This window comes from Nocardia cyriacigeorgica (assembly GCF_029868385.1).
Lineage (GTDB): Bacteria > Actinomycetota > Actinomycetes > Mycobacteriales > Mycobacteriaceae > Nocardia > Nocardia cyriacigeorgica_F.
The window spans coordinates 1-115,343 of record NZ_JARWNX010000031.1; the positions used below are offsets into that span (position 1 = coordinate 1).

Sequence of the window (115,343 nt, forward strand, 5' to 3'; positions counted from 1 at the left end):
CCCCCCCCGCCCCCAATTTTGGGCGCCCGCTCCGGCGCCCCCGGGGCGGCGCCCAACCCCGTCCCCCCGCGGGGGCGGGGGACCCCCGACACACCACGGGGCCGCGAACACGCGGTGCCGCAGGCGCCGCATAAATAACAAGAGCCCGGCACCTCTAGGGTGCCGGGCTTAATGCGATTCCGGTCCGGGCTGGGACCGGAATCGCTCGTCTGACGCCTTGGTCAGACGACCGTGCGTGTGCGGGTGCGCGCATTGCGGCGCTTGAGCGCCCGACGCTCGTCCTCGCTCATACCTCCCCACACACCGGCATCCTGTCCGGACTTCAGGGCCCACGACAGGCAGTCGGCGGTGACGGGGCAGCGAGCGCAGACCAGCTTGGCATCGGCAATCTGCGCGAGCGCAGGACCACTGTTACCCACCGGGAAGAACAGTTCGGGATCCTCGTCGCGACAGATGGCCTTGTGGCGCCAGTCCATTCCTCTGCTCCTTTGCTGGGCGCCACAAATGGCGCCGATGGTTTGTGGATCGTTAACTTGTGCGACCTGAAGATTTCCGCACGGTTGCTTGTGAATGCTTTCACGAACACCGTAGATGTCAATAGGCATCTGGTGCACCGTGGGGAAGCTCACGCTCTGAAGGTCCCGTAAGGGGAGCCTGCCCGGTCCTTTGTACTCGCTCCGCCGGGTTTTCGCAGCACAACAGCGATGTTTTTCACGTCGGCGAGTCTCAGGCCGGACGCGGGGCGACGACTTCCAGGACGTCGGGGACCGCGGTGAAATCCACCACGTTGCGTTTGCCGATGAAGTCGCCATCGATTTGCAGGCCGATCTCCTGATCGGTCTCGATTCGTACGGTCGCGACGTCGTCCTCGCGAAACAATTTGCGTGACTTGGGGTTTCCGCTCGGTGCCAGAAGTTGCCCGGCCAACCGCAATGTCGGCAGCACCGCCATCGAGCGCATGGCGAACACGCCGAGCCCGGTTTCGAACGCGGTGCCCGGATTGGTGCGCACGGGGGTGGAGTTCAGGTAGGTCCACGGGCTGGTGTTGGTGACGAAGGCGTAGCGCACACCCTCGACGGGTTTGTGTCCGGGCACGGTTACCGTGGCCTCCGGCTGATGCCGCTTCGCGCGGAAGAACTGGCGCACCGTGGTCGCCAGATAGCGCACCGGGGTGGCGGCGCGACCCTTGGCGCGGCTGGCGTCGATGGCCTCACAGACGTCGGCGTCCATGCCGACACCCGCGCTGAAACAGAACCAGCGATCATCGGCGATGCCGAGCCCGATGCGGCGATCGTCGTTCACCGACAGCAGGTCGATGAGCTGGTTGGTGGCCGCCACCGGATCCGGCTTCAGGCCGAGGGCGCGGGCGAAGACGTTGGCGGATCCGCCGGGGATCACCCCGAGCCTCGGCCGCCACATCTGCCCGTCGTCGACCTGGGGCAAGGGCAGGAATCCGTTGATCGTCTCGTTGACGGTGCCGTCGCCGCCGTGCACCACGATCAGGTCCATCTCATTGGTCGCGGCCCACTGGGCCAGTTCCGCGGCGTGGCCTCGATGCTGGGTATGGGCGACCGTCAACTGCGTCCGGCTCTCCAGCGCATGCGCCAGCAGATCCCTGGTCGCCGCGGTGGTAGAGGTGGCATTCGGATTCACGATCAACAACGTCCGCACCTACGCACCTTAAGTCAGCGGGGTTACCGGCTCGGCCGATGCCACGGCCGCAGGGCTCGCGACCTACCCTGGTCGGGTGGCTGAGCGAGATGACCTCGGAACGGTGCCCGGCACGGTGCGTGGCGCCGGTGGACTGGTGGCATTGGAAGGCGCCGTCGCCGTGACGGTGGCGATCGTGCTGGTTGTGCGTGGTCTGCTCGGTCACGATCAGAGCCAGGCCAGCGGATACGGCACCGCGGCGTGGTTCGTGATCCTCGGCGGCGCGGTGCTCGCCGCGGGTATCGGTCTGCTGCTCGGGCAGCGGTGGGGGCGGGCCATCGCGGTGATCGCGCAGTTGCTGCTGTTGCCGGTGGTGTGGTCGCTGCTGACCGATTCGCATCAGCCGTTCTACGGGGCGCTGCTCGGCGTAGTGGTGGTCGGCGCGCTGATTCTGCTGTTCACCCCGGCCACCAGTCGCTGGATGGCGCGCGAGTACGGGATCGACACCGACTGAGAGCGGGTCCGCCCCGGATCAGCTCGCGACCGCGTCCCGCAGCGCCTGACGGCACAGCTGATCGGCGCGACGGGTCGTCTCCGGCAGCCGGTACTTCGGCGTCAGGGCGAGCACCTGATCGCAGGCGGTGTCCAGGTCGATGAGGTGACCGACCGAGACGAATACCGGCTTCACCCCGGCCCTGGTGCGCAGCACCCGGCCGACCACCTCGCCGTCGATGGTGATATCGGTGTGCGCGCCACGGTCGGCACCCGGCTGCGGGCATTCGCCCCAGGCGGATTTCGCGACACCGATCGTCGGTATCCCGGTGACGACACCCACATGGCAGGCGAACCCGAACCGGCGCGGATGGGCCAGCCCCTGCGCATCGCAGACCAGCAGATCGGGGGTGGTGTCGAGCTGTTGGAGTGCGGTGATCGTGGTGGGCATCTCCCGGAACGAGAGCAGTCCGGGAACGTAGGGGAACGTGGTGGTTCCGTAGGCGACGGTGCTCTCCACGGTGTGGAGGGTGTGCGCGTCCACCACGACGATGGCCGCGGCGACGGCGCCGTCGTCGTGATAGGCGGAGTCGAGCCCGGCGATGGTGGTGAACTCCGGTGGCCGCGGGTTCTCGGTGCGGACCAGCGGGCGCAGTGCGTCCTGCATCGCCACCGCCTCGGCCTCCGACACCGGCCAGCGATCGGGCAGCGTCAGATCCTTCATCGGTGTTCGGCCAGCGCGGTCAGTGCCGTGCCGGAGAGCCGGTAGCCCACCCAGTCGTCCTGCGCGTCGGCGCCGATGGCCTCGTAGAAGTCGATGGACGGGGTGTTCCAGGTGAGCACCGACCAGGACACCCGGCTGTAGCCGTTGCGCACGGCCTCCTCGGCCAGCGCCGCGATCAACGCCTTACCGAGCCCCGTGCCGCGGGTCTGTGGAGTGACATAGAGATCCTCCAGGTAGATCCCGTGCACGCCGTCCCACGTCGAGTAGTTCAGGAACCAGATCGCGCACCCCACCACCTCGCCGTCGAGGGTGGCGACATGAGCGAACAGGGCGGGCGCTTGCCCGAACAGCGCCGCATGCAACTGCTCGGCCGTGAGCGTGCACTCATGCCTGGCCTTCTCGTATTCGGCGAGGTCGTAGACGAGTGCGACCAGCGCGGGCACGTCTGCGGGGACGGCGCGGCGGACGGTGGATCCGGTCATCGGTCGGCCCCCTCGGTGGGGACCAGGTTGTGGGCGCGGACGGTGCGGGCGTCGTGGTCGTAGCCGAGCACACTGACCGCACCCGTCGACATGGCGAACCGCCTGCCCTCGCGGATATCGAACTGGCACCAGCGGGCGATCAGGGCGCGGGAGAAATGCCCGTGCCCCACCAACACCACATCCCGCTCGGCCAGCCGCGGCTCGACGCGCCCCAGCACGCGATCGGCGCGCGCGGTGACCTGTTCGGCGGACTCGCCGCCGGGGACGGCGCCGGTCCAGATGGTCCAGCCCGGTGCGGACTCCCGGATCTGCGCGGTGGTGCGGCCCTCGTAATCGCCGTAATCCCATTCGCGGAGGTCGTCGTCGATGACGCCGTCGCCGAGCCCGGCCAGTTCGGCGGTGTGCCGGGCACGCTTGCGTGGACTGGTGAATACCAGCGGATCGCGCAAGTCCACTCCCGTGAGCAACGCTCGCGCGGCGAGCGCCTGCCGTTCGCCGAGTTCGGTGAGGGGTAGGTCGGTGTTGCCGGTGTGCCGTCGCTGTGACGACCACGTCGTCTCACCGTGGCGCAGCAGTACCAGCCGGGCGTGCTCGAGATCGGACATGGGGTCCATCATGCCCCTCAGCCCAGCGCGAAGAGTTGCCCACCACGGTGCTCGAGGACCACATCCCCGATCACACCGAGCGCGATGGGGGAGCCGTCGTATCCCTTGCGTTCGACCGGGATCCGAGTCATCTCCGCGCCGGTCGCCGGATCGAGTTCGACGATGGCGCCTTCGACGGGCATCAGGAGATGGCCGCCCATCAGGGCCGGACTGCCGAGCGCACCCGGCGCGGTCCACATCGGGTCGAAAGTCTTGCCGTTCAGGGCGATCAGACTGTTACCGGTGAAAACCAGGTACGCCGAACTGATTTCGGTCGTGGTCGTGGTGTCGGTGAGGGGCGCCGAAAGCTCGTGTACCACCAGGGGATTGCCGGAAGAATCGAATACCGACAGCCGTGGCGCGACGGCCTCGGGTGCGGTCGTGCCCGGCTGGTAGATCACGATGCGGTTGTCCGACACCGCGATCACCCGCGCGCCGGGAGCGTCGGCACCGGGACCGGTGAGCACATGGGAGCCGAATTCCTTGGGGACGCGGAAATCCTTGGGCGCCGGATCGAGCGTCGTCAGGCGAGTCGCCGCATCACCGGGACAGCGTTCCAGCACGGCGAGCCGCGACGGGCTCGACCCGGCCGAGATCAGCGAGCACCCCTGGCGCGGCTGGGATCTGGGGATCTCTTTGGCGTTGACGTAGCCGTACTCGAGGGTGCGCACCAGATCCGAGCGCCACATCTCCAGCCGCTGCGGCCCCTGTGCCAGCACGTAGGTGCCATCGACCGACAGCTCGATCGAGGGGTCCATATAGCTGCTGCGGGCAATCATGCGTGACCCGTCGGCGCCGAGCAGCATGGTGGTCTGACTGCATCCACGATCGTCGCGATACACCGCGATCACCGTGCCGAACTGGGATTGCACACCACACAGCGGGATATCGCGCCGGTAATGCCAGAGTTCGTCGCCGGTGCGCGGATCACGTCCGGTGACCGTGCCGCCGTCGCCGGTGACCACGGCACCACCCGAGGTGAGCGCCTCGGTACTCGCCGCATCGGGCGCATGCCAGAGTTCGCGCAGCTCAGTGGGCAGCACCGAGGACACGGCAGGGGTCTGCACCGGATGTGCGGCGGTGACCGAATCGGTGGCGCGGGCATCCGACCGAAGCCACACCACGAATGCCGCGATCGCCAGTACGAGGGCGATCGCGACCGCGATGATGATGTCGGCGCGGGTCCGCCGCTCGGGTGCGAGCACGTGTGCGAGGTTAGCCGATCGGCCAGGGCGTAGACGACATCACCTCACCGTGCACACCGGGCAAATATCCGGGCCGGTACGACAAAAATGCTGGTGGGCGCGATTCGCGCCCACCAGCATTCACGGGGTGTCCGATCAGACGGAGACGCCGGCGGTGCTGTCCGCCTCGACCGATGCGGTCGGCTCCGCCGCGGTGGCCTCCGCCGTTTCCGCGGCAGGCTTGCGACGGCGACGCCTGCGCCGCGCGGGCTGTTCACCAGCGGACTCGGAGTCGGCGCTCTCGGAGTCGGCGCTCTCGGATTCGGCCGCGTCGGCGGTGTCGGCCGCCGCGGTGTCGTTCGCCTCGGCGGTGCCGGACTCGCCAGCCTCCGTCGCGGGCTTGCGGCGACGGCGCCTGCGACGGGCGGGACGTTCGGCGTCCTCGGCGTCGCCCTCGGCCGGGGCCGAGCCGCTGTCGACGTCGGCGGGCGCCTCGACGGTGCTGTCGGCAGTGGTCGTGGCGTCACCGTCGATCGGCTGACCGCCACGGGTGCGCCTGCGATTGCGCTTGCGCGGTGTGCGCTCGGGGCGTTCGACGACCTCGGCGTCCTCCTCGCGTTCCCGCTTGGGCTTGCGGATGGTGCCGGTGACACCCTCGGGGATGCCGAGTTCGGAGAACAGATGCGGCGAGCGCGAATACGTTTCGACCGGTTCGGGGATGCCGAGGCCGAGCGCCTTGTCGATGCCCGCCCAGCGGTTGAGTTCGTCCCAGTCGATCAGCGTCACCGCGACACCGGTGCGGCCCGCGCGACCGGTGCGGCCGATGCGGTGCACATAGGTCTTCTCGTCCTCGGGGCACTGGTAATTGATGACGTGGGTGACATCGTCGATATCGATACCGCGGGCGGCCACATCGGTGGCGACCAGTACGTCGATGGTGCCCTTGCGGAATTTGGCCAATGCCTTCTCGCGGGCGATCTGGCCGAGGTCACCGTGCACCGCGCCCACCGCGAAACCGCGTTCGGCGAGATCGTCGGCGACCTTCTGCGCAGTGCGCTTGGTGCGGGTGAAGATCATGGTGGCGCCGCGGGTCTCGGCCTGGAGCACCCGCGCGACCAGTTCGCTCTTGTCCAGGGCGTGGGCCCGATAGACGAACTGTGCGGTGCGATCGTGCACCGCGGAATCGTGCGGCTCCTCGGCGCGGATATGCGTCGGGCGAGTCAGGAATGTCCGGGCCAGGGTGATGATCGGGCCCGGCATGGTGGCCGAGAACAGCATGGTCTGCCGTTTATCCGGCACCATGCCCAGAATGCGTTCGATATCGGGCAGGAAGCCCAGATCGAGCATTTCATCGGCTTCGTCCAGGACGAGCACACCGACCTTGCCGAGGATCAGATGCTGCTGATTCGCCAGATCCAGCAGCCGGCCCGGCGTGCCGACCACCACGTCGACGCCCGCGCGCAGCGCCTCGATCTGCGCCTCGTAGGGGCGGCCACCGTAGATGGAGGCCACCTTCAGCGGACCCTGATGGTTGGTCAGGTATTTGCTCGCGTTTTCCAGGTCCTTGGTGACCTGGAGGCAGAGTTCGCGGGTCGGCACGATCACCAGGGCCCGCGGCGTTCCGTCCAGCGGGGTGGTGCCCGATTCGGCGGTGGCGATGCGGTGCAGCAGTGGCACCCCGAATCCGAAGGTCTTACCCATGCCGGTGCGGGCCTGGCCGATGAGGTCTTCTCCGGCGAGCGCCAGCGGCAGGGTGAGTTCCTGGATGGCGAAGGTGCGTTCGATGCCGATCTCGCCGAGCGCGCGCACGATTTCCTCGCGTACGCCCAACTCGGTGAATGTCGGTGCGGTATGTGTTTCGTCCAGTTCGGCGGTCAGCAGGGTGTCCGCCAGTCCCGGTTCCTGTTCGACGGTGATCTTGCTCAGGGTTCGTGCCTTCCTCGTTATCGCGTCACGCGCGCACGAGGCGTGGGGCGGACCGGCCGGTCCGCGACGACCACGTATCCGCCTGTGATGCTCACCGGCCGCTGCCGGATGTCAGCGGTGCCCGCCTGATCGGGGGCTGCCTGGGAGACATCGGCGCGGCGCTTCGGTGACGCGGATCTGGTGCGCGCACATTTTCCGTGGACATCGGCTGACGCGCCGGGCCGACAACTGTGTCGGACGTGATCGTCTGACGCGATCGGGCGCGAAATTTTCGTTGTCCGTGGTGATTGTAGCGTGATATTGTGCTCCGCCCGAAAAGGCGGCCGGGAAAATGCGCGGTCAATAGTTTGTTTTCCGTGCACACGCCGACGAACGTGGTGCGCGACACGGCAATTCATCGGGCGTGGCGAATCGGTGATATCGATGACAGTCCGGGCACCGCCTGCGGCATGACCGCACCTTGGGTGTTACTGCCGGTACCGGATGTGAGACATTCGTGTGGTGAGCATCGCAGACACCGTCACCCTCGCCGCACGTAACGCCTGGGCGCTGACCTTCGGCCCCGGTGTGGCCGATCCCGAACCGGCGCCGTCGACCGTGCTGTGGGATCAGCCGCATCGCAAGCTGCTGCGCTTCGACGGCGCGGTTCGCCGGCCCGAACCCGAATCCGCGGTGCTGCTCGTGCCCCCGCTCGCCGCCCCGGCCACCTGTTTCGACCTGCGCCCCGACCAGAGTGTGGCCCGATTTCTACTGGAGACCGGCCGCGCACCGTATCTGGTCGACTATGGCGAGATCACCTTCGCCGACCGCCGGATGGGATTCGAGGACTGGATCGATGACATCCTGCCCGAGGCGGTGCTGCGCGCATCGGCCGATCGGGGCGGGGCGCCGGTCGACCTGATCGGCTGGTCGCTCGGCGGCACCTTGTCGCTGCTGACCGCCGCTGCGAACGCGCAGCTGCCGATCCGGTCGATCACCGCGGTGGGCGCGCCCCTGGACTACGACAAGATGACCGGCATTCCGCAGCTGCGCGCGGTCGCCAAGCTGACCGGCGGTCAGGCCGTATCCACGGTGGTGCGCGCGGCCGGTGGGGTGCCCGCCGGGCTGACCAGGCTCGCCTATCGGGCCACCGCATGGGAACGCGAACTCAAACGGCCGTGGTTCGTGGCCAGCAATATCGCCCGTACCGAGACCCTGGCCCGGATGGAGACCATCGACCGGTTCATGGCCGAGATGCCCGGCTATCCCGGTCGTTTCTACGGCCAGCTGTGGGGCAGGCTCATGCTCGCCAACGACATCGGGCGCGGCGTGGTCCGGCTGGGGCAGCGGCATATCGAACTGGCGAATGTGACCGCGCCGGTCCTGCTCGTCGGCGGACCGTCCGACGTCATCACACCGGCTGCCGCCGTCGAGGCCGGGCTGAACACGCTCACCGGTGCGGCCTCGGTGCGTTACGAGACCGCACCCGGCAGCCATCTGGGGATCTTGACCGGCCCGGCCGCGCGTGAGACCACCTGGACCTATCTGGACAAGTTCCTCACCACCGGGGTCTGACGCCGCCGTCACGCGCCGCCCGGCTCGCGCGGCGGGGACGAACCGCGACGGGCCGCGAGGCGGGTATTACGCTGGTGTGCCATGGGAGCACAGTCACCTGCCGCGCTGGGTGTTTCGCCGACCGGCCCGGTTTCGCCGTCCATTCCCGCCGATCATCCCGGGGTGACCGATCTGTTCGCGGTGCTCGCCTACGGTGAGATCTCCGCGTTCTACCGGCTCGCCGAGGAGGCCAAGCTCTCGCCCACCGTCCGGGGCAAGGTGGCGGTGGCGAAGATGGCCGCCGCCGAAATGGAGCATTTCAACCTGCTGGAGGCGGCGCTGTCGGAACGCGGCGCCGATATCTTCGATGTGATGGCGCCGTTCGTGCGCGCGCTGGACGCCTATCACGCCTCCACCGACCCGTCGACGTGGCTCGAGTCGATGGTGAAGTTCCACGTCGGCGACGGTATCGCGGCCGATTTCTACCGTGAGATCGCCGGTGTGCTCAGCCCCGATGTCGCCACGGTGGTGCGCGATGTGCTGGCCGAGACCGGCCATTCGGAGTTCGTGGTCGACGAGGTGCGCCGCGCGGTGGCGGCCAGCCGGTCCGAGCGTGACCGGCTCACCCTGTGGGGCCGCCGACTACTCGGCGAGGCCATCACCCAGGCGCAGTACGTGATGGCACAGCGCGATGAACTCACCGAATTGGTGCTCGCCGCCACCGGCGACCTCAACGGCATCGCCACCCTGTTCGAGCGAATGCAGAACAGCCACGCCGAGCGGATGTCGGTGCTCGGGCTCTAGCCGCTACCCGCTGGTCGTGCGCGATCGGCGAGGACGAACGGTATCGCGACCGCCGCGAGTACCGCGCCGATCCAGCACACCGAGGTGAGCGCGGCGTCCCTGGACAGGGTGAGGGCCGCCAGGATCGGCGTGGTGCTGATACCGAGCTGGAAGGCCGAGACGGTCGTCGCGCCCGCTAGCGTAGGAGCTTCGGCCGCGATGGCGAAGACTCGTCCGTACACCGCCGGATTGACCACGAACGCGGCGATGCCGAGCACGAATACTGTCGGCACCACGGCCCAGACGCGGTCGATGGCGAACACCATCACCACCGACAGCGCGATGATGGCGCAGGCGCCCGACAGCAGCGCCAGATGCGGTCTGCGATCCGCGATCCGGCCGCCGATGGACAGCCCGACGAAAGCGCCGACCCCGAACAGCGCGAGGATCGCCGGGATCCAGACCTCGGGGACCGCCGTGATATCGGCGAGCATCGCGGCGAGATAGTTGAACGTGATCATGTACGCGGCCGTCGTCAGGATGGTGATCGCGTAGATGCCCCACAGCCGTGGTGCGCGCATGGTGCGCAGTTCCCTCGCCACGCTCGGCCGGTCGGCCGGGCCGGTGTCGGAATCGGCGGCGGGTAGTCCGATCCGGCATCCGATCATGGCGGCGACCGTCAGCACCGCCACGGCCCAGAAGCCGCCGCGCCAATCGGTGAAATGGCTCAGCAGTGTGCCCGCCGGTCCGCCCGCGACCATCGCGATACTGAGTCCACTGACCACGACGCCGGAGGCTCGGGCATTGCGGTCCGGGGTGACCAACCCGATCGCGGTCACCGACGCGACCGCGAAGAAGCCCGCGTACGCGACTCCCGACACCACTCGGCTGATCAGCAGGACCTGGTAATCACCCAGCAGCCCGACGACGATGCCCGCCACGAAGATCCCCTGCGTGACCAGCAGCGCGGCCCGTCGCGGCCATCGCAGTCCGATCACCGCCAACGGCGGCCCGCCGAACACGACGCCGAGCGCGAACGCGGTGATCAGCATCCCGGCCGAGGACAGCGTGGTGTCCAGATCGGTCGCCACCGCGGGCAGTACGCCCGCAAGCAGGAACTCGGCCGTCCCCATCGCGAAGAGACTGAACCCGAGTAGGTACACCCCGGCGGGTAGCCGGTCGGAGCGGTGCGCGGACGGGGTCAGGGTTTCGGTGCCGACCATCAGCGCTCACCTCCCGTGCCGATCGACGGGGCTGTCGCCGCGGTGCCTGGTCGATCGTCGTTCGGGGATGCGCTACCTCGCCCGTCGATCGCATCCCTTCTGGTGGCGGGTATCGACCCGCTGCTTGCCGTTGTTGTCGTTCTCATCGGGATCACCTCCGACGACAGCATCGCGGCGAATTTGCCATATCGGCAAAGAATCTTGCCGATTCCGGGACGGATTTGCTGCACTGTGCGCATGGATGGGCAGCCGAGCGTCGACGCGGTCATCGAGCAGATCCCGCCGCGGCTACGCCGGGCGCGCGAGAAGAAGGGTGTGAGTCTCGCCGATCTCGCGCGCAGCACCGGAATCTCGACCAGTACGTTGTCGCGGCTGGAGTCGGCGCAGCGCAAACCCAGCCTCGAACTGCTGCTGCCGATCACCGCGGCGCTGGGCGTCGCGCTCGACGAGATCGTGTCCTCGCCCCGGATCCTGGACCCGGCGGTGCCACGGGCCTCGGGTTCCGGCGGCGGCCGGGTGCTGGTCCCGCTGTCCGGGCATCGCGGTGGGCCACGCGCCTGCGCGATGACCATTCCGGCCGATGACGATGAGCCGCACCTGCGCACACACCCCGGCCACGAATGGCTGTATGTGCTGCGTGGGCGGCTGCGAGTGCGGCTCGGCGATCGTGATTTCGTGATGTATGCCGGTGAGGCGGCCGAGTTCGACTGCCGGATACCGCACTGGTTCGGTGCGAGCGGCGGAACGAATGTCGAGGTACTGAGCCTGTACGGAGCGCGGGGTGAGCGAATGCACGTCCGTACTCGACACGCCTGATGTGGTGGGGCGCCGCGCCGTGGTGTGCTGCCACGCCGGGCCGGGATCGGCCGGGCTACTCGTTGGCGGCGCGGTCGCGGACCAGATGCAGCCCGTGCGCATGGACGCGATCGGTGAGCCAGACGACGATGCTCTGATCGCCGCTGGTCTCCAGCGTTTCGAACGGCACATCCAGGTCGCCGAGCACCGGATGGTCGAACCGCAGCAGGGCGACGGTCGGCTCGTTGAGTCGCTGCGGGGTCCAGCGTTCGGCGAAGGTAGGGTGGCGCCGCAGCGTATCGATGGTGTCGCGCAGCGCCTCGTCGGCGGGCCAGCGCACCATGGCGCGGTTGAGCGCCGCGGCGAATGCGTCGGCGGCCTGCGACCAATTGCGCAGCACCCGATGCGCGGCCGGATGGGTGAAGGTGAACCGGGCGAGATTGGGGGAGGCGTCGTCGAGCAGTCCGAGCGGCGCCGCGACATCCGCCCAGGCGCCGTTCCAGTCCAGCACGTTCAACTGCCTGCCGACGACGAAAGCCGGAGTCGGTGCGAGCGCACGCAGGACCTGCTGAACGGTCTCCGGGACCTGCTCGGGCTCGGCATCGCCGCCGGGGCACCGCGAACCGTCGGCGGCGGTCAGCGCCAGGATATTGAACTGATAGCGCGCCTCACCGCGCAGCAGCAGCGCATCGGCGAGCGCCTCGACCACCGCGGGTGAGGGATTGTTGTCACGGCCCTGCTCCATGCGGGCCAGATAGTCGGCGCTCACGCCCGCCAGCACCGCGACCTCCTCGCGCCGCAGCCCTGGAGTGCGGCGGCGGCGCCCCTCGGGAAGCCCGACATCGCCCGGCCGCAATTCCGCGCGCCGGGCGATCAGGAATTCGGCGAACCTGCTTCGTGCCATGCCATCCATCGTGCCTCGTCGGGGGCCGGTTATCCGCGCCCTGCCAGGTCCAGGATAACGACGGTCTGGTTAGCGGACCACGGTCCGGTCATGGTGGAGGCATGACCACTACTCCGGAAACCACCGCCACCACCCAGCAGTTGCGACCCGGCTCCTGGGCCCTGGACCCCGCCCATTCGGCCGTCGGCTTCACCATTCGCCACCTCGGCATCTCCAAGGTGCGCGGCGGCTTCACCAGGTTCGACACCGAATTCATCGTCGACGACACCGGTGCGGCCACCCTCGGCGCCACCATCGACCTCGATTCCTTCGATACCGGCAACGCCGACCGCGACGCCCATATCCGCACCGCCGACTTCCTCGACGTGGCCAATCGCCCGACCCTGACCTTCCGCGCCACCGAACCGGTGCGCGTCGCGGAATCGTTCACCGTGGAAGGTGAGGCGACGCTCGGGCAGATCACCAAGCCGGTCACCCTCGAGGTGGAGTGGGGCGGTGTCCAGGAGTTCGGCGCGACCGGCGACAACCACGCCGGATTCTCCGCGACCGGCACGATCAAGCGCACCGATTTCGGTGTCGGCGGCCCGCTGCCCGGCATGCTCAGCGATGCGGTGAAGATCGAACTGGAGATCCAGCTCGTCGAGCCGAAATAACCGACCGCGCGCGGTGGCGGTGCTGTTCGCTGACAGCGCAGGCGGTCAGCTGTCTGCCTGCCTTCCGGCTGCATTAGCCTTGGTGCGACAGCACACGACTCTATGTTCGGAGGTTGGCCGTGGAGGTCAAGATCGGTATTTCGGATAGCCCGCGCGAGCTCGTCATCACCAGCTCGCAGACCCCCGACGAGGTCGAGGCGCTGGTGTCCGGTGCCCTCAGCGGTGATACCGGTGTCGTCGCGCTGACCGATGAGAAGGGACGCAAGTTCCTGATCCAGGCATCGAAGGTCGCCTACGTGGAGATCGGCACCGCGACCGGCGGCCGGGTCGGCTTCGCCGCTGTCTAGAGCGGGATTTGTCGCATAGATGAATTCGGCCCCCACCAGGGTTTCTGGTGGGGGCCGAATTCGTCGGCGATATGGCGAACTACTGCTCGTTGTCGCGAGCGCGCAGCACCTGCTCGATCGGGTGCAGTGGCACGTGGGACAGCCCGCCCCATGCCAATGCGACCGTGGTGTCGACGGCCTCGTCCTTCGGGATCGGACGATCGGCCTCGAGCCAGTAGCGTGCGGTGAACTGGCTCGCGCCGACCAGTCCGACCGCGAGAATGCGGGCCCGGTACGGGTCGAGGCCCGAATCATGGGCCACCAGATCGAACACGGCGTCCACACAGGCCTCGGTGGCCTGCTCGACGCGACGCTGCACCTGCGGCTCGCTGGTCAGGTCCGATTCGAAGACGAGGCGGAAGCCCTGCATCTCGTTGTCGACGAAATCGAAGTAGGCCTGCACCGCCGCCCGCACGCGCTGGCGGTTGTCGGTGGTGGAGCGCAGCGCCTGCCGCACACTCGACACCAACATGTCCACGTAGTTCTGCAATACCGCGACATATAGCTCGAGCTTGCTGGTGAAGTGCTGATACAGCACCGGCTTGCTGACGCCAGCGCATTGCGAGATCTCGTCCATTCCGGCGGCGTGATAGCCACGCAGGACGAACACTTCGCTGGCGGCGGCCAGTAGTTGAGTGCGCCGTTCGTCGCGCGGCAGCCGGGTGCCACGCTTGGCCGGGGTCATGGCCTCGGACGACGTTCTGCGGGACGTCATCCGGTCCACGAGGTCAGTCATTTCGGATCTCCCAGTCGATTCCCCGGCAAAAGGGGTGTGCACCGGGTTATCCACAGCACGATACCCGGTCCCGGCGCACTTTCCGATGGGGGTGGTAATTGCGCACGGCGATCACAGTGCACTCGTGAGATATCTCCCAGTGCTCTGCGCGGCCCGCCAATGCCCGGTGCCGCGGTCTTCCACTCTGTGAGAGTCTGTTTGCCGTGACCGACCGACCGGAAATGCCGACCGGTGGCGGGCGCGATGCGCACCGCCCCTCAGGTTCCGACGACTCCGGTTCCGCACTGTCGCCGACCGTGGCATGGCCGGATCCCGCCGCATCCGACCGTTCGCGGCAGCCGTTGCGTGCCCGCTGGGACCCCACCGCACCGGATGAGAAGGCTCGATCACGCGCTCCGCGGCCGCCGCGTGATGTGAAGAAGCAGAGCGCCATCGGCCGATTCGTCTCCACCTACGGCTGGCGGGCGTACGCGTTGCCGGTGCTGCTGGTGGTGACGCTCATCGTGGTGATCGACGCGATCCGCACCGGTCCCGAGAAGGCGCCGGCCGCCGGTGAACCCGGATTCGGGCGGTTGAGCCCGCCCGCCGCGAGCGCCGGTGTCATCGGCGCACCGCCCGGTGACGGTGAATTCCCCGACGATCTGCCGACCGGCATGCTGCCAGAGGGTGGGCAGTTCGTGGAGACCGGCGCCGGGACCTGGCGGGTGGTGCCGGGAACCAACGCTCAGGTGGGGGCCGGTGAGCAGTACGTCTTCAGCTACACCGTCGAGATCGAGGACGGGCTCGACACCTCCGGTTACGGTGGCGACGCCTCGGTGGCGAAGATGGTCGACTCCACGCTGGCCAATCCGAAGAGCTGGACCCATGACCGCAAGTTCGCTTTCCGGCGGGTCGACCAGGGCGAGCCCGATTTCCGGGTCTCGCTCACCTCGCGTGAAACCGCCCGTACCTCATGCGGTTTCGAGATCGAGATCGATTCGTCGTGCTACAACTCCGACCTCGGCCGGGTGGTGCTCTCGGAGGCTCGCTGGGTGCGCGGCGCGCTCGCCTTCGAAGGCGATATCGGCTCCTACCGGCAGTATCTGGTCAACCATGAGGTCGGCCATGCCATCGGCTATCACCAGCATCAGCCCTGTGAGACCGACGGCGGGCTGGCACCGGTGATGATGCAGCAGACCTTCGGCACCGAGAACAACGTCATCGCCACCCTCGACCCCGACGGTGTGGTCCCGATGGACGGTAAACGCTGTCGCTTCAATCCCTGGCCGTATCCCCGCGGCTGACGGCCGGGCCGGTTGCCGTCCGGCGCCGCGGATGCGCGACCATGGACGGGGAAGAACGGCCGGGTCGTCGGTGTTGCACCGAGAGCGCACCCAGGCGTGCGTCATCGCATCGTGATCGGCCCATTCGATTCGAGGAGTTCTGGACGTGTCATCACCGAAGTCCCTGCCGCCATTGGTCGCCCCGGCCGCGGAACTGACCAGGGACGAGGTCGCTCGCTACAGCCGCCACCTGATCATTCCCGATCTGGGCGTGGACGGGCAGAAGCGGCTGAAGAACGCCAAAGTGCTGGTGATCGGTGCGGGTGGGCTCGGCTCCCCGGCGCTGCTGTACCTGGCCGCCGCCGGTGTCGGCACGCTCGGCATCGTCGAGTTCGACGAGGTCGACGCCTCCAATCTGCAACGCCAGGTCATCCACGGCGAATCCGATATCGGCCGCCCCAAGGGCGAGAGCGCCCGCGATTCGATCCTGGAGATCAACTCCGGCATCGACGTGCGGCTGCACACGCTGCGGTTGGAACCGGAGAACGCGGTCGAGCTGTTCGCCCAGTACGACCTGATCGTCGACGGCACCGACAACTTCGCCACCCGCTATCTGGTCAACGACGCCGCCGTGCTGGCGGGTAAGCCCTACGTCTGGGGCTCGATCTACCGGTTCGAGGGCCAGGTGTCGGTGTTCTGGGAGGACGCCCCCGACGGCCGTGGCATCAACTACCGGGATCTGTACCCGGAGGCGCCGCCGCCGGGCATGGTCCCCTCGTGCGCCGAGGGCGGTGTGCTCGGTGTGCTGTGCGCGTCCATCGGTTCGATCATGGTGACCGAGACCATCAAGTTGATCACCGGGATCGGCGAGCCACTGCTGGGCCGGTTGATGGTCTACGACGCATTGGACATGACCTACCGGACCATCAAGCTGCGCCGCGATCCCGAGCGTCAGCCGATCACCGAACTGATCGACTACGAGGCGTTCTGCGGTGTGGTGAGCGAGGAAGGTCAGGCCGCGGTCGCCGGTTCCACGGTCACCGCGCGCGAACTCAAGGAGATGATCGACGCCGGTAAGCCGGTGCATCTGGTCGACGTCCGTGAGCCCGTGGAATGGGACATCGTGCACATCGAGGGCGCGACGCTGATTCCGAAGGATCGCATCCTGTCCGGTGAGGCGCTGTCGGAGCTGCCGCAGAACCGGCCGATCGTGCTGCACTGCAAGACCGGTATCCGTTCGGCGGAGGCGTTGGCCGCGCTCAAACGGGCCGGGTTCGCCGATGCCACTCATCTGCAAGGCGGTGTGATCGCCTGGGCCAACCAGGTCGATCCCTCCCTACCGGTGTACTGACCGGCCCGTTACCTCGGCGCGGCGCCCGTTTCGGGCGCGTCGCCGGGAGTACGGTACGGCCGTGACATCTGTGGAGCCTCCCGAGCATGTGCGAGCCACGTTCGGCCTGCGCGAGGTGACGCCGATTGCGCTCGGCGACTGGGAAGGCGGCTGGCGCCTCGGCGATGTGGTGCTCAGCCCCGTCGCCGATCACGCCAGGGCGGCCTGGTCGGCCAAGGTACGCGAGAATCTGAAGGTCGACGGCTTGCGGCTGGCCCGGCCGGTGCGGGCCACCGACGGACGCTATGTGGTGTCCGGCTGGCGGGCCGACACCTTCCTGGAAGGTACGCCCGAACCGCGGCACGACGAGGTGGTATCGGTCTCGCTGCGCTTGCATGCGGCCACCGCGCAGCTCGAGCGGCCGCGGTTCCTGGTGCAGCCGCCGGTCGCGCCGTGGATGGATGTCGACGTATTCGTCGCCGCCGACCGTGCCGCCTGGGAGGCCGTGCCGCTGCGCAGTCTGCGCGCGGGCGGCGCGATACCGACGACCTCGCCCGACGGCAGGCACAGCATGGAGTTGATCGGGCAGCTGGCCACCCTGCGCAAACCGGTGCGGACCCCGGCGCAGCTGGTGCACGGCGATCTGTTCGGCACCGTATTGTTCTCCGGCGCCGACACTCCCGGCCTCAGCGATATCACCCCGTACTGGCGCCCGGCGGCGTGGGCGGCGGGTGTGGTGGTGGTGGATGCCCTGTCCTGGGGCGGCGCCGACGACGGACTGCTGGAGCGTTGGGCGGATCTGCCGGAGTGGCCGCAGATGCTGTTGCGGGCGGCCATGTTCCGGCTCGCGGTGCACGCCCTGCATCCGCGGTCCACACCGGAGGCGTTGCCCGGTCTGGCGCGCACCGCGGATATGGTGCGGTTCCTGCTCTGAACCGGCACGGCCGATTCGACGATCGTGCATAACGCGGCGTGGTGCGGCGCCGCCGACAACGACGACACCGCACCCGGTGCGGACCCGGTCTCAGACGTTCGCGTACGCCAGCGAGGGAACCCGCGCCACCGCGAATTCCGAGCGCAGGTAGAACCACCACGTCACGCCCGCCATCACCACGAACGCGGCGGCGTAACCCCAGAATGCGGGCGCCATACTGCCGAAGTTGGTGTTGGACAGCCGAAGTGCCTGTTGGAGTAGATAGCCGCCGGAGGCGCCGATCGCCCCGATGACACCGATGGCCGCACCCGCCTGCCGCTTCGCCGACGCCGCCGCCTGAGCGGGATCGAGATCGTGCTCGGCGGCGTACTTCGCGGCCTCGGCGCTGAAGATCGACGGGATCATCCGGTAGGTGGAGCCATTGCCGATACCGGTGAGCACGAACAGCAACAGGAACGAGATCAGATACAGCGGAAAGCTCTTCAGCTCCAGCGCCGCCATGATCAACGCCACCGCGACCGCCATACCGCCGAACACCGTGAGGGTGATCTTGGCGCCGCCGATCTTATCGGCGACCCAGCCGCCGAACGGCCTGCTGAACGAGCCGACCAGCGCGCCGAGGAAGGCGAGATTGCCGAGGGTGGTGATCCAGCCGATATTCGCCAGATCGGGGAAGTTGGCCTTGATCAGGGTGGGGAAGGCGAAGGAGAACCCGATGAACGAACCGAAGGTGCCGATGTAGAGCACCGACATCACCCAGGTGTGCTGATTGGTCAGCGCGAGTCGGTAGGACTTACCGTCGGATTTCGCGGTGCGCAGACTGTCCATGCAGCGCAGTGCGCCGATGGTGGCGATCAGGATGAACGGCACCCAGACCAGCACCGCGAGGGTGATCCCGAAGCGATAGCCCGCCGGGTCCTTCGCGGTCAGATGGGTACCGAAGGTGATCAGCAGCGGCAGCAGCAGCTGGGTCTGCGCGACGCCGAGATTGCCGCCCGCCGCATTGATGCCCAGCGCCGCGCCCTTTTTCCCTTCCGGGAAGAAGAACGAGATATTGGCCATCGAGGACGAGAAGTTGCCGCCGCCGACACCGGCGAGCGCGGCCAGGATCAGGAACACCCACATCGGTGTATCCGGCTGGTTGACGAAATAGGCCAGCCCGAGTGTGGGGATCAGCAGCATGGCGGCGCTGAACGCGGTGAAGGCCCGGCCGCCGAAGCGGGGGATGGCGAAGGTGTAGGGAATGCGCAGTGCCGCACCGACCAGCGTCGGGGTGGAGGTGAGCAGCAGGGCATTGCTCACCGCGGTCGGATCGCCCTTGCCGAGCCCGGCCAGGAACCCGAAACCGGCCGCGCCCATGCTCGTCACGACCGAACCCCAGATGACCCAGACGCTGAAGCCGAGATTCTCGGCGAACACCGAGAAGGCGAGGTTCTTCCGCGCGGTGCGCGCCCCGCCGGATTCCCAGAACCGCGGGTCGTCGGGCTCCCAGGTATCGATCCAGCGTCCGCGCCGCTGATGGCTGAACGTCGGTGTCTGCTTGCCGGTGTCGGATATCGCGGTCATCGGCTCCCTCTCGATCGCACTGCGACCGCTCCCTCATCGTGGCGGCACTGCCTCATCGCAGCGCTGTGGTGTCCCGGCGTCCCCTCGATGACGTGCCGCCGGGTGCCTGAGCGGTCGAATCACAAGGTAGGAGGGTGGTGTTGCGGTCACATGGCCCGCAGTGACGATCACGGCAACTCCGACTCACCGCGGCTGCGGCGTGCCGGTGACCGGTTGGTTACGCGGTCTCGCTTCCCGGTGCGGGGTACTCGGCGAGCAGTGAGCCGAGGAAGCAGCGCGCGGCCTGGGCGGCGCGGTCGGCGTCGCCGTCGATGACGGCCTGCACCAGTTCGCGATGCTCCGCATCGTAGGAATCGCCGTACTTCGAGGTCCGGGAGCGGATGCCCGCCTCGATGACCGGCAGCAGCGAATCGTAGAACTCCAGGTACACCGCGTTGTGGCTGGCGACCACGATGGCGCGGTGCAGTTGGACGTCGGCCTCGATGGCGGCGGGGTTGTCCTCGTCCCAGGACTTGCCGCGTTCCTCCAGCAGCCGCCGCAGGGTGGCGATATCGGTTTCGTCGCGGCGTTGGGCGGCGAGGGCGGCGGCGGTGGTGTCGAGGGCCTGGCGCAGTTCGAGGATGTCGCGTTCCTGGGCGTCGGCGAAGTATTTGGCCAGCGCGCCACTCACCTCGGAGCTGGCGATCACATAGGTGCCCGAGCCCTGTCGGCGCTCGAGCATGCCCGCGTGGACGAGTGCCTGCACCGCCTCACGCAGCGTATTCCGGCCGGTACCGGTGAGTTCGGCGAGTTCCGGCTCGGTGGGTATGCGCGAGCCGATCGGCCAACGGCCCGAGCGGATTTCGGCCCGGAGCTGTTCGGTGACCTGCGCGATGAGACTGGTGCGGCGGACGGGTTGCACCGCAACAGGGTACCGCTCGTCACATCGGCTTGCTCCCGTCATCCGGTCATCCTATGATTTTTCGGTGACCGCAACCCTGCCCGAGACGACCACCAGCCCCGGCGCGCAGACGGCCGTGCGCCGACGCGCGCTGACCGAAGGTCGGCTGCTGGTACTCGCGGCGATCATCATGTCGGCGCTCGTGCTGCGCGTCGCGGTCACCGCCTTCAGCCCGCTGGCCGAGGAGATCGGCCACGAGATCGGCTACGGCACCGCCGTCGTCGGCGTGTTCGGCATGATCCCCACCCTGATGTTCTCCCTGTCCGGTCTGCTGACCCCGCTGCTGGTGCGCAGGCTCGGCCTCGAGCGCACCGCACTGGTCGCCATGCTGATGGCCGGGCTCGGCATGCTCATCCGGGTGCTCGTCTCCGGCACCGCGGAACTGTTCGTCTTCTCCGCCCTCGCCCTCGGCGGCATGGGCATCGGCAATGTGGTGATCCCGCCGCTGGTCAAGCGGTACTTCCCGGACCGGCTCGCCATCGTCAGCGCGCTCTACATCACCATGGTGCAGATCGGCACCGTACTGCCCGCGCTGGTCGCGGTGCCCGTCGCCGAATCGCACGGCTGGCGGATCTCGCTCGGCATGTGGGCGCTGCTCGGCTTCATCGCCGCCGTGCCGTGGTTCGGCGTACTGCGCGACCGCCGCGGCCGCGACCGGGCCGACACCACCGCACTGCCCGCCGACGGGCCCGACACCGCTGGCAAGGCCTGGCGCTCGCCGGTGGCCTGGGGCATGGCCGGCATGTTCGGTATGACCTCGCTGACGACCTACTCCATGTTCACCTGGCTGCCGACGATCTTCGCCGACGCGGGCGCGAGCGCGGCCTTCGGCGGCTCGATGGTCGCGCTGTTCGCGGTGGTCGGCCTGGTCGCCGCGTTGACCGCGCCGACCGTCGCCGCACGTATGCGGAATCCGTTCCCGGTGGTGATCGGCTGTGCGGTGTGTTTCTTCGTGGCCTTCACCGCCCTGTTGATCGCGCCGATGAGCGCACCGATCCTGTGGGTGATCGTGCTCGGTCTCGGCCCGAGCACCTTCCCGATGGCGCTCACCCTGATCAACCTGCGCACCCGCACCCCGGCGGGCTCGGCGGCGCTGTCGGGCTTCACCCAGGGCGTCGGTTACGCGGTCGCCTGCGCCGGGCCGGTGCTGTTCGGCATGCTGCACACCGCCACCGGCGGGTACGCCGCGCCGTTCGCCTTCCTCGGCGTTGCGGTGCTGGTGTTGTTGGCCGGGGCCTGGCAGGCCTGCAAACCGCGCATGCTCGAGGACACCTGGTCGGCACGCTGAGCCGAACATCCGGCGTCGCGGCGCGGCGCCGGATGTCCTTGCGGCAGCCCCACGTAGGAGTTGCGGCTGGGGGTGACCCACGTCATGCTGGCAGGCGACCTCACCGCGCCGTGTCGCGCGAGCGGGCAATCGGACATGTCCGGAAACGGGTGTGCCATCTGCCGGAAACATCTCACCCCGATACCCCGGGAAACGTGAGCAACCGTTGATTTGACGGTCATTTCGCGCAGCATTTCGGCAATACCCGTTTCCTACCGTTGGGCCAACCGATTTTGGGAGGCCCGTTGAGTACGCCGACGCGTAACCGCAACCTCGAGCACTGGGATGCCGAGGATGTCGCAGCCTGGGAAGCAGGCGGTAAGGACATCGCCAAGCGCAACCTGATCTGGTCGGTCGTCGCCGAGCACATCGGTTTCTCGATCTGGTCGATCTGGTCGGTCATGGTGCTGTTCATGCCCACCGAGACCTTCGGCATCGATGCGGCGGGCAAGTTCTTCCTGGTGGCGGTCCCGACCCTGGTCGGCGCGGTGCTGCGGATTCCCTACACCGTGGCGACGGCGAAGTTCGGAGGACGTAACTGGACGGTGTTCAGCGCGCTCGCACTGCTGGTGCCCGCCCTGCTGACGCTGTACTTCATCAACCAGCCCGGCACCTCCTACACCACCTTCCTGGTCGTCGCGGCGTTCGCCGGTCTCGGTGGCGGCAACTTCGCGTCGTCGATGACCAATATCAATGCCTTCTACCCGCAGCGGCTCAAGGGCTGGGCGCTCGGTATGAACGCCGGTGGCGGCAATATCGGCGTTCCGGTGATCCAGCTGCTCGGACTGCTGGTGATCGCGACCCTCGGCAATGAATACGCCTCGATCATCTGCGCGATCTATCTGGTGCTGATCGCGGTGGCCGCGGTCGGCGCCGCCCTGTTCATGGACAACCTGCGCAACCAGAAGGCCGACCTGTCCGACATGGTCACCGCGCTGAAGGTGCCGCAGTCGTGGGCCATCGCCTTCCTCTACATCGGCACCTTCGGCTCGTTCATCGGTTACAGCTTCGCCTTCGGCCAGATCTTGCAGATCAGCTTCCTCGCCGGTGGCGACACCCCGATGCAGGCCACCCTGCACGCCGCGCAGATCGCGTTCATCGGCCCGCTGCTCGGTTCGCTGGCCCGCCCCTACGGCGGCAAGCTGGCCGACCGGATCGGCGGCAGCAGGGTCAGCATCGTCATCTTCGCGGCGATGATGGTGGCCACCGCGGTGGTCGCGGTCGCCTCCACCATCGGCGACGGCACCGCCGGCGGCCCGTCCGGTGCGGTCATGGCCGTGCTGACGCTCGGGTTCGTTGCCCTGTTCATCCTGTCCGGGCTCGGCAACGGATCGGTCACCAAGATCATCCCGTCGGTCTTCGACGCCAAATCCAAGAGCCTGGCCGCGAGCCCTGCCGAGCAGGCGGCCTGGTCGCAGAACACCTCGGGTGCGCTGATCGGGTTCGTCGGCGCCATCGGCGCGCTCGGCGGTGTCGGCATCAACCTGGTGCTGCGTTCGTCGTACGCGTCCACACAGTCCGCGACCACCGCCTTCTGGGTGTTCATGGGGTTCTACGTGGCCTGCGCCGTCGTCACCTGGGCGGTGTTCCTGCGCAGGCCCGGCCTGCGCACGGCCGACACCGACGTCGTGGTCGAGGCCGAAGCCCTGGTCCTGGAAGCCGAGGCCGCCAACTCCACCACCCGGTCCACCAACTCGTCGGCTCGCGCCTGACATCGAACAACCACGGAGGGACAGTCATGAACTCGACAGTCGAACCCACACAGCGCAAGACCGTGGTGGTCGCGGGCCATGGCATGGTCGGTCACCGGTTCGTGGAGGCGCTGCGTTCCCGAGACGAGGCAGGCCGGTGGCAGGTCGTGATCCTCAGCGAGGAACAGTTGCCCGCTTACGACCGCGTCGGGCTGTCGTCCTACGTCGGCGCCTGGGATCCGAGCGCACTGGCCCTGCCCGGTAACGAGTACGCCGGTGACGATCTGGTCGAGTTGCGGCTCGGCCAGCGCGCCGAATCCATCGACCGCGCCGCCCGCAAGCTCACCACCTCCACCGGCGAGACCCTCGGCTACGACGCGCTGGTGCTGGCCACCGGTTCCTACGCTTTCGTGCCGCCGGTGCCCGGTCACGACAATGCCGAATGCTTCGTGTACCGCACCCTCGACGATCTCGACGGTATCCGGGCCACCGCCGCGGCGGCCGGGGAGGGCGCGCACGGCGTCGTCATCGGCGGCGGGCTGCTCGGGCTGGAGGCGGCCAATGCGCTGCGCCTGCTCGGCATGACACCGCACGTCATCGAATACAACGACCGGCTGATGCCCGCCCAGGTCGACGCCGGTGGTGGCGCCATCCTGGAGAAGCTGGTCACCGAACTCGGCCTGCACGTGCACACCGGTGTCGGCACCTCATCGATCGACACCGTCGACGGCGCGGGGCCCGCGACCAAACTGAAGGTCACCCTGTCCGACGACAGCACCATCGACGCCGCGCTGGTGGTGTTCTCCGCCGGTATCCGCCCGCGCGACGAGATCGCCCGCGAGGCCGGTCTCGAGGTGGGGCCGCGCGGCGGCATCATCACCGACCTCGGCCTCCAGACCTCCGATCCGAACATCTACGCGGTCGGTGAATGCGCCGCGGTCGAGGGCGTCTGCTACGGCCTGGTCGCCCCCGGTTACACCACCGCCGAGATCGTCGCCGACCGGCTGCTCGGCGGCGCGGGGGAATTCCCCGGCGCGGATATGTCCACCAAGCTGAAGCTGCTCGGTGTCGATGTGGCCAGCTTCGGCGATGCGCACGGCACCACCGAGGGCGCGCTGTCGGTGGTGTTGCACGATGCCGCCAAGGGCACCTACGCCAAGCTGGTGATCTCCGATGACGCGCAGACCCTGCTCGGCGGCATCCTGGTCGGTGACGCCACCCAGTACGCGGCGCTGCGCCCGCTGGTCGGCCGTCCGCTGCCCGCCGAACCCGCCGCGCTCATCTCCCCGGCGGGCGCCGAACTCGGCGCCGACGCACTGCCCGACGACGCCCAGATCTGCTCCTGCAACAACGTCAGCAAGGGCGCCATCTGCGGCGCCATCGGCGAGGGCGCCTGCGATATCGCGGGCATCAAGAGCTGCACCAATGCGGGCACCTCCTGCGGTGGCTGTGTGCCGATGATCAAGAAGCTGCTCGAACAGTCCGGTGTGGAGATGTCCAAGGCGCTGTGCGAGCACTTCGCCCAGTCGCGGGCCGAACTGTTCGACATCGTGCAGGTCACCGGCATCCGCACGTTCTCCGAGCTGATCGCCAAATACGGCAAGGGCGCGGGCTGCGATATCTGCAAGCCCACCGTCGCCTCCATCCTGGCCTCCACCTCGAGCGATCACATCCTCGACGGCGAACAGGCCGCGTTGCAGGACACCAACGACCACTTCCTGGCCAACTTGCAGAAGAACGGCACCTATTCGGTGGTGCCGCGGATGCCGGGTGGTGAGGTCACCGCCGAGCAGCTGATCACCATCGGTGAGGTCGCCAAGGAGTTCGACCTCTACGTCAAGGTCACCGGCGGTCAGCGCATCGACCTGTTCGGCGCCAGCGTCGATCAGCTGCCGCTGATCTGGAAGCGCCTGGTGGACGCGGGCATGGAATCCGGCCACGCGTACGGCAAATCGCTGCGCACGGTCAAGAGCTGCGTCGGCTCCACCTGGTGCCGGTACGGTCAGCAGGATTCGGTCGGCATGGCCGTGCTGCTGGAGAAGCGCTACCGCGGTCTACGTTCGCCGCACAAGCTCAAGCTCGCGGTCTCCGGGTGCGCGCGCGAATGCGCGGAGGCGCGCGGTAAGGACGTCGGCGTCATCGCCACCGAGAACGGCTGGAACCTCTACGTCGGCGGTAACGGTGGTCTCACCCCCAAGCACGCCGTGCTGTTGGCCGGTGAACTCGACGACGACACGCTGATCTCCTATATCGACCGGTATCTGATGTTCTACATCCGCACCGCCGACCGGTTGCAGCGCACCGCGCCGTGGCAGGAATCGCTCGAGGGTGGCATCGAGTATGTCAAGCAGGTGGTCTGCGAGGACAGTCTCGGTATCGCCAGCGAGCTGGAAGCGGCGATGGCCAAGCACGTCGACGGCTACCGCGACGAATGGGCCGCGGTGCTCGAGGACGAGGACAAGCTCTCGCGTTTCGTGTCCTTCGTCAACGCGCCGGAGCAGACCGATCCGACCATCTCGTTCGATGACAGCGGCGAGCGCAAGGTGCCGGTGCTGCTCGGCCTGCCCGATATGCCCGTCGCCAGCGCCGGAGCATGACCGGATCGGTGCGGCGTCGCAACTGCTACGCCCGGGAAATGACGGCTTAACCGCGAGGAAACAGGGCGCCGGTACCAATGAGTAAGGCGTTTGGAGGAGAACCCCGATGACCGTGATCGATACCACCGGCACTGCCCCGGCCACCACCGGATGGACCCAGGCCTGCCGTCTCGACTACCTGATCCCAGGCCGCGGCGTTGCGGTATTGCTGAAGGGCGGCCGTCAGGCCGCGCTGTTCCTGCATTCCGACGGCTCGGTGTACGCCGTCGGCAATATCGACCCGTTCGGACGCGCCGCGGTGATGTCGCGCGGGATCATCGGCGACCGCTCCGGTGTGCCCGTGGTGGCCTCGCCGCTGCTCAAGCAGGCGTTCTCGCTGATCGACGGGCGTTGCCTCGATGATGATTCGGTGGCGCTTCCGGTGTACCGGGTGCGCGTCGACAACGGCATCGTCTCGGTATCCAACGAACCCGTCGTCGGCGGGATGGACATGGACGGACCGGCATGACGACTCCGGACGCGAGCGCGCTCGCGGGTTTCACGGTCGGACTCACGGCCGCCCGGCGTTCGGAAGAGTTCGCCACCCTGCTCATCCGGCGCGGCGCGACCATCATCTCCGCGCCCGCCATCCGCATCATCCCGCTGGCCGATGACAACGAACTCGAACGAGTGACCCGCAGGCTGGTCGACGATCCACCGCAGATCACCGTCGCCACCACGGGAATCGGTTTCCGCGGCTGGATGGAGGCCGCCGAGGGCTGGGGCCTTGCCGAACAACTGCGCGACACCCTCGGCGGTACCAGGGTGGTGGCGCGCGGCCCGAAGGCCAAGGGCGCCATCCGTGCCGCCGAACTGCGCGAGGAATGGTCGCCCGCCTCCGAATCCTCGGCCGAGGTGCTCGATCGCCTACTCGCCGAAGGTGTGGAAGGTGTGCGGATCGCGGTGCAGTTGCACGGCGCGACCACCGAATGGGAGCCGGTCCCCGACTTCTGTGAGGTGCTGCGCTGCGCGGGCGCCGATGTGGTGCCGGTGCCGGTGTACCGCTGGACCCCACCCGACGATCAGGGGCCGATGGATCAGCTGATCGACGCCGTCGTCACCTCCAGCCTGGACTGCGTCACCTTCACCAGCGCACCCGCGGTGGCGTCGATGCTGATGCGCGCCAAGGAAACCGGGATGCTGGACGGCCTGCTGCACGCCCTGCGTGGCCGGGTGCTCGCCGCCTGCGTCGGACCGATCACCGCGGCGCCGCTCGAGGAACTCGGGGTGCCCACCTCCATGCCGGCACGGGCGCGGCTCGGTGCGCTGGCGCGGCACGTCGCCGAGGAACTGCCGCGGCGGGCCAACCGGATTCATGCGGCCGGGCACACCATCAGCGTGCGCGGTGGTTGTGTGGTCGTGGACGGCACCGTCCGCCAGCTCGCGCCCGCGCCGATGTCGTTGATGCGTTCGCTGGCGCGTCAGCCCGGCCGGGTGGTGTCGCGGGAGGATCTGCTGTCGGCGCTGCCCGGCGGCGGTGACGACACCCATGCCGTGGAGACGGCGATCGCCCGGCTGCGCGCGGGTCTCGGCACCCCCAAAGCCATTCAGACCGTGGTCAAACGTGGTTACCGCTTGGCGCTCGACCCGGCCGAATGTACCGACAACAACCCACCGCCCGTGGTGCCCGGAGTCGGAACGCCGACCCGGGCACCACGTTTTGCGCAGGCGGTGACCTGGTGAGCGCGCCCGCGCTGGTGCTGGTGGCGCACGGCACCCGCAGCACCAAAGGCGTGCAGATGATCGCGAGCCTGGCCGAGGCGGTGGCACAGGAACTCGACCGCCCGACACTCGACGGCGGCGTGCACGAATTCGGCGGCGTGCCGCGGGTGCGCACCGCGTTCGTCGACGTGCTCGGCCCCTCGCCCTCGGAGGTGCTGCGCGATCTCGCCGATCGGGCGGATTCGGTTCCGGCCGTGGTGGTTCCGGCGTTCCTCGCCTCCGGCTATCACGTCTACCAGGATGTGCCACGCGAGATCGCCGAGAGCGACCATCCGTCGGTCGCGGTGACACCGGCGATGGGGCCCGATCCGGCGCTGGCCCGGATCATGCGCCTGCGTCTGCGTGCCGCGGGCTGGCGTCCGGGTGACGCGGTGGTCTTCGCCGCCGCGGGCTCCTCCGACGCCCGCGCCCGCCAGGACGTCCGCCGCGCGGCCGGCATGCTCGCCGAACACCTCGGCGCTCCCGTCCGCATCGCCTACGTCGCCACCGGCGCACCACGCGTGCCCGAGGTCGTCGCCGAACTGCGCGATTCGGGCGCCCGCCGTATCTTCATCGCCTCCTACCTGCTCGCTCACGGCCTGTTCCATCAGCGTCTGCACGAGGCGGGCGCCGACGGCGTGGCCGCACCCATCGGCGTCCACCCGGCCGTCGTGCGACTCATCGCCGACCGCTACCGGACCGGCGCCCGCGAACTCGTCCAGACCCGCGTCCGCTGAACGAGCCATCGCCAACGCGTCGCGACACCCCCGAACGTCGTTGCCGAGTGGCACCTGACGATGGGCACTACTCGACCTTTGCCGCAGTGAGGTGCCACTCGCCGGTCGGTGGGCGTTCGGGGCGGCGAGTGGGTGTTGGTTTCGCAGCCTCGGTCGGGTGGACACTCGGTGAACACGCCGGTCAATGCGGGGGGCGCGCCGGGGTCGCGTGGTAGAACACCTGTCATGTACCGGCTCCCGCGATGCCTGGTGTTCCTTCTCGCGCTCGGCGCTCTGCTGTTACCCACCGCAGTGGTCTCGGTGGTCGTCCCGGTTCCGGCGGCGGCCGCGCCCGGCGATTCGGCGATCCTGTCCGTCCGACCGCTGGGCGGGCGGGAACTCGAGGTGGTGGTCCATTCGGCCGCGATGAACCGTCCGATCACGCTGTGGATATCGCATCCGGGTGCCGGTGCGCCCACGCTGTACCTGTTGAACGCGGTGGACGGCGGGGAGGACGGTGGGCCGTGGACGCGGCGCACCGATGTGGCGCAGTTCTTCGCCGATAAGCACGTCAATGTGGTGGTGCCGATGGGCGGGCGGGCCAGCTACTACACCGATTGGCTCGCCGACGATCCGGTGCTCGGGCGCAATCAGTGGGAGACCTTCCTGAGCCGGGAACTGCCGCCACTGCTCGCGGACAGGTTCCAGACCACCGGCCGCAATGCCGTTGCGGGACTGTCGATGTCGGCCACCTCCGCACTGAACCTGGCGATCCGCGCACCCGGCCTCTACCAGGCGGTCGGCGCGTTCAGCGGCTGCACCCGCACCAGTGATCCGATGGCCGTCGCCACGGTGTACTCCCAGCTCGGGGTCTTCGGCGCCAACGCGGCCAATATGTGGGGCCCGCCGGGACATCCGGCCTGGGCCGACCACGATCCCATGCTGCACCTGGACCGTTTGCGCGGGCTCGCGGTCTATGTCTCCTCCGGCAACGGCGGACCGGGCGTGCACGAAACCCTCGCCGCACCCGATATCAACGGCAATCCGATCAAACTGGCCGACCGCATGCTCGTCGGCGGTGTGATGGAAGCCTTCGTCAGCGGGTGCACGGGTCCGCTCGTCGGCAGCCTTGCCGCCCAGCGCATCCCCGCGACGGTCAACCTGCGCCAGGGCACGCACGCCTGGGCCTACTGGCAGGACGATCTACACCAGTCGTGGTCGGTGTTCGCCCCGGCGCTCGGGGTGTAGGGCACCGACCGTCCGGGTCTCATTCCCAGGCGAAGCGGGGTTGTTCCATGTGATCGACCCGCGTCGCCCTGCCGTGCAACGCGACCTCGCGGAACTGGTGCAGGATCGCCGCGGTCGGCGCGTGCAGCAGACCACCGAGCAGCGGAAGTTGGATCAGCGGCCGATCGGATCCGGGAATCCGGCCGAACTTCGGCGCGACATCGAGGTCGGTGAACGCGATCCGGTGCACGACGGCGACTTCATCGGGATTCGGTGTCACACCGGGATCGTCGCCGACCCACACGACCACCGGCGTCATGATGTAGCCGGATCTCGTGGGGTAATCGTCCAGCAGTCCGAGCACCTCCGATCGTCGGAGTTCGACACCGAGTTCCTCGTGCAGTTCACGCAACGCCGCCTGCACGGCATCCTCGCCCGCGTCCAACCTCCCGCCCGGTAGCGCCAACTGCCCGGCATGGGCCCGCAGCGACGGTGCACGTTCGGTCAACCAGATCCCCGGCCCGGCCGAAGACGTCACGATCGCGATCGCGACCGCGGCGAGCTTGTAGCCGTCCGGTTCGGCGCTACGCCGCGGGAAACGGCTCAGCGCCTCGCCGAGCGCAGACCGCACCGCCTCGGACGACCGCGCCCATGATTTCTGGTCCCCATCGGACATCGCGCACACCTCTCCGTCGAATGTTCTGTCACTGCGCCGGACGCCCGGTGCGCCGCCGCAGGTCAGATCCTGAGCAGTTCGTCACCGTCGAGGTGGACTCGGGTGCCGAATCCGGCGCTGATGTCCTCCAGTCTGCTGCGCAACCACAGCGTTTGCTCGTGGTCGGTGCGTTGGAGCCGAATCCGCCGGATGCACAGGGGGAGCATGCGCACGGTGACGTCGGTGCCGTCGAGGGTGACCAGGTACAGCAGTCGCAGGTCCGGGCGGTAGGACTCGTGGCCGCCGATGCCTTCGTAATCGTCGATGACGTCGCCACAGCCGTACAGGATGAGCCTGTCGCGGTAGATCTCGATCGGCCGCGGATGGTGCGCGGAATGTCCGTGCACGATGTCGACGCCCGCGGCGATCAGGCGGTGGGCGAATTCCTGTTCGCTCCGGCCGATTCCGTAGCCCCAGTTCGGCCCCCAGTGCATCGAGACGATCACCACGTCACCGGAGCGGCGCTGGGCCGAGAGCTGTGCGGTGATCTCGTCGGCGGCCTCGGCGCAGGGGTGGTCGATCCACCACAGCCCCGATCGGTCGGTATCGGCCGCCCACGACGCGGGTGTTCCGCTGGTGCGTGCGGCCACGGAGACGATCAGGACCCGTTGTCCGTCCGCCAGCGCCACGATCGCGGGGCACCGGGCCGCGGTGCGATCGCGGCCAGCGCCCACCGGCCGGATATGCGCGTCCGCGAGGACCGCCAGGGTGTCGGCCAGACCGCGACGGCCGAAGTCGAGGGCGTGGTTGTTGCCGAGGGTGCAGGCGTCGGGGCCGATCGCGGTGAGGGCCGCGATATTGGCGGGGTGCATCCGGTAGTGGATGCCCTTGTCCGGTTCGAAGCTGCCGCCGGCGGTGATCGCGGTCTCCAGATTGAACAGCCGGACGTCGGGCGCGAGGTCGTCGAGGATGCGCGGCACCTCACCCCACGGCCACACGGCATCGACCGGATGCGGGATCGGACCGTTGACGCGTTCGGCGGCCCGGACGTAATGCCTGGCGTCGTGCACCCACGGCTCACGCAATTCGGGGCGGCCAGGATGCGGCAGGATCTGGTCGACGCCACGCCCGAGCATGACGTCCCCGCCGAGCAGGACCGTGACCGCCATCCGACGCCGCCGACCGTTCGGTTCAGGTCGTTCGCGGTCGGAGCCAGCGGCGGCGCTGCGGGGTCCCCTGGGAATGCGCGCCGGTGATCATGTCTGAACGCTATCAGCGGAAGTTCGGGTCGGTGTGCCCGAACTACGACATGCGCCGACCTCGATCGAAAAAATCTCGAGAACCCGGTCGAGATGTGTCGATACCGTCGCAACGGCTCCGACTACCCGATGACAGCAAGTCATACCCGAGTGGAGGAGAACATCATGTCCAGTGTCACCACGTTCCTGTGGTTCGAGAGCGCGGCCGAGCAGGCCGGTGAGTTCTATGCGTCGGTGGTGCCGAATTCGCGGGTGGTGGAGATCAGCCGCAACGACGACGGGTCGGCGTTCGTGGTCTCGCTCGATCTCGACGGGCAGTCGGTCACCTTGATGAACGGTGGGCCGGGCCATCCGCTCACCGATGCCGCCTCGTTGCAGATCGTCGTCGACACGCAGGAGGAGGTCGACCGCCTGTGGGATGCCCTCACCGAGGGTGGTGCGCCCGGCCCGTGCGGGTGGCTCACCGACCGCTACGGGCTGTCCTGGCAGGTGGTGCCGTCGGTGCTGATCGAGCTGATGGGCGGTCCCGACCCCGCCAGGACCATCGCTGTCGGCACGGCCCTGCGCACCATGTCCAAGCTCGACGCAGGAGCCTTGCAGGACGCCTACGACCACGCCTGAACCGCGTGGACGCCCCGCGAGACGCTTCGACGTACCCGACCCGGCGCTCAGCCGGGCCGGGTATGTCGGTGCCAGGGTCCACACTGTGACCCATGGCATACGACGAGGAATTGGCCGAACGCGTCCGTGACCTCATCGAACCGGGACCGACGGTCACCGAACGCAAGATGTTCGGCGGATTGTCCTTCCTGGTGGGTGGCAATATGGCCGTCGCGGTGAGCGGTAAGGGCGGATTGCTGGTGCGGGTCGGCCCAGAATCGAGTGAGCGGCTCGCCTACGACGGCGCGGTCGCCCCCGCGGTCATGGGCGGTCGCGAGATGACCGGCTGGGTGCGGATCACCGCGGCACATGTCGATGACGAGGCCGACCTGCGCGACTGGGTGACCCGAGGAGTGGAATTCGCCCGCTCGCTTCCACCGAAGATGTGACGCTCGGCGCCGTCATGCTCCCGGCCCGTCGAAACGCGCCGAGTAGTGGCCCGATGACGAATGTCCGGCGGTCCGGCGAACCGGTCAGGAACCGGTCTCGACCTTGGCGCGCAGTCCTTCGGCGAACGCGCGCGCCGCGGCGAGGTCGGCATCATCGGGATGTCCCTTGCGGATACCGCCGACGATCCGCAACGGCAGCCAGGTGTCGAATCCGCGACAGGCGAACGTGTCGACCACGTCGAAGCCCTTCTGCGCGAGTTTCCCGGCGAGGCCGTGGATGTAGCGCCGGAACGGTGGCTCCGGGAATCCGCTGGTGGCGAAGACGAAGGCCTTGCTCCGCTCCGGTGTCGCGAGCGAGGCGATGAGCGTGCGCAGCTCCGGATAGAAGTCCATGTTGTGGATCCCCGAACCGAACCCCACCAGATCGTAGGTGGCGAGCTCGGCCGCATCGACCTGCTGCGGGTGGACCACGCGAGCCTGCAATACCTCGCCCATGACCTCGGCGATCCGCTGGGTGTTGCCGTGCGATACCGAGGCGCACACGATGATGGCTTTCATTCGAAGTTCCCTTCGCTTCGGTGTTCAGCGGGGGACGTCGGAACGAGCGGCGGCCCCGCCCCCTCGGGGTCCGAGATCAGCCTACCCGTGGGTCGACGTGCTCGGAACCTCGTGGTTTCCCGAGGGTTCGGGGTCGCGAGCCCGGCTCAGGCGGCCAGGGCGGGCTGCCGTACGGTCCGGTTCGGCCAGCGCGGATGTTCGGCGTCGATGACGAACTCGTGGGTGTGCTGGTAGAGCCGTTCGCTCACCTGGACGGCGTCGATCAGACGGGCCGGGTCGATCGTGCCCGCCTCGTGCAGGTGGGTGATGACCGCCGGATCGTGGCGCGGCCAGGCGCGCAATGCCACGGTGAGACCCGCCGCGGCCAGTACCGCCAGCGTCGCCCAGGTGGCGGTGAAACCGGCTGCGGTGGTGAGCCATCCGGCGATCGGGTAGGCGATCAACCAGGCCACATGGGAGAGCGAGAACTGGGCGGCGAACAGTGCCGGACGGTCGGCGGCACGCGATGAACGACGCAGCACCTGCCCGGTCGGGGTGAGCACCGCGGCGGTGCCCGCGCCGATCACGGCCCATACCGCGAGCACCGCGCCCCACCGCCATGCACCGGAATCGGCGGTGGACAGGGCGACGGCCGCGCCCAACCCGGCGAGCAGTGTCGCGGCGCCCGTGAGCATCACCGGTCGAGCGCCGACACGGTCGAGCATCCGGGGCAGGGTCAGCGCGACGAGCATGGTGCCGAAACCGTTGGCCGCCAGCAGCATCGCCACACCCGACTGGGTGCCGCCGAGTGTATCGCGCACGTAGTTGACGGAATTGACCATGATCACCGATCCCGCGGCCGCGACCACCAGATTCAGGCCGAGCAACCCGCGCAGTCGTGGCGTGGCGGCGAAGATGCGCATGCCCACCGAGATGCGATCCAGGAAGGAGCCATCGCCGATCGCGCCCGCGTCCGGTATCCGAGCCGCGATCACCAGCAGGGTCGACACCACGAAACCGATCGCCGTACCGACGAACAGCCAGTGGAAGCTGACCAATGCCAGCGCTGCCGCGGCCAGCATCGGGCTGAGCAGGGTCTCCATCGTCGCGGCCAGCTGTGCGGCCGACAGCGCCCTGGTGTATTCGCGCTCATCGGGCAGGATGTCGGGAATGATCGCCTGATAGGTCGGGGTGTAGGCCGCGGAGGCGGTTTGCAGTACCGCGATCAGTACGTAGATCTGCCAGATCTGGTCGATGAACGGCAGCGCCAGCACCACCAGGGCGCGGATCACGTTGAGCCCCACCAGGAACAGCCGCCGCGGGAACCGGTCGGCGTAGGCCGCCACGATCGGCGCGACCGTCACGTACACGAGCATCTTGATGGTCAGTGCGGTCCCGAGCACGGCGGCCGCGTCGGCACCGGCCAGTTCGTAGGCGAGCAGGCCGAGCGCGACGGTGGTGAGCCCGGTGCCGAACAACGCCGACACCTGGGCGACGAACAGCCGCAGATAGTCGCGGTTGGCGAACAATGAGGTGATCATCGGGTGCTCCTGCTTCCTACGAAGTCTATTATCTACGTATGGATGCAGATAGCAAGGAACTTCCGCCGAGTATTCCCGACGACGAACTGGATCTGGTGGTCGAGATCTTCCGTATGCTCGCCGACGGCACCCGGATCCGGGTCCTGTGGGCCTTGACCAGCGGCGAGCTATCGGTCAACGAACTCGCCGAATACGTCGACAAGGCCCCCGCATCGGTCTCCCAGCACCTGGCCAAACTGCGTATGGCCCGCCTCGTCCGCACCCGCCGCGCGGGCACGACGGTCTACTACAGCATCGACAACCCGCACGTGCGGCAGCTGGTGATCGATGCCATCCACAACGCGGAGCACGCTGGCCCCGGCGTCCCACCCCATCACCGCCGGGACCCCGATGTCCCGTCGATCACCCACCGCGAGGGGTAGCGGTTAGGGGAAGCGATACCGACCCGAAGAGTGTGGGCCGCTACCTCCACCGGTCCGGCGTGACCGGTGAATCCCATGCCCGCGAGTATCGCCGCTTGTCCGGTACGGCGACCTCCTTGCTGCGGTACACCACATACGGCCGGACCAGATACCCGACGGGAGCGCTGAACATGTGGACCAGGCGGGTGTACGGCCACAGAGCCACCAGCACCAGGACGACGAGCCCGTGGAGCTGGAACGGCCATGGAGTGTCGACCATCAGCTCCGGTTGCGGGTTCAGGGTGAACAGGCTGCGGAACCAGGGGGAGACGGTTTCGCGGTAGTTGTAGGTGCCGAACAGCAGGTTGGCGCCCCAGGTGTTGGTCAGGCCGGTCACGAGCGCCGCGGTGAGTAGCACATACATGAGCTTGTCGTTGGCGGTGGTGGCCTTGCGGACGGCGGTCACCGTGCAGCGGCGGTAGAGCAGGATGCCGACTCCGGCCAGCACCGACAGCCCGGCCACCGAACCGGCGCCGACGGCGATCAGGTGATAGGTGTGCTCATCGATGCCCACCGCCTCGGTCCACGACTCCGGGATCAGCACGCCGAGCACATGCCCGCCGAACACGCCGACCATGCCGAAATGGAACAGCGGGCTGCCCAGCCGCAGCAACCGGCTCTCGTAGACCTGTGAGGACCGGGTGGTCCAGCCGAACTGGTCGTTGCGGTAGCGCCAGATATGGCCGAGCACGAACGAGGTGAACGCGATATAGGGCAGGATCAGCCACAGTTCGGTCGGCAGGTTCAGCGGTGCGTTCATCGTCGGCCCTCGGCTTGTTCGAACATCGTGGGATCCATGGCGAAGGGGTCGAGGCCGACCTCCTCTTCGGGCGGGCCCTGGGCGGCCAGTTCGGCGATCCTGCGCCGGTCGGCGGTGGTGAGCGGCGGCAGGGTGCCGACGACGGCCGCGAGCACGCTCGCATACGGTGAACCGTTGTCCGACAATGACAATCGCAGCAGCTCCAGCACCGGAACATGCTCACCGAGCAGCCGCTCACCGCCGATCGGGTCCACGGTGGCCGCGAATTCCAGCAGCACCGGCAGATGGTCGGGCAGTTCCTGGTCGCCGAGTTCGACCCCGGCGTGCCGGTAGGCGTGTTTGAACCGCAGCAGCGCCATCCCACGTTTGCGGGTGTCACCGTAGGCGTAGAAGGTCAGGTGCAGACTGGCGCGCCTGCGCATATCGAAGGTCTCGACGTAGCGCGCGGCCAGGTCCAGCGCTGGCGTCGCCCGCAGATACTCGACGACGCCGTCGAGGTCCGACCGCACCGGCTGCGGTAGCTGCGCCACCGCGTCGGCCAGCTGATCGAGCACCGTCAACGTCTCCGCGCTCGGATAGTCCAGTAGCAGTGCGGCGGTCCGCCACACCAGTCGCCGATCGCGATCACTCAGGGCGACAACCGGTTCCGGCCGCCGCCGAATCTTCAGCAACGCCATGCCCGACCGGCGGGCCGTCATGTCCGCCCGCCTGTCGCGCTACCCGCGGTGTCGGCGAGCGCCTCGCCCGCGGTGCTGCTGCCGTTCACCCCGTTACCGTTCACCCCGTGACCGGCCGCTCCGTTCGCAGAGTGACCGTTGGCGATCGCCCCGGAACCAGTGCCGTCGACGCCGTCCCCACTCGGCACCAGCCCCGACGTGCTCTTCCCATCCCAGTTCAGCAAGTTGATCCGGCCCGACTTCTCCTCGGGCGCGGCCTCATTGGTGTCGGCGAGCTGGAACTTCTCCACCATCTGGTCGAACGCGGTCATCCCCGGCCCGCCGTCGGTGTCGAGCGAGCAGCCGGTGGCCAGCGAATCCAGTTCGTGCGCCTTGGAGGTGGCGCCCTGCGGGATGACGTAGCGGTGCTCGTATTTGGCGATGGCCAGCAGCCGGTACATGGCCTCGATCTCTTCCGGCGGCAACCGCACCGATGGTGCGATCGACGGATCCGGTTCCACACCGAGATTCACCGACCGCATGAACGAACGCATCGCCGCGAGCCGTTGCAGGGAGGCGCGCACCGGGCCGATCTCACCGGCGGTGAACAGTTCGGCCAGGTACTCCACGGGGATCCGCAGTGCGTCGATGGCGCCGAACAGGTTGCCCGCGTCCTCCGCGTCGTGCCCGGTTTCCGACAGCACATCCACCACCGGCGACAGCGGCGGCACGTACCAGACCATCGGCATGGTCCGGTATTCCGGATGCAACGGCAGCGCGATCTGATAGTCGACGATGAGCTTGTACACCGGCGAATCCTGCGCGGCCTGAATCCAATCCGGTGATATACCGGCCCGCTCGGCCTCGGCGACCACCCGCGGATCGTGCGGGTTGAGGAACACACCGAGCTGCGACGGATACAGATCCTCGGTGTCGGTGACCGAGGCGGCTTCGAGCACGGCGTCGGCGTCGTAGAGCATCACGCCGATGTAGCGCAGCCGTCCGACACAGGTCTCCGAGCACACGGTCGGGATGCCGACCTCCACGCGCGGATAGCAGAACGTGCATTTCTCCGCTTTGCCGGTCTTGTGGTTGAAGTAGATCTTCTTGTACGGGCAGCCGGTGATGCATTGGCGCCAGCCCCGGCATTTGTCCTGATCGACGAGCACGATGCCGTCTTCGGCGCGTTTGTAGATCGCACCTGATGGGCACGATGCGGCGCACGAGGGATTGAGGCAGTGCTCGCAGATGCGCGGCAGGTAGAACATGAAGGTCTGTTCGAACTCCAGTTTCACCTTGTCCTCGAGCTTGCCGAGCAGCGGATCCTTACCGACCTGCTCCGGGCCACTGCCCAGATCGTCGTCCCAGTTGGCGCCCCAGGTGACCTTGGTGTCGTCGCCGGTGATCAGCGATTTGGGCCGTGCCACCGGTGTGGTGTCGATGGCGGGAGAGGACAGCAGATTGTCGTAGTCGTAGCTCCACGGCTCGTAATAGTCAGCGACCGTCGGCAGGTCGGGGTTGGCGAAGATATTGAGCAGCCGCTTCATCCGCGAACCGGATTTCAGGGTCAGCTTTCCGCGCTTGTTCAGCGCCCAGCCACCCTTCCATTTCTCCTGGTCCTGATACTGGCGTGGATACCCCTGACCGGGCCGGGTCTCCACATTGTTGAACCAGACGTATTCGGTGCCACCACGATTGGTCCAGGCCTGCTTACAGGTGACCGAGCAGGTGTGGCAGCCGATGCATTTGTCCAGGTTCATCACCATGGCCAGCTGTGCCATAACGCGCATCAGTTCCGCCTCTCGGACTCGTCCATATCAGTACTCGACTTCCTGGCTGCGCCGACGAATGGTGGTGACCTCGTCGCGCTGATTTCCGGTCGGCCCGTGGTAGTTCAGTGCGAACGACTGCTGGGCGTAGCCGCCGATGAGGTGGGAGGGTTTGATCATGATCCGGGTGAGCGCATTGTGGATACCGCCGCGTTTTCCCTTGCCGTTGAACGGTTTACCGGAGGCGGCGCCATCGTCGGGGCCTTCGATCCGCGGCACGTCCACCGCCCGGTCCTGGGCGTGGTACATGAATACGGTGCCCTCGGGCATCCGGTGGCTGACGATGGCGCGGGCCACGACCACACCGTTGCGGTTGATCGCCTCGATCCAATCGTTGTCGGCCACCCCGATCTTCGCCGCGTCCCGGTCCGACATCCAGATCGTCTGACCACCCCGCGACAGCGTCAACATGTGCAGGTTGTCCTGGTAGGCGGAGTGGATCGACCATTTCGAATGCGGGGTCAGATAGCGCACCGTCACGCCGCGTTCACCGACCTCGCCGACAGTGGGCTCCCGGAACAGCGCCGTCATATCGAGCGGCGGCCGGAAGATCGGCAACTGTTCGCCGAGTTCGATCATCCAATCGTGGTCGAGGTAGAAGTGCTGACGCCCGGTGAGGGTGTGCCAGGGCTTGAGCCGTTCGGTATTGATGGTGAACGGGGAATAGCGGCGGCCACCGGTCTCGCTGCCCGACCATTCCGGTGAGGTGATGACCGGCACCGGCCGGGCCTGGGTGTCGGCGAAGGTGATCCGCTTGCCTTCGTGCTCGGCGGCCAGATCGGCCATTTCGGTGCCGGTGCGTCGTTCCAGCTGTTCGAAACCCTCCACCGCGAGCCTGCCGTTGGTGGTGCCCGACAGGGCGAGGATGGCCTCGGCGGCGTGGGTGTCCTTCGCCAGTGACGGGCGCCCCTGCGCCACACCGGAAACCACCGTGCCGTTCATCCCGGCCAGATACTCGACCTCCTGGTCCGGCAGGGTGGTGACGCCCTTGGTGGTCAGGCCGAGCGTTTCGACCAGCGGGCCGAGCGCGGCCATCTTCTCCGCGATCTTGCCGTAATCACGTTCGACCACCACCAGCTTCGGCATGGTCTTGCCCGGAATCGGTTCGCATTCACCGGCTTTCCAGTCCAGTACGCGACCACCGGCCTGAGCCATGGCATCGGGCGAATCGTGCTGGAGCGGTACCGCCACGATGTCTTTGCGGACCCCGAGATGCTTTTCCGCCATCCAGGAAAAACCACGCGCGATCCGATGGAACGCGTCGAAATCCGTTTTGGCCTCCCACGGCGGTGAGATGGCGGGGGAGAAGGCGTGCACGAACGGATGCATATCGGTGGACGACAGGTCGTGCTTTTCGTACCAGGTGGCGGCGGGCAGCACGATATCGGAGAACAGCGTGGTGCTGGTCATCCGGAAATCCAGCGACAGCAGCAGATCGAGTTTGCCGGTGGGTGCTTCCTCACGCCAGTTCAGCTCCTGCGGCCGCACACCGGTGGCGTCGGAGGTCTGGAGGTTGGAGCCGCAGCCGAGCAGATGCTTCTGGAAGTACTCGTTGCCCTTACCGGAGGAGCCGAGCAGGTTGGCCCGCCAGACGGTGAGCACGCGCGGGAAGTTCTCCGGTGCGTCCGGGTCCTCGCAGGCGAAGTTCAGGTCGCCGGACTTCAGGCCGTCGACCACATGCTCGGCGGCTGATCTGCCCGCCTGTTCGGCTTCGTCGGCCAGATCGAGCGGGTTGCGGTCGAAGGTCGGATAGGTCGGCATCCAGCCCAGACGGCTGGCCAGCGCGATATTGTCGGCCGCCGTGCGGCCCGCGAACCGGCCCGCGCCCAGCGGGGAGGCGAACGAATCGGAGGTGAACGGGTCGTAGCGCCACTGATCGTTGGTCAGATACCAGAACACGGTGCCCTGCATCTGCCGCGGTGGCCGCTGCCAGTCCGTGGCGAAGGCGAGAGTGGACCAGCCGGTCACCGGGCGGCACTTCTCCTGGCCGACGTAATGAGCCCAGCCGCCGCCGTTGACGCCCTGACAGCCGGTCAGCAGGGTCAGCGTGAAGAACGCGCGGTAGATCTGATCGGAGTGGAACCAGTGATTGGTGCCGGCGCCCATCAGGATCATCGAACGTCCACCCGACTTGTCGGCGTTATCGGCGAACTCGCGCGCGATACGGGCGGCCTGTACGGCGGGCACGCCGGTGATCGACTCCTGCCAGGCCGGGGTGTAGGGCTCGGAAGCGTCGTCGAAACCGGTGGGCCAGCTGCCGGGCAGTCCGCTGCGGGCCACACCGTACTGGGCCAGCAGCAGATCGAAGACCGTGGTGACGCGTTTGCCCGCGAGGAACCTGGTCGGCACACCGCGGGTCAGCACATCGGGGGTGGCGGTGTCGAAGCGAGGGAACTGCACGGCCGCAGCGTCGTCGGTGCGGCCGTGCAGAGTCAGCAGGGGATCGACCTCCCCCAGGTCCAGATTCCAGCGGCCGGTGCCCTCCTCGCCGAACCGGTCGCCGAGGGAGCCGTTGGGCACCACCGGGTTGCCGTCGGAATCCAGTAGCACCGTGCGGAATTCGGCACCTTCCTGATCACTGCCGAGGTCGGCCGAGGTCAGGAACTTGCCGGGGACGAAGACGCCGTCGCGTTCGTCCAGGGTGATCAGATAGGGCAGATCGGTGTAGCGCTTGATGTAGTCGAGGAACCGTGGCGTCGGTTTGTCGATGAAGAATTCCTTCAACACCACATGCCCCATCGCCATGGCCAGCGCGGCATCGGTGCCGGGACGGGCGGGTACCCATTCGTCGGCGAATTTGGTGTTGTCGGCGTAGTCGGGGGAGACCACGACGACCTTCTGACCGCGATAGCGGGCCTCGGTCATGTAGTGCGCGTCCGGGGTCCGGGTCACCGGGACATTGGATCCCCACATGATGAGGTATCCGGCGTCGAACCAGTCCGCCGATTCCGGCACATCGGTCTGATCGCCGAAGACCTGCGGCGAGGCCACCGGCAGATCGGCGTACCAGTCGTAGAACGACAGCATCGAACCGCCGAGCAGTGAGATGAACCGGGCGCCCACCGCATGGCTGACCATCGACATGGCCGGGATCGGCGAGAATCCGGCGACGCGGTCCGGCCCGTACTGCTTGATCGTGTACACGTGTGCGGCGGCGGCGATCTCGGCCGCTTCCCACCACTCCGCCCGCACGAATCCGCCCTTACCGCGAGCGGCCTTGTACGCCTGCGCCTTCGCGGGATCTTCGACGATCTCGGCCCAGGCGAGCACCGGGTCCTTGTGTCGCGCCTTGGCCTCGCGGTACAGCTCGAGCAGCGTGCCACGCACATACGGGTAGCGCACCCGCGCGGGTGAGTAGGTGTACCAGGAGAACGACGCGCCACGCGGGCAGCCGCGCGGTTCGTATTCGGGCTTGTCCGAACCCACCGAGGGATAGTCGGTCTGCTGCGACTCCCAGGTGATCACACCGTCTTTGACATAGATCTTCCAGGAGCACGAGCCGGTGCAGTTGACGCCGTGGGTGGAGCGCACGACCTTGTCATGCGACCAGCGGTCGCGGTAGAACTCGTCGGCGCCGCGGCCGCCGGTCTTGTGCAGGGTCCGATGGTCGGCAGATACCTCGCCTTTGGTGAAGTATTTGCCCAACCGCAACAGTGCGTCGGCGGCGTCCGGCCGGTGAGCCGAATCGGAGGGCGCGGAACCCTGAGTGCGTGAATTGATCACGACGCCCCCTTCGAGCGGTGAAATCGGGCTGATGTCCCGACTGTAAGGAGGTCGCCAGTGGTGTCCAAACGAATGTCGCACACCGCGCAGAGCGCCATTGTGAGCTGTGAGACCGGCGCAATCCGATCGTCATTCCGCGGGGTGGCACTACCTCCGCAACATCGGCCCCGAACTGGGGAAACGCGCTGATTCCTGGTGATGAGCGGCACGGTGCGGGCCGGTATAGAGGCCATCGGTGAAGCTTTGGAAACCGCCCCTTCTCGGCCACTTTACATTTGTTAACACAGCGAGAGTGGTGGGTGCCACTCCCATTCGCCGAATTTCCCCGCCCTATTCATGGGGATGCTGTTCTGAATGTGTTCCGCTCAGTTCGGCAGGGGCAGGAACTCCACCAGGGCGCCGTCGGGGGCGTCGGCGGGGACGATGACGAGGCCGTCGCGGCCGAGTAGCCCACCGAGGTGGGCGGTGCGGATGGCGGGATCGCCGCGCCAGCCGCCGTTGGGGTCCGCGACGGCGGGGACGATGCGGGGGACCGGGGCCGCGATCTCGCTCGCATTGTGCAGGGGGCCGAGTAGGGGGCGGGTGGGGTGTGCGCCGGTGCGGCCCTCGACCAGCGGGTGGGCGAGGGCGGTGAGTACGGCGACGGCGGCGAACGGGTTGCCGGGGAGCCCGAGAACGGTTGCGCCCGTCGTCAGTTCGGCGACCACGGTGGAACCGCCCGGTCGCAGTCGCAGGCGGTGCACGAGGATACGGGCATCGGCGCGGGTCAGGGCGGCGCGGAGTTGGTCGGCGGCGCCGGAACCGGTCGCGCCGACGACGACGAGCAGATCGAAACCCTCGGTGCCGGTGAGCACTTCGTCGAAACCGTGCGGGGTATCGCGCAGATGCACCCGGTCGACGGTGCGGATACCGTGCCCGGCCAGGAGGTCCGGCAGGATCGGGCCGATCGAATCGCGGGTCTGACCGCCGTGCAGCGGGCCGGAGGCGCGGATCTCGTCGCCGGTCATGATGATCCTGGCCCGCACCGGACCGCGCACCGTGGCCTCCGGGACCTCGACGGCGGCGGCGGCCGAGATCAAGGCGGCCGTCACCGGCGCACCCTCGTCGGCGACGAGGTCACCGCGGTTCAGGTCCTCACCACGACGACGGATATCGCTACGGATCGGGGTGTCCGGTAGCCGCTGTAGGTGCTGGTCGTCGGTGACACCGGCGAATTCGTCGCGCAGCACAGCGGTGGTGTCGTCGGGGACATGCGCACCGGTCGCGATGCGCACCGCCTCACCGGGCAGCAGACCGACCGGACGCTGCCCACCGGCGAAACCGATATCGGTGCGCAGCCGCCAGGGGCCGTCACCGGCGACGGCGTAACCGTCCATGGCCGAAACGTCGAACCGCGGTAGCGGCCCGGCCGCCCGGATCGGCGCCGCCAAGGCGGCGCCCGCGACCTCGAACAGTTCGGTGTGGTAGGGGGTGAGGCGAGAGAGGTTGTCCCGCAAGGCTGTTCGAGCTTCGTCGAGGGACAGCGGTGGCCGCTGATGGCCGGGATCGTGCCCGCCGTCGATGACGGCCCGCGCCGCCCGCACCTCGTCGTCGGTATCGCAGTCGGTGACGCCGTCGAGCGCCACCATCACCGTATCGTCGGGCACCAGCGCCTTCATCGGCTGATTGACCAGCGAATCCAGCCGGGTCAGCCGGGCCGTCAGCGCGCTGCGGCGCCAGACGCCGATCAGGTATTGCGGGCGCCCGGACTCGTCGGCCGCGAACACCGCGTCGGCACCGGATTGATCGCTGCGCCGCAGCAGATCGGCCACCGCCCATTCGGTGAGGAACGGCAGATCCGCGGCCAGCACGACCACCCGTGGTGCGGCCTCGGCGCCGAGGGCACGAAGACCCGCTCCGATCGCGGCCACCGGCCCCGCGCCCGGCGGCACCTCACGCACCTGCCGGACGCTCGGATCGAGTTCGGGTCGATGTGGTCCGACAACGACGGTCTGCGCACATCCCGCGACCGCGCCCAATGCCACATTCAGCATGGATCGCCCGCCGATCACGATCGCCGGTTTGTCGACACCACCCATCCGGCTCGCCCGGCCCCCGGCGAGCACGATCGCATCGGCAACCGTCACCGGCCGCGGCCTCCGCGGCCTCCGCGGCCTCCGCTGCCTCCGCTGTGGTTCGACATGTGTCCATGCTAGTTCGAGGATCAACCGCGGCCGGACGTCCCGCGCGGTCGGCGGCGCGGTGTCGGCCAGGTGGGTCTGCGCTTCAGAGCGCCGAGCTGTCGAAGTCGGGTGAGAGCAGGCGGAACTCGTTGGCTTCGGGGTCGGCGAGCGGTAGTCCCGGCTCGACGCCGGAAGGTTCGATCGTGCTCGCTCCGGCCGCGCGGAGCCGGTTGACCTCGGTGGTCGGATCGTCGGCGGGGAAGGAGGCGACGTCGAGGTGCAGCCGGTTGCGGCCCTGCTTGGCGTCTTCGGTCTGGACGAATTCCAGCCAGGAACCGAGACCGGTCGGTGAGCGCAGGCCCGTCACCGGTGGGCCGCTGCGCGCGATCGGCCAGCCGGAGGCGGTCGACCAGAACTGGGCGAGCCGCTGCGGGTCAAGGGTGTCGACCACGATGGCGGCCACCGCACCGGTGTCCACATACTCCTCACGCGGTTCGAGCACACAGAATTCGTTGCCCTCCGGGTCGGCGAGCACCATCCATGGCACCTCGCCCTGTCCGATGTCGACCGGCCGGGCGCCGAGCGCGAGGGCCCGGTCCACCTGCATGCGCTGGTGATCGGTCGATCTGCTGGCCACATCGAGATGGATCCGGTTCTTGCCGTTCTTGGCCCTGGACGCGGGCAGGAAGGTCAACGCGAGGTCGGGCCCGGCGGCGCCGGGCGCCGCCACATCGACTTCGCCCGGACGATCCAGCGTCACTGTCCAGCCGAGCAGTCGAGCCCAGAAATCCGCCACCATACGTGGCTGGTCCGCATCGAATACCACACACGCCAGACGGGTGGTCATGAGTCCACGGTAACCGTAGTTCGGCGCAGCAGGGGCGAATTGCCTGTGACCCGGCGTCTCGTCGCAGGTCGGGCGTCGCGGGTTGCTCGTGTGGCCGACTCGGCGAACGAACGGCGGCCGCATCCGGTTATCCGGTCCGCGACGCCCGACCTCGTCAACCACGGGTTGACGATGAAGTGTCGTCAACCTATGGTTGACGTCGGTCGAGGGATGTACCGAACCGCCCCTCGCTGACGACGGACCGATCCGAGGAGTAGCCATGGCAGAGATCGAGAACGCGGCGCGACACGGCGCCGGAACACGGCGCAGACGCGCACTGGTGGTCGGTGCGGGCATCGCCGGTCTGGCGACCGCCGCACGGCTGCACCGGCAAGGTTGGGACGTCCTCGTGATCGAGCGTGCGCCCGCCCGCCGCAGCAGCGGCTACCTGGTGAACCTGCACGGCCCCGGCTACGATGCCGCCGAGCGCCTCGGACTCGTACCGGCGCTGACCCCGCGGGATATCGGTTTCTTCACCTCGGTCCTGGTGCACGCGGACGGCAGGGAGAAGTTCGCGATCCCGGCCGCGGTCGCCGAGGCCGCCGTCGGGGCTCGAGCGCTGAGCCTGTTCCGTGGCGATCTGGAGTCGGCCCTGTACGACGCGGTGGCCGACCTCGTCGACATCCGTTTCGGCACCACCGTGCGAGCGATCACCCAGCGCGCCGACGGGGTCGCGGCCGTGCTCGATGACGGCACCCATCACCAGGCGGAACTGCTCATCGGTGCCGATGGCGTGCACTCCCGGATCCGCGAACTCGTCTTCGGCACCGAGCACGAATACTTCGAGGACCTCGGCCATATGGTCGGAGCCTTCCCGCTCGACGCGGTTCCCGAGCATGTGCCGGAAGGTGTTGGTACCACCTTCATCGGACCGGGGCGGACTGCGGCGGTGATGAACCTCGGTCCGCAACGGTCCTCGGCGTTCTTCACCTACCGCTGCGCCGATACCGAGGCCGAACTGGCTCTCGGTGCTGCGCCCGCGCTCGTTCGAGCGTTCGGCGATCTCGGTGGCGGCGTCGCCGATGCCCTCGGCCGACTCGAGGCCGACCCTGCCGCCGCCTATTTCGACTCCGTCGGTCAGATCGTCATGGACCGCTGGAGCCGCGGGCGTGTCGTGCTGCTCGGCGATGCCGCCTGGTGCGTCACCGTATTCGCTGGCTACGGTGCGGCGCTTGCCCTCGATGGCGCCGACCGGCTCGGCGACGCCGTCGCGGAACACGGCGATGACATTCCGGCCGCACTCGAGGCGTGGGAGACCGCGTTGCGTCCGGAAGTACGCAAACGACAGGCGTTGGCCCGCAGAGGTATGGCTCGGTTCGCCCCGTCGTCACGCGCTCAGGTGCTGGCCGGTGAACTGATGCTCCGCGCGATCACCCTGCCCGGCATCCGCGGCCTGGTCCAACGCTCCATCCAACGCGCCAACAACTAGCGGGCCGGGCCGTCCGGGAAGACGAAGCGCGCGGCGCGCAGATCCACGCGGCCGTCGTGCACCGGGACGCCCTCGGCGGCGAGCAGTCGCAATTGCTTGCCCGCCAGATGCGGCGCCGGACGGCCCGCCGCGCCGAGGACGCGATGCCAGGGCAGATCGGCGGAGTCGGTGCGCATGATCCAGCCGACAGTGCGCGGCGTGGACAGACCGGCCGCCGCGGCGATATCGCCGTAGGTGGCCACCCGGCCGGGTGGAATCGCCGCCACCAGATCGCGGACGCGTTCGATCTCGGCATCGGAGGTGGGCATCAGAGCACCGTGCGGATGAGCGCCGCGGTCTCGGCGGGCATGGCCTGGGCGACCATATGGTCACAGTCCCATTCCCGCACCGTCAGACGGCTGCCCATATGTGCGGTGAGCGCCTCGCGGAACTCCGGTGTGACGAACGGCGGGTCGACCTTCATCGCCTGCACCAGCACGGTCGGCAGGTCCTGCGGCGGCAGCACGTAGTGGCGGGCGAGCTGGCCCCAGTACGAGTTGATCGCGGGCAGGCTCATACGCCAGCCGACCCGCCCGTTCGCGGTGGGCATCAGATGCTCGTCCAGTTCGGCCTGCAACAACTCGGGCGCGACATCGCCCCAGCCGGTGTGCAGTTTGTCCATCCGCGCCTGCTCGACATCGTCGTAGTCCTGTGAGGCCAGCGTCGACACGGCGATCTCGTGCAGCCGGGTCGGGTCGAGGGCGATGGCAGGATCGAGCAGGATCAGCTCGCGCACCAGTTGCGGGTGGTGGCGCACCAGGTGCAGGGCGCAGGCCCCGCCGAACGAATGCGCGACCAGCACCACCGGCTCATCGGTCTCCGCGGCCAGCACCTCCACCACATCCTGGACGATCGTCTCGAAATTCCAGGGCGGCAGCGAGGTGGAACGACCGTGTCCGCGCAGGTCGGGGGCGATGATGCGGATATCGGGCAGGAATCGTTCGGCCAGATCGGCCCAGCGTCCGCCGTGCCCGGTCACACCGTGCAGGGCGAGCATCACCGGGCCGGTGCGCGGGCCGAAACGGTGCACATGGAGAGGGGACACGGTGACATTTTGACGGTTGTCCGAATCGGCCGCAGCACCAGGCGGCGCGGCGCCGCCACCGGGTGTGTCGGCCTCGTCTGTTGCAATAGCCCACGTGGTGCGATCGGATAACGCGGTGCGGCTGGTTCGCCGGAAGGTGGCGGCGCCCGGACCAAGGGTCTGGGGCGCCGACGTCCGCGCGTTGTTCACCACCGCCGCCGATCCCGTCGCGGCCCGCCCCGGCACCGGAGTGTGGCAGGTACTCGGTGGGCCTGGCACCGGTAAGACCTCGCTGCTGGTCGACCTGGCCGCTGATCGCATCGCCGCAGGCGACGACCCGGAATCGGTGCTACTACTGGCGCACTCCAAGAACGCGGCCGCCGCGGTGCGCGACGCGATCACCGCCCGGCTGTCGACGCCGGTCGCGGAAGTTCCCGACGCGGCCATCACCGATCCGGACCACGACCTGTTCGAACCACCTCCCGATCCGGACGCGATGTGGGACGAGGCAGGGCTGTTCGACCTCGGGGAACTGGATGCGGCCCTTGATAGGGGAGACACGGAACCGGATAACGGTCGAGTCGACGCACCTCCCGCGACGGTTGGGCGCGCGGTCTCGGCAGCCGATCGGCACGGCGTGCGGTCGGCAGCCGGACCGGATCGCGCGGCCACGGCTGCTGGACCGGATGTCGATGCCACCCACCCCCACTTGGTCGGTGTTCCCGGCGCGACCAGGGAGCCTCTGGTGCGCACCATCCACTCCTACGCCTTCTCCGTCCTGCGTCGACACGCCGTCGCGCACGGCAATCCGCCCCCGCGACTGCTGACCGGTTCGGAACAGGACGCCGTGCTGCGGGAGATGCTGCGGGGGGATCTGATCGATATCGCCGAGGGCGCGGTCGATCTCTGGCCGCAGAAGCTGCATCCCGCGCTCGGGCTGGCCGGTTTCGCCGATCAGTTGCGCGATCTGATGTTGCGGGCCACCGAGCGTGGTCTCGGGCCGGAAGATCTGATCGCGCTCGGCCGCCGGCGGGACAAGCCGGAATGGATCGCGGCTGGACGGTTCGCGGCGCGGTATGAGCAGTCGATGCTGCTGCGCTGGTCGGTGGGTGTGGCGGCGCCGGAAGCATCCGCACCCGCGCTGAACGCGGCCGAACTGGTCGGCGCGGCCCTCGACGCGCTGGCCACCGACGCCGAGCTGCTGGCCGCCGAACGTGATCGGCTGCGCTATCTGCTGGTCGACGATGCCCAGCATCTGGATCCACAGGCCGCGACATTGGTTCGGGTGTTGAGCGCGGGCGCGGCGGTCACCGTGGTCGCCGGTGATCCCGACCAGGGTGTGTTCGCATTCCGCGGTGCGGATTCGCGCTTCCTGCTCGAGCTGGACGTGCCCGACCGACGGCGAATCGTGTTGCGCGACAATCATCGTTCGGTGCCCGCGGTATCGCTGACGGTCGCCCGGATCGCCGCGAGGCTGCCCGGTAGCGCACCGCAGCGGCCACGACCCGGCCACGCCGACCCCACGCCGGACCACGGTGCCGAGGTACGGGTCAGGGTGCTCGCCACTCCGGCCAAGGAGGCCGCGTTGATCGCCGACCATCTGCGCCGTGCCCATCTCACCGATGGTGTGCCGTGGTCGCGGATGGCGGTCGTGGTGCGCTCGGTGCCGCTGTCGCTGCCGCCGTTGCGTCGCGCACTGCTCGCCGCCGGTGTTCCGGTGCGCAGGCCCGCACTCGACACGCCGCTGGCCCGCAGGCGTGGCGCGGCGTGGATGCTGTCCGCACTGCGGGCCATCCTCGCCGCGGAGGCGGCCACCGGCGCCGATTCGCTGACGGGTCCGCACCGGCACGAGGCGATGTTCACCCCCGACGACGCCCTCGATCTGCTGTCCGGCCCGCTCGGCGGCGCCGACCAGATCGCCCTGCGCCGTCTGCGCCGCGGTATCCGACGCACCGCCCTCGACCTGGAACGCAGCACGGCCACCCGCGCCGCCGACGCTCCTCTTGCGGCTGCCGGAACCGACCACGACAACCTTTCCGCACCAACAGACCCCGTCGACGACCTGGCCCCGGAACCCGACGACACCCTCCCGCCACCGGACCCGGCCGACGCCGATATCACCCCCGAATGGACGATCGAACAGGCCGCACGAATGTCGGCCGACGCCGATTGGTACGGCATCGATGTCGACCCACTCGATCGCGAAGAAGATCGTTACGGACTCACGACCCGCGATGACGACGTCGCCGAACCCGACGCTGCGCAACTCTCGGATCAATCCGAACTCGCCGCACCCGAGAACCCGCTGGGCGACCGAGACCTGCCAAGGGACAACGGTTCCGGCGATGTCCACGAGCCTTTCGACCCCAACAGCTCGACGGAATTCGATGCCACGCAGTCTGTTGCCGACGCCGATGACCCGTCCGCCGCCATCTCTGCCATCTCCATGACAGCCCCCGCTGGCGCCCCGTCGGAACAATCCTCCGCCGAGGTCCTGCGCGAGCTGCTGCTCGGCACGGGCGACCCGCGAATGGTCGCCGGTCTCACCGAAGTCGAAGCGGCCCCGCTGCGGCGGGTGCTGACCGCGTTGGAGCGAGCGCGCAAGGCGCGGCGCCGCGGTGGCGGGCTCGAGGACGTGCTGTGGGCGCTGTGGACCGGGTCGCGGTTGGAGCGGCGCTGGGTGGCGCAGTCCGAACGCGGCGGTGCGGCGGGCGCGCAGGCCGACCGCGATCTGGATGCGGCGGTCGCGTTGTTCGACGCCGCCGCGGCCTACGTCGACCGGCTGCCGCGCGCCGGTATCGAGGGCTTCGTGGAATACCTGCTGCACCAGGAGATCCCGCACGACACCGCGGTGCGTACCAATCCCGTCGAGGCGGTGGAACTGCTCAGCGCGCATGCCGCTGCTGGCCGGGAATGGGATGTGGTCGCGGTCGCCGGTGTGCAGGAGGGGATCTGGCCGGACCCACGTCCGCGCGGCACGCTGCTGCACACCGAGGATCTGGTCGATGTCGCCGCGGGCGTGCTCACCGAGGGTGAACGAGTCAGCCGGGCGGCTCCGATCCTGGCCGAGGAACGCCGACTGCTGTTGGTGGCGTGCAGTCGGGCGCGTCGATCGCTGCTGGTCACCGCGGTGGAATCGGTGACCGGTGATCGTGATCTGGTGCCGTCGCGGTTCCTCGCCGAAATGCTCGGCCACGACGAGGACGGCGAACCCGGCGCGTTACCGGTCGCCGATCCGGGTCGTGCGCTGGTCATGGGTTCGCTGGTGGCCGAATTGCGCGGTGTGGTCTGCGATCCCGAAGCCGATCCCGACCGCAGACGCCGCGCCGCCGGTCATCTGGCCCGCCTGGCGGATGCGGGTGTGCGCGGCACCGACCCCGCCGACTGGTACGGCACCGCCGAACTCAGTACCGAACAGCCGCTGTGGGACGACGACGAATCCGCGGTGGCGCTGTCACCGTCGACGGTGGAACTGTTGCGCACCTGCCCGCTGCGCTGGGCGCTGGAACGGCACGGTGGCACCGATGGCGACAACCCGCACGCGGTCAAGGGCAACCTGGTGCACACCCTGGTCCAGGCCTTGGCCGGGAAGGTGCCGACCGCCCAGGTGCGGGCCGCGCTCCAGGCGGTATGGCAGTCGGTCGACAGCGACGGCGGTTGGCATTCCCGGCAGGAGCGTCGCCGCACCGAGGCCATGCTGGAGACCTTCCTGGCCTGGGTCGACAACACCCGCGGTGAACTCACCCAGGTCGGTATCGAGGTGCCGGTGGATTGTGTGCTGCCGCCACGCACCGACGACGAGCCCCCGGTCCGCATCCGCGGCCGGGTCGATCGGCTCGAACGCGATGGGCAGGGCCGCTTCGTCATCGTCGATGTGAAGACCGGTAAGACCCCGGTCTCGGCCAAGGCCGTCGAAGACCACGCACAGTTGGCCACCTACCAGGTCGCCGCCGCCTTCGGCGCGCTCGACGCCGTGTCGAGCGAGTCGGACCGTGCGCGAGGCGAATCGGGCGACGCAGCGGCCGAGGAGAACCGCGCCGACCTGCCGGACGATCCCGCCGTGCGCGACGGCTCCACATTCGCCGACGGTGCCCCCGGCGCGGAGCCCGGCTCGCGCGAATTCGCCGCAGGCCGCGACCTCATCGACGCGCCCCACTCGACCCTCGAACTCGGCGAACCAGGCGGCGCCCGCCTCGTCTACGTCGCCAAACCCAGCGCCCGCGACGGCGCCACCCAGCGCACCCAGCAGCCGCTCGACGGCGAGGCCCTGCACATCTGGCGCGGCACCATCCACGAGGCCGCCGCCGCGACCAGAGGGCCGAGCTATCTCGCCATGCGCAATGACGGCTGCCGCCACTGCGCCGTCGCGAGCAGCTGCCCGGTCCAGGACACCGGACGTCAGGTGACCGACGAATGAGCGCGCGGGTCACGCCGTGGCAGCTCGCCGAGGCGCTCGGCCTGCCCCCGCCCACCGATGAGCAGGCCGCGGTGATCGCGGCGCCGCCCGGTCCGACGCTGGTCGTCGCGGGTGCGGGTGCGGGCAAGACCGAGACCATGGCCGCACGGGTGGTCTGGATGGTGGCCAATCGACTCGTCCTGCCCGATGAGGTCCTCGGCCTGACCTTCACCCGGAAAGCGGCGCAGCAGCTGACCACCCGTATCCGCACCCGCCTGGCCCGGTTGGCGGGTGCGCCGCTGCTGCGTGAACTCGATCCGTCCGGCGGGTTGCGTGCATCGCTGGCCGGTGCGGAGCCCGAGATCAGCACCTACCACTCCTATGCGGGCCGACTGCTGACCGAACACGGTCTGCTGCTGCCGGTGGAGCCGTCGGCGACGCTGCTCACCGAAACCCAACTGTGGCAGCTGGCCCATCAGGTGGTGCGCAGCTGGGACGGTGATCTCGACACCGAACGCACGCCCGTATCGGTCACCGAGGCGGTGCTGGCGCTGTCGGGGCAGCTGGCCGAGCATCTGGTGGAACCGGAGGAGCTGGCCGAGGCGCATACCGAACTGGAGAAGCTGGTCCATACGCTGCCCGCGGGACCGCGCCAACGCGGTGGGCCGAGCCAGGAACTGCTGAAGATACTGAGAGTGCAGCGCGAACGGGTGGCGCTGCTGCCGCTGGTGCGGCATCTGGCGGAGGCGTTGCGACGGCGTGGCGCACTGGATTTCGGTGCGCAGATGTCGCTGGCCGCACGGTTGTCGGCCGAGCACGCCGAGGTCGGCGCCGCCGAACGCGCCCGTTTCCGGCTGGTCCTGCTCGATGAATATCAGGACACCGGCCATGCCCAGCGCATCCTGCTCGCCGCGTTGTACGGCGGGCACGGGCCCGGTGCGCGGCCCGCCGTCACCGCGGTCGGTGACCCCATGCAATCCATTTACGGCTGGCGTGGTGCCTCGGCCGCGAATCTGCCGCGTTTCGCCACCGACTTCCCCGCCGCACCGGGTGTTCCCGCGCCGACGCTGTCGCTGCTGACCAGTTGGCGGAATCCGCCCGAAGCGCTCGCTCTGGCCAACCTGGTCGCGGAACCCCTGCGCCGCAAGGCCATCGACGGCGGCGGGGTGACCGTCGACGCGCTGCGCGCCAAACCCGCCGCCGAACCGGGGGAGGTGGCGTTCGCGCTCACCGGCACCGTCGTCGAGGAACGGGAATGGTTCGCCACCCGGATCGCGGCCGACTGGGCCGCACGCCACGACGCGGGGGAGCAACCACCGACCTCCGCGGTCCTGGTGCGCCGCAACGCCGATGCCGCACCCATCGCCGAAGCGCTGCGTGAGCAGGGGTTGCCGGTGGAGATCGTCGGTCTCGGCGGGCTGCTTGCCACGCCGGAGGTCGCCGATATCGTCGCCACCCTCCGGTTGATCGCCGAACCCGGCGCGGGCAGTGCGGCGGTGCGCATCCTGACCGGTGCGCGCTGGCGGATCGGCGTCTCGGATCTGTCCGCGCTCGCCCAGCGGGCCAGGAATCTGTCGATCGGTCGCGGTACGGCGGGCACCGGTGATATCACCGATGGCGCCGCGCTGGCCGTCGCGCTGCGTGAGGTCGCCCCCGAACCGGCCGAACAGGCCGGACTGGCCGATGCCATCGCCGACCCCGGTCCGCCGGAACAGTATTCGGCCGACGGGTACCGGCGCATCGTGGCCTTGGGTCGCGAACTGGCCGCCCTGCGCGAACGCAGCGGCCAACCGCTGACGGAGCTGGTCGCCGATGTGGAACGCACCATCGGCGTCGGAGTGGAGACCCAGGCCAGACGCGCCATGTCCGGTGCGGGGGCCGGGCGCGAACATCTGGATGCCTTCGCCGAGGTCGTCGCCGGCTATGCCGGTGATTCCGGCGCCTCGCTCAGCGGTCTGCTCGCCTTCCTCACCGCCGCCGAATCGGTGGAGAACGGGCTGGAACCGGGGGAGGTGGAGGTCGCGAAAGACCGGGTGCAGGTGCTGACCGTGCACGCCGCCAAGGGACTGGAATGGGAGATCGTCGTGGTGCCGCATGTGGTGCGCGATGTCTTCCCGTCGGGCAAGGCCTCCGGGAGCTGGCTCGGCGCCCTCGCCGAACTGCCGACCACCCTGCGCGGTGACCGCGCCCGCGACGACGACGGCGCCGACGGCGTGCCGGTGCTCGACCTGACCGACCTCTACGACCGATCCGATCTGGACCGCGCCATCAAGGACCACAAGGCCGCCCTCGACCGCCGCCGTCTCGACGAGGACCGCAGACTCTTCTATGTCGCCCTGACCAGAACCGAACGGGTACTGCTGGTTTCGGGTCACTACTGGTCCGACACCAGCGCCTCGCTCAAAGGGCCGTCGGAGTTCCTGCTCGAACTGAAACAGGCGAACGAGGACCCGGGCAGCCCCGCCAACGCCGTGGCCGAGCTCGCCCGCTGGGACGATCCGCCGGACCCCGAGGCGGTCAACCCGTTCACCGACAACCCTGCCACCGCGCGCTGGCCGCGTGACCCGCTCGGCAGGCGGCGCGACCCGATAGAACAGGGCGCCCGGCTGGTGCGCACCGCCATGACGGAACTGGCCGCGGACCCATCGGCCGGTGCCGCGCCGGAGGACGCCGAGGACGACGACCCCGACGGCTGGGCCGCCGATGTCGAGGCATTGCTCGCCGAACACCGCGGTGCCGATGCCGTCACCGAGGAAGTGGAACTGCCCAGCAGACTGCCCGCGACGGCGCTGGTGGAGCTGCGGGCCGATCCGGGCAGACTTGCGGCGCGGTTGCGTCGTCCGCTGCCGTATCCGCCGAATCCGCTGGCCCGTCGCGGCACCGCCTTCCACGCCTGGGTGCAACGCTGGTTCGCCGCCGATCGACTGCTCGGCCTCGACGAACTACCCGGCGCCGCCGATACCGTCGACAGTGCCGACGCCGAGTTGGCCCGCATGCAGGAGTCGTTCCTGTCCTCGCGCTGGGCCCACCGCAGCCCTGTCGAGGTGGAGGTCCCCTTCGAGACGACCATCGCCGGCACCGTCATCCGGGGCCGGATGGACGCGGTGTTCGCCGAGCCGGACGGCCGGTGGACCGTACTCGACTGGAAGACCGGCGCCGAACCGAATGCCGCCGATGAGCCCGCCGTCGCCGTGCAGTTGGCCGTGTATCGCCTGGCCTGGGCCCGGTTGATGGCGGCGCGCACCGGCGCGGACCCGGAGCAACTGCTCGATCGGATCGGCGCCGCGTTCCACTACGTGCGCACCGGTCGCACCGTCGCGCCCGCCGATCTACCCGGCACGAGCGAGCTGACCGAATTGATCAGTTCCGCGGCGCCCGACGACTCACCGTGAGCGCCGTGGTGATCATCGGAATCTGCAACGGCAACCGCAGCACCGAGATCAGCTTCACCGGCCACCCGGCCTTCGAACTGCCCACCGAATCCACCGCGAACTGCACATTCGCCGGGAACACCGCGATGAACAGCGCCGCGGCCAGCCGTCCGCCGAGGCGCCGGGTGCGCGGTACGGCCAGCGCGGTGGCCACACCGAGTTCGGCGACCCCCGAGGCGTAGGTATAGCCGCGGGCGCGACCGGGCAGCTTGGGCGGCACGATCGAATCGAACGGCTTCGGCACCACGAAATGCAGCACACCCATCCCGAACAGCGCGGCGGCCATCACGAGCGCGGGCTTCTGGCTGGTATCGGGTTCGGTGGACGAGGAAACTGCCATGCGCCCACTCTAAGCCGCTCTTTCCGCGCGATGTCCCGGCGGCTTCGACCGCACCGCGTTCGTGCGCCGCCCACCTCCGCGCTCGCCTGCGGTAGTGACATCCGGGCCGTACTCCCGCGTCGACGCCGTCGCCCCGCGCGGTCACGGGGTAGGCTCCCGTCCTGTGCCGGAGGGTGAAACAAGGCCGCAGCCGTGGAATTCGGGCGGAATCGGTACCGGGGAATCAAGGACCGGTGAGCGCATTGCTCGATGATCTGGGTGACCGCGCGCGCAGTGGGTTCGGGCGGATCACCGATAAACCCGACTTCGCTCTCGTCGGTGTGCTGCGCATTCCCGAGGTGCAGACCAGCCCGTGGACCTCGCTGACGCGCCGGGTGCTGTTCGCCATCGCGCTGCTGTTCGGCGCCGCCCTGGTGGTGTTCATCGGCCGCGACGGCTACCGCGATGCCTCGGAGAACCCGCTGTCGTTCCTCGACGCGCTGTACTACGCGACGGTGTCGCTGTCGACCACCGGATACGGCGATATCTCGCCGATCACGCCGACGGCCAGGCTGATCAACATCATCGTCATCACCCCACTGCGCGTGCTGTTCCTCATCGTGCTCGTCGGCACCACGCTCAGCGTGCTGACGGAACGGTCCCGCCAGGCATTCAAGATTCAGCGTTGGAGGCACAGCGTGCGCAATCACACCGTCGTCATCGGATACGGCACCAAGGGCCGCACCGCGATCGACGCCATGCTCGGTGACGGTGCGTCGCCCTCGGAGATCGTCGTGGTCGATACCGACTCGCTGGCCCTGGAAGCCGCGGCCAACGCCGGTCTGGTCACCGTGCACGGCTCGGCCTCGCAGTCGGATGTGCTGCGGCTGGCCGGTGTGCAGAACGCCTCCTCGATCGTGGTCGCCACCAACCGCGACGACACCGCCGTACTGGTCACGCTGACCGCGCGCGAACTCACCAAGAGCGCCAAGATCGTCGCCTCCATCCGGGAAGCCGAGAACACCCATCTGCTGCGGCAATCGGGCGCCGATTCGGTGGTGGTGTCCTCCGAGACCGCGGGCCGGCTGCTCGGCATCGCGACCACCAAACCGACGGTGGTGGAGATGATCGAGGATCTGCTCACCCCGGAGCAGGGCTTCGCGGTGGCCGAACGCGAGGTCGAGCCCGGCGAGGTCGGCGGCTCCCCGCGCCACCTCAGCGATATCGTGCTCGGCGTGGTGCGCGCGGGTGAGTTGATCCGGGTCGGCGAACCGGAGGTCGACGCCCTCGATCACGGCGACAAACTGCTGTATCTGCGCCGCGCGGGCCGCTGACGACACCCCGCTGCGCCCCGTCCGCACTCCACTAAGCTCGGGATCGTGGCATTCCAGCTCAACAGCGTTCCGCTGCTTTCCCGTTCCGCCGTCGACCGGGCCGAGGAGGTGCGCGCCGACCCGCAGGCATTGAAAGAGGGCTGGTCCACCGCCAAGCTGCTGCGGATCAACCGGCGTGGCCAGGTGCGCTTCGCCGAGGGCACGCTGGTCTTCGACGCGGCGGTCGAGCTGGCCGCCGAACCGGATCCGGCGGCGGTGTTCCTCGGTATCGCCGATGGTGTGCACCTGTGGGCCGTGCGCGATGCCGAACTCGCCGGATCGCTGCTCGATCTGCGCGCCATGGCCGCGACCGTCGACGATTTCACCGCCGGTCTGCTGTCCTCGGCGTTGGCCCTGCTGAACTGGCACGACAAGGCCGCGTTCCACGCGGCCGACGGCACCCCCACCGTAGCGGTCAAGGGCGGCTGGTCACGCGCCACCGAAGCCGGGTTCGAGGAGTTCCCGCGCATCGACCCCGCGGTGATCTGTCTGATCCACGATGGCGGCGATCGGGCGCTGCTCGCTCGTCAGCACAGCTGGCCGGAGACGCTGTTCTCGCTGCTCGCCGGATTCGTCGAGGCGGGTGAATCGCTGGAACGCTGCGTCGAGCGGGAGATGCGCGAAGAGGTCGGCCTCGAGGTGGGCGATATCCAGTACCTCGGCAGCCAGCCGTGGCCGTTCCCGCGTTCGCTGATGCTCGGGTTCAGCGCGGCCGCCGACCCGGATCAGCCACTGGTCTTCTCCGATGGCGAAATCGCCGACGCGCACTGGTTCACCCGCGCCGAAGTGCGCGCGGCGCTGGCCGCGGGCGATTGGTCGTCCCGCTCGGCCGATACCCGGCTGTTGCTGCCCGGCTCGATCTCGATCGCCAGGACCATCGTGGAATCCTGGGCCGCGCTCGACTGAGCGCGGCGAGTCGAGTCGGTCAGGAGATGGCGGCCAGTGCCTGCTTGACCTGGGCCAGCGACGGATTGGTCGCGGTCGAACCATCGGCGAACTTCACCGTCGGGACCACATGGTTGCCGCCGTTGACGCTGCCGACGAACTCGGCGGACGCGGGGTCCTGCTCGATATCGATCTCGGCATAGGTGATACCCGCCTCGTCCAGCTGCTTCTTCAGCCTGCGGCAATAGCCGCACCAGGTCGTCGAGTACATCGTCAGATCAGGGTTCTGCTCGGTCACGGATCGTGCAACGTCCGATACGCCGTTCCTGTTCCGCCGGTCTACCGGAAGCGACCGCAGCCGTGCGCGCCGTGGCCGACACCCCGCTGTCGGTGCACGCTGTCATGATGGACCGCGTGCCCGCACTCGACCTCACCGCACTCGACCCCGAGCAGGCCGCCGCCGTGCGGGCGCCACGCGGCCCGGTGTGTGTGCTCGCCGGCGCGGGCACCGGCAAGACAAGGACCATCACCTACCGGATCGCACATCTGGTCGCCGCCGGGCAGGTCAAGGCCGATCAGGTGCTCGCGGTGACCTTCACCGCCAGGGCGGCGGGGGAGTTGCGCGGACGGTTGCGGTCACTGGGTCTCGGCGGTGACGCCAACCAGGTGCAGGCGCGCACCTTCCACGCGGCCGCGCTCCGTCAGCTGCGCTACTTCTGGCCACAGGTCGTCGGCGATGTGCCGTGGCGGCTGCTCGACAGCAAGTTCCCGGTGGTCGCGCAGGCCGCCCACCGCGCGGGGCTGCCATCGGGCACCGAGAGCGTGCGCGATCTGCTCAGCGAGATCGAATGGGCGAAATCCTCGCTCATCGCCCCCGAGGACTATCCGGCCGCCGTCGGCCGCCACCACCGCGACACCCCGTTCGACGCGCACCGGATCGCGCAGGTCTACACCGGTTACGAAACGCTCAAGACCACACCGGACGGATTGCTGCTCGACTTCGACGATCTGCTGCTGCACACCGCGGCGGCCCTCGAGGACTATCCGGCCGTCGCCGACGAATTCCGTGGCCGCTACCGCTGTTTCGTCGTCGACGAATATCAGGACGTCACCCCGCTCCAGCAGCGAGTCCTCGACGCCTGGCTGGGCGAGCGCGACGATCTGACCGTGGTGGGCGACGCCAACCAGACCATCTACTCCTTCACCGGCGCGAGCCCCGCCCATCTGCTCGATTTCTCCCGCCGGTTCCCCGACGCGACCGTCATCCGACTCGAACGCGACTACCGCTCCACACCACAGGTGGTGTCGCTGGCGAACCGGGTGATCGGCATGGCCCGCGGACGTATCGCGGGCACCCGATTGCAGCTGATCGGTCAGCGTGCCGACGGCCCCGAGCCCACCTTCGCCGAATACGACGATGTTCCCGCGGAGGCGGCGGGCGTCGCGCGCGATATCGCGGAACTGATCGCCTCGGGCACCCCCGCCGCCGAGATCGCCGTGCTCTACCGGATCAATGCGCAATCGGAGACCTATGAGCAGGCGCTGACCGAACGCGGCATCCCGTACCAGGTGCGCGGAGGCGAGGGTTTCTTCACCCGCGCCGAGGTCCGCCAGGCCGTGCAGGCATTGCGGCAGGCCGCCGCCCGCGACGACCTGCCCGATCAGGCCCGCACCGGCGCCGCCCTGGTCACCCTGGTCCGCGCCGTGCTCGCCCCGCTCGGTCTCACGGCCACCGAGCCGACGGGTGCGCAGGCGCGGGAGAAGTGGTCGTCGCTGGTCGCGCTGGTCCAGCTCACCGAGGAACTCACCACCCACGACGAGCGCCTCGACCTCCCCGGCTTGTTGCGCGAGCTGGCCGCGCGCGCCGAGGCCAGGCATCCACCGACGGTTCAGGGCGTCACTCTGGCGTCCTTGCACGCGGCCAAGGGCTTGGAATGGGACGCCACCTTCCTGGTCGGCCTCTCCGACGGCACCCTGCCGATCGCGCATGTCCTCGCCGATGACGGGTCCGTCGCCGATCAGGCCGCCCTGGAAGAGGAACGGCGCCTGCTCTACGTCGGCGTCACCAGGGCGCGCGAGCATCTGCGGCTGTCGTGGGCGCTGGCGCGCAATGCGGGCGGCCGTCGCACCCGGCGCCGCTCCCGTTTCCTCAACGGACTGGTCCCCGACGATTCCCCGGCCTCGCGCATTGCCGCACCGTCGACCGATCGGTCCGCCGACGGCACCCGGCCGCTGTGCCGGGTCTGCGCCAAACCGCTGATCGGCACCTACTCCACAATGCTCGGCCGCTGTCGCCGCTGTCCCGCCGAACTCGATGCCGAACTGCTCGCCGCGCTGCACGAGTGGCGGGCGGAGAAGGCGCAGGATCAGCGGTTGAAGGAGTTCAGCGTGTTCACCGACACGACGCTCACCGCCATCGCCGAACAGCTACCCGCCGACGATGCCGCGCTCGCCGCGATTTCGGGCATCGGGCCACGCAAGATCGAACAGTACGGCGCCGAGGTCATCGCACTGGTGCGCTCGCGCACCGGATCGAATCACAAAACCGCAGGTAGAAAATAGGTTGTCGGTTCTTCCGAGATCGCATACGGTGGGATACACGCACCGGGAGGGTATCTCGGCGCGACCAGTTCAGACGGATTACGAGTACAGGAGGGAGGCAGACGAAATGAACAGCATCACCGCATTCGACGTGATGGGTACCGACGTGTCTTTGTCGGCTGTTTCTGCCTCCCGGGGGATCCTCGCCATGCAGGGGATCGGTCTGTCCGGCATCGGTGCATTCGGCACACACGTGGACACCACGCTCACCCCGATTTTTATCGATCCGCAGGACAAGCCAAGCGCTGGCTGGCATCTGGCCGCTGCACCCGCAGCCGTCGGCGCCTACGCGGCTGAAACCGGTGTCGAGCCGGTGCAGCTGCTGGCAGCACGCCTCCGCAACGCACACCCAGCGTCCGTGATCAGGACTCGACACAGATGTCGACCTAGGTAGGGAACTCTCTCCCCGACCTCCTGGCCACGGATCGCACAACGCGAAACCGTGGCCATTCTTCTCCGGCCCTTCAGCCGGTAGCCCCGGTTTCGCGAATGAACGACACCGAACCGCTGCAAACGAGCTGAAGGAGAACGACGTGTTCACCGCAGAGAGCTGGCCGACGGCCACTACTGACGTGACATGCCGAACCGTGGCAACCGCTCCCCGTGACCAGGGGGTCACCACCACCCTGCCGTGCCGTGCAGGCGACCCCGACCTGTGGTTCGCCGAGAGCCCGGTCCAGTTGGAGCAGGCCAAGGCGCTGTGCGCGTCCTGCCCCATCCGTAAGGGCTGCCTGAGCGCCGCCATGGATCGCCGTGAGCCGTGGGGTGTCTGGGGCGGTGAGATCTTCGACCAGGGTGTCGTGATCGCCCGCAAGCGGCCCCGTGGCCGCCCCCGCAAGGTCGCTTGTGTTTGATCGGGCTGTGTTTGATTGCGCCGCCTGCGGCGGCGCGTGTTCGCGGCCCCTTGGGGTCTCGCGTCTCCGCTACCGCTGCTTGCCTTCGGCTTGCGCAGCGGTAGCGGAGACGCGAGACGGGCCGCGAACTGTGGGGCTCGGTCTCGCTTCGCTCGAAAATTGGGGTGGACCTGCCGTTGTCCTTGGTCGGGGAGTCAGGCGACGTCTTTGGTCGGGGTCAGGCGACCGGCTTCGGGGGCAGGCTCGGGATCTCGCCGTACGGACCGTACGGGGCCTGACGGTGTGGTGGGAACTGCGGTGGCGGGCTCGGGCGCCAGAAGAGGCGTCCGTGCCTGCTGCGGTCGCGTAGCGCCCACATCCGCCAGGTCAGTACCGGATGCGTGGACAGGGCGTTGACGATCCAGACGAAGAAACCCTTCTCCTGCGCCGCCCGGTCGGCCATCTCGTCGAAGCCGACCATCGTGTTCATGTACTTGCCCGCGGCGAGGGTGCCCATCGCGGCGGGTGCCCCTACGTGCCGGTTGCAGTAGCCGTAATTGTCGGCGGTGTACTCCTGCGAGCGGATCAGTGAGCTGCCGATGATCGGCAGGAACGGCACCAGGAACATGCCGAGCTGGCGCCAGTACGAGGTGTGCCCGGCCGCGATATGCCCGACCTCGTGGCCGATGATGAACGCCAGCGCGTCGGGTTCGCGGGCGGCGCCGCCGATTTCGAACAGATCGCTGTAGACCACCACGAAGCGGCGGAACCCGTGACCGGAGGCGAAGGCGTTGATCTGACCGTTGCCGAGCACCACGTACGCATCGGGAACCTTCGCCATACCGAAGCGTGCCGCGGCCTCCTGCACCAGCCGATACCCCTCGGGGAACTGGGTCGGCGACATCTTCACGCCGTTGACCCGCTGGGTCGCGTAGTTCGCGCCTCGACCGAACCAGATCAGAATCGGTGCGAACACCAGCGCCAGGATGTATTCGTTCACATTGCCGAACACCAGCAGCAGCGCGGCCAACACGTACGCCAGCGCGGTGAGTGCCACCACCACCGTGAGCAGCGGGATCTCCCACAGATGTCGCGCGGGCATACCGAACGGGGACAGCCCACGCGGCTGCCGCCCCGGCGGCACCGCGGGCGGAGCGGGGACCGATCCGTAGGCCGGATATCCGGGGGAGTGGTGGCCCGGATAGGGCATCCCCGGATAGGGGCCCGAGGGATATGCCGTGGGTGGCGCAGGTGGTGGTGGCTGCGGCACGTCGCTCGGCTCGGGCCCGGACGAGGAACCCTGCGGCGCTTGCTTGCGCAACCACTCTGGCTGCCCCCCGGACTGATCGGCCTGCGGACGCTCCGGCGGCTGAGGATCGATCGGTTGCATGGTCGCCAACTCTATTCAGTCCGGCACCGCCGGGTCGGGTCGCCGACGGCGTCGAAAGCTCGCTGTGGCCACCGACACACCGGGTTCGACGGCGCCGGGACGTGCTCCCCACCTCCCATCACCACCCTCGACAGCGGCGTATCTGGTCGCGGATAGGATTTCCACCATGCGCGTATACCTTGGTGCCGACCACGCCGGTTTCGAACTGAAGAATCATGTCAAGGCCCATCTCGAACAGGCGGGTCATGAGGTCGTCGACTGCGGCGCTCTCGAATACGACGCGCTCGACGACTACCCGGCCTTCTGCATCGAGGCGGCGCGGCGCACCGTCGCCGATCCGGGCAGCCTCGGCCTCGTCTTCGGCGGCAGCGGCAACGGTGAGCAGATCGCGGCCAACAAGGTTCCCGGCGCGCGGTGTGCGTTGGCGTGGAGCGTCGAGACCGCCAAGCTCGCCCGTGAGCACAACAATGCCCAGCTGATCGGCATCGGCGGCCGGATGCACTCCACCGAGGAGGCGCTCGCGATCGTCGACGCTTTCGTCAGCACCCCGTGGTCGGACGAGGCGCGCCACCAGCGTCGCATCGACATCCTGGCCGAATACGAGAAGACCGGCGTCGCACCGGCACTGCCCGGCCAGTAGACGGTCGTATTCGACAGTGCCGGAGGGGCATACGCTGCACCGCCTGGCGAAGCTGCATCAGCAGCGGCTGGCAGGCGGTGTGGTGCGGGTATCGAGCCCGCAGGGCAAGTTCGCCGATGGCGCGGCACGGGTGGACCGGCAGGCCCTGGTCCGGTCGGAGGCGTGGGGCAAACATCTGCTGCACCACTACGAATCCGGGCTGGTCGTGCATGTGCATCTCGGGTTGTACGGAACCTTCACCGAATCGGCCATCCCCATGGGGGAGCCGGTCGGTCAGGTTCGGATGCGTGTGGCCGGAGCCGGATTCGGTACCGATCTGCGCGGGCCGACAGCATGTGAGGTACTGACCGCGCCCGAGGTCGGTGCACTGATCGACCGGCTCGGTCCCGATCCGCTGCGGCGTGGCGCCGAACCCGAGCGGGCCTGGCGGCGAATTCATCGCTCGCGCAGACCGATCGGATCGCTGCTGATGGACCAGCAGGTCATCGCTGGTGTCGGCAACGTCTACCGCGCCGAGGTGCTCTATCGACACAGCATCGCACCGCAGCGTCCCGGCACCGCGCTGTCTCTCGATGAGTGGGAAGCGTTGTGGGCCGACCTGGTGCAGCTGATGCGGGTGGGGGTGCGGCGCGGCAAGATGCACGTCGTGCGTCCGGAACACGATCACGGCGAACCGTCCTACGCGCCGGATCGCCCGCGCACCTACGTCTACCGTCGGGCGGGTGCGCCCTGCCGGATCTGCGGTACACCGGTTGCTCATTCGGTGCTGGAGGGCCGAAATCTCTTCTGGTGCCCCACATGTCAGTCGAGTTGAGCCGAGCGTGGCCCACTCACCGTTCCCGCTGTGGCCCGGACGATTCGATCCGCGTGTCGCGTGATTCGCGGCTGTCGTGTCGGCCCGTTCACCCGGCGACGGCGGCGCCGATCTCCGCCTCGTCGGCGTCGGCGAGCGCGAACCGGCGCCCGCCCGCGGTCTTCGCCGAGTACATCGCCCGGTCCGCGCGGCGCAGCAGATCGGTGAAATCGCACGGACTGCCCGGCGGTGAATACGCGGTGCCGACGCTGGCCGATACCGGCACCGGCCCCGCCGACGACCACACCGGATCGCGGAGCGCGGCCACGATGCGATGCGCGAGATCGCCGAGGGTATTGCGGGGCGGATTGGTGGCGAGCACGAATTCATCGCCGCCGTAACGGCAGATGACGGTATCGGGTGGGCAGACCTCGCGCAGCCGGTTGGCCAGATCCACCAGCACCTCGTCGCCCACGGCATGACCGTAGCCGTCGTTGATCTGCTTGAACCGATCCAAATCGATCAACAGCAGCCCGACACCGCGGTTCGGATCGGCCGCCATCAACCGCACCCGATCCTGTAGCAGCGTGCGATTGGCCAGGTCGGTGAGCGCGTCATGGGTGGCCTCATGACGCAGCCGATGCTGTAGGGCGGCGATCTCCTGCACCCGCACCGAGACGGCCGCCGAGATGTGCTGCTCCTGCTGGGCGAGCGCACGCTCCTGGAGCGCCTGGGCATAGCTGTCGATGGCCTGGCTGGCCACGAACGGCCACCGCGTCGCGGCCAGCGATCCGGGTGGACCCGCGCGGAAACCGAGCAACGTGCGGGTGGCCTGCGCCAGCATACGAATTCGTTCCAGTGGCGCCTCGGCCAGCCGCGCACCGAGCATTCTGGCTTCCAGCACGGGAAACGGTTCCGATCGGGCCAGTTCGAGCAAGCGCTCGATGATCTCGATCAGAACAGGTTCCAGCTGTTGTGGCGCCGCCTCGACACCGGACTGGGCGCAAACCGTACGCGCCCATGTCCGTGCGGTCTCGGCGACCGGTGGTCGGTCCTCAGCCGGCATGGTGCTCACCGGACACAGGTGACGACTCCGCGCGGGCTCCCCGATCCGAGCCCGACACCGGCGTCACCACGGTCGTTCTCACTGCTACGCGGATGGTCCACCTCGTCGGGTGCACGCTCACCGCCCCCTTTCCAGATACCCCCGTCCGGCAAAAAGGATCCTAGCAAGCCGATCGGCCTCGAAAAACGGCGTTCTGCAACGAGTTCTCGGTGCCGAACACGGGCCGATCGGGTATGTGATCGCTGCGCGGGCGCCAGCGTTACACATCAATTCTGGTTAGCTCGAAGGTCGCCGGAGGCCCTGCCGAGTATCCGGCGAGGGGCTGATTGGCGTTATCGCAGGCGAGTTCGGTACAGTCGCTGATGCACACGACATCGTGGCGATCCCATCGATGTCGTATGCCTGCGGGTGTAGTTCAATGGTAGAACCTCAGCCTTCCAAGCTGATGGTGCGGGTTCGATTCCCGTCACCCGCTCTCACGCAAAATTCTCGCCCTGGCGAGGCCACGGGGTGTAGCGCAGCTTGGTAGCGCATCCGCTTTGGGAGCGGAGGGTCGCAGGTTCAAATCCTGTCACCCCGACATCGGAAAGGCCCCTGACCATGCAATGGCCAGGGGCTTCGTGTCGTGTGGGCTAGCCGCCGTCGGTGGCTATCGGTGCGGCGGGTAGTTCCGAATGCCGGGCGAAGGCCTGATCGATGAGTTCGGACGCGGCCCTGGTGGCGATCAGCCGCGCGATGGCCAGATCGGTCTCCAACTTGGTGCGGTCCTTCGGGGTGCGGCCGGACTGCTCGTAGCTCTGACCGGCCAGCAGGTAGAACACCTCGGCGGCGTACCGGTCGGCGATGCGATCGCAGTCGGCGCGCAAACGCTCGACGAACTGGAAAGTCGTGTCCACCGGGAGCCCGGCATCGCTGAGCCGGGTCGCGAGGTCGCAGCAGCGCGGATTGGTGAGCCGATAGGCGTCGAGCGGATCGTCGCTGGCCGCGAGGGCCTGCTTCACATAGTCCGGTAGCTCCGGCGGTGCCTCGCGGTCGGGCGGATCATCCGCAGGTCGGGGGGCATCCGACGGTTCGTTGGACGGCTGGTCCACGACCCCGAGCACATCGGCGAGACCATCGCCGCGATCCCAGGCATCGAGCAGTTCCCGGATGCCGTTGAGCTTCATACCGCGGCCGAGCAGGCGACTGATCGTCTGCAACCGATTCAAGTGGTCGGACCCGTAGTACCCGATCCGCCCCCGCACGTCGGGGGACGGCAAGAGCCCCCGTTCGTGGTACACGCGCACGCTGCGCACGGTGGTATCGGCTACCCGCGCCAGTTCGTCGATGGTGTACTCCGCCTCTGCTGCCATACCTACTAGGAAACCACAATCAGGCCCGTAGAAAAACGGACCGTGCTGAAATGTGCCGTTACATGGCGGTACGGAGCGTAAAGAATTGATCAACGTCCCGTTACTTGGCGGCGGATTCGCTTGCTGTTAGACCAACCGTCGGTTAACGTTCGATTGACCGACTTTCGAGTTGGTTTCCGGAGACTGTCGAGCAGCTCCGATGACTCCCCCAGCGCGCTCGCGCGACCACGGACACGCGTCGTCATCGGCGTGCCCTCGGCTTCCCGGAGATTGTTATGACTACTGCTCGGACCGATCTGCTCGACCGCGACGATCTCGCGGCACCGCGGGTCGCCACCATTCCTGCCAGGTCATCCGCACGCCCGCTGTGTGCGGACAATCCCGATAACTGGGATCTGGACGCGGGCACGCCCGAGGCATGGCGGACCGCGGTCCAGACCTGTAGCGGTTGCCCGGTGTTGGCTCAATGCAAGCAACTGGCCGAAATGCTCATCGCCCGTGGCGATTATCCGCGATCGATGATCTGGGCCGGAACCGCGTACGACGCGTCCGGACATGTGGTAGACGACTTGGACAAGCATCGTGTCGCGGCACTCGACAACAAGCGTCCGATGCGGATCATCCGCAATGGTCCACGTCTGAGCCGGATCGAATCCGGTACCGGCGCGCCGCGCCGCCATCTCGTCCTCGGTCGACCGCTGCGGCCGACGGGGACGGGTGGACCCCGATCGTCGGGCAGTGGCTGTCCTGCCTGACACGTTGTAGGAGAACGTAGTTCATGACCTATGTGGCGTTGGAAATCGGCACGTCCAGGTTCGCGGCCACTCGCGTGGACCCGGACGAGGGACTGGTGGAGATCCATGAGATCCCGGTGCCGGATCGTGCCGCATGGGAGCGGTGCGCTGAACTACTCACCGAAGTGGCGGACGGTGCCGACGTCGTAGGCGTCGGTATCGGCTCCACCGGGCCCATCGACATGACGGCGGGTGTCGTTGCGCCGAACAATGTTTCGGACTGGCAGTCAGGGTTCGCCATTGTCGATGCGGTGCAGAAGATGTTCCCGAGGGCCTCGATCGAACTCGCCCTCGACGGTGTATGTCTTGCTCTGGCCGAGCGATACCTTGGCAGCACCACTGAAGTTGCCGACGCATTGTCGATCTCGCTGTCGGATCGGATCACCGGCGGCGTGCAGGTCGGTGGGTTGACCATCGTGGGGCGTACCGGTAACGGGGGGCACATCGGCCACGTTCTCGTATCCGGTTTCGACGACGTCTGCGATTGTGGTGGCCGGGGCTGTCTGGAAGCGGTCGCAGGTGGGAAGTCGGCGGTACGGTGGGCTCGCGCGAATGGGTGGAGCGGAGACGGAACCGAGGACCTACTCGCCAGTGCTCGTGATGGTCATGAGGTCGCGGTCGCCGCGATGACCCGAGCCGGAACTGCTCTTGGACAGGCAATTTCCTCGGTAACCGCGTTGCTGGACATTGATCTGGTGGTTCTGAGCGGTAGTCTCGCCACGCCCGGCTCGGCACTGTGGAAACCTATGAACGCGGCCGTCGCTACTCACGCGCGGCTCAGCTTTCTGCCGGGGCTGCGCGTGATTGCTTCCGAGCTCGGCGACAACGCTATCCTCTCCGGCGCAGGCTTGCTGTCTCTGGCCGATCAAGGTTGATCCATAACCCGAACGCCCTTGTCTCCTCCGTCACGTGACACGGAATTGCAAGGTGTTATGCGCTGTTGACTACGCTGCACCCGGCTTGCTGTCGGGTGCAGCGACGCGCACTTCGACGCTCCGGCGCGCCGGGTAGGTCGAAGCGAATCACTCGTTCGACAACACTCGCGACCAGTTGTGCGGCAGACTGTGTGAACAGACCCCCGAAGGTTGTTGCAACGGCCCGCTACATAACGGTACATTGTGAAGTGTGACAACGGTGCAATCGGGAAGTCCATCCGAGGTGCGCGCGTGGTACTGGCGAGTCGGATGAGGGAAGTAGCGCAGTGATCCCGTGGGTGACAGTCGAAACGTTGGCGCCGGACGTTCAGACGGTGGCATCGGTGGGGGATGAAGCGCGGGGGTTTGCCGGGTGGAGACGCGTCTTGCAGCGCATACTGGCGAAAACTCCCGCGCTCTACGACAGTTTGTCGACGCGCGGTATCGGTGAGGCGATCGACGCGGCGCAGAGGCTCGCCGAGGACGTCGATCTGACGATCCCGACCGCCTCCGGCCCACACCGGTTGCTGATCAAGCCCGTGTTCGGCCCGGCCCGGCAAGTACACGCCCTACGTATCTGGATCGGCCCCGGTTCCGAGCAGGTGCCCGAGCTGCGTGCCGCGGTCGGGGTGAGCTGGGATCTGGATGCCCAGATGATCTGCCAGCCCAACGGCATCTCCGGATTGCCGGGTATGGTCGCCGAAGAATATGTGCCGCGGGTATCGCTCGCCGAGGTCTTCCAACGCTTCACGGGATTCGACCGTCATGCCGAGGTGCTCTCGATGCTCTACGCGCCGCAACCGGGGGACAAGCTCCAGTTCGAGGCCGCCGTTCGGTGTGGGTCCGGTCCGGCGAAACTGCTCATCACCATCCGCGCCAGGGTCGACGCGCAGTCGCGCGGCGCCTGGTTGCTGATCGAGGACATCACCTCGGGCGCCACCACGATCGGTTCGCCCAACCTCGAGCACGTGGGGTTGCGTGAGGCGCACCGCAGGGCGGGCACGCATCTGGCCGTCATCCAGATCTCGCACGCCAGCATCGCGCATTGGTTGACCGACCCGGCGCCCTGGATCCGATGGGATTATCTGTTCCGGCCGGTGGATGTGTTCCATCCCGACGATCGCGTTCGGCTGCCGCTGATCGCCGACCGGTTACACGCCGGTGAATCGGCCGGTTTGACGATGCGCACGCTCGACTACGGCGGCGACTATCGTTCGACTTCACTGCTGCTGCACCCGTATCCCGGTACCCGACACCGCGATCTGGCCATCGGCCAGCTCGTGCGTGCCACCGGTGAGCGTCCGATGTTGGACGATTCGCGCTACGGCCTGCCCATGCACCGGGTACGGACCCCCATCGGCTACGACCATCAACTGCGCCACTGGCTGGCGGGTAGGCAGGATCACAGCCGCGCCCTCTGAGTCTGCTCCCCAGTTCTGGGAATGGCCGAAGGGTCGGAATCGGCAATGCTCTCTACCATTTCGAATGTGCGCACACAGGCCGGTAGCTCGGTGGATTCCGGAGAAGCTCTGCTTCGCCGGATGGCCGCGCGCCGCCGCCGCGACAACGCGGTGATCGCCGTGCTCGCGGTGCTCGCAGTGCTCGGCGGTGGGCACGCGATCTTCAGCTTCCTGTTCACCAAACCCGTCCCCGATGATCGTGGGCAGGAGACGGTGTCGATCGTCGGCCGGGCGCAGCTGGCCGGAACGTTCGCGCAGGAGTTCGTCGTGACCTACCTGAGCGCGAACGACAGCCAGAAGGAACGACTAGCCGAGTTCGTCGCGGATACGTCGCGGATACGACTACCCAAGACCGGGCGTCAGGTGACGGACCCGGTTGTAGCGTTCGTTCGGCGCACCGATGTGCAAGGCGGACTGGATATCTGGTCGGTTACTGTCTCGGTCCGGATCGGGGGGCCGGCCAACGCTGTCGGCGCCAGGCAGTTCTACCGGGTCGCGGTTTCGCTGACCGATGGTAAGCTCCGCGCACTCGGGCTGCCCGCCGCGGTGACCCCACCCGGACGCGGACTGGATCTGGCCACCACCTACACCACCACCTGCCCGGCCGACGCGCCGGTATCGACGGTGGCCTCCGGATTCCTTTCCGCGTATCTCACCGGCTCAGGCGATATCACGCGATATATCGCGCTGGGTTCGGGAATCGGGGCGTTGGTGCCGCCACCGTATACGAAAGTGGATGTCGCCGCCGTCAATGCCGACGAGACGAGTTGCGGGAAGAGCGGTTCAACAGTTCGGGTGCTGGCCTCGGTCACGCCGACCGCGGGTGGAACGGAGGTGGCTGCGCTGGAATATCCGCTGACCATGATCAACAATGGCGGCCAGTGGCAGGTCCAGACCATGGACCAGGTCCCAGCGCTCGCCCAGCCCCTCGCCGTGATCGCCGAAGGTTCCAAGGACCAGGCGACCGGCCCAACCACGTCAGTGCCGTCGAGCACGGCGGCCATACCGCCAGCGACGCACAAGTGATCGGCGAAATGAGTCCACAATGGGTAGCAATCTCACCGGCGTTCTGCTGGTAATCCTGCAATTCGTCCGCGCCGCCGGGCTGATCCTGATCGCCATCATCGGCATCGGGACGCTCATCAGCGAGGGCGCGAAATCCAAACTGTCCCCGGCCAAGGTGCTCACCGTCGCCGGTTCGGCGATCCTCGCGGGTGTGCTGATCTGGCTGTTGCCGACTCTGATCAATCACGCCCGCTGGGAAGTGAACACAGTGGTCCCGGACTCCCCGGTGGGCGCATACTGATGGCTCAGGTCATCAAGGTATTCACGCCGATCAAGCGTGTGCCTGTGGTGGTGGGGAAGGCCCAGAACGGCCAGAAGCTGCCGTTCGGGCCGTATACATTGCCGCAGGTCGGTGCGGGCGTGGCGATCATGGCGGTCACGGGTATATGCGCGATGAATCTGCCGGTCAATCCGGCGGTCACTTTTCTGTCCGGTACGGCGATCGCGATCCTGGCCGTATTCCTGTTCGGGTTGGTGCCCTATACCGGGGTCCGGCTCACTTCGCGCGCATTGTGGTTCGCCCGCCTGATCTTCATCCGTAAGCCTGTATCGGCCTCAGGAATGCCGGTGACCGAGGAATCCTCTCGCAATACTGTTTTCGTCTCCGAGACCGTGGTGGTGTTCTTACCCGATCGGTCGACGAGCCAGCGGCCACAGCCTGCTCTGCCTGCCGGTGGCTGGCTGCGAGAACTTGTCGGTGGTAGTCGAGCGGGACTGCCCGTCAATGGTTCCGGAGCAGGGGTGGCCTGATGGGGCTTGGTCAAGATCTGCAACCTACCGCCGCGATCCGTGGGAACCTGCAATTCACCACAATGGGTTTGGTCACCGCGACCTACTTCATCAGCCCGCTCGGCTACGGGTTGCGTAAATCCAGCGACAAACACGACGTCAAGCTCGCACACCATGCGCTGGTCAACAACTTGCCGGATGGCTCACTGCTGCTGGGTATCCAAGCCCAGCTGAATACCCGCGATGTGCTGAGCAAGATGGTCGAGGGGGTGGACCTCGATGAGCATGAAGACTACGCCGTAGAATCCGTCGCAGCGTATGAGCGGATACGTGCGATTCGCCCGCGGACCCGGATCCATATGCTCTCGATACCGGTCGGCACTGTTGGCACACCGATATCGGCATTGTCACGCATGTGGAACAGCGGCGCGACGGTCGACCCGTCCGCGATCTCCCGTGCGGATATGGATTCCTACGATTCGACGGCCTCCGATATCCTTTCCCGAATCGGCGACGAATTCGATCCCGTGCCGGTCCCGGGCGCCCTGTTCCAGTGGCTGTGGGAGCACTATCTCTCGCGTGGAGCGCTGATCGAGCCGGTCGCACCGACCAGGATCGGCGCACTCGAAGACACCACCGCGGCCGTCTTTCGCTCGGCCGCACTCGACGAGGGGGCGCAAGCCGACAGCGGTCGCCGACTGCGTCCCTCGTTCAGCCCGGTGATCAAGGTCGTCCAACCCGATGAACCGAACTGGCCCTCCTACCAGACGATTCTCACGCCGCAGTCATTCCCCTACGGCGGCATGACATTCCCTGGCGGAAGTGAGTTCCTCAACCTTCTCGAAGGATTCGACGGCGTCACTGTCGACTGGGGGATCCGGGTATCGACCAGACCGGCGGATCAGGTGCTGAAGAGCAATGAGCTGAGTCTGCGGCGGCTGGGTGAGCAGATGGATCAGCGGGACCAGGAGGTCTCGTTCGCCCAGAACACGCTGATGGCGAAGGCTCAACTACTCAGTGAGTACAACAATCACTTCGAGGTGAACGGCGGCGAATCGGAGGTATCGTTCACCACTGTCATCGCGGTCGGTAGTGGTTCACGTGATACCACGCTCGATACCGTCAACCAGATCAAACGCCGCTACAAGCGGTTTCAAGTCGATCTGACCGCGCCGGTGGGCGCACAGGTCGACCTGTGGTCGATGATGATCCCCGGCAGTCCGGCGCGGCGTGCGTACGATGATTTCGCGCATATCGTTCCCTCGGATATGTGGGCGGGTTTCGTGCCGTTCACCACCAATCAGATCGGCGACGACAGCGGTCCGGTGATCGGTGTCAACCTGCTCTCGGGTAACTTCGAGCCGATTCACTTCGGCATCATGGAAGCGGCGCTGCACGATTTGTCGGCCTCGTTCGCGGTTACCGGCGAATTGGGTTCGGGTAAGTCGTACTTTCTGAAGCTCATGGCGGTCCTTGTGCACGACCTGGGCGGTCAATTCCTGGCTTTGGACCGAAGTCAGGTCGGGGAGTGGGAACATTTCGCGTCGACCATCGACGATGCGGTGATCGTCGACCTGACCAGCCCGACGGTCTCGCTGGATCCGCTGCGCCTGTTCACTCCCGCCGTTGCCGGGGAACGGGCCCTGGATTCGATTCTTCCGCTGCTCGATCTGTCTCCGACCAGCGGTGCAGGCGCGGCGGTGAGCAGCTTGCTCACGCCGAGGGGAATCGCCGAGCACGGGATTCGCAGTCTGTTGGATCTGGTCCGGGTGGCACGCCAGCTCCGCAACGATCCTGGCCTCGGCGATGAATACGCCGATCTGGCAGCGCGCCTCGGCACGATCGTGGATCGTGTGCCGGTCCTGTTCGACCCGGATCTTCCGCCCCTGCGGCTGGATGCGGCGGCGACCGTGGTGCGCAGCCACAAACTCGCGCTGCCGACGGCGGAGGAACTCACCACCCCGCACCTGTACAACCGACTGCCCCTGACCAAACGATTGGGAACAGCGCTGTACGAGCTGGTCGGTGTCGCGGCCAGGGAGGCGTTCCTCTCCGACAATGGGCGTTTCGGGCTACTCGTCGGCGACGAGGCGCACCATTTCACCCAGACCCAAGTAGGTGCGGCAGTTACGTCGGACTTCAGCCGTGATGGACGAAAGCATCTGGCTGCCATCGGACTCGCTTCCCATGATCCCGCCACCGATTTCCAAGGCGCGGCACACAATCTCATTCCCAACCGCTTCGTCTTCCGGCAGCGTGACGAGACACTGGCGCGCAACAGCCTGGAGTGGGTCGGCGTGGATCTGGAAGAGGCGCCGTTCATGTTGCAGGTGCTGCGTGAGGAGACCTCGCCCCCGATCGGGCCGGGACGTAAGGTTCCGGAAGAACGCCGCGGCGAGATGTTCATGCGGGACGCGCTGAACCGCATCGGTCGGGGCAAGGTCCTCGGGCCTGCGCGCCCGGATCGGGCAGCGGCCATTACGAGCACCCCGAGTGCATCAGGGTCCAAACCGATGATTGCGCTGGAACATCAGGCCGCTCCATGACCGGTTGGGACGTCGCGAACTGGGATTCGGACCGTTGGCGCCCACGTGCGGTCGCCGCACGCTGCCGGGAGTGGATCGGCGCCACCCGGCGCAGGCGCTGGACGGTGTGGCTGCTCGGTGCCTTGTTCGTTTTGTTCGTCTTTCCCGGTGTTGTCGGTGCTGTCGCGACGGCGGGAACGGGCAATCTGGCAGCAGGTTCGGGCACCAACACCGCGCTGAACGCGTTGCAGGTACACGACTCGGATGGCGTGAATCTAGCCGACTACGGCTTCATCGTTAATGTCGGGATAGCCCTCTTCAACCCGATCAATGTGGGGCTCGGCATCGTGATCGGCGTGATCTTTTCCGGATGGATCGTGATCGTAGGTGGGTCGATCTGGTTGGTCGGGTGGGTGTTGAGCTTCGTCTGGCTCGACTTGATCGGCGGCGTGATGACCGGCGTTGCCAGCAGTTTCACCGACCAGATTGCCACGCCGATCATGCTGGTCACGGCAGTGACGATCGGTGGCGTCATCGTGGCCGTGTTCATTGTCCGCCAACAGCCGGCGAAAGCGACGGCGCAGGTGGTGACAATGGTCGCTGTCGCGATGCTCGGACCCATCTTCCTCGCCAACCCGTTGGCCGAAATCCTGTCGTCGCACGGTGTGCTGGTGACCGGCCGAGACGTCGGGCTATCGGTCGCAGCAGGTTTGCACGGCAATAGTGCTATCAATCCAGACCAGCTCGTGGCGACCTTGCAGACCGATATGGTCGATAATTTCGCCCGGAAGCCATTGCAGGTCTGGAATTTCGGCCATGTGATAGATCAGTATCCCGGGTGCCGGGCCGCATGGTCGGCCGGGATATCCGGCAATGGTGACGAATTGCGGGATCAGTTGGAGAGCTGCGGTGATGGTGGCGTCGCGTATGCGATGACGGAGGAGCCCACTTTCGGTCAGATCGGCGCTGGCCTGCTCATCCTGCTGTCATCGATCATCCTGCTGTACTTTGCGGTGGTATTGGCAGTCCGGATCATCTGGGCGGGGCTCGACGCGATCTATCACGGTTTCATGATGATCTTCGGGCTGGCGGCGGGTGGGTTCATTTATGGACCGACGCAGACTTTTACGGTACGAAACGGTGCGGATGCTATGATTGCCGGTGCCAGGATGGCCGTAAATACGATCGCCCTGAGCCTGTACGAGTTGATTATCGGCAAGGTCTTCAACCAGGCCGGTGGCCAGGTGATCGTGGTTCTGTGCGTCGGAGCAACGATTCAGGTCGTCGGTGTTATCCAGGTAAATCGACTGAATGACAGCTTGACCCGAGGCAACGAGTGGATCGCCGACCGGTTCTCGGCCGTGATGCGCGGCGGGCACGCGATCAGTGCGGGTGGAGGTAGTGGGTCCGGTGGCTCGGGAATGGGGGCTGCGGGCGTCAGCAATTCCCTGCATCCCGCCCATGCGATTCTGGCTGGTATGGGTGTGCTGTCCACAATAAACAGCTCGCCGGCGACTGCATGGTTGACAAGACGCCTCAACCCGATGAACCCGTTGGCGAAAATGGCCGAGACCCAGCGAAGGGTGATGGCGTACGGATATTCTCAGCCGCATATGATGGAAGCGCTGCCAGCCAGCTATATGAGTAGACTTCAGTTCGCCGAGGCGGCGAAGGAAGGTCTCGAATTACACTCGTCTTCACGGATCCGTGGGTTCAATTCGACCGAGGCTCTCGGGACACCGCTCGGTGTTGATATCCCCAGCGGAGTCGACACCGCACGCGGTGCCGCGATCGCTATCCGGTGGGCGGCAGGCAGGGGTGCCATGGACGGCGACATGATGGGTGCGCTCACCATGGCCGGTTTCACCGATCAGAAGATCATGCAGGACGCCATCGCCGCCCACAAGCATGGGCAGGACAAGGCAGCCGAAGAACCAGCGAAATTCAAGCCGCTGGCCGCCGTCGAGGGATTGCACCGGGCTTTCGAGAACAATCCGACCGAAGCCAACTTGTATGCCTTGGAAATGGCTGCCGTGGACCTTCGCACCCAGCGAATCGGCGGTGTTTCGTTGACGCCCGAACAGTTGGCTGATGCAAACGATTACGTCAACCATCCTTCGAGTTGGCAGGTAAAGCGGCTACAGCAGGAAGCCGACGGAGTCGACGCCGATGGCAACCCGCTTCCGAATCACACCAAGGATGACAACCGTGGGGCCGAGCGAACACTGAATTGGATCGCCAACGGTCATGCGATGGATATCCTCAAAGGTGTCGATACACTCCTGGCAACTCCGCTTGATCAGATTCAGGCTGCTGCCGCAATGCCTAGAGGCGGGGTCGGTAGCAGTCGTCCGCTGCATCCCGATGTCCGGGCCCTTCGTGGCCATATCAGTGACGCCCGATCCTTTGAGCGCCATACTCAAGGCGAAGGTGCGACCGGTGCGGACCTGGCGCCGCCGCGGTAGAAGCTGTAACGGAAGGGTGGTCGAACTACTGTATGAAAATCATCGCGTGGGCGGCGAGCGCGGTGGTTGCCGTTATCGGGTTCTTTCTCGTAATAATTGCGGGATTCACCGGAGCCAGCGATTCGTCCGGCCAGCAGTTCTTCAACTGCCAATGTGACAGCGCGATAGGACCGGATCCTTCGGCCACCATCACCACGACTCCTGGTTCCACACCTTGTGATTCCGACGAGGAATGGGATCCCTCCGACGTGCCTTCCACCAATCCGTTGGTGTCGATGACCCTCCCGCCGGACGATACTCGGGTGTCGGACTACCAGCGCTCCTGCATGTCTGCGATATCGTCCGCGTCCCCACCCCTACAGGGGCCGGCATTGCGAAAGACGAATACCGGCTTCGCTGTCGACTGCGCCCGCGAATTGGCTTACGCACAGGTGGGCAGGCGGTCAGATGGATCGAGCTCGGCGCCGACAGAAATGGTTCGGGACGTGATCTACGAGGCTTCCGCGGCGGCGTCGATCGGGAGTTGTGTCGTCCCGGTCGACCGTTCGACCGATGCTGGCGCGCCGCCGGCCGAGCCCGGGTACACAGGACCGGTCGGCTCCTGCGATCAGACCGCCCAGCAGGCGATAGTCTATCTGCCCAATACCGTCGCCGGGCAGGGGATGTGTGGCCAGCGCGTACGTCTCGCCGCCGTCTCGCCCGGTGATCTGGTCTTCTGGAGCTATCGGGACAAGGAGCCCACCCGGGTGGGGATCGCAGTGGAACACGCGCTTGTCGACGCCACCGACGCGGACACGGGCGAGTTCGCGGCGGGTCGTATACGCGTGGTCGCCGCTGACCCGACCACTGGTGAATTCGCGGTGCTCGATATTCCGTCCGACAGCGATGCTCGCGCCAAACGCGTCCTCGACGGCGCGGAGAACTGACCAGCGCACCGTGACTCAATAGCCCATATACGCACCACCTTCACGCATGCTCGCGATACCCGGCACGTTACTGACCGAACCGTACCGGTCGATCGAGTAGCGCACACCGGCGATGATGTTGTCGACCGGGTTCCAGATATCGCGGTGCCCCGGTAGCGAATACGCGTTGAATGTGGGGTCGATGGTCTGCATCAGCCCCTTCGACGGGATCCCTGCTGCCGCATTGCTGTCCCACAGGTTGATCGCGTTCGGGTTGCCGCTGGACTCGTGCTGGATGATCGCCGCGATGGCGGAACGATCGATCTGACTTGTGTCGTAGCCTTCCGCTGCGAGCACCCTCATGGCCTCTTCGATCCACTGACTCTGCTGGCCGGGGGGCAGCGTCCGGGGCGGACCCGTGCCGGCGCCGCCACGGCCCGGCCGTGTTCGGTGTCGCCGCCGCGGAGCGGGCGGCTGCGGTCGCGACTCTCGCAGGTAGCGGCCCGCGAGAGCAGCCACTCGATCGGCGGAAATGGCGGCGCTGGTCTGGCCTTGTCCCAGAACGCTGCCGGCTCGTTGTAAGGCCGAGCCGAGCGTGGCGATCACCATCTGTTGTCCCGCTGGGGTATCCGCCACCGGTCCGAGTGCGGTCAATGCCGTGTTGACCTCGGCGATGATGGTGCCGATGGCCGCACGGCCGTGCGTGGTCGAACCGGCAGCATCGTTCAGGATCCGCTCGAGTTCGACGTTCAAACTGCCCAGTGCTTCGACTTGACGGGACGTATTTCCCTGGCGGACGCCGTACTGCTCACCCATATCGCCGCCCATGCGCAACGGACCGGTCGGTGCGCCGGTACCGACGACCGGTGGTGCGTATGGCTGGCCGGTGTTGGTGGACGGAGCGCCGTCACCGTAGCGGCCGGAGATCGAGGCGAGAGCGGCCATCGCTGGCGCGGCCATCGCTGCCAGGGCCGCGGGCAGGGCGGCGCCGGTATCGGCGCCACCCATCGGTGCGACGGCGCCGGGCCGGGACTCGCCTGCCGAGGGGCCGAAACCTGGTGCGGAGGACGGTGATGCCGGGGTGGAAGTGCCGCCGGGCGGTGTTCCGCCTTTAGCGGAGGTCGGGCCGGAGCTGGTTGCGGTGAAGCCCGGGGCTTTGGCGGGCGTTCGGGAAGGTGTGGCACCTTTGCCGCCGGAGCGGCGCCGTTCTCGCCGGCCCGGTGTCGGATCGGCGGGGCCGGTATCGACGGTGGGCACTGCCACGGTCAGTACCCTACGTGAGCTTTACCGGCGCGTACTGCCTTGACGCCGGGGACATTGTCCAACGAACCGTATCGGGAAATCGCGTAGCGCACCCCAGCCATAATGTTGTGGACGGGATTCCAGATGTCGTCGTAGCCGGGCACTTTGTATTGCTGGAACGTCGGGTCGATGGTCTGCAACAACCCCTTCGACGGAGTTCCCCTCTTGGCATTGTCATCCCACAGGTTGATAGCTCTCGGGTTGTTGGTCGACTCGTGCTGCGCCATAATCCTGATCGCGTCGGCATTGTTGGCGCCCGACAAGCCGAGAATCCCCATGGCCTGCTGGATCCATTGCTCGATGGATCCGCCCTGTCCCACGCTGGAGGGACTGTATCCGGTTGTCGCGTATCCAGAGTTGTAGCCACTGGACGGTGGTTGCTGCCCGTTGATGTTCCAGAGGTACTGACTGGTCAGGCGTTGGACCTGCGCCGCCATGTCTTTGGTCGCGGACTGGCCGGCCGAGACGATGGTGTGGGCCTTCTGCAATGCGGCGGTCAGGATCTGGTGGACCTTCGCCTGACCCTCCCGGGTGTAGGCGTGCGGTCCGAGTTCGGCGAGCGCGACATTGACCTGGCGAATGAGTTCGGTGAGCTTCTTCTGATCGACCTTGTGATTGCCGGCCAGGCCGGACACGTACTGGGCGAGTTGATTGTCGAGGTTGTTGAAGGCGGTCGCAGCAGTCTGCTGGAACAGTTGTTGCGCCCGGCTGCCGGTGACGGCGCCGCCGCTGCCAGGAGTGAGGCCCAACATCTTTCGTAGCTCGATGACCTCGGGATCGGTCGGGTTGCCGTCACCGTAGGCGGCTGCCAATAGCCGCAGCGCTTTGATTGCGCGCTGTGCTGCGGGCGAAAGGGTGCCCGCGACACCATCGGTAGCAGCTTCGGCGTCACTGGTACCGGCAGCCGACGGGGCTCCAGTCGGTGCGTCGCGGGAGCGCTCACCTGGCTTACCATCCTGCACTGCGGTACCCGGCGTCGATGCCGATGTGCCGGATGTCGGCTCGGCACCACCGTTGCCGTTTGCCAGCCCGGACAACGCAGACGCGAGCATCGGCAGCATCTGTGCGCCTGCGGACAAGGCAGGTTCGAGTTGCGCCAGCGCATCCGGCTCATCCGGTGATGAGTTCTCTCGCTCGATTGCCGGCTGCCGTGTTGCGGCGGGCCCCAGCGCACGGGCCGCTTCGGTCGACGGTGGATCCGAGGAGAAGGGTGCCGCTACCGTGCTTGCCGTCGGGACCGCCCCTGTTCCGGTAGGTAGCGAAGCTGACGGTGATGAATTCTCCCGTGGCGTGGCCGATACCGATGTACCTCGTCCGGCACTCGAACCGTCGGACGATGTCGACGTATTCGCAGACGGTCCACCAGTGCCGACCGATGCCGGTCGTACGTTTATTCCGGCACGAGGTCGGTCGGACCGCGTCGTCCAGGGGTCCGATGTCTCGGAGGCTCGATCGGTGGTGTGTTCGCCGTCCGCGGACAGCACCTCGGCTGCCGGCCATACTTCTGCGCTGGTCATCGTGGGCCACCCGGGTGAAAGTGGCTATACAAGCGTGGATTCCGGTGCTCGGCGCCAGGTCTCCATCGGTGGAGGTCCATTCCGGCAGTCCTCCCATGTCCGTCGGTGGCTGGGTGAGCCGCGGCCAGGCTCATCGCCGCGCACGGTGGCGTGTTCTTCGAACCATCCTCGCCTGTGTGTATGCCGCAGAGTTTCCCAGTGCTGGGGATCTTTGACAATGGGGGAGTTCGGAAGGGTATATGGCGCATGGATGATCGCAAGCGTGTGGGGTCGAGGTTCCTGACTGCCTCGGTATCGTCCAGCGTGCTCTTGGGTCAGCTTGACGACCTGGGTGCGAATGTGTCGTGGCTGCCGGCTGAGTGTGGAGGCATCTGATGCTTGGTGGGTTTGGTTCGTGGATCAAGAAGACGGCCGTCGCCGCGGCCGGTGTTGCCCTACCACTTGCGGGTGGAGCAGTAGGTGCTTGGGTCGGCGGGCCGATCGGCGCCAGGATCGGTGCCAGTCTGGGCGGAGCTGTCGCGGATATCGTTCAGAACGGGAAACCGGGATGGTCGACGCTTGGCGCCGCCGCGTTGTCCAGTATCGGTGCCAAGAGCTTCGGTGGAGGTGCCGGATCCAGGGCGGGGTTCCTGGGCGGGGCCGAAGGTAAAGCTGCGGCGCTAGCCGGAAAGACCGCCAAAGAAAACTACAAGCTCCCCGCCAATGCGTCGACTCCGCTGCTGCGGGGAGGGAAGTGGGGTGCAACTCGGCGTGGAGGCAACGCTGCTGCGCGGAGGGCGGAAAGGTCGAACCTGGCCAGAAATCGCAAGGATTCTTGGCGTAACACATTCAATCCGGGTGCCAATGGGTTGCGGTGGAAGCTCCCCGATAAGGGGCTGCGCAGGTCGGGGCTGGGCTATGCGGCCGCAAGTGGCGTGGGTTCTACAGCCGGGTACTACACCAGCAAGGCGCTCGGTGGCTCGGTCCCGACGGGAGGGAGCGCTCCGCGAGTACCCGGCGAGAATGGCGGGATGGGCTTCGAATACGTTGGGGGCCACGCGAAGTCATCCGTGAGGAATATGCCCGGTTTCAAGGCTACGCCGAACAGCACTGCCGATTCATGGCAGGAGTCAGGATTTCTACTGATGCCGAAATCGATACCTGACACGTTGAAAGCATGGTACGCCGGACCTAAGACGACGGGGTCGACCACACCGGCTTGATTCACGACGGGTAGTTAGGGTGCGGTTCTGTGGCGGATGAATCTTCGGTCGACGAAAAACCTACGGTCGACGATTATGACGATGCGGGCGACGACGTTGCGGCCGGGAGCGCGGCAACAAACGAAGAGGCAGCCTCTTTCGTCGACTTTCTCGACATAGCCAACCTGATCATGGGCGAGGGTGAGCCTGCGGATATGGAGATACCCAGTCTGCCCACCGTCCCCGCACCCGCCAGCACCGCATCGAACCTTCAGGCGTACATAGCGGCCGCGGACAGCTTTCGTACCAGGGCGGACGCGCTCAATAAGTATGCGCAAGGGCAGAAGGTGGTCGCGGCCGACGCCAAGGAGAACGTGACCAAATTTGGTAGAGAGCACATTCTCGATGTCGTGGACAGGGTCAATCAGGAGGTCATGTACGTTACGGACGGACCGACCTTCATCCAGCATGTCGGAGCTTCACTAGAAGCCGTGGATGCGGTTCGTGCGGCCGTACAAGAAAAATCTCGAGAACTATATAATGCCTCGACTGACATAGTCGAAAAAATGCGGAAAGAAACTGAGGCGGCTCTCAAAAAGCAGAGTGAGGCGCAGTCGAAGGCTCTCGCCGACGCACTCGGGAAGTTCAAAACCCCGTATGTTCCCGGCCCGTATGTGCCCGGCCAGAACATCCCCGGCCAGAACACCCCCGGCCCGAATAACCCCAACCAATACCCACCAGCCTGGGTGAACGACAACGGTCCGAAGCAGCCGGGCTCCATAACCGACCCCCAGCGTCCTGGCACGATCAACCCGCCGGGCACCATCACCCCGCCGGATACGAAACCGCCTGTGTCCGGGATCAAACCGCCGGTTTCCGATATCAAGCCCCCGACCACAACACCCCCTGCCGGCACACCGCCTCGGGTGAATCCGCCGATTTCCTCGCCACCGTCCGGGCTCGGCGGTATGCCTGGTATGGGGATGGGAGGAATGCCTGGAATGGGTATGGGCATGCCCGGTATGGGAATGCCCGGAATGGGCATGGGTTTCCCGGGGATGAACGACCAGATGGCGCGGCGCAACGAGTTGGACCGGGATCTGGCGCGGCGCCGCGAGGAGCTGGATTCACACCGGGACAAGCCGCGCGATATCGTGCCGCCGCGATCTGCCGCGCAGCAGGTGGCAGCGCAGGCGCCAGGGGCCAACCCCGGCGCCGCGAACGCGCAACATGTGGGCCCGAATCCGAATGTGACCGCAGCGCCCGGCGCCGGTACACCGCCTCCCGGACAGACGCCGGGTCCGGTTCCGAACGCGGACGGAAAGGTGCAGTTCGATTTCCCCGGTCGTCCGCCATTGATGGTGTCGCCGGTGGTGCACAGCGGAATGACCGCCGCGGTCGCCAACAAGAAGGGCATCGATGCCAAGGCCGCCTATGCCAATACGGCGGCGAAGTGGAACGACGACAAGAAGATCGGTATGCGTATCGATCCGAGCAAGTTGAGCGCGGGCGATGTGGTCAGTTGGAAGGACGGCACAGCCATCGTGGTCGTCTGGCCCAAGGGCGAGGGCGGTGCGGACGCCGCGCCCGCCATCAGTACTGATGCTTCGGCAGGTTCGACGGATACCTTGGAGATCATCGCCAATGGCGAACTGCAAATCGTCACCGGCGACATGATGAAGGACGACGGGCCATACGGCGCCTTCAACGGCTTCTTCCATCCGAACGGGGTCGATGCGGTGCCGTCCGCGGATGCCGGTGCCGGTGGCGGGGCGCCCGTCACCGCCGACCAGCAGCCGACTGTGGTGGCGTAATGGGTGAGAGGAGATATCGATGGCTTTGAATGTCGATCCCGGCGCGCTCGTGGCCGCGGCCTCCGCGCTGTCGACGGCGGCGGGTGAAACCGCTCGTGCACTGCCGCCCGGTTGGGTGACGCCCGCAGGGGCCGACCCGATTTCCTCCGGGGTTGTTCCCCGCCTCAATACCCAGGCCGCAGCACTGCTGAACGGGACGATCGATGTGCTGAACGCCGTGGCACGCGAGGCCCACAAGATCGGCACGTCCGCCGCGAATTACAGCCTCGCCGATGACGACGGTGCACGTGCGATCAACGGATCGGGCGCTGATCTCGTGGCCGATCCAGTGGGCGAGCCGCAACCGTTGCCGCACCGGATCCCGCCCGCGCTCACCGCGCCACCATCCGGACCGGTCGACTCCTTGACGTTCGCGCACGGTTTGCGTGCCGGCCCGGGCCCGGGCCCGGCACACGAATTCGCCAACGCCTTACGCGGTTTCACGCGGGATGTATTCCCGATCGCGAACCAGGTGGTGAACAACGCGTCCTCGGCAATGAGCCACTGGACGCCGGTGGGTGAGAAGGCCGCCACAAATCTCACTCGATACCAAGGCTGGCTCGACCGTCTGGTGACCGGGATGACGATGCTCGCCGATTCCGTCGACTCATACGGTCAAGCGTTCCGCAATGCGAAGTCGACCCATCCCACTCCAGAGGAGATCGAGGCCGCTCGTAAGGAATTGCTTGCGGCAATGCGCTCGAAAGACGGAGCCTGGAAAGCGGCGGCGCTGAAGAAGTTCGAAGACCAGAAAATACAGTCGGCTTGGGCTATCGGGGACTATGAGGCAGCTACGAGCACCCAGGTGCCCAGTGAGGCGGCCGCAGCTGGTGACGCTGTACAAGGTCAGACTGGTCAGCAGGGCGGACAAGGCTCCGGCGGCGAGGGCTCCGGCAGTGAGATGGATCCCAGCATGATGGCGAACATGATGTCCGCGATGATGAACGCGATGTCCTCCATGGGCGGGCTGCCGTTGGACCAGTCGGCGCAGGAATATCTAGACGACTATGCCCTCGGCGACGAGTTGTACGACGACTACACCGGATTCGGTTCCCCAGGCGGGTTCGGGGGGATGGGGGGAGGCGGTGGCGGATTCGGAAGCGCTGCGGGCGGCGGCTTCGCCGATTCATCGATGGTCGCGCCGCCGGTGCCGCTGACCCCCGCAGCGGCACCGGCGGGTGCGCAGAGCCTGCCGCGCGCGCCGGTGATCGATGCGGTGCCTACTGCGTCCTCGGCATCGGGCAACACCGCTGCGCGTGGCGCCGGCATGCCGATGATGCCGATGATGCCGATGGCGCCGGGTGCGGGTGCGGGGGCCGGGGGCGGAGGTGATGACCGCAATCGCGTCGTCGCCTGGCATCCGGACCGTCTGATGTACGTCGACGACACGCCGCACACCGAGATGGTGATCGGCGAGCGGCCGACGGTAGCGCCGAGCGTCACACCGCCGACACCGAATTCAGGTGGGGGCAATCAGTATTCGTCACAGTCCGGAGGTTCCGCATGAGCGATATCCACCCCGATGTGCAGGCCGCACTCGATATGGCGCGCAACCTGCGGCATCGTATTGCCGATATGCGGGAGAAGATCGACGCGATCCGCGCCCGGCGACCGTCGCCGAGCGGAGCCGTCATTCCCGAGGTGGATGCCATGGGCCGGTTGACCGGGCTCTATCTGGCGCCGGGGACCGTCGACCGGTTCGACAGCGCCGAACTCACGCACGAGATCATGGCCGCCATCCGCGACAGCACCGCTGACGCCGGACGGCAGTACCGCATCGTCATGGACGGTCCGCTGGATTCCGATGAGACGGAAGCGGTTCCCGCCGCGCCGGGGTCGGTGTCGTGACGCAAACCGATGCGGTCAGTGCGGGTGAAGCCGTGCGCTGGCTGCACGACGAAGGTCTCAGCCGATTGGCCGGGACCGCTGGGCATGCCGCGGGTCCGTTCGGCGCCTTCACCGTGGAGGTGTCCACCGGAACCGTGACCGCTCATCCGGTCGCGAGCACCGGAGCGGGCTCGCAGGTGCTGACCATGTCCGCCGACGAGCTGCCGCCGCCGGGTCAGCCCGCGCACCGATTGGTGGTCGTCGGGATCACCACGGCCCAGGCGATTCTGGTCGTCGACCTGTCCGCCTATCTCGCGATCGCGATCAGTGCCGACGATCCGGTGGGCGCCGCGCGCTCCTGGGTGATGCAGTTGCTGCTCGATCCGGAGATCACGGTGACCACCAACAGCCCCGCCGTCGCCATCGGCGACAGTCCGCGGTGCCGCCGAGGCTTCTTCCCCGGCGGTGGCGCGCCGATCATCCACATCGATGATCAGCGCCCGCCCGTCACCACCGTCACCCTGGATGCAGCCGGCGAGTCCGCCGACCGGCTCGAGATGGCACTGGACGGTACCGGCGAGATGTACCTCGGCACCCGGTGCTGGCCGCTGAGTCTGGTCATGACGATCGACGAGACGACCTGGTCGGCACTGGCCGCCAGTTTGGACGCACCTGCCGAGCCCGGCCCCAGCACCGCATCGCCCGCCTCGGTGGTGGCCGCAGGCACCGCCGAACGACCCCCGGAGATCAACCGATGACCCAGCCGAATCCCACCGATCTACATGAGGTCGACGACTTCGATACGGACGCTTACGATCCCGGCGAGGCCCCGGCCGCTCCCAACTGGCAGAACATGATCTACGAAGTGGTCAATCTCGATCACAGTGTCGGTGTCGCCTGCAACCGCGACGGCGAGATCGTCGGGCTGCACCTCACCGACGAGGCGCGTGAGAACGGGGACGCGTGGCTGTCGGCGGAAGTGCTGCGGGTCGCTCGGCTGGCACACCTCAAATCTCGCGTCGGCCTCCGCGCCGAAATGGAGTACAACGGGGCCAGCCCCTACACGGTCGACGCGTTCGATCTGCCCACCGAGGCCGCCTATCGCGCTCAGGAGAGCGCCGAGCTGGGTCGTGCGCAATGACACCGGCTCACACTGCCGAGAACAGGAGCCACCATGCTGGACAGGGATGACACGCCAGAAGTCCTGCGCCCGGCGGGCGAATACGTCCGCGCCATCACCACGAGTGCGGGCACTACGAGCGCCGCGGTGCGCGGCATGACGCTGCCGTGCGGCCCCGCGTCGTCGCTCGATCACGCGCTTGTCGGTGAACGCGACTGGATCGCCATGACATTCGGCAACGCTGTCACGACGTGCCTGGCCCGCGTGAACCACGCTATCCAGGAGACGCGCGACGGAACCAACGCCCACGATGTGGCCGATATCTTCGGTAGTGCTGACATACGTAAGCACCAGGCGATCTGAGCGTTTCGGCACGAACATGCCCGGTGACGATGTCCGGCCTGATGCGGAGAGTGGAACGGAATGGAGCCGGAGCGAACCAGCCCCTATTGGGACGCGATCGTCGCCGATGACTGGCCTGCGATCTCTCCGGCGGCATGGCATGCTCTGGAGACCCGCGCGCGTTCCGCTGCCGCCGCGCTGAACACCGGTGATGCCGCGAAGGCTCGCCTGGCCTTCGATCAAGCGGTCCGCTCCAGCGGACGATTGCAGCCGATCAAAGACGAGATGCTGGCTCAGCAGGGCGTACCGCAGGCGTTCGCGGACGCGCTGATCGCCGCATCCGAGGTCTTCCGGGACTTCGGAGGGCTGGTCTATCGCACCCGCAACCGGATCCTGGACATCGTCGACGATGCCACGGCGCGGATCGCCGTCATACAGCGGCGCGCCGAAGAAGCCCGTGCCGCAGAGGAATCGGCACCACAGGACACAGCTGACACGATCTCGAACGTGCTTGGTGGGGCGCGCGCGGATGTCCGTGATGTGGTCGCGGCGGCGCACGCTTCGATCAGTCCGACCGGTCTGCCGTCGCTTGCGGTGATCTCTCAGGTGCTCCGGCAACCGGGCCCATGGGAGCCGGGCCGGTCCCGTTCCCGGCCCGAACCGCCGGGACATCGGCCCGCGCAGCCATCCGCCGAGGGTGGTGGCCGTGGCCAGCCCGAGGGCACGCCATCTCGTGACCCGGTCGGCCCGGATACCCCCGCGCCGCGGCCCGCACCGGTGTCACCGGACGATCGGTTCGAACCGATCGTGGTGCCGGACGAGATGGTGGATTCGACTTCACCGCCACCTGATGCGCAGACTCCCACCGACGGTGTCGGCGGTCCGACAGACCCCGATTCGGCCGTGCCGGGTGAGCCGGAAGCGACGGAGTCGCAGCCAGCGCCCGGTCCGCGGGAAACTCGTGACAACGGTCCACTCGCCCCCGACATGGGTGCTGGTGCCGTGCCGCCCGCGCGCGGCGGAGCGGGTGCTCTGCCGACACCGTGGGGGAGTGTGCCGGCCGAGACAACCAGGGGCGCTGCCGGCGTCGACGTCGGTTCGAGCGGTGTGAGCGACACCGACTCGGGCGATGGCGATGACACCGACCGGTCGGACCGCGGCGCGGGTCATCTGACGGGCGCGGGTGCACACCGCGGAGCGGAATCGCAACGGACAGACGCCGAATCCGGACGCCCTGGCGTCGACGACCCCGCACCAGCGGACTCCGCGCCGGGAGCCACCGACCCGCTGATGGATGCGGCTGTGCGCGCTGCTTCGAAAGAAGGGGCAGGTGCGAACAACTCGGGACCGGATGCGGCGGTGCAAGCCGATGCGATGGCCGGGATGCCTCCGCCGATGATGCCGATGGGTGCCTCACCGCCGGTCTCCGCCAACGCGCCCGGATCACCACCGGCGGTGACGACGAAGTCGAGTGGGCCGAGCATCGGGCCCGCGGCACCGGCGTCTTCGCCGTCGGCGGCGCCACCTACACCACCGACCGCACCCGCGAAGGCGCCCGTGGTGGGTACGCAACCACCGCAGAGCACATCGGCACCGGGCGGCGGCGGGGCTGCTCCACCCGGTGCGCCCCAGCAGGCGAACCGGGTGAATCCGCAGCCGGAGCCTGTTCCCGGTGATGCGACGCAGCCCGAGGACGTCGTCCGCCATGTCGTCGGGGCCGCGATGGCTGCTGCCGCGGGGCCCTCGTTCGTGCTCGGTGAGAAGGTCGACGGTGGCCTGGTGCTCGCACGGACCCTGCTGGCCGGTGTGCTCGCGGCCGCGCCGCAGGTGACCGGGACCGAATCGGCGGTGGCGGTCATGCGGCACTCCGGAGGGGTGAGCGCGTTCCTGACCTCCAACGAAGGCAGGGGGTGGATACCGGCCGGAGTGTTCGTGCCGCGGGAACTGTCCACACCATGGGTGTGGTCGGTATCGGAGGGTTCCGGGTGGGAGGGCATCTCCGACCCGGCGCGGGTGCTGGCGGAGTTCGCGCTCGCCTGGGGCCGCAAATCGGGCGCGCACTTGACCGCTCTCGCGTCGTCGCTGCCGATCGACGCGATGCTCCGCGCCCAGTTGGGTGAGGTCGCGACCATCGGCTCGGTGGAGCCCTCGCCCGCGATGAATCTGAGCGCACCCGGCCCGCGTCTGATCGATCGGCTGGAGTTGGCCGGATCACCTCGTATGCTGGCCCGGGTCGCCGAGACACCCGACGACGAGATCCACTCGCGTTGTGTCGATCTCGCGATCGACGCACATCAACGTCTCGCGCGGGCCGGCCTGAGCGGCGGTGATTCACTCGGGGTGGCCGCTCTGCGCGAGCGCATCCTGCCCGCGATCCGCCAGGGTGGGGACATACCGGAGCAATCATGGAGCGAGCTGCGCGACCTTGACGATCTGCTGTCGGTCTCGATGGTGTCGCACCGCTTCGATGCGACGCGGGTCGCATTGGGGGAGTTGCGTTCGGAGCAACCGGGTGCGCAGACATCGGTGTTGCGGGCCATGGTGTTCGAGCGACGGTGCGACGAGCTGGTGCTGCTGCTCAACGGTGAACCGACCCGGCAACGGCTGCGCGACGCGATGTACGCACATGCCCAGATCGCCGGACATCCGGCGCTCACCGAGCCCGCCGCGGGTACCGTCCGTCCAGTTCGGCGGCCGTCCGTCACCGCGCCCCGGATGTCCTGAGCGACATCGAATTCCCAGCGACGGGAAGCCCGGAGAATGAAACGGTCGGTGGTGTGGAAGGAGTGATCGAGCGTGCCGGAAAAGCTGGATCTCGACCCCGCGGTTTTGCGTCAACTCGCGGCCCAGCATGAGCAGGTCGCGCGCGACACTCGCCAATGGGCCAAGCAGCCCACGGATTGGCTCGCGGCCTTCCCGCGCACCTACGGTGCCATCGCTGACCCGGTGTACACGGCCTTGAAGGAGTACTATCAGGCCAGGGAAGACGCGGGCAACGCTCTCGCCGATGATCACGACAGGACCGCGCGGAACTTGCGCGCGTCCGCGGACAATTACGAACTCAACGATGAAGAAAACGCCGGAGCAATTCGGCGTGGCGGCGAAGAAGTCGAAAGTCCGACCGGTGGCGGGGGCACGCAGCCCGCGCCGTCGTCGCCGCCCCCGTCCGCGGGTGGCACGGCGCCCGACGCACCTTCCGATGGTCAGCGGCCGGATGCGCCGAGGCCGGAGGACGTGCGGCCCGACCCGGACGGCACGGGAACCACTCCGCCGCCGGATCAGTCGCTCCCGGGTGGAACGGCCCCCGACCAGCCGACCGCAGACGACGCGACAGCGACACCGACACCGGGGATGCCCGGAACCGGTGCACCGGATGGAGCGGGCACCGGCGCCCAGACGCCGACCACCGGTACCGCACCGCACATCCCGGCTGCGGCTTCGACCGATTCGTCGGCGAATTCCGCGACCACGCCGTCTACCGCGCCCACCGGCGCGGCGGCGGGTTCGCCCAGCGGCGCCGTCCCGCCCGTCACCGCGATGCCCGGGGCTGGTGTCGGTCCTGTCGCGGGTGCGATGGACGACCGCGCGGCCACTGCGCCACCGTCACAGGCCGCCGGACGCTCCGACGCTTCGCCGATGGCGATGCCCATGCCGACACCATTCGCCGCCGCGGTCGCCGCCGCCAAGGACAAGGCGGCCGAACCGGCCCATGTGGTGGGCGATCAGGTCGACGAGGATCTGGTGATCGCGCGGACCCTGTTGCAGGCAGTGCTCGCTGCCGCCGATTCATCGGTGATCGGCCTGTCCTGGGCGGTCTCGGTGATGCGCGGTCCGGCCGGTGCCGGAGTGTTCATCACCACCAACGAAGGACGCGGCTGGATGCCGGCCGGAATGTTCCTGCCGCGCGAAGTGTCCTCGCCGTGGATATGGGATGAGCTGCTCGGGACCGACGAGCGCACCGGGTCGCCGTGGGAAGGCGTTACCGATCCGGCCCGGGTGCTGGTCGAATTCGGAATGGCGTGGGGCCAGAAGGTCAATGCGAAACTGTCCGCACTCGTCTCCTCCGGTCCGATCGACCCCGGCCTGCGCGCCCAGCTCGGTGACGTGCCGACCCAAGGTCTCGTCGGTCCGTCCTATGACCTGGACCTGCGCGAATTCACCCCCGACACCGCCGATCGCCTCGGGCTGTTCGGCACGCTCGGAGCCCTCGAACATGTTGCCGAGGTGCCGGACAGCCAGGTTCCCGGCCGCTGCATCGAACTCGCTGTCGACGCACATCTGAAGGTGGGCAGGTCGGCGCCACCGGTCGAAGCGATGGAAGTCCGCGGTGTACGGGAGCGGATCCTGGCTCTGGTGCAGGCGGGACAACAAGTACCCGCCCCATGGTGGGACGACCTGCGTGACGCCGACGATCTGCTCGCGGCATCCATGCTGTCGCGCCGTGTCGACCCGGGCCGGGTCGGACTCGGGGATCTGCGGGTCGACGATTCCGATTCTGCCCTGCGCGACATGGTGTTCGAGCGCCGTTGCAATGAGCTGGTGCTGCTGCTGGAGGGGGAGCCGACCCGTCAAGGTCTGCGCGACGCCGTCTACGCGCATGAGCAGATCGTCGAGCATCCGTTGTTCGTGGAGGCTCCGTCGACGGTGTCGACCGTGTCCACCGCCGATACCGGGCGCGTTGCCCGTCCGGCCACCTCGACCGGAACGGTATCGGCGCCGGGCGTTTCCGCTGGACCGCCGGCAGGTGTGTCCGGGCCGCCTCCGGGGGCTGTGGCCGGGCCGCCTCCGGTCGCGCCACCGCCTTCGAGGAGCGACCAGGATGGTGTCTGAGCGTCCTTCGAGTTCTGATCGTGGCCACTGGCCCACCTCGGCCGTACGGCTGCGCTCGACAGGAGTGAAGATGTCTTTAGCCGAATCGATGGTTAGCGGGCGCCGCGGCGCTTCGGCTGGGCGGGATCGGGCGCGCTGATGGCCGAGTATCCGCTGGATGACTACCGGGAGCAGCAATACCTCAACAGCGGAATCCTCCCACCGGATAAGCGGAAGAACGGTGTGGAGGAGTTTCTCGCATCGCAACCGGAGCCCGAAAAAAAAGAGGAACCGAAACCGTCTCCCGAGAAATCAGAATCATCAGGGGGCACCGGGGATACGCACGTCCAAAATCCCAATGGCAGCTACCCTGTCGCTGTGAAAGTCCCGAAGGAGGGCGATGGCGGCGGGGCGTCGGGCGATAATTCGGAGAAGAAGGGCGGAGAGGGAAACGCCTCCGGCGATAATAAGAACAAGCTGGACGGTACGGCGCCGATCAATGGGGCGGTAGATCCGAAGTTCGACGCGCCCGCCGAGAAGGATATCAAGCTGGATTCCGGGACGGGACTCGGCGATAAATCGAACACGATAGAGGTCGGTAGTACCCTCAAGCCCGGTCAGGAACTGATATCGGATAACGAGCGATATTCGCTGCGATTCGATAAAAACGGGAACCTGATATTCGCGGACAACGATCTGGGGCAAAAGGTTCTCCAGTCGGGAACGATCCGCCCCGGAGATATGACGGGCGCGCGGTTCGACAAAGATTCGATCGATGTTCTCGGTGGCCATAACATGGCCAAAGGGGACGACGGTGACGCTGTCTGGTCCCAGGCGTTCCGCTTCGACAAAGACGTCGCCGACAAGGTCAAATATTATCGGATCAACGACGACGGCACCATCGTCGCGTTGGGTGCAGACAAGAAGACCATACTCGGCGTAGCTTACTATCTGGGTGATCAGAAGAAGCACTTCATTCCGATCGACTTTCCGGTCCCGCCCGGCGGTAGACCGATATTCTATGACACCGTCGAAGCTATGCGCCGAATTATGCAGCTTCAGGTGGACAATCTCGGCTCGGGCAAGCCCTCTGGTGCGCCGGATCCCGAGGAGGCGTTGAAAAATGCTGGTCTGCCGACCGGTAAATTCTCCTCGGAGATGGTGGACAAATACTACGGTCTACATGAGCGGATCAAGTCCCTCAACCGTGCACTGGACAAGAAGATCGACGAGGTCAAGGTGAAAACCGAAGATCTCGCGTCCCAGATAGAGGACTCGCGCAAGTACATCATTGACAGGCATGAACGGCTCTCCAATATAATGCAGGCCCCGATGGGGGCGAGTTCGATTCATGAAACCCTGGAGGAATACAAAGCGGGAAAGGTTCAGAGGGAGTACGACAAGGATGGCAACGTCACCTCTTTCGAGCTGAGCAAAGAGCTGGAGCAGAAGCTCCTGGAGGCGGTCCGCAGCACCTCCAACGATATCTCCAAGAAGATCAATGAGGTCACCGAAGCCGTCGAGCAGAACAAGCCCGATAAGGATCCGGGCAAAGGTACGCCGAAGGATGACGGTAAGACCAAGGACGACGGGACGAAGACGCCTCAGGGGCCGACGGATACCGGCCCGACCCCGACGGGGCCCGGTCCTACGGCGACCGGCCCGACCCCGACAGGCCCGACTCCAAACCAGGACTGGAGCAATACCTACAAGGACCTGCCGCTCGGCTCCGATACTCCCGGCGGTGCGACGGGCCCCGGTGCTACCGATCCGAAGCTGGCCAAGTTCTTCAACGATCTCGCCAATGACCTCGAGAAGTCCGCGACCGGCGGCGGAGCAGGCAGCGGCGGCGACGCGGGTGACGGGTCAGGTAGCGGGGGTGGTACGGGTACGGGCACACCAGGTGGCGGATCTGGTGGACAGCAGACCCCCGGCGGTCAGCAGCAACCCGGATCGCAGCCGGGCGGCAACGGGCAGCAGCAGCAACCCGGCCAGCAGCAGGGCGGCGGCGGGATGAATCTCGGGATGCCGCTGATGATGATGGTGTCGATGTTGCCGCAGGTCATCGGCCAAGCTGCGCAGATGATGATGGCGCAGAAGGCCGAAGCCCAGCAGCAGGAGCGGTACGAGGAGGAGCGTCGGCGCCAGGATGAGGAGCGCAAGGCCGAGCGGGAGGAGCGCAAGGCCGAGGAGAGCGGATCGGTCGCTCAGGCATCGGCTCAATCTCCGGCCGCCGATGCCGCGCCCGGGGTCGCCACCGCTTCGTACGGACCGGGTGCACCGCCGGCGGTCGTCATGCCCGGCGGTATGACCGACGCCAAGCTGCCGGATGGGTCGTCGCAGAAGGTTTCGTCGGTCGTCGCCTCGGCGTTGAACAAGGAGACCTACAACGACAACGGTAGCGACGCGCGCGCGGCCTATGCCGGGACCACCGGACAGCACACGCCGAGCAATCCGTGGGTGGCGGTCGATCCGAACAGCACTGATCCGAACCAGCGCCTGCGCACCGGTGATGTGATCCAGTGGGAGAACCGGACCGCGCTTGTCGTAATGAACGAGGCCGGCCTGAACGTCATGCTCAACGGCCAACTCGTGCAGATCGATCCGAACAACCCGCCCGACGACGGACACGGTCCGTTCGGAAAGTTCCAGGGGTTCTTCCATCCCACGGGGATCGACAAGGCAGGCGGCGATGCGACGGCGTCCGGCCCGCCCACGGTGGATGCGACCCCGGATACCGGGGGACCGGCGGCACCCAAACCGATTCGGCCACAGGTGTATACCTGAGTCGTCGATCCGAGACGAGCCGTTGCGAACGGTCGGAATACTGACCAGAGCATCCACGGCAGTGATTCGCCGTCGGTCTCGTCCGACGAATGCCGATTCGAACTCGACTCGGGCTGGACTGACACCTCACCGAAAATGGTGATTCATCGCCGATAGTGAAGTCGGCGGATTCTTGTCGATGCCCATACGTTCATCTCTGGGACAGATATGCAGTGAGATGCACGCAGCCATGATCAGACCGCTGCAACGCGAGAGACCGGCTCTGCCGTATCTCAGCTCATCGGCGAATCAGGCAGCGCCCGCAGCGGCATCCTTCGGTTCCGCGGGCTTCTGCTCCTGCGGCTTGGCCGGGTCGCCCGTAGGCTTGTTCGGGTCGTTGGATGCCGTCGCACCCTCGGCAGGCTTGTTCGGATCGCCGGGCGCGGCGGCCTGCCCTTCGGGCGACTTCTGTTCACCCGGTGGCGGTGGCGGTGGTCCGCCGCCTTCGGCCTTCTTGTCCTCGGCCTGCTTATCGCCCTCGCCGTTGAACAACTCGGTGAGCATCGGCAGCATGGGTATCAGGGACATGGGGATCATGCCGAGCATCGGCAGCATCGACAGCAGTCCACCGAGACCGCCATCGCCGCCGCCACCACCGGCTTGTCCGCCGCCCTGCTGGCCACCACCACCCGGGATGCCGCCTCCGGCGCCGCCACCGTTGTTGCCGCCGCCGTGCGCTATGTCCCAGTTGTGGTCGGCTGCTTCGACGATTCGCTCGCAGATCTTCCGCAACGCGTCACCGACCATCCGCATCAGCGCGTAATCTTGCGCACGCGTGAGCTTTCCGGTGACGAGCGAATACGGCGCCATTCCTTCTTTGAGCTGGGCCGTGATTGTCTTGATCGCAGCGAGGTTCTTGGACTTGTCGTCGGCCATGACCTTCGACGTCTGCTTCACCTTGTTGTCCATGGCGAGAAGCGAAGTCTTCGTCTGCTCGGTTTTACCGAGAGCTTTGGTGTAGGTTTCGGCCAGCTGGCCGTTCCCGACGCCATCAGCCTTCACGTTGCGCAACAAGGTGGCGACTTCGGGCGGCGGTGCCACGGTGTGTTCACGGCCCATGAGGTCGACGGCGAACCGGATGGCCTTCTCGGTCGCGGCGATGAGGTCTTTCGTCAGCTGTGAGGCGCCAGCTGGCGGAACGAGTTTCATCCAGTCGCCACTGCCGCCATCGGTCGGGCGACCCCCGGGGTTCTTGGCCGAAATCGGCACGACCGCATCGGGATCTTTCGGATCGTTTTTGCCGGTGGCGGGCTTGTCATCCGCGGGTTCGGCCGGTTGAACGACGACCTTGCCCTGCGCTTCATCCCTGTCGATGGCGCCGACCTCGGCCCCCGATCCTTCTGGACGCGCGACAACGGTGCCGACCGAGGGTTCGGCTTGCGTTTGTACGGTGCCCTGAGCGGGTGCGGCAACTACGGCCGCCTGCACAGGACTCGTGGTCGTCGCATCCTGCGATTGCTCGACCCCGGTGTCCGCCAAATCTGTCGCCATCTTGTCGACACCGCCTCCCTCTATTCGCCCATCATTGTCTTGTCTTCCCGACGTTGGGAAGGTTGTCAATACCGACTGCATCCCAGAGCTGGGAAGATCTGGTACGGGGCGACCGGAACAATGGCGGGTGGATCGGAGAGGCGGTCGATGATGCGCGAGAGTGGATCGGTCCGATGGCGCCAGGACTGACAACCGATGTCGACGGTGTGCTTCAGTCCATGATGGGGCTGTATGGCGAAGGTCAACCTGCGAAGGGTGCGGCGGCGGCCGCGGCGCAGGCGGTTGCCGCGGACAACAGCGGGCGAGGCGGCCAGATGATGGCGCGATTGGCCGAGGCCAGCGGTAGGCATACCGCGGCGGTCGAGACGCAAAAAGGCAAAGATGGATTTGTCGACAAGGCAACGACCACAACCGGGGACGGAACGCTGGCCGGGCGTAAATCCATCGACACCCAGATCGCCGAATTCCAGGCGCGGGCGCGGGCGCTCAGCAGCATCGCTGACGCGCGTTTCGCCGGACCTGCGCTGCTCGACTCCGCGAACACAGCGATATCCAACGCCACCAAGCAGGTCAACAACGATCTCGATTCTGCACGACGACAGGCCGCGCAGATCGTGCCACCTCCGGTGCCCAAGCAGCGTGAGCGGCGGGTGGTTCGCAAGCGGGGCCGTAGCGGTCTCCGGACGCAACGTGCTGGGCGCGGCGGGGGCCGGGCGCTGCGAGCCGGACGCAACGGGCTTCGACCTATCGGCAAACCCGTGCCGTCGGATGGCACGCTGGGCGGCCGAGCTGTGAGTGCGGCCAGCGGTTGGCTCGGCGCACCCTACGTCTGGGGTGGCGGAGGTTCGGGCGGCCCGACGGGCGGTGGCTTCGATTGTTCCGGATTGACGCAGTATGCCGTCGCGCAGGCGACCAATGGCGAGGTCGAATTGCCGCGGACCACCTACGACCAGATCAACAGCGGCGTTCGCGTGCACCCCTCCGACGTGCGACCCGGCGACCTGGTATTCCCGATGTCTTCGTTCAGTGCCAGGGGGCCGGAGCATGTTCAGCTTGCGGCGGGAAACGGCATGGTGATCGAGGCGCCGACGTTTGGGCAGCATGTCACGTGGTCGGAGATGTCCAGCGATGTGGTGGTAGTCCGAGTGATGTGATCGATCCGTCACTATTCCCAAGCTTGGGGATTGAGATGGGCCGCGTCGCGGGTCCCAATCGCTAACCTGCACGGAAGGCGATGTCGGCGGAAGGGAAGTCCGAGTGTCAGCGGCCGAGGACGCGTTCTACACGGGTGTACAGAGTTTGGGGCTTGTCGCCGGAGGTGTGCGCAACGAACAACATGCGGCCGCCGCCTTCCGGACGGCGACCGACCTCGATCCGGACATGTGCGATGCCTGGTTGGGCCGCGCGATGGCCGGCGAGGTGACCTCCGAGGTGATCTACGGTGCGTACCGCTCCGTGCACAACCTCTATCGAGACCAGCAGCGCGCCGGCCTGGCCGATCGCGCGTTGTGGTGTCAGGTCGAAGTGGGCATGTACGGCCTGCGGGTCGCCATGGCCGACCGCGACCAGATCTCGATCGCACAGGCCTGTTTCTACGCCGATGGCGGCGAATGGCGTGAGGCCGCGGCGATCCTCGACGAGGTACCCGGCGATGAAGTGGCCGGATTCGTCCGCATGTCGCTGTACTACCGGACCGAACGATGGACGGAAGTGATCGCCGCGCGTACCGCGCAGCCGTCGTTGGAGGACGGGCTGCTCGATATCGCGGCCGAGTTGATGACCGCATCGGCCCTCGCCCATCTCGGACGTTTCGGCGAGGCGATGCCACGCGCCCAGCGCATCGTCGAGGACAGCTCCTCGGGCAACCTGTCCTATATCTGGGCCGATGCGCACTTCTTGCTCGGAATGCTGCTGCGGCACAATGGCGATACCGAGGCCGCCGACAAGGTGCTCGGCGGGTTGCAGGGCTCCGGCCTCTGGGGCGAGCGCGAAGAGTGGCAGCGCGCGGTGCGCGACAAGAGCTACCGCTTCGCGATCACCACGCCGGAATTGATCGCTTCTCGCTCCGACATATGGGACGCGCGCTCCGGCGACGATCCGGTACAGGTCGCCGCTACCGCCGCCAAGGCCGAACGCGAGACACTGCTGACCGAAGCCTCCGAACTACTGAACGCCCAGATCGGGATGGCGTCGGTGAAGGAGCAGGTGGACCGGCTCAAATCCGGTGTGCTGATGGACCAGGTACGCGCCAAGCGCGGCCTCGCGGTCGAATCCAAATCGCAGCATCTGATCTTCTCCGGGCCGCCGGGTACCGGTAAGACCACCATCGCCAGGGTGATCGCGAAGATCTTCGCCGGTCTCGGTGTCGTGCAGAACGCCGAGGTGATCGAGGTCTCGCGTAATGACATGGTCGGTACCCACCTGGGCCACACCGCGCCCAAGACCAACGCGTTGATCGACTCGGCGCTCGGCGGAGTTCTGTTCATCGATGAGGCGTACACCCTGATCCAGGAGGGGCTCTCCGGCGGCGATGCCTTCGGTAAGGAAGCGGTCGACACCCTGCTGGCCCGGATGGAGAACGACCGGGACAAGCTCGTCGTGATCATCGCGGGCTACGAAGACGAGATCGATCGGTTCCTCGCCTCCAACGACGGTCTGGCCTCCCGCTTCACCAAACGCGTCCGTTTCTCCAGCTATGGCGCGAACGAGCTGGTGCAGATCGCCGAACACATTGCCGAGAAGAAGGACTCGATCCTGTCCGACCAGGCCAGGGAGGTGCTGCGGCAGCGTTGCGAGCAGTTGGCCGAACAGAACCGCGATGGTAGGCGCCTGATCGACCTCGCGGGCAACGGCCGTTTCGTCCGCAATGTGGTGGAGGCGGCGGAAGCCGAACGTGACTACCGGTTCACCCGCGACAATCTGGACGTGACGACGATGACCGACGAAGAACTGATGACCGTCGACGTCGCCGATATCACCTCCGCGCTGGCGGGTTTGGCGCCGACCAGGTGATCTGATGGCACGTTTCCGGGTGGTGACCAAACACCAGATATCGGGCTGGCGTTTTCTCCTGCACCGGATCGAGCATGCGCTCGTTCGCCGTGACGCGTCGATGATCGATGACCCGCAGCGCGGGCGGTCGACGGCGCTGACCATCGGTATCGCGCTTGCCTGTGTCGGTGTGGTCGGTGCCGCGGTGATGGCGTTCTTCAAACCGGCCAAAGTGGTGGGTGATTCGAAGATCGTCGCCGACAAGGACACCGGTGCGCTGTATGTCCGTATCGGTGAGCGGCTGCACCCCGCATTGAATCTGACCTCGGCGCGGCTTGTCATCGGTTCGGCCGAAACGCCGGTGAAGGTATCCGGCGGCGAGTTGTCGAAGTATCCGCGGGGGCCGTGGGTCGGAATCCCCGGTGCCCCGGGAAATATCATCGACTCGAACGAGAAGGATTCGTCCTGGACGGTGTGCGACAGCACGCGTACCGGCGCGGCGTCGCCGGTCAACCCGCAGACCGGGCTGCCCACCGTCACACTGTCCGCACCGCAGACCACCGCGATCGGCGGTCCGCTCGAGGTCGACGGGCAAACCGCTCGTAAGCTCGCCGGAGCCGAGGCGAGGCTGCTGCGCGACGCGTCCACCACCTGGCTGATCTATGCCGACCCGGAGCAGGGTTATGTGCGTGCGGCCATCGACCTTGCCGACTCCGCCGTGGTGCTCGCACTCGGCATCGACCCGACCGCGACGGTGGTCGCCGCGTCCAAGGGACTCATCGAGGCCATTCCCGAGGTTCCGCCCATCAGGGTGCCGCAGATTCCGGGCGCCGGCGAGATGGCCACCCTGTCCACCGGTCTGACGGTGCCGGTGGGGTCGGTGCTGACCGTATCGGCCGCCGAGAAGGAGGGGGCCAGCTACGTGGTATCGCAGTCCGGCGTCGTGCGGGTGAGCGAGGTGCTGGCCGCAATGATCCGCAATGCCGACTCCCAGGGCGCGATCTCGCGCCGCACAGTCGGACCGGACGTGATCGCGGCGAATCTGCGGCCCGGTGCCTGGCCGGGGACCGCGACGTATCCGGCCGGTGAGGTGCAGATCGTGGAGCCGGAGCGTTTCGGGGTCACCTGCTATCACTGGTCGCGCTCCGACGGCGATGCCGCCGCAACAACCGAGTTGCTGGCGGGGGACCGGTTGCCGTTGCCCGCCGGTGAACAGGGCCGTACCGTCCCGCTGGTGACCGCGCAGTCATCGCAGGGCACCACCGCGAATGCCGCCTACCTTCCCCGGACGACCGGCCATTTCGTCCAGATCACCGGATCGGACCGGGCTTCACCGCTGCGTGAGTCGCTGTTCTGGATCTCCGACAGCGGTGTGCGTTACGGCATCGATGTCGGTGAGGCCGGCGGCACCGCTGCCACGCAGACGTTGTCCGCACTGGCGCTGCGCAAGCCCGTACCAGCCCCATGGAGCATTGTGTCGCTATTCGCAGTCGGCCCCACCCTGTCGAAAGCCGACGCCCGCATCCTGCATGACGGAATCCCGGCGGACAAGACCGGTGTCGGGTTCGGCGAACCGTCGTGAGCGCCACCCGTCGATATGTCCGTCCGGCCCGGATGGTCCGTGGCCCCAAAGCTCCTGCGGTGACCGAACTCCGGTTGCAGCCGCCTACCGAACTTCCCAAGCCGGTACCACCATCCAAATTCAAGGTGATTCTGCCTGTGATCATGGTGGCGGCAATGGTGGGCATGATGGTGATGCTCTTCCGCAGCGGGATGAACATGTCGCCGATGATGCTGTTCTTCCCGATGATGATGATGGTGTCGATGTTCGGCATGATGAGCGGGCAGATGGGTGGCGGCGGGGGCACTTCGGCGGCGAGTCTCAACGAAGAACGCAAGGACTACCTGCGCAGTCTCACCGATAACCGGAAGACGGTGCACGACGCGGAACGCGATCTGCACACCTACCTGCGCTATACCCATCCCGGCCCGATCGAGATCGCCCGTCTGGTCGGCGGCAAGCGCATGTGGGAGGTGCAGGTCGCCAGCCCGCAGTTCCTGCGTATTCGCATCGGACGCGGTCGCATCGCCAATCAGGTGCGGGTGATCGTGCCGGAGGCGGCACCGACCTCGGATCTGGATCCCGTCGGTGTGGTCGAGCTGACCCGCTTCGCGAAGGCGTATTCGACCGTCGGCGGAATGCCGGTGGCGATCAATATGTTGTCCGCGCCGCAGATCGGTTTCGATGGCGACCCGGTCGCTGTCGCCGGTCTGATCCGCGCGATGGTGGCCGAAGCCGCGGTGTTGCACGGCCCGGATCAGATGGCGATCGCCGCGGCGCTCACCGATCCCGACGCGCTGGAGTGGGCGTGGCTGAAATGGTTGCCGCACACACAACATCCCACCGACACCGATGCGATCGGCGCCACCCGCATGGTGTACCGCAGTGTCGGTGAGTTGCGCGCGAAGGTATTGGCCGGGCTCAATCGAGGACCGTTCTCCGCCAACAGCGAGCCTGCGCTGGACCGCAAACATCATCTGCTGATCGTCGATGTCGGCGGACCGGCCAACGAGCGTGATATCTCCGGTATCGATGGCTGCACCTGGTTGCGGCTCGGCCCGTCGGAGCATTCGTTACCGCGTGCCCTGAAATTCATGGTGGATTCCGATCGTTCGCTCAGCGAGGTGACGTCGCGGGGTGTCCGGCGTGTCGGTATCGCGGACACGATGTCGTTGCCCGCGATGATGGCGCTGGCCCGCAGGGTGGCGCCCTACCGGCTGTCCACGGTGGTGGAGGCCGTCGCCGCGGAACAGGCGGGCGGCGGCACCTCATGGGAGGAGATGGTCGGGGTCACCGATCCGGGCGCCATCCGTGCGGAGCAGCAGTGGCCGGTGCGGCGCGACAGCGATCGGGCGCGGCTGAATATCCCGTTCGGCCATGATCCGGCCGGTGCCGTCGTCTACCTCGACATCAAGGAATCCGCCGAGGAAGGTATGGGCCCGCACGGTATGTGCATCGGGGCCACCGGTTCCGGAAAGTCGGAATTCCTGCGAACCCTTGTGCTTTCGGCAGTGGCGACGCACTCGCCCGACACCCTCAACCTCCTGCTGGTCGACTTCAAGGGTGGCGCCACCTTCCTCGGTTTCGACCGGCTCTCGCACGTGACCGCCGTCGTCACCAATATGGAAGAAGAGTCCGACCTGGTCACCCGTATGGAGGACGTGATCAACGGCGAGATGGTGCGCCGTCAGCGGATTCTGCGCGACGCGGGCAATTTCGCCAATGTCGCCGACTATGAGCGAGCACGGGAGCAGGGCGCGGATCTGGCGCCGTTGCCGACCCTGTTCATCATCCTGGACGAGTTCGCCGAACTGCTCGAGCATTACCCGGACTTCTCCAAACTGTTCGTCGCGATCGGACGACTCGGTCGATCGCTGCGCATCCATCTGCTGCTCTCGTCGCAGAAAGTGCCCGCCAACCGCATGGGCGAGCTCGAAGCGCATCTGTCCTATCGGATCGCGTTGCGCACCAACCAGACCAGCGACTCCCGTGACGCCATCGGTACCGCCGATGCGTATCACCTGCCGAAGAAGCCGGGTTCGGGGTATCTGCGGGTCGGTTCCGGTGACCTTCAGCGTTTCCAGGCGACCTATGTCGGTGACTCCTACACGCCGCGAGCGACTGTGTCGAATGCCGGGGGCGGAGGCAACCGGGCCCGGCGTCCAGGAGGTGGCTACCGGCCACCGCAGCGTTTCACCACCGGGCCGGTGTCGGAGCAACGTCCAGCGGTGGTCGAGCAGACCCAGACCCAGACCGCGGCCCGGCCCGACGCCGCCGCGGATGCGGACCAGATCACCGTGATGGAAACGGTCCTGCAACAGCTTGCTGGGAACGGTCGACCTGCGCACCGGATGTGGCTGCCGCCCTTGAATACTCCGCCCACGCTCGACCGGCTCACCGAAGGGGCGGAAGTGGGAACACTCCGGGTTCCGGTCGCATTGATCGACCGGCCGCGTCAGCAGCGCCAGGACTTCTGGTCCGCCGACCTGTCCGGCGCCGGCGGCCATATGGCGATCGTGGGTGGCCCGCAGTCCGGTAAGTCGACCGCATTGCAGACCTTCATTCTGTCCGCCGCGCTCACCCATACCCCCGAGCAGGTCCAGTTCTACTGTCTGGACTTCTCCGGTGGCGCTTTGGCGGTGTTGCGGGGGCTGCCGCACGTCGGGTCGGTCGCTGGTGCCCGCGACGAGGATCGGATCCGGCGCACTATCGCGCTGATCACCAATCTGCTCGAGGCCAGGCAGAGCTTGTTCGCCGAGTACGGGATCGACACCACCCGCAAGTTCCGCACCATGCGCAACGAGTACGGTTTCCGCCCGCCTTGGGTCGACCGGGATCCGCACGGCGATGTCTTCCTGGTGATCGATGGCTGGGATATCGGGTTCGCCACCAATGGACCCTATTTCGACGAGTACGGCTCGACGATGGAACAGCTCGCCTTGCAAGGGCTGAATTTCGGTATTCACCTTGTTGTCTCGAGCTCCCGCTGGATCGCGATCCGGCCGTCGGTCAAGGACATGATTCAGACCCGGGTCGAGATGCGACTCGGTGATCTGACCGACACCACATTCAACACCCACCGCAACGTCATCGCTGCCATTCCGGCCGATCGGCCCGGTCGCTGTATTTCCACCGAGGCGCTGCACATGTTCACCGCCCTGCCGCGTATTGATGGTGTGGCTGAAGCGGACTCGGCAGCGGACGGGCTCGCGGCAGCGATCGAAGAGGTCGGGCGCCGCTATCCAGGGCGTCGAGCACCTGAGGTGAAACTGCTGCCCGCGCAGCTCGATTACGATGCGATTCCGTCCCGGCCCGCGCCGACGAATCTGGCCGAACGGCTGGTTGTTCCGTTCGGTGTGCGTGAATCGGACTTGAGCGCCGCCACGATCGACTTCGGTGTCTCGACCCACTTCATGGTGCTCGGCTCGTCCGGATCTGGTAAGTCGTCGGTGCTCGCCGCGCTGCTGGAATCGATCACCCGCCAGTTCGACGCCTCACAGGCTCGAGTGCTGCTCATCGACTATCGCCGTAGGCATCTCGGTGCGGTTCCCGACGATATGCTGATCGCGCATTTGACCAATGAACGCGACGTGATCGAGGGGCTGCCGCCGCTGATCTCGAAGATGCGTGGTCGGCGTCCACCCGACTCGGTGACCACACGCCAGCTCGCGGAGCGCTCCTGGTGGTCGGGTCCCGAGGTGTTCGTCTTCGTCGACGACTACCACATGGTGGTGCAGCGCGGTGGGCTGAATCCGCTCGAGCCGCTGAAGGAGATCCTCGTGGACGGCCGTGACACGGGCCTGCACGCGATCATGGCGCGCAATATCGCTCAGGCCGATACCGCCCTGTATGACAACGTCATCGGACAGATCAAGAACCTCAACTCCTCCGGTTTGATCATGGACGGCACTCGACAGGACGGCGTGCTCTTGGGTGATGTGCGCCCGTCCAAGCAGCCGCCGGGCCGCGGAATCCTGGTGGAGCCGATGCTTTCTCGGCGTGATCTCGTCCAGTCGGCGTGGATAACACCACGGCTGTGATGTGTGAGACTTCCCACTGCTGGGTATAATTTACCGTTCTACTCAGAACCGGGCTCGATCCGAGTCCGGATCGTGACGCTGATTGGAGTAATGCGATGTCACTCCCTCTTAATGTCTCGTCTGAGCACCTGCTGTTGACCAGTGCTGGCATGGGTTTTGATCAGTCCGCGTTCGAGGCTGCGCTGATTCACCAAGCGCCGGGGACGCAAGCAATGCCCGCTGCCCTCGACGAAGTCAGCGGTGCAGCGAAGGAAGTATTCAACGCCGCTGGCATGGACTTTCTCGGTGTTACCGGCGACGGCGCCTTCAAGGGGCGCGACGGAGGTGAGGTGCTGAAGCCGGTTGCCGTCGAGTACACCGCCACCGACATCGCCTCGGGTGGCACAGTCTCCAGTCTCAGCCAGGCCTTCATATAGAGCGCAGAAACACCGGAAAGAGGTGGCATTGTGCCGATCTTCGCTGCGGATCCTCTGTTCTGGATTTCCTACAAGCTGCACACGGGCCCCGGGGCGTTTCCCATGATAGGTACCTCGAATACCTATCACGGGATCGCTGAAACACTGCGCATCGCGGCATCGAGCACGGAGAGTCATGCCGCAAGCCTCGCGCATACCTGGGAGGGTGACACGGCGAACAAGGCGCTCGCCGCCTATCGGCGGCACGCAGGTTGGCTTCGGCGACAGGCTCAACACGCGGACATGATCGCAGAGCGCTGTATGACTCAAGCTCACCTGTACGAGGCGGCTCGTACCACGATGCCACACTATGCGGCGATCGCCGCGAATCGGACACGAGCGCTCACCTATGCGGCTTCGGCCGGCACAGCGGTGGGCATGGCCGCGATGGCGATCAACGAGTTGGAATATGCCCTCATGGCGGAGGCCGCGATACGAACGATGGTCACCTACGCCGGGGCGTCGGCAGCGAACGCCGTGCTCCCACCCGCGGAGCCAGCGCCGCATATCGTGGCCCCGGGTGCTGGGGGTGGCGGTGATCCGCTGAACCTGCTACCAGGCGGTGGTGGTTCGACGGCAAACGATTTCGGTCGCGGTCCTGGTGATACCAGCGGCGGCCGGGGACCTGATGGCCCCGGACCGTCGAGCCCACGTCCGGGTGATCCGGGCAGTGGGGGGCCGTCCGATCCCGGCAGCGCCGGGCCATCCGATCCCGGCACTGGTTCGCCCAGCACACCCGACACCACGCCGACGCCTGGTAACAGTGGACCGGCAGACGGTTTGCCGGGCGAGGGGCAGCTACCACCCGGTGACTCGATGACCGGTCCGGAAACCCTCGGGGAGCTGCCGATCAACGGTCCCGACGGGCCCATCGATCCTGCGCTGACGGATATGGGCTACTTCGGAACCACGCCGGGGTCGAGGACGCTGGATGGGTTGACCGGCGGCGTGGGCAGTTCGGTCGCTCTCGGACTGGCGCGTGGTGGTATCGGCGGTATGCCCGGCGCGGCCACCGGATTCCGGATGCCGGCCAACTGGACACTGCGTGCTCCCGGTGCCACCTTCGGGGCGCTTCCTCCGGCAGGCGGTGCGCCTCCCGCACGCAACATGCCACCGCGCGGCGCGATCGCGCCCAACACACGCCGCAGGCGTCGCGACCGCGAAGAGTTGCGCAAGCCCGCCGCGGTCTACACCCCAGGCGAAACCCAGGAGGTGCCCGAACTGGAGAAACCCCCGGCCATCGGTGTCATCGAATACCACGACGAGGACACCACGTCGCAGCACAAGGAAGTCCTCGGCGAACCAGTCCGAGGCTGAGTACAGGCATACCTGGAAGGAATGAAGAATGGCTATTTCGTACACCGGTGCACCGGAGGATGTGCAGGCGTTCGGTGACAAGTTCCATGGACATGTCTCCGTCATGTCCGGTCATATCACGGCGCTGGATAACGTCAAAGATCAGTTCCGCGGGGCGGTCAATAATTCGGCGACCGGCACCGCGATTCAGACGAGCTTCAACAACGCGATTTCTAAAGGCCAGCAGTTGCGAGACTTTCTGCAGCAGGCCGCCGACGTCATGAAGGCGAACGGCGCGGCGATGGACAACATCGCCCAGGAAGGCGCCGGTCAGATCGCGAAGGGCGATTACAACTTCTGAGCCGACCGGTCGGTCGATTTTTTGAAAGGAAGAATGACAAATGCTCAATAATTACGAACGCGCCGACGAACTCGGGCGCGCGACCAGTGCCTTGCTGGGGCAGATGGATATCGACGCCGGGGAGCGGAAGACGCTGGTCAACCTGGTGAGCTCGGCGTTCCAAGGCGAGGCCGGTAGCTCGAACGACCTCTTCCAGAAGGAGTTCACCCGAAGGGTTGACGCATACGATCAGGCGCTCACGGATCTGAACAAGACAGTTGTCAGCGTGACCGGTATCGGCGGAACAACGCACACCCGCGACAAGATTGAAGCCGCCAAGTACGATGCCATTCTTGGCCTCTGACGGAGCCCCGCACAATCGTGGTCAACTTCTCGCAGGAGTCACTGGTCGCCGAGACGGATGAGGACGACGATCTCGATCCGATCGTCGTCGATCTGAACGTCGACGCGGCGTTGGTGCTGCAATCGCTGGTCGGTATCGAATCCTATCCGCTGGTGCTGGCCCTGCATCCCAACATCTACGACGAAGACGACCACGCACGTGTTCACGCGGTCGTCCTCGACCAGCTCGCCGAGGCGGGCATCGTCGAGGACGGCCGCGTACTGCCCGTGGTGGCGCGGTGGCTGCGGTGTCTGTACCGGCCGGATACCGAAATGGCGGTCCGGGTGGTCGACACCGGTTTCGGCGGCGAATCGCAGGCGATGCTCCGAATGTCGCTGGTGCGTCAGGGCGACACTCATGTGTTGGCGGCGCGCAACGATGATCATGTGACCATCCAGTCGGTGTTTCATGAGGGCGACGGTCTGGAGACCCTTGCCGCCGCGGTGTCGGCAGCTGTCGGGCCCTGCCCCGCGGCGCAATTCGAACCGCTCACGGCCACTGCCGAACAACTCAACGATATGCCCGCCGATCAGTCCGAACACCGTCAGGCGTTGCTGGAGCTCGGCGCGCACCGGCACACTGCCGGCGTGCTCAGCCGGGTGCACAACGAGGTTGTTCGCCGGACCGAGATCGTAATGTTCGAGTATCACGACGGAGGCACGGCGGAGCCAAAGGTGAGCGCTAATGTGCTCGATACTCCGTCGGGGCGGATTGTCGTGACACCGAGCGTCGCGATGGACGGTCGGTTGTGGTGCACTTATCTGCCCGGCGACGACGCTGCGGTACATGCCGCGGTGGCGGCGCTGGTCGAGTTGTTACCCGGCCGCAGTTGGTTCGATACCTCCCGTACCGATTGACCGTCCCACGTGAGCTTTTCGAGAGGACGAACAAATGAACCGAGCACCGACCACCAACGGTCATTCGGCCGAGCCTGCCCGGGCTCGCGGGGGCTATGACGCCTATTTCGCCCAGCAGCTGGACCGGCCGGTGAATCCGGCCGCCGGTCCCGGCCCTGGTGCTTCCGCCGGTTCCGTTTCGCAACCCCCCGCGGCGTCGGCGCCGCAACCGGCCGAACCGGGACCGCAGCCGGTCGCTGCTGCCCCGCCACCGGCAACCGGTGAGACCGGGCCATCGCCATCGGTGACCACGGCAGGGCCGATCAGCTCGCTGTCGATGCCGTCGAGTGATCCGACGCAGGCTGCCCCGCCCGCGCCGGGGCCCGCGTCCACGAATCAGGCGCAGGCCCAGGCCATGCCCACTCAACCGGGACCTGCTCCGGCACAGACTTTTCCGGTGGACGGCGCCCAGCCCGACCCCTCCGCCGGCGCCCAGCCGCATTGGGTGCCCGATCGCATAGGCACCGGCAATGTCGATCACTCCCGGGTGGAAGTGCTTCCGGTCGCGTTGACCTCGATCGAGCTGCTGTCCAACATTTCAGCGGCGAATCAGGCTCAGCTGCGTTCCAACAGCGGTGTACGCGGTGCCCTGAACAAGGTGGGGTTCAAGCTCGGTCTCTCACCCGCCGAACAGCGGACCGAGGAACGCCGCGGCCGCATCAGGCGCCAGCTCAACAGCACCTATCAGATCGCGATGGTGAGTGTGAAGGGCGGCGTCGGCCGTACGACCACCACGGCGGCGCTCGGCTCGACCTTCGCGGGTCTGCGCCCCGACCGAGTCGTCGCCATCGACGCCAATCCGGATTTCGGGGATCTGTCCACCCGTACCGTCCGCCATCCGTACGGCCTCACGCTGCGTGAGTTGGCTCGTGACCCCAATCTGTCCGCGTTCTCCGCGGTGCAGTCCTATACGTCGATCAATTCATCGAATCTCGCGGTCCTCGCTTCGCCGTGGACCACCGAAGCCAACGAGGCGCTGTCGGGCACCGAGTACGGCACCGGTGTGGAAATCCTGCGGCGCCATTACAACCTGCTGATGGTCGACTGCGGTACCGGAGTGCTCGACTCGGCCACCAGGACGGTGCTGCAAACCAGTGACGCGGTCGTGGTGGTCACCCCGGCCACGGTGGGTGGAGTGACCGGTGCGGTCGCGACTCTCAACTGGCTCAGCACGCACGGCCTCGATCGGCTGATCGCGAAATCGATCGTCGCCATCGTGCATCATCAGCCACTCAAGCCGACCGTGGACGTCGAGGCCATCGAGAACCTTTTCGCCACGGCTCAGCGGCCCACCTTCACGCTGCCCTATGATCCGCATCTGGCCGAGGGCGGCGAGATCGATCTGCGCCTGGTCGCGAAGGAGACCCTGCTCGCGTTCGAAGAGCTGGCCGCGGCGCTGGCCGATGACTTCCCGACTCATCTCGCCGGAGATCCCGGCCATCACGGAGGGTGGCGATGACCACTGCTGTTGCGCCACCGTCGAGTTCGGCTGCGGCGAATGGGGCGCAACCGCCCGCCGAGGTAGCGCGGGCTCGGATCGCGGTACTGATCGCGACCTATCAGGTCGATGTGGTGGTCCCGACCAAGTTCACCATCGAGACGTTCATCGACGATCTGCTGGTCGTACTGGCCGCGGCCATCGATGACGAGACCGTCGATTTCACGCCCGCGGCCGGGCAGTGGAGCCTGGGGCGGCCGGGTGAACCGGCGATGCCGCGATGGCGCACCCTGGCCGACCATGATGTCGTCGACGGCACCGTGCTTGTGCTGTCGGCGGTCGAATCGGCCGAGGTGTTCACCCCTGTCGTCGAGGACATCACCGATGCCTTGGCCTTGATCAACGAGCGCGAGTTCGCCGAATTCGACGCGCGCGCCGCCGCCACGGTCGGATTGGCCGTCCTCGGTGCGGGCGCCACCGCCATCGCCGCGTTGCTGTCATGGTCGTGGACCCGCACCGGGTCGGTGTGGTGGTGTGCCCTGCCCGCGCTGTTGCTCGGGATGATCTGCTGGGGTGCCGCGGTGCGTTCGCGGGGCCGCGAGGGCGCGGCGCGGATCTGTCTCGGTCTGTCACTGGCCGCGCTGCCACTGCTGTTCGCGGGTGCGGCGATGCTCGTCCCACCCGCCTACGGTGAACCGGGGCCGTTCGCCGCGGCCAATGTGGCGGCGGGGGCCGTGGTGGCCGCCGTCTCCGCGGCGGCCATGATCCGGCTGACCGGACTCGGTATCGCCACATTGATGGCGGTGACCGTGCTCGGCATATCGCTGACCGTTGCCGCCTTGCCGCTGACCTACTCGGATCTGCATATGCGTCAGGTGTCGGGTGGGGCGGTGTTCGTCGGGCTGATCCTGCTCACGTTGGCGCCGCGGCTCGCGGTGGTGATCGCGCGGATCCGGCCGCCCGACCTGCCCGACCCCGGCAACGAGGTCGCACCGTCGACGCTGACCGGCATCTTCGACGCCGAATCCGGTGGTGACGGTGAGCAGGACCGAACCGACGACGCCGAGCGGGCCGAGCAGGCCGACCGCGGAATCGAGAGCAGGGCCCGGCTCGCGGTGACCAGTCTGCGCGGCTTGATCGCCGCGATCTCCACGGTGTTGGCGGTCGGCGCGGTGATCACCGCCGCCGTCAGCCCGGGTGGGATCCGCGAGATCGTCATGGCCGGTGCGGTAGCGGTGGTTCTGGTGCTGCGGTCACGCTGGTATCCGGATCTGGTTCAGGCGATCGCGTTGGTGACAGCCGCCGCGGTGACGGTGATCGGTGTGGGCTGGGTGCTGGTCGGCGCGTATCAGACCGCACCAGCGCGTTTGGTCGTCGTCGCGGTGATCGCCGTGGCCGCGATGGCGGGATGTGTTGCGGCGGTGCGGTTGCCGGGCAAACGGTTGTCGCCGCCGACCCGACGCGTCATCGACCTCATCGAATACGCCCACATCCTGGTCGTGCCGATCATCGCCTTCTGGATCATGGGCATCTACACCGCGATGCGGGCGATCTGATGAAGATCGGACGTGTCGCGGTAGCGGGCCTCGTCGGGCTCATGCTGGCGATCGCGGCCGGACCGGCTGCCGCCGTGCAACCACCGGAGGTGGTCGCCGGACCGCCGCCACCGGATGATCCGCCGGGCCCGGAGTTTCCCACCAAGCAGAACATGGCCTGTCTGGCGACCGGGGTACTGCCCGACAGCGACCTGTCCCAGGTACCGCCGCCGGATCTGGCGCTGGATCTGGCGGCGGCGAGGGCGTTGAGTCGCGGCTCGGGCGTGACTGTCGCCGTGGTCGATACCGGAGTGCAGCCGAACCCGCGGCTGCCGACGGTGGTCGGCGGCGGCGACTACGTCACCGCTGGCGGCGACGGGCTCTCCGACTGCGATGCGCACGGCACACTTGTCGCTGGCATCATCGGCGCGAGCCCCGATCCCGCCGATGCGTTCGGTGGTGTGGCGCCGGAAGCCAGGATCATCTCCATCCGCTACCGCTCGGGGGCGTTCCGATCCGAGTTCCCCACCAACTCCGGGCAGGGGCAGGGGCAGGAACTCGCACTCGAGGTCCGCAATATGGCGCGGGCGATCGTGCGCGCCGCGAACCTGGGAGCGGGTGTGATCACCGTGTCACTGCCGATCTGTGTGCCGGTCGACGCACCCGTCGATCATGCGATGCTCGCCGCTGCCGTCGGATACGCCACTCAGGTCCGTGGTGCGCTGATCGTGGCGGGGGCGGGGAACGCGGGTACCAGCGGCTGCACGCAGAACCCCGGAGTCAATCCTGGCAACCCCGCCGACGAACGGAACTGGTCCGGAGTGAAGACCATCTCGACACCCGGCTGGTACAGCCCGACGGTGTTGACCGTCGGCTTCAGCACCGCGACCGGCACACCGATGCCGGATTCCCTGACCGGCCCGTGGGTGTCGGTTTCCGCGCCCGGTACCGGTATCGAGTCACTGGGTCCCGGCGGAACCGGCCTGATCAACGGCGTCGGCGAACCCGGGAAACTGGTACCGGTGGCCGGTGCCTCGTTCGCCGCCGCCTACGTCAGCGGCGTCGCGGCGCTGCTGCGTTCACGCTTCCCCAACGAGACGCCCGCCGAGATCATCGCGCGGCTGCAAGCCGCGGCGCATGAACCGGCCCGCGGGATCGACAATGCCGTCGGTGCCGGGATGATCGACCCGATGGCCGCGCTGTCCTACCGCACACCGCCGAAGCCGCCCGCCGGATTGTTCCAGGCCGGACCGCTACAGATGCCCGATCCGCCCCGGGCCGACGATGCGCGTCCGGCGGTGACGGCGACGGTGGTCGTATTGGTCGCGGTACTCCTCGGAGCCGCGGCGACATACGCAGGCAACGCGACCCGGAGGCGGCGTTGAGATTCCCCAGTGTTCGCGTCGGCGGTGCCGAACGCGTTCCGTTCGCGGTGCTCGCCGTCGGCGGCAGCCCCGCCCTGGTGGCGCTGTCCGTGCACACGCCGTGGTGGGTCGGCGCCTGTGTGGTCACCGTATTGCTGGTGACGGTCACCGTGCGCGTCAACGGCCGTACCACTGTGCGCTGGTTACTGGATTGGGTCGAATACCGGTTCGGCCGTGCGGGGCGCGCGGCGGCGCTCGACGCGGTGTCGGAGCTGCGGGACGTGTCCACGCCCAGCGGGATCTGCGGCGTCCGCACCTCGGGTTCCACTCTGATCGCGATGATCCAGCTCGCGCCCGACCTCGACCTGCCGACGGTCATCGCGGACAAGACCATCTACACCGAGGACACCGTCCCGGTCGACGCGCTGATCCCGTTGCTCGACCACTACGGCATCGCGGTGGATATCGACATCGTCACCACCGGTCAGCGAGTGCGGCCCACCGGCAGCTACAGCATGCTCTACGACCAGCTGATCGGCACCCACGCCGTCGTCGGGGACCGGCTCACCTGGTTGGTGGTCCGATTGGATCAGGAACGCAACCTCGATCTGCTGGCCCGGCGCGGGCCGTGCTCGGTGGTAGCGCCGAAAGCGCTGGCGGCGGCGGCGCTACGCATCGCGGGTCGTTTGCGTGAACGTGGTATCCAAGCGCACGCACTACCTGCCGGAGCCCTCTCCGACGCCTCCCGGCTGCTGCACGCCGGTGTCGAACTCTCCGATCTGCGTGAGACGTGGCGCAGGCTGGAATCATCGGCTCCCGGCCGCTGTGTGACCAGCTATCTCATCGACTGGACCCGACTCGACGGTGCGGGGCTCGACGACTGCTGGTCGTGGAACAGCGGGCGCACCACGCTGGTGGTGAGTCTGACCGCCGACAACGGTCCACGCGCCCTCGTCCGTTTCATCGGTCCCGCTGTAGACCCCAAGGACCTCCCCGACTATCTGCGACTGGTCTCCGGTCGCCAGGCGAGCGCGCTGCTGGCTTCGCTGCCGGGTGGTCTGTCGGTCGACGACCTGCCCGCCGATGAGACCGGCAGTGATGTCGCGACGGTGGATCAGCTGTGGGAGCTGCCCATCGCGATCGGGCCGAGTGGTCAGATCCTCGGTGCGGTCAGTGGGCAGCCGCGGCATACGCTGGCGCTGCCGTTGTTCGATCCCGCGCGGTACAACCCGCGCAGACGCTCGATCGATGTCCGTGCGCAGTTGGCGGTGGCTCAGCAGATACTGCTGCGCGCGACCGTGGTGGGTGCGGAAGTGGAGATCCATACCGACCGGCCGCAGCGGTGGCGCCAGCTCGTGTCGGCCGTCGGAGACCCCTCGACGATGCGGTTGGCCGGGGATGGTCAAGGCCGCGACAACGGCTCGGGTGCTTCTTCTTCGGCGACCATCGCCGTATTCGATCAGGTGCCCGCGCACGCGTCCGCGGCGCAGACGACCGTCACCATCTCCGATCCGGGCGTGCCGCGTAGGCGGGCCGCCGATCTGGCGATCGATCAGGTGAGTGCCACGGCCGTGGATGTCAGTATTCCGATGCGTCGGGTGCGGGTGGATCTGATCGAACCGCGGGGTGAAACCCGCTACCTCGATGCCCCCGACGCACCCGCCCCGGCCGGGCCGCAGGCGGGTTCGGAAGTGGCCTTGCTCGCCCCACCAGGTGGTCGTCGTGTCGGATGATCCGTGGAGACGGTAAGGTCGCAGATCGTGGCAGCGGACTCCCGGTCGGATGTCGAATCCTCCCCTCAGTCGAACGACGCGGACGAACTCACTCCGAGGCAGTCCGCGGCGGCGATATTTTCCAGTAAGTTGTCGGAGCTGATCGCGGAGTCGGTGGTATCCACCGACGACGGATCCACCCGGTCGCTGACGTTGTACTCGCTCGCGCAGCACCTGGAACTGGCCTACCCGGATGTGCCGGTGTCCCAGTCGGGGCTGTACCGGCTCATCCACGGGCAGGCGATCCCACGGCTGGACCTCATCATCGCCTTGGCGCGGGTATTCGACGTTCCGCCTGAATATTTCGTCACCGCCGACAAGTAGCCGGCCCACGCGCTGTTCTCGGTGTCGGGAATAGCGCGGGCTCGTCGAGTGCCCCGGCCCGGCTACCATCCGACGCATGCCCGCCGAGGATCCGGGAGATGTCTTCCTTCGAAACCGCGGCGCGGTGCTGGATGCTTTGCTGTCCGATCCCGCGCTCGGGTCATCCGGCGGAGGTACGGTCGCGGATCGTCCGGCATCAGCAGCCGCGGCGCCATCTGGCAACACACCCGATCCAGAACTCATGGCGGCGATCGCCGCGTCCGCGGCGCAAGCCTCGTCGAGTGGGGCCGGAGCACGTCAGCGCGGGGGCGGGACCAGCGCGAGCGATCGAATCAACGCGCTACTGAACGGCGAGTCACCGGATACCGGCTCACGGTCGGAGCTGGGCTCGGACTACGCGGGCGTGCCAGCGTCGCGGCTGCGTGAAGCTGCCGGAGAGGACGCACAACGCACCGAGGCACCTACCGCCGCCGAACGTCCGCCCCATGCGGCCGGTAGCCGTGGCGGTGGCGCGGATCAGTTCGCTCGTGACCTGGTGACACAGCTGCGCAAGCCCAAAGTGGCCCTCGCGGTGGCTGCCGCGCTGGCCCTCTTGCTGGTGTTCGTACTGGTGGTCAGCGGTGGCGGGGAGCAGCAGCCGAGTCAGCCGCAGGTGCTCACCCAGCCCGCAACCACCGCGTCCGAGCCGGTGCCGACCGGTCCGGCCCCTGGCAGTGTCATCGAGGTGCGTTCGGCGGTATCGCAGTGTCCGCCCGGCGGTACCGACGCGATGGACGCCTTCTCCGGTGAACCGGGTAAGGCCTGGTCATGTGCGCGCGCGTACCAGGTCGATGGTCAGATCATGCGCATCGATCTGGGAAAGACCTACGAGATCGACTCGATCGCGATCGTGCCCGGCTGGGATCATGTGGGCACCGACGGCGTCGACCAGTGGGCGAAGAACCGCACGGTCAGTCGGGTGTCGTACCAGTTCGACGACGAGGACGCCACGGTGTACACCCAGGAGACCCTCGATCAGCGCACGCTGGTGGAGACCAAGATCGACCCGCCGATCCAGGCCTCGGAGATCGTGCTGACCGTGCTGGAATCGGCCGGCGAGTCCTCGGTCAATACGACCGCGATCTCCTCCATCGTCATCACCGGGCGGTGAGAGTGTCACCGTGTCCGCGCTGATCTGTCAGTACTGCTCCCACCGTGACACCGCTGGGCACGGCAAATGCATGAACTGCGGTGCGCCATTGGCCGCGGCCGGTGCGCAGACGACGCCGC

At 67.1% G+C, this 115,343-nt stretch carries 95 protein-coding genes, 2 tRNA genes and 1 pseudogene (1 of these 98 running past the window's edge); 66 read left to right on the forward strand and 32 right to left on the reverse strand.

The window, feature by feature from the left end; all coding sequences use genetic code 11:
- Positions 1–221 precede the first annotated feature (221 nt).
- Together QH168_RS06560 and QH168_RS06565 are read right to left on the reverse strand one after the other, a co-directional pair.
- Entirely contained in the window at positions 222–476 is a 255-nt protein-coding gene (locus tag QH168_RS06560; RefSeq protein WP_011211115.1) for a WhiB family transcriptional regulator, read from the reverse strand.
- A gap of 250 nt (positions 477–726) precedes the next feature.
- Entirely contained in the window at positions 727–1,671 is a 945-nt protein-coding gene (locus QH168_RS06565; protein ID WP_280233576.1) for a diacylglycerol/lipid kinase family protein, read from the reverse strand.
- Between the two features lie 76 nt (positions 1,672–1,747).
- Here QH168_RS06565 and QH168_RS06570 point away from each other — a divergent pair, with 76 nt between their 5' ends.
- Complete coding sequence (locus QH168_RS06570) at positions 1,748–2,164, forward strand: hypothetical protein (protein ID WP_280233577.1); 417 nt, start codon at positions 1,748–1,750, stop codon at positions 2,162–2,164.
- Between the two features lie 18 nt (positions 2,165–2,182).
- Here QH168_RS06570 and QH168_RS06575 read toward each other — a convergent pair whose 3' ends face one another.
- The 5 genes from QH168_RS06575 to QH168_RS06595 form a co-directional block, all read right to left on the reverse strand.
- Positions 2,183–2,866: an endonuclease V gene (locus QH168_RS06575; protein ID WP_280233579.1), complete on the reverse strand. Its 684-nt coding sequence runs from the start codon at positions 2,864–2,866 to the stop codon at positions 2,183–2,185.
- Positions 2,863–3,348 carry a GNAT family N-acetyltransferase gene (locus tag QH168_RS06580; protein ID WP_280233580.1) on the reverse strand — a complete coding sequence of 162 codons (486 nt, stop codon included), beginning with the start codon at positions 3,346–3,348 and terminating at the stop codon, positions 2,863–2,865. Before QH168_RS06580 ends, QH168_RS06575 begins: the two co-directional genes overlap by 4 nt.
- The gene (locus tag QH168_RS06585; protein WP_280233581.1) at positions 3,345–3,953 is read right to left on the reverse strand and encodes an acid phosphatase; all 609 of its coding nucleotides are present in this window, start codon (positions 3,951–3,953) and stop codon (positions 3,345–3,347) included. Before QH168_RS06585 ends, QH168_RS06580 begins: the two co-directional genes overlap by 4 nt.
- Positions 3,954–3,970: 17 nt before the next feature.
- The gene (locus tag QH168_RS06590; protein WP_280233583.1) at positions 3,971–5,197 is read right to left on the reverse strand and encodes an Rv3212 family protein; all 1,227 of its coding nucleotides are present in this window, start codon (positions 5,195–5,197) and stop codon (positions 3,971–3,973) included.
- A 135-nt stretch (positions 5,198–5,332) separates the two neighbouring features.
- Entirely contained in the window at positions 5,333–7,123 is a 1,791-nt protein-coding gene (locus tag QH168_RS06595) for a DEAD/DEAH box helicase (protein WP_280233670.1), read from the reverse strand.
- A 480-nt stretch (positions 7,124–7,603) separates the two neighbouring features.
- Here QH168_RS06595 and QH168_RS06600 point away from each other — a divergent pair, with 480 nt between their 5' ends.
- Both QH168_RS06600 and QH168_RS06605 read left to right on the forward strand, forming a co-directional pair.
- Positions 7,604–8,656, forward strand: a complete 1,053-nt coding sequence (locus QH168_RS06600) for an alpha/beta hydrolase (protein WP_280233584.1) — start codon at positions 7,604–7,606, stop codon at positions 8,654–8,656.
- Positions 8,657–8,737: 81 nt separating this feature from the next.
- Positions 8,738–9,439: a ferritin-like fold-containing protein gene (locus tag QH168_RS06605; protein ID WP_280233585.1), complete on the forward strand. Its 702-nt coding sequence runs from the start codon at positions 8,738–8,740 to the stop codon at positions 9,437–9,439.
- On the opposite strand, the gene QH168_RS06610 is transcribed toward QH168_RS06605, so the two are convergent.
- Positions 9,436–10,641 (reverse strand): MFS transporter, encoded by a 1,206-nt coding sequence (locus tag QH168_RS06610; protein ID WP_280233586.1) that lies wholly within the window; start codon positions 10,639–10,641, stop codon positions 9,436–9,438. The two genes, QH168_RS06605 and QH168_RS06610, sit on opposite strands and share 4 nt — an antisense overlap.
- A 237-nt stretch (positions 10,642–10,878) precedes the next feature.
- On the opposite strand from QH168_RS06610, the gene QH168_RS06615 reads away from it, so the two are divergent.
- Positions 10,879–11,457: a helix-turn-helix domain-containing protein gene (locus QH168_RS06615; RefSeq protein WP_280233587.1), complete on the forward strand. Its 579-nt coding sequence runs from the start codon at positions 10,879–10,881 to the stop codon at positions 11,455–11,457.
- 55 nt (positions 11,458–11,512) lie between these two features.
- Here the strand turns inward: QH168_RS06615 and QH168_RS06620 are convergent, their stop codons facing one another.
- Positions 11,513–12,340 (reverse strand): helix-turn-helix transcriptional regulator, encoded by an 828-nt coding sequence (locus tag QH168_RS06620; RefSeq protein ID WP_280233589.1) that lies wholly within the window; start codon positions 12,338–12,340, stop codon positions 11,513–11,515.
- Positions 12,341–12,441: 101 nt separating this feature from the next.
- On the opposite strand from QH168_RS06620, the gene QH168_RS06625 reads away from it, so the two are divergent.
- Positions 12,442–12,993 (forward strand): YceI family protein, encoded by a 552-nt coding sequence (locus QH168_RS06625; protein WP_280233590.1) that lies wholly within the window; start codon positions 12,442–12,444, stop codon positions 12,991–12,993.
- Positions 12,994–13,112: 119 nt separating this feature from the next.
- Positions 13,113–13,340 (forward strand): DUF3107 domain-containing protein, encoded by a 228-nt coding sequence (locus QH168_RS06630; protein ID WP_280233591.1) that lies wholly within the window; start codon positions 13,113–13,115, stop codon positions 13,338–13,340.
- A 79-nt stretch (positions 13,341–13,419) separates the two neighbouring features.
- On the opposite strand, the gene QH168_RS06635 is transcribed toward QH168_RS06630, so the two are convergent.
- Positions 13,420–14,115: a TetR/AcrR family transcriptional regulator gene (locus tag QH168_RS06635; RefSeq protein ID WP_280233592.1), complete on the reverse strand. Its 696-nt coding sequence runs from the start codon at positions 14,113–14,115 to the stop codon at positions 13,420–13,422.
- A 203-nt stretch (positions 14,116–14,318) separates the two neighbouring features.
- Between QH168_RS06635 and QH168_RS06640 the strand changes: the two genes are divergently transcribed.
- From QH168_RS06640 to QH168_RS06650, 3 genes are all read left to right on the forward strand, one after another.
- On the forward strand, positions 14,319–15,398 hold the full coding sequence (locus tag QH168_RS06640) for a DUF3152 domain-containing protein (RefSeq protein WP_432421046.1): 1,080 nt from the start codon (positions 14,319–14,321) through the stop codon (positions 15,396–15,398).
- Positions 15,399–15,543: 145 nt separating this feature from the next.
- Positions 15,544–16,728, forward strand: coding sequence for an adenylyltransferase/sulfurtransferase MoeZ (gene moeZ, locus QH168_RS06645; protein ID WP_280233593.1), 1,185 nt, complete (start codon positions 15,544–15,546; stop codon positions 16,726–16,728).
- 61 nt (positions 16,729–16,789) lie between these two features.
- Complete coding sequence (locus QH168_RS06650) at positions 16,790–17,641, forward strand: TIGR02569 family protein (RefSeq protein ID WP_280233594.1); 852 nt, start codon at positions 16,790–16,792, stop codon at positions 17,639–17,641.
- A gap of 90 nt (positions 17,642–17,731) precedes the next feature.
- On the opposite strand, the gene QH168_RS06655 is transcribed toward QH168_RS06650, so the two are convergent.
- Together QH168_RS06655 and QH168_RS06660 are read right to left on the reverse strand one after the other, a co-directional pair.
- Positions 17,732–19,207, reverse strand: a complete 1,476-nt coding sequence (locus QH168_RS06655) for a nitrate/nitrite transporter (protein WP_280233595.1) — start codon at positions 19,205–19,207, stop codon at positions 17,732–17,734.
- Positions 19,208–19,424: 217 nt separating this feature from the next.
- Positions 19,425–20,108 carry a FadR/GntR family transcriptional regulator gene (locus QH168_RS06660; RefSeq protein ID WP_280233597.1) on the reverse strand — a complete coding sequence of 228 codons (684 nt, stop codon included), beginning with the start codon at positions 20,106–20,108 and terminating at the stop codon, positions 19,425–19,427.
- A 64-nt stretch (positions 20,109–20,172) separates the two neighbouring features.
- On the opposite strand from QH168_RS06660, the gene QH168_RS06665 reads away from it, so the two are divergent.
- The 7 genes from QH168_RS06665 (at position 20,173) to QH168_RS06695 (ending at position 29,466) form a co-directional block, all read left to right on the forward strand.
- Positions 20,173–21,435 carry an MFS transporter gene (locus QH168_RS06665; protein ID WP_432421047.1) on the forward strand — a complete coding sequence of 421 codons (1,263 nt, stop codon included), beginning with the start codon at positions 20,173–20,175 and terminating at the stop codon, positions 21,433–21,435.
- Positions 21,436–21,719: 284 nt separating this feature from the next.
- Entirely contained in the window at positions 21,720–23,186 is a 1,467-nt protein-coding gene (locus tag QH168_RS06670; protein ID WP_280233598.1) for a nitrate/nitrite transporter, read from the forward strand.
- A 26-nt stretch (positions 23,187–23,212) separates the two neighbouring features.
- Positions 23,213–25,762 (forward strand): nitrite reductase large subunit NirB, encoded by a 2,550-nt coding sequence (gene nirB / locus QH168_RS06675; RefSeq protein WP_280233599.1) that lies wholly within the window; start codon positions 23,213–23,215, stop codon positions 25,760–25,762.
- A gap of 106 nt (positions 25,763–25,868) precedes the next feature.
- Positions 25,869–26,270 carry a nitrite reductase small subunit NirD gene (gene nirD, locus QH168_RS06680; protein WP_280233600.1) on the forward strand — a complete coding sequence of 134 codons (402 nt, stop codon included), beginning with the start codon at positions 25,869–25,871 and terminating at the stop codon, positions 26,268–26,270.
- Positions 26,267–27,484, forward strand: coding sequence for a uroporphyrinogen-III synthase (locus QH168_RS06685; RefSeq protein WP_280233601.1), 1,218 nt, complete (start codon positions 26,267–26,269; stop codon positions 27,482–27,484). The genes nirD and QH168_RS06685 overlap by 4 nt, the downstream gene beginning before the upstream one ends.
- Positions 27,481–28,239: a sirohydrochlorin chelatase gene (locus tag QH168_RS06690; RefSeq protein ID WP_280233602.1), complete on the forward strand. Its 759-nt coding sequence runs from the start codon at positions 27,481–27,483 to the stop codon at positions 28,237–28,239. Before QH168_RS06685 ends, QH168_RS06690 begins: the two co-directional genes overlap by 4 nt.
- Before the next feature lie 225 nt (positions 28,240–28,464).
- Positions 28,465–29,466 (forward strand): alpha/beta hydrolase, encoded by a 1,002-nt coding sequence (locus QH168_RS06695; RefSeq protein ID WP_280233603.1) that lies wholly within the window; start codon positions 28,465–28,467, stop codon positions 29,464–29,466.
- Between the two features lie 19 nt (positions 29,467–29,485).
- On the opposite strand, the gene QH168_RS06700 is transcribed toward QH168_RS06695, so the two are convergent.
- Positions 29,486–30,121 carry an NUDIX hydrolase gene (locus QH168_RS06700; protein WP_280233604.1) on the reverse strand — a complete coding sequence of 212 codons (636 nt, stop codon included), beginning with the start codon at positions 30,119–30,121 and terminating at the stop codon, positions 29,486–29,488.
- A 62-nt stretch (positions 30,122–30,183) separates the two neighbouring features.
- Positions 30,184–31,269, reverse strand: a complete 1,086-nt coding sequence (locus QH168_RS06705) for a CapA family protein (RefSeq protein WP_280233605.1) — start codon at positions 31,267–31,269, stop codon at positions 30,184–30,186.
- 255 nt (positions 31,270–31,524) lie between these two features.
- Here QH168_RS06705 and QH168_RS06710 point away from each other — a divergent pair, with 255 nt between their 5' ends.
- Together QH168_RS06710 and QH168_RS06715 are read left to right on the forward strand one after the other, a co-directional pair.
- Positions 31,525–31,980 carry a VOC family protein gene (locus tag QH168_RS06710; protein ID WP_280233606.1) on the forward strand — a complete coding sequence of 152 codons (456 nt, stop codon included), beginning with the start codon at positions 31,525–31,527 and terminating at the stop codon, positions 31,978–31,980.
- A gap of 92 nt (positions 31,981–32,072) precedes the next feature.
- Positions 32,073–32,408: a TfoX/Sxy family protein gene (locus tag QH168_RS06715; RefSeq protein ID WP_280233607.1), complete on the forward strand. Its 336-nt coding sequence runs from the start codon at positions 32,073–32,075 to the stop codon at positions 32,406–32,408.
- An 84-nt stretch (positions 32,409–32,492) separates the two neighbouring features.
- Here the strand turns inward: QH168_RS06715 and QH168_RS06720 are convergent, their stop codons facing one another.
- Together QH168_RS06720 and QH168_RS06725 are read right to left on the reverse strand one after the other, a co-directional pair.
- Positions 32,493–32,966, reverse strand: a complete 474-nt coding sequence (locus QH168_RS06720; RefSeq protein WP_280233608.1) for a flavodoxin family protein — start codon at positions 32,964–32,966, stop codon at positions 32,493–32,495.
- A gap of 146 nt (positions 32,967–33,112) precedes the next feature.
- Complete coding sequence (locus QH168_RS06725; protein ID WP_280233609.1) at positions 33,113–34,486, reverse strand: MFS transporter; 1,374 nt, start codon at positions 34,484–34,486, stop codon at positions 33,113–33,115.
- 38 nt (positions 34,487–34,524) lie between these two features.
- Here QH168_RS06725 and QH168_RS06730 point away from each other — a divergent pair, with 38 nt between their 5' ends.
- Complete coding sequence (locus QH168_RS06730) at positions 34,525–34,908, forward strand: ArsR/SmtB family transcription factor (RefSeq protein WP_280233610.1); 384 nt, start codon at positions 34,525–34,527, stop codon at positions 34,906–34,908.
- Between the two features lie 40 nt (positions 34,909–34,948).
- On the opposite strand, the gene narI is transcribed toward QH168_RS06730, so the two are convergent.
- From narI to QH168_RS06760, 6 genes are all read right to left on the reverse strand, one after another.
- Positions 34,949–35,707 (reverse strand): respiratory nitrate reductase subunit gamma, encoded by a 759-nt coding sequence (narI, locus tag QH168_RS06735; RefSeq protein ID WP_280233611.1) that lies wholly within the window; start codon positions 35,705–35,707, stop codon positions 34,949–34,951.
- Positions 35,704–36,384, reverse strand: coding sequence for a nitrate reductase molybdenum cofactor assembly chaperone (gene narJ / locus QH168_RS06740; RefSeq protein WP_280233673.1), 681 nt, complete (start codon positions 36,382–36,384; stop codon positions 35,704–35,706). Before narJ ends, narI begins: the two co-directional genes overlap by 4 nt.
- Positions 36,385–36,401: 17 nt before the next feature.
- Positions 36,402–38,144, reverse strand: coding sequence for a nitrate reductase subunit beta (gene narH / locus QH168_RS06745; RefSeq protein WP_280233674.1), 1,743 nt, complete (start codon positions 38,142–38,144; stop codon positions 36,402–36,404).
- A 36-nt stretch (positions 38,145–38,180) separates the two neighbouring features.
- Positions 38,181–41,915, reverse strand: coding sequence for a nitrate reductase subunit alpha (locus tag QH168_RS06750; RefSeq protein WP_280233612.1), 3,735 nt, complete (start codon positions 41,913–41,915; stop codon positions 38,181–38,183).
- 365 nt (positions 41,916–42,280) lie between these two features.
- Entirely contained in the window at positions 42,281–44,041 is a 1,761-nt protein-coding gene (locus tag QH168_RS06755; protein WP_280233613.1) for an NTP transferase domain-containing protein, read from the reverse strand.
- Between the two features lie 139 nt (positions 44,042–44,180).
- Positions 44,181–44,924: a VOC family protein gene (locus QH168_RS06760; protein ID WP_280233614.1), complete on the reverse strand. Its 744-nt coding sequence runs from the start codon at positions 44,922–44,924 to the stop codon at positions 44,181–44,183.
- Positions 44,925–45,183: 259 nt separating this feature from the next.
- On the opposite strand from QH168_RS06760, the gene QH168_RS06765 reads away from it, so the two are divergent.
- Positions 45,184–46,392: an FAD-dependent oxidoreductase gene (locus QH168_RS06765; protein ID WP_280233615.1), complete on the forward strand. Its 1,209-nt coding sequence runs from the start codon at positions 45,184–45,186 to the stop codon at positions 46,390–46,392.
- Here QH168_RS06765 and QH168_RS06770 read toward each other — a convergent pair.
- Positions 46,389–46,700, reverse strand: coding sequence for an MGMT family protein (locus QH168_RS06770; RefSeq protein WP_280233616.1), 312 nt, complete (start codon positions 46,698–46,700; stop codon positions 46,389–46,391). The genes QH168_RS06765 and QH168_RS06770 overlap by 4 nt on opposite strands.
- A complete protein-coding gene (locus QH168_RS06775; RefSeq protein WP_280233617.1) occupies positions 46,700–47,476 on the reverse strand; it encodes an alpha/beta fold hydrolase in 777 nt (258 codons plus the stop codon). Before QH168_RS06775 ends, QH168_RS06770 begins: the two co-directional genes overlap by 1 nt.
- Positions 47,477–47,657: 181 nt before the next feature.
- On the opposite strand from QH168_RS06775, the gene QH168_RS06780 reads away from it, so the two are divergent.
- Together QH168_RS06780 and QH168_RS06785 are read left to right on the forward strand one after the other, a co-directional pair.
- Entirely contained in the window at positions 47,658–51,872 is a 4,215-nt protein-coding gene (locus QH168_RS06780; protein WP_432421049.1) for a PD-(D/E)XK nuclease family protein, read from the forward strand.
- Positions 51,869–55,243: an ATP-dependent helicase gene (locus QH168_RS06785; protein WP_280233619.1), complete on the forward strand. Its 3,375-nt coding sequence runs from the start codon at positions 51,869–51,871 to the stop codon at positions 55,241–55,243. Before QH168_RS06780 ends, QH168_RS06785 begins: the two co-directional genes overlap by 4 nt.
- Here the strand turns inward: QH168_RS06785 and QH168_RS06790 are convergent.
- The gene (locus QH168_RS06790) at positions 55,212–55,622 is read right to left on the reverse strand and encodes a DoxX family protein (protein ID WP_280233620.1); all 411 of its coding nucleotides are present in this window, start codon (positions 55,620–55,622) and stop codon (positions 55,212–55,214) included. The genes QH168_RS06785 and QH168_RS06790 overlap by 32 nt on opposite strands.
- A 242-nt stretch (positions 55,623–55,864) precedes the next feature.
- On the opposite strand from QH168_RS06790, the gene QH168_RS06795 reads away from it, so the two are divergent.
- Positions 55,865–56,935 (forward strand): potassium channel family protein, encoded by a 1,071-nt coding sequence (locus QH168_RS06795; RefSeq protein ID WP_280233675.1) that lies wholly within the window; start codon positions 55,865–55,867, stop codon positions 56,933–56,935.
- A 42-nt stretch (positions 56,936–56,977) separates the two neighbouring features.
- Positions 56,978–57,880 (forward strand): NAD(+) diphosphatase, encoded by a 903-nt coding sequence (gene nudC / locus QH168_RS06800; protein ID WP_280233676.1) that lies wholly within the window; start codon positions 56,978–56,980, stop codon positions 57,878–57,880.
- A gap of 19 nt (positions 57,881–57,899) precedes the next feature.
- Here nudC and QH168_RS06805 read toward each other — a convergent pair whose 3' ends face one another.
- Positions 57,900–58,130: a mycoredoxin gene (locus QH168_RS06805; protein ID WP_163826458.1), complete on the reverse strand. Its 231-nt coding sequence runs from the start codon at positions 58,128–58,130 to the stop codon at positions 57,900–57,902.
- Between the two features lie 134 nt (positions 58,131–58,264).
- On the opposite strand from QH168_RS06805, the gene QH168_RS06810 reads away from it, so the two are divergent.
- The 3 genes from QH168_RS06810 to QH168_RS06820 all read left to right on the forward strand — a co-directional run bounded on the left by QH168_RS06810 (position 58,265) and on the right by QH168_RS06820 (position 61,314).
- The gene (locus tag QH168_RS06810) at positions 58,265–60,421 is read left to right on the forward strand and encodes an ATP-dependent DNA helicase UvrD2 (protein WP_432421050.1); all 2,157 of its coding nucleotides are present in this window, start codon (positions 58,265–58,267) and stop codon (positions 60,419–60,421) included.
- A gap of 106 nt (positions 60,422–60,527) precedes the next feature.
- Positions 60,528–60,854 (forward strand): hypothetical protein, encoded by a 327-nt coding sequence (locus tag QH168_RS06815; protein WP_280233621.1) that lies wholly within the window; start codon positions 60,528–60,530, stop codon positions 60,852–60,854.
- Positions 60,855–60,993: 139 nt separating this feature from the next.
- Positions 60,994–61,314, forward strand: coding sequence for a WhiB family transcriptional regulator (locus tag QH168_RS06820; RefSeq protein ID WP_432421048.1), 321 nt, complete (start codon positions 60,994–60,996; stop codon positions 61,312–61,314).
- Between the two features lie 217 nt (positions 61,315–61,531).
- Here QH168_RS06820 and QH168_RS06825 read toward each other — a convergent pair whose 3' ends face one another.
- Positions 61,532–62,503, reverse strand: coding sequence for a M48 family metallopeptidase (locus QH168_RS06825; protein WP_432421051.1), 972 nt, complete (start codon positions 62,501–62,503; stop codon positions 61,532–61,534).
- Between the two features lie 346 nt (positions 62,504–62,849).
- On the opposite strand from QH168_RS06825, the gene QH168_RS06830 reads away from it, so the two are divergent.
- On the forward strand, positions 62,850–63,323 hold the full coding sequence (locus QH168_RS06830; RefSeq protein WP_280233623.1) for a ribose-5-phosphate isomerase: 474 nt from the start codon (positions 62,850–62,852) through the stop codon (positions 63,321–63,323).
- Positions 63,324–63,339: 16 nt separating this feature from the next.
- Entirely contained in the window at positions 63,340–64,137 is a 798-nt protein-coding gene (locus tag QH168_RS06835) for an Fpg/Nei family DNA glycosylase (protein ID WP_280233624.1), read from the forward strand.
- 88 nt (positions 64,138–64,225) lie between these two features.
- On the opposite strand, the gene QH168_RS06840 is transcribed toward QH168_RS06835, so the two are convergent.
- Positions 64,226–65,182 carry a GGDEF domain-containing protein gene (locus QH168_RS06840; protein WP_280233625.1) on the reverse strand — a complete coding sequence of 319 codons (957 nt, stop codon included), beginning with the start codon at positions 65,180–65,182 and terminating at the stop codon, positions 64,226–64,228.
- A 404-nt stretch (positions 65,183–65,586) separates the two neighbouring features.
- Here QH168_RS06840 and QH168_RS06845 point away from each other — a divergent pair.
- Together QH168_RS06845 and QH168_RS06850 are read left to right on the forward strand one after the other, a co-directional pair.
- A tRNA-Gly gene (locus tag QH168_RS06845) sits at positions 65,587–65,657 on the forward strand.
- A 31-nt stretch (positions 65,658–65,688) separates the two neighbouring features.
- Positions 65,689–65,762 (forward strand) — tRNA-Pro (locus tag QH168_RS06850).
- 52 nt (positions 65,763–65,814) lie between these two features.
- On the opposite strand, the gene QH168_RS06855 is transcribed toward QH168_RS06850, so the two are convergent.
- Entirely contained in the window at positions 65,815–66,534 is a 720-nt protein-coding gene (locus QH168_RS06855; protein WP_280233626.1) for a MerR family transcriptional regulator, read from the reverse strand.
- Positions 66,535–66,809: 275 nt separating this feature from the next.
- Between QH168_RS06855 and QH168_RS06860 the strand changes: the two genes are divergently transcribed.
- The 9 genes from QH168_RS06860 (at position 66,810) to QH168_RS06900 (ending at position 77,412) form a co-directional block, all read left to right on the forward strand.
- Positions 66,810–67,289, forward strand: coding sequence for a hypothetical protein (locus QH168_RS06860; protein ID WP_280233627.1), 480 nt, complete (start codon positions 66,810–66,812; stop codon positions 67,287–67,289).
- A 23-nt stretch (positions 67,290–67,312) separates the two neighbouring features.
- Positions 67,313–68,203 carry an ROK family protein gene (locus QH168_RS06865; protein ID WP_280233628.1) on the forward strand — a complete coding sequence of 297 codons (891 nt, stop codon included), beginning with the start codon at positions 67,313–67,315 and terminating at the stop codon, positions 68,201–68,203.
- Positions 68,204–68,541: 338 nt separating this feature from the next.
- The gene (locus QH168_RS06870; RefSeq protein ID WP_280233629.1) at positions 68,542–69,663 is read left to right on the forward strand and encodes a GAF domain-containing protein; all 1,122 of its coding nucleotides are present in this window, start codon (positions 68,542–68,544) and stop codon (positions 69,661–69,663) included.
- 66 nt (positions 69,664–69,729) lie between these two features.
- Positions 69,730–70,728: a conjugal transfer protein gene (locus tag QH168_RS06875; RefSeq protein WP_280233630.1), complete on the forward strand. Its 999-nt coding sequence runs from the start codon at positions 69,730–69,732 to the stop codon at positions 70,726–70,728.
- A 19-nt stretch (positions 70,729–70,747) separates the two neighbouring features.
- Positions 70,748–71,008, forward strand: coding sequence for a hypothetical protein (locus QH168_RS06880; protein WP_014349609.1), 261 nt, complete (start codon positions 70,748–70,750; stop codon positions 71,006–71,008).
- Positions 71,008–71,517 carry a hypothetical protein gene (locus QH168_RS06885; protein WP_280233631.1) on the forward strand — a complete coding sequence of 170 codons (510 nt, stop codon included), beginning with the start codon at positions 71,008–71,010 and terminating at the stop codon, positions 71,515–71,517. Before QH168_RS06880 ends, QH168_RS06885 begins: the two co-directional genes overlap by 1 nt.
- Positions 71,517–74,042, forward strand: coding sequence for an ATP-binding protein (locus QH168_RS06890; protein WP_280233632.1), 2,526 nt, complete (start codon positions 71,517–71,519; stop codon positions 74,040–74,042). Before QH168_RS06885 ends, QH168_RS06890 begins: the two co-directional genes overlap by 1 nt.
- Positions 74,039–76,486, forward strand: coding sequence for a hypothetical protein (locus QH168_RS06895; RefSeq protein WP_280233633.1), 2,448 nt, complete (start codon positions 74,039–74,041; stop codon positions 76,484–76,486). Before QH168_RS06890 ends, QH168_RS06895 begins: the two co-directional genes overlap by 4 nt.
- A 32-nt stretch (positions 76,487–76,518) precedes the next feature.
- A complete protein-coding gene (locus QH168_RS06900; protein WP_280233634.1) occupies positions 76,519–77,412 on the forward strand; it encodes a hypothetical protein in 894 nt (297 codons plus the stop codon).
- A 15-nt stretch (positions 77,413–77,427) separates the two neighbouring features.
- Here the strand turns inward: QH168_RS06900 and QH168_RS06905 are convergent, their stop codons facing one another.
- The gene (locus tag QH168_RS06905) at positions 77,428–78,654 is read right to left on the reverse strand and encodes a transglycosylase SLT domain-containing protein (protein WP_280233635.1); all 1,227 of its coding nucleotides are present in this window, start codon (positions 78,652–78,654) and stop codon (positions 77,428–77,430) included.
- Between the two features lie 2 nt (positions 78,655–78,656).
- Positions 78,657–79,754: a DUF4226 domain-containing protein gene (locus QH168_RS06910; RefSeq protein ID WP_280233636.1), complete on the reverse strand. Its 1,098-nt coding sequence runs from the start codon at positions 79,752–79,754 to the stop codon at positions 78,657–78,659.
- Positions 79,755–81,441: 1,687 nt separating this feature from the next.
- Between QH168_RS06910 and QH168_RS06915 the strand changes: the two genes are divergently transcribed.
- From QH168_RS06915 to QH168_RS06955, 9 genes are all read left to right on the forward strand, one after another.
- Positions 81,442–83,205 carry a hypothetical protein gene (locus tag QH168_RS06915; protein WP_280233637.1) on the forward strand — a complete coding sequence of 588 codons (1,764 nt, stop codon included), beginning with the start codon at positions 81,442–81,444 and terminating at the stop codon, positions 83,203–83,205.
- A 25-nt stretch (positions 83,206–83,230) separates the two neighbouring features.
- Positions 83,231–84,751: a PPE domain-containing protein gene (locus tag QH168_RS06920; RefSeq protein WP_280233638.1), complete on the forward strand. Its 1,521-nt coding sequence runs from the start codon at positions 83,231–83,233 to the stop codon at positions 84,749–84,751.
- On the forward strand, positions 84,748–85,092 hold the full coding sequence (locus QH168_RS06925) for a YbaB/EbfC family nucleoid-associated protein (protein WP_280233639.1): 345 nt from the start codon (positions 84,748–84,750) through the stop codon (positions 85,090–85,092). Before QH168_RS06920 ends, QH168_RS06925 begins: the two co-directional genes overlap by 4 nt.
- On the forward strand, positions 85,089–85,829 hold the full coding sequence (locus tag QH168_RS06930) for a hypothetical protein (RefSeq protein WP_280233640.1): 741 nt from the start codon (positions 85,089–85,091) through the stop codon (positions 85,827–85,829). The genes QH168_RS06925 and QH168_RS06930 overlap by 4 nt, the downstream gene beginning before the upstream one ends.
- Positions 85,826–86,212, forward strand: coding sequence for a hypothetical protein (locus QH168_RS06935; RefSeq protein WP_280233641.1), 387 nt, complete (start codon positions 85,826–85,828; stop codon positions 86,210–86,212). The genes QH168_RS06930 and QH168_RS06935 overlap by 4 nt, the downstream gene beginning before the upstream one ends.
- 33 nt (positions 86,213–86,245) lie before the next feature.
- A complete protein-coding gene (locus QH168_RS06940; protein WP_280233642.1) occupies positions 86,246–86,554 on the forward strand; it encodes a hypothetical protein in 309 nt (102 codons plus the stop codon).
- A gap of 60 nt (positions 86,555–86,614) precedes the next feature.
- Positions 86,615–89,257 (forward strand): hypothetical protein, encoded by a 2,643-nt coding sequence (locus tag QH168_RS06945; protein ID WP_280233644.1) that lies wholly within the window; start codon positions 86,615–86,617, stop codon positions 89,255–89,257.
- A gap of 72 nt (positions 89,258–89,329) precedes the next feature.
- Complete coding sequence (locus tag QH168_RS06950) at positions 89,330–91,363, forward strand: type VII secretion target (RefSeq protein WP_280233645.1); 2,034 nt, start codon at positions 89,330–89,332, stop codon at positions 91,361–91,363.
- A 138-nt stretch (positions 91,364–91,501) separates the two neighbouring features.
- Positions 91,502–94,129, forward strand: coding sequence for a hypothetical protein (locus QH168_RS06955; RefSeq protein WP_280233646.1), 2,628 nt, complete (start codon positions 91,502–91,504; stop codon positions 94,127–94,129).
- Between the two features lie 288 nt (positions 94,130–94,417).
- Here QH168_RS06955 and QH168_RS06960 read toward each other — a convergent pair whose 3' ends face one another.
- Entirely contained in the window at positions 94,418–95,647 is a 1,230-nt protein-coding gene (locus QH168_RS06960; RefSeq protein WP_280233648.1) for a hypothetical protein, read from the reverse strand.
- Positions 95,648–95,832: 185 nt separating this feature from the next.
- On the opposite strand from QH168_RS06960, the gene QH168_RS06965 reads away from it, so the two are divergent.
- The 17 genes and pseudogenes from QH168_RS06965 to QH168_RS07040 form a co-directional block, all read left to right on the forward strand.
- The gene (locus tag QH168_RS06965; protein ID WP_280233649.1) at positions 95,833–96,813 is read left to right on the forward strand and encodes a C40 family peptidase; all 981 of its coding nucleotides are present in this window, start codon (positions 95,833–95,835) and stop codon (positions 96,811–96,813) included.
- A 103-nt stretch (positions 96,814–96,916) separates the two neighbouring features.
- Positions 96,917–98,671: a type VII secretion AAA-ATPase EccA gene (gene eccA, locus QH168_RS06970; protein ID WP_280233650.1), complete on the forward strand. Its 1,755-nt coding sequence runs from the start codon at positions 96,917–96,919 to the stop codon at positions 98,669–98,671.
- A gap of 4 nt (positions 98,672–98,675) precedes the next feature.
- Entirely contained in the window at positions 98,676–100,232 is a 1,557-nt protein-coding gene (gene eccB / locus QH168_RS06975; protein WP_280233652.1) for a type VII secretion protein EccB, read from the forward strand.
- 59 nt (positions 100,233–100,291) lie between these two features.
- Entirely contained in the window at positions 100,292–104,251 is a 3,960-nt protein-coding gene (gene eccCa, locus QH168_RS06980; protein WP_280233653.1) for a type VII secretion protein EccCa, read from the forward strand.
- A 95-nt stretch (positions 104,252–104,346) separates the two neighbouring features.
- Positions 104,347–104,667, forward strand: coding sequence for a PE domain-containing protein (locus QH168_RS06985; RefSeq protein ID WP_280233654.1), 321 nt, complete (start codon positions 104,347–104,349; stop codon positions 104,665–104,667).
- A 30-nt stretch (positions 104,668–104,697) separates the two neighbouring features.
- Positions 104,698–105,174 (forward strand): annotated as a pseudogene (locus QH168_RS27680) (PPE domain-containing protein); the annotation flags it as partial.
- A gap of 348 nt (positions 105,175–105,522) precedes the next feature.
- Complete coding sequence (locus tag QH168_RS06990; RefSeq protein WP_280233656.1) at positions 105,523–106,023, forward strand: hypothetical protein; 501 nt, start codon at positions 105,523–105,525, stop codon at positions 106,021–106,023.
- 28 nt (positions 106,024–106,051) lie between these two features.
- Positions 106,052–106,363, forward strand: a complete 312-nt coding sequence (locus QH168_RS06995; RefSeq protein ID WP_280233657.1) for a hypothetical protein — start codon at positions 106,052–106,054, stop codon at positions 106,361–106,363.
- 40 nt (positions 106,364–106,403) lie between these two features.
- Positions 106,404–106,706: a hypothetical protein gene (locus QH168_RS07000; protein WP_280233658.1), complete on the forward strand. Its 303-nt coding sequence runs from the start codon at positions 106,404–106,406 to the stop codon at positions 106,704–106,706.
- Positions 106,707–106,723: 17 nt separating this feature from the next.
- Positions 106,724–107,602 carry an ESX secretion-associated protein EspG gene (locus QH168_RS07005; RefSeq protein WP_280233659.1) on the forward strand — a complete coding sequence of 293 codons (879 nt, stop codon included), beginning with the start codon at positions 106,724–106,726 and terminating at the stop codon, positions 107,600–107,602.
- 34 nt (positions 107,603–107,636) lie between these two features.
- Positions 107,637–109,100 (forward strand): MinD/ParA family ATP-binding protein, encoded by a 1,464-nt coding sequence (locus QH168_RS07010; RefSeq protein ID WP_280233660.1) that lies wholly within the window; start codon positions 107,637–107,639, stop codon positions 109,098–109,100.
- The gene (gene eccD, locus QH168_RS07015; protein WP_280233662.1) at positions 109,097–110,635 is read left to right on the forward strand and encodes a type VII secretion integral membrane protein EccD; all 1,539 of its coding nucleotides are present in this window, start codon (positions 109,097–109,099) and stop codon (positions 110,633–110,635) included. The genes QH168_RS07010 and eccD overlap by 4 nt, the downstream gene beginning before the upstream one ends.
- Positions 110,635–111,999, forward strand: coding sequence for a type VII secretion-associated serine protease mycosin (mycP, locus tag QH168_RS07020; protein WP_280233664.1), 1,365 nt, complete (start codon positions 110,635–110,637; stop codon positions 111,997–111,999). The genes eccD and mycP overlap by 1 nt, the downstream gene beginning before the upstream one ends.
- On the forward strand, positions 111,996–113,711 hold the full coding sequence (eccE, locus tag QH168_RS07025; RefSeq protein WP_280233665.1) for a type VII secretion protein EccE: 1,716 nt from the start codon (positions 111,996–111,998) through the stop codon (positions 113,709–113,711). Before mycP ends, eccE begins: the two co-directional genes overlap by 4 nt.
- A gap of 129 nt (positions 113,712–113,840) precedes the next feature.
- Complete coding sequence (locus QH168_RS07030) at positions 113,841–114,074, forward strand: helix-turn-helix domain-containing protein (RefSeq protein ID WP_280233666.1); 234 nt, start codon at positions 113,841–113,843, stop codon at positions 114,072–114,074.
- A 76-nt stretch (positions 114,075–114,150) separates the two neighbouring features.
- Positions 114,151–115,224 (forward strand): discoidin domain-containing protein, encoded by a 1,074-nt coding sequence (locus QH168_RS07035; protein ID WP_280233667.1) that lies wholly within the window; start codon positions 114,151–114,153, stop codon positions 115,222–115,224.
- A 10-nt stretch (positions 115,225–115,234) separates the two neighbouring features.
- Positions 115,235–115,343: the 5' end (the start) of a hypothetical protein gene (locus tag QH168_RS07040; RefSeq protein WP_280233668.1), read on the forward strand. The gene runs 638 nt beyond the window's last position; the window shows 109 of its 747 coding nt (coding positions 1–109); its start codon is at positions 115,235–115,237; its stop codon lies beyond the right edge, outside the window.

Excerpts from the sequence above, each read along its gene's own strand:
- QH168_RS06890 (WP_280233632.1), top strand. The coding sequence starts at position 71,517 with ATGGGGCTTGGTCAAGATCTGCAACCTACCGCCGCGATCCGTGGGAAC.
- QH168_RS06815 (WP_280233621.1), top strand. The coding sequence starts at position 60,528 with ATGAACAGCATCACCGCATTCGACGTGATGGGTACCGACGTGTCTTTG.
- QH168_RS06710 (WP_280233606.1), top strand. The coding sequence starts at position 31,525 with ATGTCCAGTGTCACCACGTTCCTGTGGTTCGAGAGCGCGGCCGAGCAG.
- QH168_RS06585 (WP_280233581.1), bottom strand. The coding sequence starts at position 3,953 with ATGTCCGATCTCGAGCACGCCCGGCTGGTACTGCTGCGCCACGGTGAG.
- QH168_RS06685 (WP_280233601.1), top strand. The coding sequence starts at position 26,267 with ATGACGACTCCGGACGCGAGCGCGCTCGCGGGTTTCACGGTCGGACTC.
- QH168_RS06855 (WP_280233626.1), bottom strand. The coding sequence starts at position 66,534 with ATGGCAGCAGAGGCGGAGTACACCATCGACGAACTGGCGCGGGTAGCC.
- QH168_RS06760 (WP_280233614.1), bottom strand. The coding sequence starts at position 44,924 with ATGACCACCCGTCTGGCGTGTGTGGTATTCGATGCGGACCAGCCACGT.
- nirD (WP_280233600.1), top strand. The coding sequence starts at position 25,869 with ATGACCGTGATCGATACCACCGGCACTGCCCCGGCCACCACCGGATGG.
- QH168_RS06635 (WP_280233592.1), bottom strand. The coding sequence starts at position 14,115 with ATGACTGACCTCGTGGACCGGATGACGTCCCGCAGAACGTCGTCCGAG.
- QH168_RS06770 (WP_280233616.1), bottom strand. The coding sequence starts at position 46,700 with ATGCCCACCTCCGATGCCGAGATCGAACGCGTCCGCGATCTGGTGGCG.
- eccD (WP_280233662.1), top strand. The coding sequence starts at position 109,097 with ATGACCACTGCTGTTGCGCCACCGTCGAGTTCGGCTGCGGCGAATGGG.
- QH168_RS06765 (WP_280233615.1), top strand. The coding sequence starts at position 45,184 with ATGGCAGAGATCGAGAACGCGGCGCGACACGGCGCCGGAACACGGCGC.
- QH168_RS06935 (WP_280233641.1), top strand. The coding sequence starts at position 85,826 with ATGACCCAGCCGAATCCCACCGATCTACATGAGGTCGACGACTTCGAT.
- narH (WP_280233674.1), bottom strand. The coding sequence starts at position 38,144 with ATGGCACAGCTGGCCATGGTGATGAACCTGGACAAATGCATCGGCTGC.
- QH168_RS06985 (WP_280233654.1), top strand. The coding sequence starts at position 104,347 with ATGTCACTCCCTCTTAATGTCTCGTCTGAGCACCTGCTGTTGACCAGT.
- QH168_RS06605 (WP_280233585.1), top strand. The coding sequence starts at position 8,738 with ATGGGAGCACAGTCACCTGCCGCGCTGGGTGTTTCGCCGACCGGCCCG.
- QH168_RS06615 (WP_280233587.1), top strand. The coding sequence starts at position 10,879 with ATGGATGGGCAGCCGAGCGTCGACGCGGTCATCGAGCAGATCCCGCCG.
- QH168_RS06900 (WP_280233634.1), top strand. The coding sequence starts at position 76,519 with ATGAAAATCATCGCGTGGGCGGCGAGCGCGGTGGTTGCCGTTATCGGG.
- QH168_RS07010 (WP_280233660.1), top strand. The coding sequence starts at position 107,637 with ATGAACCGAGCACCGACCACCAACGGTCATTCGGCCGAGCCTGCCCGG.
- QH168_RS06625 (WP_280233590.1), top strand. The coding sequence starts at position 12,442 with ATGACCACTACTCCGGAAACCACCGCCACCACCCAGCAGTTGCGACCC.
- mycP (WP_280233664.1), top strand. The coding sequence starts at position 110,635 with ATGAAGATCGGACGTGTCGCGGTAGCGGGCCTCGTCGGGCTCATGCTG.
- QH168_RS06785 (WP_280233619.1), top strand. The coding sequence starts at position 51,869 with ATGAGCGCGCGGGTCACGCCGTGGCAGCTCGCCGAGGCGCTCGGCCTG.
- QH168_RS06715 (WP_280233607.1), top strand. The coding sequence starts at position 32,073 with ATGGCATACGACGAGGAATTGGCCGAACGCGTCCGTGACCTCATCGAA.
- QH168_RS06580 (WP_280233580.1), bottom strand. The coding sequence starts at position 3,348 with ATGACCGGATCCACCGTCCGCCGCGCCGTCCCCGCAGACGTGCCCGCG.
- narJ (WP_280233673.1), bottom strand. The coding sequence starts at position 36,384 with ATGGCGTTGCTGAAGATTCGGCGGCGGCCGGAACCGGTTGTCGCCCTG.
- QH168_RS06720 (WP_280233608.1), bottom strand. The coding sequence starts at position 32,966 with ATGAAAGCCATCATCGTGTGCGCCTCGGTATCGCACGGCAACACCCAG.
- QH168_RS06790 (WP_280233620.1), bottom strand. The coding sequence starts at position 55,622 with ATGGCAGTTTCCTCGTCCACCGAACCCGATACCAGCCAGAAGCCCGCG.
- QH168_RS06700 (WP_280233604.1), bottom strand. The coding sequence starts at position 30,121 with ATGTCCGATGGGGACCAGAAATCATGGGCGCGGTCGTCCGAGGCGGTG.
- QH168_RS06880 (WP_014349609.1), top strand. The coding sequence starts at position 70,748 with ATGGGTAGCAATCTCACCGGCGTTCTGCTGGTAATCCTGCAATTCGTC.
- QH168_RS06610 (WP_280233586.1), bottom strand. The coding sequence starts at position 10,641 with ATGGTCGGCACCGAAACCCTGACCCCGTCCGCGCACCGCTCCGACCGG.
- QH168_RS07035 (WP_280233667.1), top strand. The coding sequence starts at position 114,151 with ATGCCCGCCGAGGATCCGGGAGATGTCTTCCTTCGAAACCGCGGCGCG.
- nirB (WP_280233599.1), top strand. The coding sequence starts at position 23,213 with ATGAACTCGACAGTCGAACCCACACAGCGCAAGACCGTGGTGGTCGCG.
- QH168_RS06940 (WP_280233642.1), top strand. The coding sequence starts at position 86,246 with ATGCTGGACAGGGATGACACGCCAGAAGTCCTGCGCCCGGCGGGCGAA.
- QH168_RS06695 (WP_280233603.1), top strand. The coding sequence starts at position 28,465 with ATGTACCGGCTCCCGCGATGCCTGGTGTTCCTTCTCGCGCTCGGCGCT.
- QH168_RS06705 (WP_280233605.1), bottom strand. The coding sequence starts at position 31,269 with ATGGCGGTCACGGTCCTGCTCGGCGGGGACGTCATGCTCGGGCGTGGC.
- QH168_RS06895 (WP_280233633.1), top strand. The coding sequence starts at position 74,039 with ATGACCGGTTGGGACGTCGCGAACTGGGATTCGGACCGTTGGCGCCCA.
- QH168_RS06730 (WP_280233610.1), top strand. The coding sequence starts at position 34,525 with ATGGATGCAGATAGCAAGGAACTTCCGCCGAGTATTCCCGACGACGAA.
- QH168_RS06810 (WP_432421050.1), top strand. The coding sequence starts at position 58,265 with ATGGACCGCGTGCCCGCACTCGACCTCACCGCACTCGACCCCGAGCAG.
- QH168_RS06860 (WP_280233627.1), top strand. The coding sequence starts at position 66,810 with ATGACTACTGCTCGGACCGATCTGCTCGACCGCGACGATCTCGCGGCA.
- QH168_RS06865 (WP_280233628.1), top strand. The coding sequence starts at position 67,313 with ATGACCTATGTGGCGTTGGAAATCGGCACGTCCAGGTTCGCGGCCACT.
- QH168_RS06620 (WP_280233589.1), bottom strand. The coding sequence starts at position 12,340 with ATGGCACGAAGCAGGTTCGCCGAATTCCTGATCGCCCGGCGCGCGGAA.
- QH168_RS07000 (WP_280233658.1), top strand. The coding sequence starts at position 106,404 with ATGCTCAATAATTACGAACGCGCCGACGAACTCGGGCGCGCGACCAGT.
- QH168_RS06990 (WP_280233656.1), top strand. The coding sequence starts at position 105,523 with ATGACCGGTCCGGAAACCCTCGGGGAGCTGCCGATCAACGGTCCCGAC.
- QH168_RS06885 (WP_280233631.1), top strand. The coding sequence starts at position 71,008 with ATGGCTCAGGTCATCAAGGTATTCACGCCGATCAAGCGTGTGCCTGTG.
- eccB (WP_280233652.1), top strand. The coding sequence starts at position 98,676 with ATGGCACGTTTCCGGGTGGTGACCAAACACCAGATATCGGGCTGGCGT.
- narI (WP_280233611.1), bottom strand. The coding sequence starts at position 35,707 with ATGAACGCACCGCTGAACCTGCCGACCGAACTGTGGCTGATCCTGCCC.
- QH168_RS06995 (WP_280233657.1), top strand. The coding sequence starts at position 106,052 with ATGGCTATTTCGTACACCGGTGCACCGGAGGATGTGCAGGCGTTCGGT.
- QH168_RS06655 (WP_280233595.1), bottom strand. The coding sequence starts at position 19,207 with ATGACCGCGATATCCGACACCGGCAAGCAGACACCGACGTTCAGCCAT.
- QH168_RS06945 (WP_280233644.1), top strand. The coding sequence starts at position 86,615 with ATGGAGCCGGAGCGAACCAGCCCCTATTGGGACGCGATCGTCGCCGAT.
- QH168_RS06560 (WP_011211115.1), bottom strand. The coding sequence starts at position 476 with ATGGACTGGCGCCACAAGGCCATCTGTCGCGACGAGGATCCCGAACTG.
- QH168_RS06575 (WP_280233579.1), bottom strand. The coding sequence starts at position 2,866 with ATGAAGGATCTGACGCTGCCCGATCGCTGGCCGGTGTCGGAGGCCGAG.
- QH168_RS06965 (WP_280233649.1), top strand. The coding sequence starts at position 95,833 with ATGGCGCCAGGACTGACAACCGATGTCGACGGTGTGCTTCAGTCCATG.
- QH168_RS06725 (WP_280233609.1), bottom strand. The coding sequence starts at position 34,486 with ATGATCACCTCATTGTTCGCCAACCGCGACTATCTGCGGCTGTTCGTC.
- QH168_RS06910 (WP_280233636.1), bottom strand. The coding sequence starts at position 79,754 with ATGCTGCCGATGCTCGCGTCTGCGTTGTCCGGGCTGGCAAACGGCAAC.
- QH168_RS06955 (WP_280233646.1), top strand. The coding sequence starts at position 91,502 with ATGGCCGAGTATCCGCTGGATGACTACCGGGAGCAGCAATACCTCAAC.
- QH168_RS06830 (WP_280233623.1), top strand. The coding sequence starts at position 62,850 with ATGCGCGTATACCTTGGTGCCGACCACGCCGGTTTCGAACTGAAGAAT.
- QH168_RS06840 (WP_280233625.1), bottom strand. The coding sequence starts at position 65,182 with ATGCCGGCTGAGGACCGACCACCGGTCGCCGAGACCGCACGGACATGG.
- QH168_RS06825 (WP_432421051.1), bottom strand. The coding sequence starts at position 62,503 with ATGCCCTATCCGGGCCACCACTCCCCCGGATATCCGGCCTACGGATCG.
- QH168_RS06805 (WP_163826458.1), bottom strand. The coding sequence starts at position 58,130 with ATGTACTCGACGACCTGGTGCGGCTATTGCCGCAGGCTGAAGAAGCAG.
- QH168_RS06925 (WP_280233639.1), top strand. The coding sequence starts at position 84,748 with ATGAGCGATATCCACCCCGATGTGCAGGCCGCACTCGATATGGCGCGC.